Annotated in this window: 105 protein-coding genes (2 of these 105 only partly in view); 43 read left to right on the forward strand and 62 right to left on the reverse strand. The window is 62.7% G+C overall.

Translation table 11 applies throughout. From position 1 onward, the window contains the following. The 7 genes from ACFELO_RS11565 to ACFELO_RS11595 form a co-directional block, all read right to left on the reverse strand. Positions 1-826: the 5' portion of a CheR family methyltransferase gene (locus tag ACFELO_RS11565; protein WP_440957914.1), read on the reverse strand. The gene continues 5 nt to the left of window position 1, outside the view; 826 of the gene's 831 nt are visible here — the first part of the coding sequence; its start codon is at positions 824-826; the stop codon falls past the left edge of the window. After that, positions 823-1,899: a protein-glutamate methylesterase/protein-glutamine glutaminase gene (locus tag ACFELO_RS11570; RefSeq protein WP_440957915.1), complete on the reverse strand. Its 1,077-nt coding sequence runs from the start codon at positions 1,897-1,899 to the stop codon at positions 823-825. The genes ACFELO_RS11565 and ACFELO_RS11570 overlap by 4 nt, the downstream gene beginning before the upstream one ends. A gap of 14 nt (positions 1,900-1,913) precedes the next feature. Then, positions 1,914-2,279, reverse strand: a complete 366-nt coding sequence (locus tag ACFELO_RS11575) for a response regulator (RefSeq protein ID WP_009802930.1) — start codon at positions 2,277-2,279, stop codon at positions 1,914-1,916. Between the two features lie 15 nt (positions 2,280-2,294). Further along, entirely contained in the window at positions 2,295-2,744 is a 450-nt protein-coding gene (locus ACFELO_RS11580; RefSeq protein WP_440957916.1) for a chemotaxis protein CheW, read from the reverse strand. Positions 2,745-2,756: 12 nt separating this feature from the next. Continuing rightward, positions 2,757-5,519: a chemotaxis protein CheW gene (locus tag ACFELO_RS11585; RefSeq protein ID WP_440957917.1), complete on the reverse strand. Its 2,763-nt coding sequence runs from the start codon at positions 5,517-5,519 to the stop codon at positions 2,757-2,759. Between the two features lie 102 nt (positions 5,520-5,621). After that, positions 5,622-6,299: a histidine phosphotransferase ChpT gene (chpT, locus tag ACFELO_RS11590; protein WP_440957918.1), complete on the reverse strand. Its 678-nt coding sequence runs from the start codon at positions 6,297-6,299 to the stop codon at positions 5,622-5,624. Between the two features lie 57 nt (positions 6,300-6,356). Continuing rightward, positions 6,357-6,596, reverse strand: a complete 240-nt coding sequence (locus ACFELO_RS11595; RefSeq protein ID WP_440957919.1) for a hypothetical protein — start codon at positions 6,594-6,596, stop codon at positions 6,357-6,359. Positions 6,597-6,825: 229 nt separating this feature from the next. On the opposite strand from ACFELO_RS11595, the gene ACFELO_RS11600 reads away from it, so the two are divergent. Next, positions 6,826-8,307 carry a peptidoglycan DD-metalloendopeptidase family protein gene (locus tag ACFELO_RS11600; RefSeq protein WP_440957920.1) on the forward strand — a complete coding sequence of 494 codons (1,482 nt, stop codon included), beginning with the start codon at positions 6,826-6,828 and terminating at the stop codon, positions 8,305-8,307. A 4-nt stretch (positions 8,308-8,311) separates the two neighbouring features. On the opposite strand, the gene ACFELO_RS11605 is transcribed toward ACFELO_RS11600, so the two are convergent. After that, positions 8,312-9,151, reverse strand: coding sequence for a dienelactone hydrolase family protein (locus ACFELO_RS11605; protein WP_440957921.1), 840 nt, complete (start codon positions 9,149-9,151; stop codon positions 8,312-8,314). Positions 9,152-9,284: 133 nt separating this feature from the next. Between ACFELO_RS11605 and ACFELO_RS11610 the strand changes: the two genes are divergently transcribed. Both ACFELO_RS11610 and ACFELO_RS11615 read left to right on the forward strand, forming a co-directional pair. Then, entirely contained in the window at positions 9,285-10,052 is a 768-nt protein-coding gene (locus ACFELO_RS11610) for an SDR family oxidoreductase (RefSeq protein WP_440957922.1), read from the forward strand. 174 nt (positions 10,053-10,226) lie between these two features. Next, positions 10,227-10,661, forward strand: coding sequence for a glyoxalase superfamily protein (locus ACFELO_RS11615; protein ID WP_440957923.1), 435 nt, complete (start codon positions 10,227-10,229; stop codon positions 10,659-10,661). On the opposite strand, the gene ACFELO_RS11620 is transcribed toward ACFELO_RS11615, so the two are convergent. Continuing rightward, on the reverse strand, positions 10,658-11,284 hold the full coding sequence (locus tag ACFELO_RS11620; protein ID WP_440957924.1) for a TetR/AcrR family transcriptional regulator: 627 nt from the start codon (positions 11,282-11,284) through the stop codon (positions 10,658-10,660). The genes ACFELO_RS11615 and ACFELO_RS11620 overlap by 4 nt on opposite strands. A 63-nt stretch (positions 11,285-11,347) precedes the next feature. Between ACFELO_RS11620 and ACFELO_RS11625 the strand changes: the two genes are divergently transcribed. Then, complete coding sequence (locus ACFELO_RS11625) at positions 11,348-12,340, forward strand: aldo/keto reductase (protein WP_440957925.1); 993 nt, start codon at positions 11,348-11,350, stop codon at positions 12,338-12,340. An 82-nt stretch (positions 12,341-12,422) separates the two neighbouring features. Here the strand turns inward: ACFELO_RS11625 and clpB are convergent, their stop codons facing one another. From clpB to ACFELO_RS11650, 5 genes are all read right to left on the reverse strand, one after another. Continuing rightward, positions 12,423-15,044 carry an ATP-dependent chaperone ClpB gene (gene clpB, locus ACFELO_RS11630; protein ID WP_440957926.1) on the reverse strand — a complete coding sequence of 874 codons (2,622 nt, stop codon included), beginning with the start codon at positions 15,042-15,044 and terminating at the stop codon, positions 12,423-12,425. A gap of 372 nt (positions 15,045-15,416) precedes the next feature. Further along, on the reverse strand, positions 15,417-16,304 hold the full coding sequence (speE, locus tag ACFELO_RS11635) for a polyamine aminopropyltransferase (protein WP_440957927.1): 888 nt from the start codon (positions 16,302-16,304) through the stop codon (positions 15,417-15,419). A 148-nt stretch (positions 16,305-16,452) separates the two neighbouring features. Beyond that, the gene (gene speD, locus ACFELO_RS11640; protein WP_440957928.1) at positions 16,453-16,902 is read right to left on the reverse strand and encodes an adenosylmethionine decarboxylase; all 450 of its coding nucleotides are present in this window, start codon (positions 16,900-16,902) and stop codon (positions 16,453-16,455) included. A gap of 60 nt (positions 16,903-16,962) precedes the next feature. Further along, on the reverse strand, positions 16,963-18,018 hold the full coding sequence (locus ACFELO_RS11645) for a 1,9-bis(guanidino)-5-aza-nonane synthase (RefSeq protein ID WP_440957929.1): 1,056 nt from the start codon (positions 18,016-18,018) through the stop codon (positions 16,963-16,965). Positions 18,019-18,020: 2 nt separating this feature from the next. Then, the gene (locus tag ACFELO_RS11650) at positions 18,021-19,274 is read right to left on the reverse strand and encodes a type III PLP-dependent enzyme (RefSeq protein WP_440957930.1); all 1,254 of its coding nucleotides are present in this window, start codon (positions 19,272-19,274) and stop codon (positions 18,021-18,023) included. A gap of 340 nt (positions 19,275-19,614) precedes the next feature. Between ACFELO_RS11650 and ACFELO_RS11655 the strand changes: the two genes are divergently transcribed. The 3 genes from ACFELO_RS11655 (at position 19,615) to ACFELO_RS11665 (ending at position 21,849) form a co-directional block, all read left to right on the forward strand. Continuing rightward, on the forward strand, positions 19,615-20,832 hold the full coding sequence (locus ACFELO_RS11655) for a substrate-binding domain-containing protein (protein WP_440957931.1): 1,218 nt from the start codon (positions 19,615-19,617) through the stop codon (positions 20,830-20,832). Positions 20,833-20,945: 113 nt separating this feature from the next. Next, positions 20,946-21,599: a MarC family protein gene (locus tag ACFELO_RS11660; RefSeq protein WP_440957932.1), complete on the forward strand. Its 654-nt coding sequence runs from the start codon at positions 20,946-20,948 to the stop codon at positions 21,597-21,599. Positions 21,600-21,672: 73 nt separating this feature from the next. After that, on the forward strand, positions 21,673-21,849 hold the full coding sequence (locus tag ACFELO_RS11665) for a hypothetical protein (protein WP_440957933.1): 177 nt from the start codon (positions 21,673-21,675) through the stop codon (positions 21,847-21,849). Between the two features lie 6 nt (positions 21,850-21,855). Here the strand turns inward: ACFELO_RS11665 and ACFELO_RS11670 are convergent, their stop codons facing one another. The 6 genes from ACFELO_RS11670 to ACFELO_RS11695 form a co-directional block, all read right to left on the reverse strand. Further along, the gene (locus ACFELO_RS11670; protein ID WP_440957934.1) at positions 21,856-23,400 is read right to left on the reverse strand and encodes a GNAT family N-acetyltransferase; all 1,545 of its coding nucleotides are present in this window, start codon (positions 23,398-23,400) and stop codon (positions 21,856-21,858) included. A 140-nt stretch (positions 23,401-23,540) separates the two neighbouring features. Next, positions 23,541-24,374 (reverse strand): N-carbamoylputrescine amidase, encoded by an 834-nt coding sequence (gene aguB / locus ACFELO_RS11675; protein ID WP_440957935.1) that lies wholly within the window; start codon positions 24,372-24,374, stop codon positions 23,541-23,543. Then, entirely contained in the window at positions 24,374-25,558 is a 1,185-nt protein-coding gene (locus tag ACFELO_RS11680; protein WP_440957936.1) for a serine hydrolase domain-containing protein, read from the reverse strand. Before ACFELO_RS11680 ends, aguB begins: the two co-directional genes overlap by 1 nt. A 13-nt stretch (positions 25,559-25,571) precedes the next feature. Beyond that, positions 25,572-26,579: an agmatine deiminase family protein gene (locus tag ACFELO_RS11685; protein WP_440957937.1), complete on the reverse strand. Its 1,008-nt coding sequence runs from the start codon at positions 26,577-26,579 to the stop codon at positions 25,572-25,574. Between the two features lie 53 nt (positions 26,580-26,632). After that, the gene (locus ACFELO_RS11690) at positions 26,633-28,228 is read right to left on the reverse strand and encodes an alkaline phosphatase D family protein (RefSeq protein WP_440957938.1); all 1,596 of its coding nucleotides are present in this window, start codon (positions 28,226-28,228) and stop codon (positions 26,633-26,635) included. A gap of 169 nt (positions 28,229-28,397) precedes the next feature. After that, complete coding sequence (locus ACFELO_RS11695; protein WP_440957939.1) at positions 28,398-31,658, reverse strand: carboxypeptidase regulatory-like domain-containing protein; 3,261 nt, start codon at positions 31,656-31,658, stop codon at positions 28,398-28,400. Positions 31,659-32,003: 345 nt separating this feature from the next. Between ACFELO_RS11695 and ACFELO_RS11700 the strand changes: the two genes are divergently transcribed. Continuing rightward, complete coding sequence (locus ACFELO_RS11700) at positions 32,004-33,554, forward strand: ArnT family glycosyltransferase (protein WP_440957940.1); 1,551 nt, start codon at positions 32,004-32,006, stop codon at positions 33,552-33,554. A 90-nt stretch (positions 33,555-33,644) separates the two neighbouring features. On the opposite strand, the gene ACFELO_RS11705 is transcribed toward ACFELO_RS11700, so the two are convergent. The 11 genes from ACFELO_RS11705 to ACFELO_RS11755 form a co-directional block, all read right to left on the reverse strand. Continuing rightward, a complete protein-coding gene (locus ACFELO_RS11705; protein ID WP_440957941.1) occupies positions 33,645-33,857 on the reverse strand; it encodes a DUF4287 domain-containing protein in 213 nt (70 codons plus the stop codon). A 43-nt stretch (positions 33,858-33,900) separates the two neighbouring features. After that, a complete protein-coding gene (gene msrA, locus ACFELO_RS11710; RefSeq protein ID WP_440957942.1) occupies positions 33,901-34,542 on the reverse strand; it encodes a peptide-methionine (S)-S-oxide reductase MsrA in 642 nt (213 codons plus the stop codon). 69 nt (positions 34,543-34,611) lie between these two features. Further along, complete coding sequence (argC, locus tag ACFELO_RS11715) at positions 34,612-35,556, reverse strand: N-acetyl-gamma-glutamyl-phosphate reductase (protein WP_440957943.1); 945 nt, start codon at positions 35,554-35,556, stop codon at positions 34,612-34,614. Next, complete coding sequence (locus tag ACFELO_RS11720) at positions 35,553-36,905, reverse strand: acetylglutamate kinase (protein ID WP_440957944.1); 1,353 nt, start codon at positions 36,903-36,905, stop codon at positions 35,553-35,555. The genes argC and ACFELO_RS11720 overlap by 4 nt, the downstream gene beginning before the upstream one ends. Next, positions 36,902-37,909 (reverse strand): N-acetylornithine carbamoyltransferase, encoded by a 1,008-nt coding sequence (locus ACFELO_RS11725; protein ID WP_440957945.1) that lies wholly within the window; start codon positions 37,907-37,909, stop codon positions 36,902-36,904. The genes ACFELO_RS11720 and ACFELO_RS11725 overlap by 4 nt, the downstream gene beginning before the upstream one ends. A gap of 109 nt (positions 37,910-38,018) precedes the next feature. After that, positions 38,019-39,533, reverse strand: a complete 1,515-nt coding sequence (locus tag ACFELO_RS11730; RefSeq protein WP_440957946.1) for a L,D-transpeptidase family protein — start codon at positions 39,531-39,533, stop codon at positions 38,019-38,021. A gap of 127 nt (positions 39,534-39,660) precedes the next feature. Then, the gene (locus ACFELO_RS11735) at positions 39,661-40,785 is read right to left on the reverse strand and encodes a ferritin-like domain-containing protein (RefSeq protein WP_440957947.1); all 1,125 of its coding nucleotides are present in this window, start codon (positions 40,783-40,785) and stop codon (positions 39,661-39,663) included. Between the two features lie 277 nt (positions 40,786-41,062). Beyond that, the gene (locus tag ACFELO_RS11740) at positions 41,063-42,001 is read right to left on the reverse strand and encodes a sterol desaturase family protein (RefSeq protein ID WP_440957948.1); all 939 of its coding nucleotides are present in this window, start codon (positions 41,999-42,001) and stop codon (positions 41,063-41,065) included. Then, positions 41,985-42,446, reverse strand: a complete 462-nt coding sequence (locus ACFELO_RS11745) for a hypothetical protein (protein WP_440957949.1) — start codon at positions 42,444-42,446, stop codon at positions 41,985-41,987. Before ACFELO_RS11745 ends, ACFELO_RS11740 begins: the two co-directional genes overlap by 17 nt. Before the next feature lie 129 nt (positions 42,447-42,575). Further along, on the reverse strand, positions 42,576-45,308 hold the full coding sequence (locus tag ACFELO_RS11750) for a TonB-dependent receptor (protein ID WP_440957950.1): 2,733 nt from the start codon (positions 45,306-45,308) through the stop codon (positions 42,576-42,578). 293 nt (positions 45,309-45,601) lie between these two features. Beyond that, a complete protein-coding gene (locus ACFELO_RS11755; RefSeq protein ID WP_440957951.1) occupies positions 45,602-46,057 on the reverse strand; it encodes a hypothetical protein in 456 nt (151 codons plus the stop codon). A 97-nt stretch (positions 46,058-46,154) separates the two neighbouring features. Between ACFELO_RS11755 and ACFELO_RS11760 the strand changes: the two genes are divergently transcribed. The 4 genes from ACFELO_RS11760 to ACFELO_RS11775 all read left to right on the forward strand — a co-directional run bounded on the left by ACFELO_RS11760 (position 46,155) and on the right by ACFELO_RS11775 (position 51,778). Beyond that, a complete protein-coding gene (locus ACFELO_RS11760) occupies positions 46,155-47,294 on the forward strand; it encodes a PQQ-dependent sugar dehydrogenase (RefSeq protein WP_440957952.1) in 1,140 nt (379 codons plus the stop codon). Positions 47,295-47,427: 133 nt separating this feature from the next. Further along, positions 47,428-48,732, forward strand: coding sequence for a serine hydrolase domain-containing protein (locus tag ACFELO_RS11765; protein ID WP_440957953.1), 1,305 nt, complete (start codon positions 47,428-47,430; stop codon positions 48,730-48,732). Beyond that, the gene (locus ACFELO_RS11770; RefSeq protein ID WP_440957954.1) at positions 48,729-50,336 is read left to right on the forward strand and encodes a GMC family oxidoreductase; all 1,608 of its coding nucleotides are present in this window, start codon (positions 48,729-48,731) and stop codon (positions 50,334-50,336) included. Before ACFELO_RS11765 ends, ACFELO_RS11770 begins: the two co-directional genes overlap by 4 nt. Positions 50,337-50,347: 11 nt before the next feature. Beyond that, entirely contained in the window at positions 50,348-51,778 is a 1,431-nt protein-coding gene (locus tag ACFELO_RS11775) for a coniferyl aldehyde dehydrogenase (protein ID WP_440957955.1), read from the forward strand. Here ACFELO_RS11775 and ACFELO_RS11780 read toward each other — a convergent pair. Continuing rightward, on the reverse strand, positions 51,775-52,557 hold the full coding sequence (locus tag ACFELO_RS11780; RefSeq protein ID WP_440957956.1) for an EAL domain-containing protein: 783 nt from the start codon (positions 52,555-52,557) through the stop codon (positions 51,775-51,777). The two genes, ACFELO_RS11775 and ACFELO_RS11780, sit on opposite strands and share 4 nt — an antisense overlap. A gap of 127 nt (positions 52,558-52,684) precedes the next feature. Between ACFELO_RS11780 and ACFELO_RS11785 the strand changes: the two genes are divergently transcribed. From ACFELO_RS11785 to ACFELO_RS11795, 3 genes are all read left to right on the forward strand, one after another. Next, entirely contained in the window at positions 52,685-55,000 is a 2,316-nt protein-coding gene (locus tag ACFELO_RS11785) for a penicillin acylase family protein (protein WP_440957957.1), read from the forward strand. A 10-nt stretch (positions 55,001-55,010) separates the two neighbouring features. Beyond that, on the forward strand, positions 55,011-55,769 hold the full coding sequence (locus ACFELO_RS11790; protein ID WP_440957958.1) for an SDR family NAD(P)-dependent oxidoreductase: 759 nt from the start codon (positions 55,011-55,013) through the stop codon (positions 55,767-55,769). A gap of 106 nt (positions 55,770-55,875) precedes the next feature. Next, on the forward strand, positions 55,876-56,931 hold the full coding sequence (locus tag ACFELO_RS11795; RefSeq protein ID WP_440957959.1) for a GTP pyrophosphokinase: 1,056 nt from the start codon (positions 55,876-55,878) through the stop codon (positions 56,929-56,931). 6 nt (positions 56,932-56,937) lie between these two features. Here the strand turns inward: ACFELO_RS11795 and ACFELO_RS11800 are convergent, their stop codons facing one another. Further along, complete coding sequence (locus tag ACFELO_RS11800; protein ID WP_440957960.1) at positions 56,938-58,722, reverse strand: N-acyl-D-amino-acid deacylase family protein; 1,785 nt, start codon at positions 58,720-58,722, stop codon at positions 56,938-56,940. A 22-nt stretch (positions 58,723-58,744) separates the two neighbouring features. Then, positions 58,745-59,680 carry a bile acid:sodium symporter family protein gene (locus ACFELO_RS11805; RefSeq protein ID WP_440957961.1) on the reverse strand — a complete coding sequence of 312 codons (936 nt, stop codon included), beginning with the start codon at positions 59,678-59,680 and terminating at the stop codon, positions 58,745-58,747. Between the two features lie 191 nt (positions 59,681-59,871). Between ACFELO_RS11805 and ACFELO_RS11810 the strand changes: the two genes are divergently transcribed. Continuing rightward, a complete protein-coding gene (locus tag ACFELO_RS11810) occupies positions 59,872-61,593 on the forward strand; it encodes a M28 family metallopeptidase (RefSeq protein ID WP_440957962.1) in 1,722 nt (573 codons plus the stop codon). A 73-nt stretch (positions 61,594-61,666) separates the two neighbouring features. Here the strand turns inward: ACFELO_RS11810 and ACFELO_RS11815 are convergent, their stop codons facing one another. The 10 genes from ACFELO_RS11815 to ACFELO_RS11860 form a co-directional block, all read right to left on the reverse strand. Next, positions 61,667-62,977 carry a pilus assembly protein TadG-related protein gene (locus tag ACFELO_RS11815; RefSeq protein ID WP_440957963.1) on the reverse strand — a complete coding sequence of 437 codons (1,311 nt, stop codon included), beginning with the start codon at positions 62,975-62,977 and terminating at the stop codon, positions 61,667-61,669. A gap of 110 nt (positions 62,978-63,087) precedes the next feature. Next, positions 63,088-64,356 carry a pilus assembly protein TadG-related protein gene (locus tag ACFELO_RS11820; RefSeq protein ID WP_440957964.1) on the reverse strand — a complete coding sequence of 423 codons (1,269 nt, stop codon included), beginning with the start codon at positions 64,354-64,356 and terminating at the stop codon, positions 63,088-63,090. Positions 64,357-64,470: 114 nt separating this feature from the next. Then, on the reverse strand, positions 64,471-65,655 hold the full coding sequence (locus tag ACFELO_RS11825) for an LL-diaminopimelate aminotransferase (RefSeq protein ID WP_440957965.1): 1,185 nt from the start codon (positions 65,653-65,655) through the stop codon (positions 64,471-64,473). A gap of 146 nt (positions 65,656-65,801) precedes the next feature. After that, positions 65,802-66,893 (reverse strand): PDZ domain-containing protein, encoded by a 1,092-nt coding sequence (locus ACFELO_RS11830; protein ID WP_440957966.1) that lies wholly within the window; start codon positions 66,891-66,893, stop codon positions 65,802-65,804. An 18-nt stretch (positions 66,894-66,911) separates the two neighbouring features. After that, positions 66,912-67,652, reverse strand: coding sequence for a M48 family metallopeptidase (locus tag ACFELO_RS11835; RefSeq protein WP_440957967.1), 741 nt, complete (start codon positions 67,650-67,652; stop codon positions 66,912-66,914). A gap of 9 nt (positions 67,653-67,661) precedes the next feature. After that, complete coding sequence (locus ACFELO_RS11840; protein ID WP_440957968.1) at positions 67,662-68,027, reverse strand: hypothetical protein; 366 nt, start codon at positions 68,025-68,027, stop codon at positions 67,662-67,664. 356 nt (positions 68,028-68,383) lie between these two features. Then, on the reverse strand, positions 68,384-68,743 hold the full coding sequence (locus ACFELO_RS11845) for a hypothetical protein (RefSeq protein WP_440957969.1): 360 nt from the start codon (positions 68,741-68,743) through the stop codon (positions 68,384-68,386). Positions 68,744-69,134: 391 nt separating this feature from the next. After that, a complete protein-coding gene (locus ACFELO_RS11850; protein WP_440957970.1) occupies positions 69,135-69,314 on the reverse strand; it encodes a hypothetical protein in 180 nt (59 codons plus the stop codon). A gap of 32 nt (positions 69,315-69,346) precedes the next feature. Beyond that, the gene (gene gltB, locus ACFELO_RS11855) at positions 69,347-73,855 is read right to left on the reverse strand and encodes a glutamate synthase large subunit (protein WP_440957971.1); all 4,509 of its coding nucleotides are present in this window, start codon (positions 73,853-73,855) and stop codon (positions 69,347-69,349) included. Further along, positions 73,852-75,357: an NAD(P)-dependent oxidoreductase gene (locus tag ACFELO_RS11860; RefSeq protein ID WP_440957972.1), complete on the reverse strand. Its 1,506-nt coding sequence runs from the start codon at positions 75,355-75,357 to the stop codon at positions 73,852-73,854. Before ACFELO_RS11860 ends, gltB begins: the two co-directional genes overlap by 4 nt. A 240-nt stretch (positions 75,358-75,597) precedes the next feature. Here ACFELO_RS11860 and ACFELO_RS11865 point away from each other — a divergent pair, with 240 nt between their 5' ends. Continuing rightward, positions 75,598-75,783, forward strand: coding sequence for a (2Fe-2S)-binding protein (locus tag ACFELO_RS11865; protein WP_440957973.1), 186 nt, complete (start codon positions 75,598-75,600; stop codon positions 75,781-75,783). Positions 75,784-75,791: 8 nt separating this feature from the next. Here ACFELO_RS11865 and ACFELO_RS11870 read toward each other — a convergent pair whose 3' ends face one another. Continuing rightward, a complete protein-coding gene (locus ACFELO_RS11870) occupies positions 75,792-77,036 on the reverse strand; it encodes a hypothetical protein (RefSeq protein ID WP_440957974.1) in 1,245 nt (414 codons plus the stop codon). A 204-nt stretch (positions 77,037-77,240) separates the two neighbouring features. Between ACFELO_RS11870 and bfr the strand changes: the two genes are divergently transcribed. The 4 genes from bfr (at position 77,241) to ACFELO_RS11890 (ending at position 80,004) form a co-directional block, all read left to right on the forward strand. Continuing rightward, positions 77,241-77,723: a bacterioferritin gene (gene bfr, locus ACFELO_RS11875; protein WP_440957975.1), complete on the forward strand. Its 483-nt coding sequence runs from the start codon at positions 77,241-77,243 to the stop codon at positions 77,721-77,723. A gap of 178 nt (positions 77,724-77,901) precedes the next feature. After that, entirely contained in the window at positions 77,902-78,675 is a 774-nt protein-coding gene (locus ACFELO_RS11880; protein WP_440957976.1) for a ZIP family metal transporter, read from the forward strand. After that, the gene (locus tag ACFELO_RS11885) at positions 78,675-79,400 is read left to right on the forward strand and encodes a ZrgA family zinc uptake protein (RefSeq protein ID WP_440957977.1); all 726 of its coding nucleotides are present in this window, start codon (positions 78,675-78,677) and stop codon (positions 79,398-79,400) included. Before ACFELO_RS11880 ends, ACFELO_RS11885 begins: the two co-directional genes overlap by 1 nt. 61 nt (positions 79,401-79,461) lie before the next feature. Next, positions 79,462-80,004: a DUF3299 domain-containing protein gene (locus ACFELO_RS11890; protein WP_440957978.1), complete on the forward strand. Its 543-nt coding sequence runs from the start codon at positions 79,462-79,464 to the stop codon at positions 80,002-80,004. A gap of 213 nt (positions 80,005-80,217) precedes the next feature. On the opposite strand, the gene ACFELO_RS11895 is transcribed toward ACFELO_RS11890, so the two are convergent. Together ACFELO_RS11895 and ACFELO_RS11900 are read right to left on the reverse strand one after the other, a co-directional pair. Continuing rightward, on the reverse strand, positions 80,218-80,757 hold the full coding sequence (locus ACFELO_RS11895) for a GNAT family N-acetyltransferase (RefSeq protein WP_440957979.1): 540 nt from the start codon (positions 80,755-80,757) through the stop codon (positions 80,218-80,220). Further along, the gene (locus tag ACFELO_RS11900; RefSeq protein ID WP_440957980.1) at positions 80,754-82,235 is read right to left on the reverse strand and encodes a sodium/proline symporter; all 1,482 of its coding nucleotides are present in this window, start codon (positions 82,233-82,235) and stop codon (positions 80,754-80,756) included. Before ACFELO_RS11900 ends, ACFELO_RS11895 begins: the two co-directional genes overlap by 4 nt. A 207-nt stretch (positions 82,236-82,442) precedes the next feature. Here ACFELO_RS11900 and ACFELO_RS11905 point away from each other — a divergent pair, with 207 nt between their 5' ends. Together ACFELO_RS11905 and ACFELO_RS11910 are read left to right on the forward strand one after the other, a co-directional pair. After that, on the forward strand, positions 82,443-83,387 hold the full coding sequence (locus ACFELO_RS11905) for a DMT family transporter (protein ID WP_440957981.1): 945 nt from the start codon (positions 82,443-82,445) through the stop codon (positions 83,385-83,387). Continuing rightward, entirely contained in the window at positions 83,384-84,520 is a 1,137-nt protein-coding gene (locus tag ACFELO_RS11910) for an aromatic ring-hydroxylating oxygenase subunit alpha (protein ID WP_440957982.1), read from the forward strand. Before ACFELO_RS11905 ends, ACFELO_RS11910 begins: the two co-directional genes overlap by 4 nt. 12 nt (positions 84,521-84,532) lie before the next feature. Here the strand turns inward: ACFELO_RS11910 and ACFELO_RS11915 are convergent, their stop codons facing one another. Next, on the reverse strand, positions 84,533-85,156 hold the full coding sequence (locus ACFELO_RS11915; RefSeq protein ID WP_440957983.1) for a TetR/AcrR family transcriptional regulator: 624 nt from the start codon (positions 85,154-85,156) through the stop codon (positions 84,533-84,535). A gap of 196 nt (positions 85,157-85,352) precedes the next feature. Here ACFELO_RS11915 and ACFELO_RS11920 point away from each other — a divergent pair, with 196 nt between their 5' ends. Further along, positions 85,353-85,559, forward strand: coding sequence for a twin transmembrane helix small protein (locus ACFELO_RS11920; RefSeq protein ID WP_440957984.1), 207 nt, complete (start codon positions 85,353-85,355; stop codon positions 85,557-85,559). Here ACFELO_RS11920 and ACFELO_RS11925 read toward each other — a convergent pair. Next, positions 85,556-86,647 (reverse strand): serine hydrolase domain-containing protein, encoded by a 1,092-nt coding sequence (locus ACFELO_RS11925; protein ID WP_440957985.1) that lies wholly within the window; start codon positions 86,645-86,647, stop codon positions 85,556-85,558. The genes ACFELO_RS11920 and ACFELO_RS11925 overlap by 4 nt on opposite strands. A 165-nt stretch (positions 86,648-86,812) precedes the next feature. Between ACFELO_RS11925 and ACFELO_RS11930 the strand changes: the two genes are divergently transcribed. The 4 genes from ACFELO_RS11930 to ACFELO_RS11945 all read left to right on the forward strand — a co-directional run bounded on the left by ACFELO_RS11930 (position 86,813) and on the right by ACFELO_RS11945 (position 90,124). Next, positions 86,813-87,388 carry a cob(I)yrinic acid a,c-diamide adenosyltransferase gene (locus ACFELO_RS11930; RefSeq protein WP_440957986.1) on the forward strand — a complete coding sequence of 192 codons (576 nt, stop codon included), beginning with the start codon at positions 86,813-86,815 and terminating at the stop codon, positions 87,386-87,388. A gap of 150 nt (positions 87,389-87,538) precedes the next feature. Then, positions 87,539-88,141 (forward strand): YceI family protein, encoded by a 603-nt coding sequence (locus ACFELO_RS11935; protein WP_440957987.1) that lies wholly within the window; start codon positions 87,539-87,541, stop codon positions 88,139-88,141. 290 nt (positions 88,142-88,431) lie between these two features. Next, a complete protein-coding gene (locus tag ACFELO_RS11940; protein ID WP_440957988.1) occupies positions 88,432-89,181 on the forward strand; it encodes an electron transfer flavoprotein subunit beta/FixA family protein in 750 nt (249 codons plus the stop codon). Position 89,182: 1 nt separating this feature from the next. After that, positions 89,183-90,124 (forward strand): electron transfer flavoprotein subunit alpha/FixB family protein, encoded by a 942-nt coding sequence (locus ACFELO_RS11945; protein WP_440957989.1) that lies wholly within the window; start codon positions 89,183-89,185, stop codon positions 90,122-90,124. A gap of 77 nt (positions 90,125-90,201) precedes the next feature. On the opposite strand, the gene ACFELO_RS11950 is transcribed toward ACFELO_RS11945, so the two are convergent. Further along, positions 90,202-90,903, reverse strand: coding sequence for a lysostaphin resistance A-like protein (locus ACFELO_RS11950; RefSeq protein ID WP_440957990.1), 702 nt, complete (start codon positions 90,901-90,903; stop codon positions 90,202-90,204). A 126-nt stretch (positions 90,904-91,029) separates the two neighbouring features. Between ACFELO_RS11950 and ACFELO_RS11955 the strand changes: the two genes are divergently transcribed. Both ACFELO_RS11955 and ACFELO_RS11960 read left to right on the forward strand, forming a co-directional pair. Continuing rightward, positions 91,030-91,533 (forward strand): hypothetical protein, encoded by a 504-nt coding sequence (locus ACFELO_RS11955; protein ID WP_440957991.1) that lies wholly within the window; start codon positions 91,030-91,032, stop codon positions 91,531-91,533. 5 nt (positions 91,534-91,538) lie between these two features. Beyond that, positions 91,539-91,778, forward strand: coding sequence for a helix-turn-helix domain-containing protein (locus ACFELO_RS11960; RefSeq protein ID WP_440959922.1), 240 nt, complete (start codon positions 91,539-91,541; stop codon positions 91,776-91,778). Here the strand turns inward: ACFELO_RS11960 and ACFELO_RS11965 are convergent. The 4 genes from ACFELO_RS11965 to ACFELO_RS11980 all read right to left on the reverse strand — a co-directional run bounded on the left by ACFELO_RS11965 (position 91,775) and on the right by ACFELO_RS11980 (position 95,495). Further along, positions 91,775-92,347 (reverse strand): hypothetical protein, encoded by a 573-nt coding sequence (locus ACFELO_RS11965; RefSeq protein ID WP_440957992.1) that lies wholly within the window; start codon positions 92,345-92,347, stop codon positions 91,775-91,777. The genes ACFELO_RS11960 and ACFELO_RS11965 overlap by 4 nt on opposite strands. Beyond that, positions 92,344-92,844 carry a hypothetical protein gene (locus ACFELO_RS11970; protein ID WP_440957993.1) on the reverse strand — a complete coding sequence of 167 codons (501 nt, stop codon included), beginning with the start codon at positions 92,842-92,844 and terminating at the stop codon, positions 92,344-92,346. The genes ACFELO_RS11965 and ACFELO_RS11970 overlap by 4 nt, the downstream gene beginning before the upstream one ends. Positions 92,845-93,058: 214 nt before the next feature. Beyond that, positions 93,059-94,810 carry a GmrSD restriction endonuclease domain-containing protein gene (locus ACFELO_RS11975; RefSeq protein ID WP_440957994.1) on the reverse strand — a complete coding sequence of 584 codons (1,752 nt, stop codon included), beginning with the start codon at positions 94,808-94,810 and terminating at the stop codon, positions 93,059-93,061. A gap of 91 nt (positions 94,811-94,901) precedes the next feature. Then, positions 94,902-95,495 (reverse strand): TlpA family protein disulfide reductase, encoded by a 594-nt coding sequence (locus ACFELO_RS11980; protein WP_440957995.1) that lies wholly within the window; start codon positions 95,493-95,495, stop codon positions 94,902-94,904. A 56-nt stretch (positions 95,496-95,551) separates the two neighbouring features. On the opposite strand from ACFELO_RS11980, the gene argH reads away from it, so the two are divergent. Genes argH through ACFELO_RS11995 form a run of 3 tightly spaced genes read left to right on the forward strand, consistent with a single transcriptional unit; the run spans position 95,552 to position 99,773 of the window. Beyond that, positions 95,552-97,006: an argininosuccinate lyase gene (gene argH, locus ACFELO_RS11985; protein ID WP_440957996.1), complete on the forward strand. Its 1,455-nt coding sequence runs from the start codon at positions 95,552-95,554 to the stop codon at positions 97,004-97,006. Beyond that, a complete protein-coding gene (lptM, locus tag ACFELO_RS11990) occupies positions 97,003-97,200 on the forward strand; it encodes an LPS translocon maturation chaperone LptM (RefSeq protein ID WP_440957997.1) in 198 nt (65 codons plus the stop codon). Before argH ends, lptM begins: the two co-directional genes overlap by 4 nt. Before the next feature lie 47 nt (positions 97,201-97,247). Next, positions 97,248-99,773, forward strand: a complete 2,526-nt coding sequence (locus ACFELO_RS11995) for a DUF4175 domain-containing protein (protein WP_440957998.1) — start codon at positions 97,248-97,250, stop codon at positions 99,771-99,773. A gap of 3 nt (positions 99,774-99,776) precedes the next feature. Here ACFELO_RS11995 and ACFELO_RS12000 read toward each other — a convergent pair whose 3' ends face one another. Then, entirely contained in the window at positions 99,777-100,727 is a 951-nt protein-coding gene (locus ACFELO_RS12000) for a zinc-ribbon domain-containing protein (RefSeq protein WP_440957999.1), read from the reverse strand. Positions 100,728-100,795: 68 nt separating this feature from the next. On the opposite strand from ACFELO_RS12000, the gene ftsE reads away from it, so the two are divergent. Genes ftsE through ACFELO_RS12025 form a run of 5 tightly spaced genes read left to right on the forward strand, consistent with a single transcriptional unit; the run spans position 100,796 to position 104,779 of the window. After that, a complete protein-coding gene (gene ftsE, locus ACFELO_RS12005) occupies positions 100,796-101,515 on the forward strand; it encodes a cell division ATP-binding protein FtsE (RefSeq protein ID WP_440958000.1) in 720 nt (239 codons plus the stop codon). Continuing rightward, on the forward strand, positions 101,512-102,414 hold the full coding sequence (locus ACFELO_RS12010) for a cell division protein FtsX (RefSeq protein WP_440958001.1): 903 nt from the start codon (positions 101,512-101,514) through the stop codon (positions 102,412-102,414). The genes ftsE and ACFELO_RS12010 overlap by 4 nt, the downstream gene beginning before the upstream one ends. Then, on the forward strand, positions 102,411-102,980 hold the full coding sequence (locus ACFELO_RS12015) for a YdcF family protein (RefSeq protein WP_440958002.1): 570 nt from the start codon (positions 102,411-102,413) through the stop codon (positions 102,978-102,980). Before ACFELO_RS12010 ends, ACFELO_RS12015 begins: the two co-directional genes overlap by 4 nt. A 27-nt stretch (positions 102,981-103,007) precedes the next feature. After that, entirely contained in the window at positions 103,008-103,739 is a 732-nt protein-coding gene (locus ACFELO_RS12020) for a lysophospholipid acyltransferase family protein (protein WP_440958003.1), read from the forward strand. Further along, a complete protein-coding gene (locus tag ACFELO_RS12025) occupies positions 103,736-104,779 on the forward strand; it encodes a DUF2125 domain-containing protein (protein WP_440958004.1) in 1,044 nt (347 codons plus the stop codon). Before ACFELO_RS12020 ends, ACFELO_RS12025 begins: the two co-directional genes overlap by 4 nt. Positions 104,780-104,854: 75 nt before the next feature. Here ACFELO_RS12025 and hisC read toward each other — a convergent pair whose 3' ends face one another. Together hisC and ACFELO_RS12035 are read right to left on the reverse strand one after the other, a co-directional pair. Further along, the gene (gene hisC, locus ACFELO_RS12030) at positions 104,855-105,934 is read right to left on the reverse strand and encodes a histidinol-phosphate transaminase (protein ID WP_440958005.1); all 1,080 of its coding nucleotides are present in this window, start codon (positions 105,932-105,934) and stop codon (positions 104,855-104,857) included. Beyond that, positions 105,931-106,716, reverse strand: coding sequence for a class I SAM-dependent methyltransferase (locus ACFELO_RS12035; protein WP_440958006.1), 786 nt, complete (start codon positions 106,714-106,716; stop codon positions 105,931-105,933). Before ACFELO_RS12035 ends, hisC begins: the two co-directional genes overlap by 4 nt. 105 nt (positions 106,717-106,821) lie before the next feature. Between ACFELO_RS12035 and gloB the strand changes: the two genes are divergently transcribed. Then, positions 106,822-107,589 carry a hydroxyacylglutathione hydrolase gene (gloB, locus tag ACFELO_RS12040; protein WP_440959923.1) on the forward strand — a complete coding sequence of 256 codons (768 nt, stop codon included), beginning with the start codon at positions 106,822-106,824 and terminating at the stop codon, positions 107,587-107,589. Here gloB and ACFELO_RS12045 read toward each other — a convergent pair whose 3' ends face one another. Further along, positions 107,590-108,711, reverse strand: a complete 1,122-nt coding sequence (locus ACFELO_RS12045; RefSeq protein WP_440958007.1) for a hypothetical protein — start codon at positions 108,709-108,711, stop codon at positions 107,590-107,592. A 59-nt stretch (positions 108,712-108,770) separates the two neighbouring features. Between ACFELO_RS12045 and ACFELO_RS12050 the strand changes: the two genes are divergently transcribed. Then, on the forward strand, positions 108,771-109,223 hold the full coding sequence (locus ACFELO_RS12050) for a cupin domain-containing protein (RefSeq protein ID WP_440958008.1): 453 nt from the start codon (positions 108,771-108,773) through the stop codon (positions 109,221-109,223). On the opposite strand, the gene ACFELO_RS12055 is transcribed toward ACFELO_RS12050, so the two are convergent. After that, a complete protein-coding gene (locus tag ACFELO_RS12055) occupies positions 109,220-109,954 on the reverse strand; it encodes a DUF4908 domain-containing protein (RefSeq protein ID WP_440958009.1) in 735 nt (244 codons plus the stop codon). The two genes, ACFELO_RS12050 and ACFELO_RS12055, sit on opposite strands and share 4 nt — an antisense overlap. Before the next feature lie 80 nt (positions 109,955-110,034). Continuing rightward, complete coding sequence (locus tag ACFELO_RS12060; protein ID WP_440958010.1) at positions 110,035-110,757, reverse strand: beta-ketoacyl-ACP reductase; 723 nt, start codon at positions 110,755-110,757, stop codon at positions 110,035-110,037. A gap of 203 nt (positions 110,758-110,960) precedes the next feature. Between ACFELO_RS12060 and phaR the strand changes: the two genes are divergently transcribed. Then, positions 110,961-111,560, forward strand: coding sequence for a polyhydroxyalkanoate synthesis repressor PhaR (gene phaR, locus ACFELO_RS12065; RefSeq protein WP_440958011.1), 600 nt, complete (start codon positions 110,961-110,963; stop codon positions 111,558-111,560). Between the two features lie 94 nt (positions 111,561-111,654). After that, entirely contained in the window at positions 111,655-112,002 is a 348-nt protein-coding gene (locus ACFELO_RS12070; RefSeq protein ID WP_440958012.1) for a hypothetical protein, read from the forward strand. Between the two features lie 102 nt (positions 112,003-112,104). Here ACFELO_RS12070 and ACFELO_RS12075 read toward each other — a convergent pair whose 3' ends face one another. Then, complete coding sequence (locus tag ACFELO_RS12075; RefSeq protein ID WP_440958013.1) at positions 112,105-112,713, reverse strand: TetR/AcrR family transcriptional regulator; 609 nt, start codon at positions 112,711-112,713, stop codon at positions 112,105-112,107. Between the two features lie 157 nt (positions 112,714-112,870). On the opposite strand from ACFELO_RS12075, the gene ACFELO_RS12080 reads away from it, so the two are divergent. After that, entirely contained in the window at positions 112,871-113,425 is a 555-nt protein-coding gene (locus ACFELO_RS12080; RefSeq protein ID WP_440958014.1) for a carboxymuconolactone decarboxylase family protein, read from the forward strand. A gap of 78 nt (positions 113,426-113,503) precedes the next feature. On the opposite strand, the gene ACFELO_RS12085 is transcribed toward ACFELO_RS12080, so the two are convergent. Next, positions 113,504-113,519: the final stretch of a hypothetical protein gene (locus ACFELO_RS12085; protein WP_440958015.1), read on the reverse strand. Its footprint extends 473 nt past the window's final position; only the last 16 of its 489 coding nucleotides appear in the window; its start codon lies beyond the right edge, outside the window; the stop codon is at positions 113,504-113,506.

Consider the following 113,519-nt stretch of genomic DNA (forward strand, 5'->3'; position numbering starts at 1 on the left):
CCGCAGAGGCCAGTTTCGCCGCCATGGCCGGCTTGGCGTACAGGCCGCGATGACCGCTGACCGGGCGCAGGCTGTCGGTCAGGCCCACCACCGTTTCCGCGGCGCCCAGCAGCAGGAAGCCGTCATCGGCCAATTGTGACGCCAGACGGTCCAGAATCTTGGCCTTGGTCTGAATATCGAAATAGATCAGCACGTTGCGGCAGAAGATGACATCCATCTTCCCGAAACGCCCGAAATCATCGAGCAGGTTCGCCTGTTCAAAACGGACCTTCTGACGAAGCTGAGGCTTGATCCGCCAGCTGTCGCCCACCTGATCGAAATGCTTCACCAGACGCTGGATCGGCAGACCACGCTGGACCTCGAACTGGGTGTAGATGCCCGCCTTGGCCTTCTCCAGAACCGGCGCGCTCATATCGGTCGCCAGAATGTCGGCGTTCAGGCCGGGAATTTCATCCAGCAGCATGCCGAGCGAATACGGCTCTTGCCCCGAAGAGGCTGCGGCGCACCAGATCTTGAGCTGACGCCCCATGCGCGACGTCTTCAGGGACGGCGCAATGACATTCTCGAACAGATCAAACGGCGTCTTGTCGCGGAAGAAGAACGTCTCATGGGTGGCGAGCGCCTCGCTGGCGGCCACACAGATGCGATGATCGCCGCGCATCATCGCGTCGATCAGAGCTTCAACGGACGCAAACCCTTCCTTGCGGGCCAGCGGCCCCAGACGGCTGTCGATCAGGTAAGCCTTCTCCTGGCCCAGAACCAGGCCCGAACGCTTGCGAACATCCTGACAGAGAAAGTCGAACTTGTTTGAAGGAAGAGCGCTCATAGCGGTCCTTTCAGGCGCCGGGTCAGTTCCGGCCCAATGTCTTTAAGGCTTAGAATTTGATCTGCGAGGCCCGCCTCGGCGACAGCGCCGGGCATGCCCCAGACGACGGAGGACGCCTGGTCCTGGGCGATCACCTGACCGCCAGCCTCACGAACGGTGCGCGCGCCGTCACGGCCATCATGACCCATGCCGGTCAGAACGACCGCCAGCACGCCATTGCCAGCCACCTTGGCGCAGCTGTTGAACAGCGGGTCCACGGCAGGGCGGCAGAAATTCACAGGGGCGGACTGGTCCAGATGGGTCGTGATCACGCCATTGGCGGACCGCAGGGTCATGTGGAAATCGCCCGGCGCCAGATAGATGCGCCCGGGCCGCAGCGGCTCGCCTTCCTTGGCTTCCGCCGCCGGCAGGCCGAGCTTGCTCAGGTGTTCAGCCAGAATGGCGGTGAACAGCTTGGGCATGTGCTGGGTGATGACGATCGGCACATTGGTGTCGCGCGGCAACGCGCCAATCACGTCGCGCAGCGCCTGGGGGCCGCCCGTAGAAGACCCGATGGCGATCAGGCTAGGACGGCGCGCCGGCGAAACCGGGCGCGGCATGGCCGGTTTGACCGCAGCCGGGCGCGGTGCAATCCCCGCCGGGCGCGGGCTCAGCGCTACCAGCTTGTCGAGCAATTCCTTGCGGTAGGCCTCAGCCCCGGCCACACGCCCCGCTTCAGGTTTGGGCGCGTAGTCCGCAGCGCCCAGCGCCAGGGCGCGCATGGTGATCTCGCCACCCTTCAGGGTCAGCGTGGACGCCATCACGACCTTGGCCTTGGGGCAGGCCTTGAGAATTTGCGGCAGGGCGGTCAGGCCATCCATGCGCGGCATCTCGATATCGAGCACCACAACATCCGGCTGAAGCTCGGCCGCCTTGCGCACCCCGACTTCGCCGTCTGAACAGGTGGCGGCCACCTGCAGGCGGGAATCGGCCTCGATCCAGCGTGAGACCAGACCGCGCACGACGGCGCTGTCGTCGATGATCAGCACGCTGGGCAGTCCGGATCGACCCGCAGGTGAAGGAGATGCGCTCACGTCATTCTTCCGATCTAGACGAGGCCGGTTTCGGCGAATTTTGACTCGATGATGTCACCGTCAAACGGCTTCATGACATACTCGTCCGCACCGGCGCGCAGCGCCTGGGTGATGTGGGCCATATCGTTCTCGGTGGTGCAGAACACCACGACCGGCTTCTTCCCATCGGGCTCTTCACGCAGCTTGATCAGGAAGTCGAGGCCATTCATGACCGGCATGTTCCAGTCCAGAAGCACAGCCTCGGGCATGTTCTTCTTGCAATAGTCCAGCGCCTGCTGACCGTCCGCCGCTTCTTCACAGGCGAACCCCAGATCTTCAACGATTTTACGGGCGACTTTCCGGATAACCCGGCTGTCATCCACAACAAGGCAGGTCTTCATAGCCATGCTCCAAAATTAAGCCGCAAGACCGCCTTGCCAGGCGATCAGGGCGCGGATGTCCAACACCGCCAACAGATCCTTCTCCAGACGATGCACGCCCTTGAGCAATGCGCGCCATTTCGGATCCAGATGGGCCGGTGTCGGTTCAAGCGTATCGGATTTCAGGCGCATGACTTCGCCCACCTGGTCCACGAGGACCCCGAACAATTCAGTGCCTTCTTCAAGGCCGAGCGCCATGACATTGGCGTCCGGCGCGCGGGGCGGCAGCCCCAGCCGATGACGGGCGTCAACCGCAGTCACGATGCGGCCGCGCAGGTTCAACAGGCCGGCGATTTCTCCTGGCGCGCGCGGGACGGACGTGACGTCCTGCGGCGAGAAGACTTCCCGGATCTGCTTAACTTCGACGCCAAACAGCTGGTCGCCGATGCGGACCGTGACGTATTCGAAGCTATCTTCAACAGACATGCCTGCTCTCCTCTAGGCCGCGCTGCGTGCGGCTTGGTCCAGCGCCGCAATCAGGCCGCCGCGATCCCCGGCCGGCATGATGGCGACAAAGCCCTCGGTCGACTGGGTGTAATCGTGCTCACCGACGCCCAGTCTAGGCACATTGGTGTAAACACCTTCTTCCTGAAGACGCGCGAGTGCAGCCGGGTCGCCGACGAGCACATCGTATTCCGCGCCCATGGTCGCGGCATCGCGGGCTTCATGCAGACCGCCCGCCACCGTGACGTCATAGCCCGCCGCCGCCAGAAGCGGGGCCAGCATGCGCCGGGAGAAGGCGTCCGCCTCGACCAGCAGCACCGCATTGCGGCCCGTGCCGGACTTGCCCTTGCGTTGCGGCGCGCCATTCCAGGCGCGTTGCATGTGCCAGGCGATATCGAGCACTTCGGTCGCCTTGCCCTTGATGATGGCGGAGCCGATCACACCGGGGCGATCCGATCCCATTTCCAGATCCAGTCGCTCTTCCACCACGTCGAGGATCTCGTCCACCGCGACGCCCGCAGAACGGCCATCCTCGGCGAACACCAGAACCGGCTGGCGGCCTTCGGACGGGAAGTGATCCATGCCGCCGGCATGCGCCAGAGGCAGCAGACGCCCGCGATACTGGACCACGTAACGTCCGTCGGTCTGTTCGATGGTATTGGCTTCGAAATCTTCCAGACGTGTGATGAGGCTGACCGGAACCGCCTTGGGCTCTTCGCCCCCGGCGCGGACCAGCAGAAGCCGCTGACGGCCGTTTGCGCCATGCGCTTCGGCGGCCTCGTCGGCTGCGGCATCGCTCTTGTCCTCGTCCTCGGCGGAGGAGGTTTCCTGCGCCAGACCGTTGGGATCGAGGATCATGATCACCGAACCGTCGCCCAGAATGGTCGCGCCGGAGAAGACATTGATGCCGCGAAGCGGACCCGACAGCGGCTTGACCACGATTTCCTCGGTGTCGAGCACGTCGTCCACCACAAGGCCGATCTTGCGGCCCGCGGCTTCCAGCACGATCACATAGCCGGTCATATCGTCCGCCGAGGTATGATCCGCCGTATTGAGCACTTCGCTCAGCGCGATCACCGGCAGCAAACGATCGCGCAGGCGGATCATGTTGGCGCCGTTCAGCGTCTCGACCGCAATCGAGGAGCCAGCGCCCACACGCACCAGCTCACGCACCGACAATTGCGGCGCTGCGAAGCGGTCGTCGCCCGATTTGACGATCAGAGCGGAGACGATCGCCAGCGTCAGCGGGATCTTGATGGTGAAGGTGGTGCCTTTGCCCTGTTCGGAGAACAGTTCGATGGAACCGCCAATCTGTTCGATATTGGTGCGCACCACGTCCATGCCGACGCCACGGCCGGACAGGTTGGTGACCGCCGCCGCCGTCGAGAAGCCCGGCGCGAAGATAAAGCGCTGAATCTGCGCTTCGCTCATATTCTCAAGCTCGGCTTCGGTTGCGAGGCCTTTCTCAACAACCTTGGCGCGGATCTTCTCGGCGTTCAGGCCCCGGCCGTCATCAATGATCTTCATGATGATGGCGCCGCCTTCGTGATAGGCGGACAGTTTCACGGTGCCCATTTCGCTCTTGCCGGCCGCGACGCGCTCTTCAGGCGTCTCAAGACCGTGATCGCAAGAGTTGCGGATCATATGGGTGAGCGGATCGCGGATCAGCTCCAGAACCTGACGGTCCAGTTCGGTGTCTTCACCGTCCTGAACCAGGCGGATCTTCTTGCCCAGTTCCTGACTGACATCGCGCACGATACGCGGCAGCTTGCGCCAGGCGTCGCCGACCGGCTGCATGCGCGTCTTCATCACGCCGTCCTGCAGCTCCGCCGTCACGGAAGACAGACGTTGCAGCGGGGTTTTCAGCGCAGAGTCATCGGAATCGCGAACGATCTGGTGCAGCTGGTTCCGCGCCAGCACCAGCTCGGACACCGTGGTCATCAGGTTTTCAAGCGTATCCACGTTCACGCGGATGGTCGCCTGGGAACGATGAGCCTGTTGCTGGCCGCCATCATCATTGGCGGGGGCCTTCGCCGCCTTGGGCGCTGATGCCGCCGCAGGAGCCGCTTCGGCTTTCACCGGCGCTTCGGCGTGGACATGGTCCATGTCGTGATCATCGTCCTGATCCGCGTCATGATCCTGCGCCGCTTCAGCTTCCGCCTCCGCTTCGAATTCAGGACCAGGCGTGGACAGGAACGCCGCTTCCAGGTCCGCGAGGGACACTTCGCCGGGGCGCAGCTCGCGTCCCAGATCCGCGTCGTACCCGGTCGAGGCCTCAACAACGGGCTCAGGCTCGGGCTCGGGTTCCGGCTCGGGGATCACTTCAGGCTCGGGCGCAGGAGCCGCAGCAGCAGGCGCAGCGCCCGCTTCCGGGTCGCCCTTGCCCATGGACAGGGATTCCAGACGGTCAATCAGATCGCGGTCATCGCCTGACGGCTCCACCCCGGTCTGCTCGAGACCATTGGTGATTTCCTTGATCCGGTCGAGGGATTTGAGAACCACGGTCACCGCATTGGAGTCCGCGACCATGTCGCCATCCCGGAACTTGCCCAGAAGCGTTTCACCCGCATGGGCGATCGCTTCCAGCCGCTCCAGGCCGAGGAACCCGCAAGTCCCCTTAATCGTATGAAGAAGCCGGAAAATGTTATCCAGCGTGGCGCGATCCGTCGGATCCGCTTCAAACTTAACAAGCTCAACGTCAATGACGTCGAGGCTCTCCGACGTCTCTGCGAGGAACTCGCCGATCAATTCATCCATGGTCAGCCCCGGTGTTACAAAGCGGCTTTGTCACCAAGACTGTCACGGGCAGAGTTAACGCAAGGTTGGGAACCTGCGCATTCTGTCAAAAGATGTAAGGGATTATTCAGCGGCCTTTATTTGGCTGCCTTCAGGACCAATCAGAGCGGCCAGCTCAACCCGGTCGCCATCCAGTCGCGCTTCCGCCCGGCCGCCGCTCTCACGCGCGATCAACCCGGCATAGTAAGGCTGCACGGAGCGGCCGTCATAACCATCCTCGGGGCGTTCGCCGCGAATGGCTTTCTGATAGGCTTCGTCCAGACGCAGGCGCACACCCTTGGCTGCGACGCGAAGCCGCGCACCACCATCCGCGCTGGCGCTCGCCTCGATAACAACTTCGCCGCCGCGCGGCAGGCTGTCCACACCGATCCAGATCAGGTTCAACAGCACGCGCGCCGCCGTCTTGCTGATGGCGCCGCCTTCCGAAGGCCAGACCAGATCAGGCCGGGAATCCTCAAACATAGGCTCAGCGAGAGACTTGATTTCAGACAGGGCCACTTCACCCCCGCGCGATCCCGCTGCGCCAAAGCACACGCGCGCATATTCGAGCTTGGCCCGGATCTGCTTGGCGCCGGTGCGCAGCAGCGCAATGGCGTCATCACGCATATCCTGTGCGCTATCATCGTCCAGAACGGACAGGGCCGCGCCCATGGCGCTGGTCGGTCCCGCAATGTCATGACAGACGCGGGAGGACAGCAGGGCTGCGAGTTCGGCGGCGGTGGGTGCGGTCTCTGTGCTCATGAAGAGTATGCTTAATACGATTCTCGACTGGAAAAGGGTTAACGGGCTGCGCCAAAATCAGGCGTCGTCATCCAGATCGTCATGACCGCTGCGACTGGAATGGAACACCAGCGCCATCAGACCAATGCCCAGCGCCGTGGTCAGAACCACGCCCAGTGTCAGCGCGAGCCAGCCATGCCAGCTCATGGAAAAGGCGATCTCGCCGCCATCCATGCTCGTCCACACGGAGACTGACACCCAGACCGATGCCGCCAGAAGCGCGCCCATCACAAGGATCGCAATCAAAATACCTTTCATGGACAACACCTTCCCTGAAGCCACACGGGTTGAAAAACCACGCAGCATCTTTGCATCCTGTTAAGCGATGCATCCTAGATCGAAACATATGGGTAACCCTTAGCCCGGTTTTACGCCGGGCGCCCCGCCGGACTGGAACGAAGATTGCAGTAAACGGCACTTCCAGATGCGTTTCAGGCGCGCTAGCATTCCCCAGCTGGTGGGGAGCAATGAGGGATGATCTGCGTACATGTCCGGATTTGATGTGCACTTGGCCGACGCCCGGCGTTCACGCTCTTTGGTCTTTTTTATCGCGGTCGGCGCAGCCCTGCTGCTGACGGTCGGCTTTCTGATCAGCCGTGACCAGAGCGACCCGCGACTGATGGCTCAAGCCCAGACGGAGATGATGGACGAAGCCGTCGACGCCCCGCTGGAGGAGACTGAAGCCGCTGTCCTGTCGCCGCTGGAAGCGCTCGATGCGCCCCAGACCACGGCGATGACCGAGCACGCCCTGTTCACCAATCCGAACAAACGTCCTGAAGTTCACAGCGTCGATGTGACGGTGCAGCGCGGACAGACCTTCGCCAGCGTCCTGTCAGACGCCGGCGCGGATCGTGTGGACGCCGCCCGCGCCATCAATGCGCTCGACCCGCTGTATTCCGCGCGCCTGCTGCGCGCCGGACAGGACCTGACCCTGTATTTCGAGACCCCTGCGCCATACGAGATCCAGCACGCCTTCGATTCGGACTCCTCGGTGTCCACCACCCGTCTTGCAGGCTTCTCTTTCCGCCCGGACCAGGAGCGCACGCTCACGGTATCGCGTGACGGCCAGGGCCAGTTCCATGCCCGTGAAGCCACCGCCAGCCTGCGCCGCGAAGTCGTTCGCGTGACCGGCGAGGTCAGCTCGAGCCTGTATCTGTCCGCGATTGAGCTGGGCGCGACCGACCGCGTCGTCTTCGAGCTGGCCAATATTCTCGGTTTCGCTGTCGACTTCCGCACCGTTCAGCCAGGCGACCCGTTCGACGTGGTCTTCGAGCGCTTTGTGAACAGCCGTGGCGAAACCGTGCGCACCGGCAATATCCTCTATGTGGTCTTTGATGGTCGCGGCGATCCGCTGGAATACTTCCGCTATGAAATGGAAGATGGCGAAGTCGGTTACTACACCGGCGAAGGCGAGAGCGCACAGCGCCTCCTGATGCGCATGCCGATCAACGGCGCCCGCATCTCCTCTTCCTTCGGCATGCGCTTTCACCCGGTCCTGAACCGGAACCGCCCGCACAACGGCACCGACTTCGCCGCGCCGCGCGGCACGCCGGTCATGGCTGCGGGGGCCGGCATTGTCGAGCGCGCCAACCGCTTTGGCTCCTTCGGTAATTATGTCCGGATCCGCCACGCCAACGGCTACCAGACCGCCTACGCTCACCTTCAGGGCTTCGCCAGCGGCGTGCGCTCAGGAACGCGCGTTCAGCAAGGCCAGGTTATCGCCTATGTGGGCACGACCGGGCGCTCCACCGGCCCGCACCTTCACTATGAAGTGCACCTGAACGGCAATCCCACCAACCCGATGAGTCTGGATCTGCCGACCGGTCGCCGTCTTGAAGCGGGCGAGCTGGATGATTTCATGACGGCCCGCGACGCCCTGATCGAGCTGCGTGACAATGCACCGCCTGCGCTTGAAACCCGCGATTCAGAGGACGCCATCCTGACCGCGGACAACGCCGGCGACGCCTGATCGATCAGGCCGCTGTCTGCAAACGATAACTGAGAAAGGCCAGAACATCCCGCGCCGCTTCCAGCGTGGGCTGGCCGTTTTCAGCGATCAGATCCTTGGTCAGCACCGCATGCGGGAACGGATTGCCGTCAGGGTTCTTGGCCTCATCGGGCAGAACCCGGGCTTCCAGCCGATCCCCCAGCAAATCCTGTAACGCGGCGAAACGCGCCGCCTTGCAGGATGGATCGCCGTCAAAGCGCAAGGCCATGACCTCAAGGTTCTCACGCCGGGACAGGGCCTGGGCCTCATCCGGATCGAGATGGATGGAGCCCGCCGCGTTGAACGGCAGGGCCGGTTCGCCGGCGACCGCTGCAATGACGCTGGGATCCACGGCTACAGACCAGGCGAAATTGCCCGTCAGGCACAGACCGACCGCACCAACGCCCGGACCTCCGCACTCTTCATGAACCTCCCGGGCGAGGGTGCGAAGCCAGTCTGAAACGGGTGAGCCCCCCGATCGGGTGAACAGGTGGATTTCCCGGCTGACACAAGCGCGGGCCATGCCGCCCACCTTGCCATGAACCTCGACCAGCTCTTCCAGCGGCGTGCCGGCATGATCGTAAAGTGCGGGCGCATAGACCCGGAAACCCGCAGCGACCAGCCAGTTCGCCAGACGCCAGAACTCGGGCACAAAGCCCGGCAATTCATGCATCAGAATGATGCCGGGCCCCTCTCCCTTCACGAGGACAGGATGGGCCATGCCCTGCGCTTCCCAGTCGAAAACCGAGTTGAACGGCGTGCGGTCATCACGGGCCAGAATGTCTGAATATAACGGCGTGCCCGGAGATGGCGTTGCAGACGGCATCAGATCTTCCCCCATTCGACCAACGCAACAGTGTCTGCAAACCCTACACGGCGCTGTTTTCACCTTGGCGTGCAATCGCGGTCATGCTTTTTTTAAGGTTAACGCATGCGCAGCACATGGGGGAATGCGCAAAATGACGATTCAGGCTGCTTTGGTGACGAATGCGACCGGCTATACCGGACCGGCCGCCGTTCAGGCTTTGTGGAAGGCCGGCTTCACCGTCTATGCGCAAGACCGCCAGTTCGAGGATGAAGCAGTCTGGGCCAAGTTCCAGGCCGGGCGCGGCCATATCCGCCCGATCATCGAGGCCGATCCAGAGCGCATCATCACAACCATCACCAATGAATGCGACAGCCTGCCTGTCATTGTCAGTAATGACTTTGCGCCCGCCCCCTCCTATGCACCCGAGGAGGCGCCGATCGAAGCGCTTCAGCTCAATTACGCCAAGCTGGTCGAAGCCCCCTTCCGCCTGATCCAGGCGGCGCTGCCACAGCTCAAGACCCAGGGCGGGGCTAACATTGTGATGGTGACCTGCAACCGCATGCGCGTACCGCATCCGGGCGGGGCCTTTCCCGACGCCGCACGGTCCGCCGCCAATGCGCTGGTGCGTTCGCTGGCCGCCGACCTTGCTCAGCACCAGATCACCCTGAACGCTATTGCGCCGAATTTTTTTGGCAGTGACGCCTATTATCCAACCGCCCTGTACGAGGGCACGGAAGAAGGCCGCACCTATATTCAGGATGTTGTACCGGCAGGCCGGCTTGCCGAACCTGAAGAGTTCGAGGAGCTGATCGGCTTTCTGGCGATCGCCAAAAGCCGGTTTCTGACGGGTGCTGTGATCGATTTCTCCGGCGGATGGCCCAATGCACCCGTCAAACCACCCTGCCCTGTCAGCGCTTGATTTTCCGCTGCGCTGCGCCTATTTGCACTGCGAGCCGGAAGCGCTCGCCGTCCGCAGGACAACTGTCCCTGGTGAAGTCTTCCATATCTTGTCTGTCAGTCGTGCAGCTTTCTGGCGGCGCGGCGGCAATGCGGACCCCGCCGATTTTGGCCGCCTTTATGAAAGGCGCACACCATGACGACCCTCACTTTGCCCGATCTCGCCGAGCTGAAAGCTCAGGCTAAACGCCTGCGCGCTGCGCTGGAGGTCGATGGCGATTTCATCACCCATTCTGAATCGCTTGAGCTGATTGCCCGGCAAAATGGCTATCGGGACTGGAACACGCTTCATGCGCGGGCCGGAAACCGGCCGAGCGAGCCCTATCGCATTGGCGACCAGCGCTCGGGAACCTATCTCGGCCAGCCCTTCACCGGCGAAATCCTGTCGGTCAAACGCCTGGGCGACGGCGCGCTCTATGAGATCAGCTTCGATTTCGACGAGCCTGTCGACGTGGTGCGGTTCGACAGCTTTTCCGCGTTCAGAAAGCGCGTCAGCGTGACCCTGGACCGGGACGGCGTCTCACCCGCCCGCACGTCAAACGGCGAGCCGCATGTGCGACTGAGCCGCTAGGAGCCGGCATAGGCTTTCAGAAACAGGCTCACCGCATTGGCGATGACAACATCCTGTGGCAAGGGCTCTGCGCCCAGCATCACCGGCCAGAATACGGGCTCTTTCACGAGCCCCATGAACTGGCGGGCGGCAAGCGCAGAGTCCATGTCCGGGTTGAGCGCGCCGCGCGCCTTTTCCGCCTCCAGACGTGACACCAGAACCTGGGTCGCCGGCAGCTTGCCCGCCTCCAGAACCGCGCGCGCAAAATCAGGCTGAATGACCGCTTCGCTGATCACCAGTCGAAGGAAACCCTTCATCTGCTCCTGGGTCAGCGCCTCAAGCACGCCGGCTGCAAATCCGCGCAAGAACTCTTCCAGCTCAAGATCATCAGGCAATTCAGACAGACGCTGGCGCAAGTCTTCATAAAGCCGCGCCGCCACCGCGCCCACCAGATCGGCCTTGGACGGGAAGCGCGCATAGAGCGTGCGCTTGGACGCCCGCGCCGCCTTGGCCACGGCCTCCATGCTCACCGCATTCACGCCCTGCGCCACAAACAGGGCCTGGGCGGCGTCCAGCAAACGCGCCGTCACCTCGTCTTGTGAGGTCGTCTCGCTTTTTTCCGGCTTCGCACTTGAACCGTTCATTCTCGACGCCCATTGTAAACGGTACGGTACCGTACCACTCATTTTCTGCTTTTGAGGCATACCATGAAAACTCTGACTCTCACCGGCTTGTCGACACCTGTCGCCAGGCTCGGCCTGGGCTGCATGGGCATGAGCGAGTTCTATGGCTCGTCCGATGACGCCCAATCATTGAAGGTGATGGAGCGGGCGGTCGAGCTGGGCGTGACGCTGTTCGACACGGCCGACATGTATGGAGAAGGCCGCAATGAGACGCTGGTCGGCCAGTTTCTGAAATCCCGACGCGACGCCGTCACCCTCGCCACCAAGTGCGGCATCATTCGCAATAACGAGCCCGCCGCCCGCTCCATCGACACCTCGCCGGACTACATCAAGGCGGCCTGCGACGCCTCGCTCAAACGCCTCGGCGTCGAAGTGATCGACCTGTATTACCTGCACCGTCTGGATGGGGAGACGCCAATCGAGGACTCCATGGGCGCGCTCGCCGATCTCGCCAAGGCGGGCAAGATCCGGGCAGCGGGCCTGAGTGAAGTGAGCGCCAGCACGCTCAAACGCGCACACGCCGTCTTCCCGGTCAGCGCCCTGCAATCGGAATACTCCCTGACCACCCGCGACCCGGAAACCGACGGAACGCTTGAAGCCTGCCATGAGATTGGCGCAGCCTTTGTGGCCTATTCCCCGCTGGGACGTGGGCTTCTGGCCGGCGCTTTCCGCAGCCCGGACGATCTTGAGGATGGCGATCTGCGCAAACTGGCCTATTTCCCGCGCTTCCAGGGCGACAATCTCGCGGCCAATGTCGCGCTGGCGGACCTGATCGCGCAGATGGCGTCCGAGCGCGACGTCACCCCGGCCCAGCTCGCGCTTGCCTGGCTGTTGTCCAAGGATGGCGTTCTGCCCATTCCAGGCACGCGCAAGATCGAACGACTGGAGGAGAACGCCAGGGCGCTCGACATCAAACTTAGCGAGGCCGACATCCAGGCGCTGGAAGCGGCGACGCCGCCGGACGCCGTAAAGGGCACGCGCTATGCCGAAGGCGGCATGGCGGTTCTGTCGCGCTAGACCTTACCCCTCTGACGCAAAACGGGGCGGAGCCAGTGGCTCCGCCCCGTTTCACACAAGCCCCGCCCTCCGGGCAGAAGGCTTACTGGATGACCGCAGCCTTGGGCGGCTGGGCGTTGCGGCTCACGGCCTTGCCGTTCACCGTCAGCGCATCGCCTTCAGTTGAGACCTTGAGGGTTTCGCCATCATTCAGGCTGCCCTCCAGGATCAACCGCGCCAGCGGGTCCTGCAGCTCTTTCTGGATCACACGCTTGAGCGGACGCGCGCCATAAGCAGGGTCATACCCTTTGGTCGCGAGCCACTGACGCGCGCTCTCATCGAGCTCCAGCGTCATCCGGCGATCGGCCAGCAGCTTTTCAAGCCGCTTGAGCTGGATGTCGACAATCGCGCCCATATGCTGCTCTTCCAGACGACGGAACAGGATGATCTCGTCGATCCGGTTGAGGAATTCAGGCCGGAATGCACCGCGCACCACATCCATCACAGACTCGCGCGCCGCTTCCACATCACCGGCCAGCAGGAACTCGGACCCAAGGTTCGAGGTCATGATCAGGATGGTGTTGCGGAAGTCGACCGTGCGGCCCTGACCATCAGTCAGACGCCCGTCATCAAGCACCTGCAAGAGCACATTGAAGACGTCCGGGTGCGCTTTCTCGACCTCGTCAAACAGCACGACCTGATAGGGCCGGCGCCGCACGCTTTCGGTCAGCGCGCCGCCTTCCTCATAACCGACATAGCCCGGAGGGGCGCCGATCAGGCGGGCGACGGAGTGTTTCTCCATGTATTCGGACATATCCATGCGGGTGACCGCGGTTTCGTCGTCAAACAGGAACTCCGCCAAGGCTTTCGTCAGCTCGGTCTTGCCCACGCCCGTGGGGCCGAGGAACAGGAAGGAGCCGATCGGACGGCTGGGGTCTTTCAGGCCCGCACGCGAACGGCGCACGGCGTCAGACACCGCTTCAAGCGCTTCTTCCTGACCGACGACCCGCTTGCGCAGGCCCTCTTCCATGGCCAGAAGCTTCTCGCGCTCGCCCTCGAGCATCTTGTCGACAGGCACGCCGGTCCAGCGGCTGACCACGGCTGCGATCTGCTCTTCGTCCACGACCTCTTTGACGAGGGCGGAGTCATTGGCCGCACCGTCAGACGCGTCTTCGGCGTCCTTGAGCTGTTTTTCGATTTGCGGGATCTGGCCGTATTTGAGCTCGGACGCCTTGCCGAGATCACCGCGGCGTTCCGCATCGGCGAGTTCCGCCCGCAGGCGATCCAGCCGTTCCTTGAGCTCGGTCGAGGAAGCGAGCTTGTCCTTTTCTGCACGCCAGGCGGCGGTCAGCTCGGCCGACCGGCCTTCAAGCTCGGACAGCTCCTTGTTCAGGCTTTCAAGACGCTTCTTGGACGCCTCGTCGCCTTCCTTCTTCAGCGCTTCGGCCTCAATCTTCAGCTGGATGATCCGGCGGTCGAGCTCATCGAGCTCTTCGGGCTTTGAATCCACCTGCATGCGCAAGCGGGCCGACGCCTCGTCCATCAGGTCGATCGCCTTGTCAGGCAGGAACCGGTCGGTGATGTAGCGGTTCGACAGGGTCGCCGCCGCCACGATCGCGCCGTCCGCGATGCGCACCCCGTGGTGCACTTCGTATTTCTCCTTCAGACCACGCAGGATGGAGATGGTGTCCTCCACCGTCGGTTCTTCCACGAAGACCGGCTGGAAGCGCCGCGCCAGGGCGGCGTCCTTCTCCACATGCTTGCGGTATTCATCAAGCGTCGTCGCGCCGACACAGTGCAGCTCACCGCGCGCCAGGGCGGGCTTGAGAAGGTTGGACGCATCCATCGCGCCATCGGTCTTGCCCGCGCCCACGAGCGTGTGCATCTCGTCGATGAAGAGGATGATGTTGCCGCCGGCCGCCTCGACTTCGTTGAGCACCGATTTCAGGCGCTCTTCGAACTCGCCGCGATATTTCGCGCCAGCAATGAGAGAGCCCATATCGAGCGCCAGAAGGCGTTTGCCTTTGAGACTTTCAGGCACGTCGCCATTGACGATACGCAGGGCGAGACCTTCGGCGATCGCGGTTTTACCCACGCCCGGCTCACCGATCAGCACCGGATTGTTCTTGGTCCGGCGCGACAGCACCTGAACCGCACGGCGGATCTCCTCGTCCCGTCCGATGACCGGGTCGAGCTTGCCTTCGCGCGCCACCTCAGTGAGGTCGCGGGCGTATTTCTTCAACGCTTCATAGCTGTCTTCCGCCGACTGGCTGTCCGCGGTGCGGCCCTGCCGCAAATCATTGACCGCGGTGTTGAGCGCCTGCGGCGTCACGCCAGCCTGCTTGAGGATTTCCTCGGCCTTCTGGCCCTTCACCAGGGTCAGCCCCTGCAGGATGCGCTCGGCGGTGATGTACTCGTCGCCGGCCTTCTTGGCGGCTTCCTCAGCGGTGGAGAACACCTCGGCCGTCTTGGGCGCCAGATACAGCTGACCCGTCGCGCTTTCCACTTTCGGAAGCGCGGTCAGAGCCCGCTCGGTCAGGTCAGCGGCCACATCCGGCCGACCGCCCGCCGCCTTGATCAGATTGACCGTCAGTTTCTGGTCGTCATCCAAGAGCGCCTTGAGCAGGTGCTCGGGCGAGAAATGCTGGTTCTTGTTCTTGAGCGCCAGACCCTGCGCGCCTTGCAGCACGGTGCGGGCCCGGTCGGTGAATTTTTCAAAGTCCATACTCATGTCTCCTGAGGTTCAGCGAGACAGGCGGGGTTGGCGACCTTCTTGGAAGCATCCCCATACCGCCCTGTCAGTCTTCGAAGTAGGTGTTGCATATCCAGCACACAAGAGGCTGTGAGTGGAAAAGACGAACGGTCGCAGGGGTAGGTGTGAGCGTTTCAAGACACGCTCATAGCTGTCCCTCTCCCCTCTCTGAGGGGAGAGGTTAGGTGAGGGGTGAACGGCGAACAAAACTTCAAGCGCCAGAGACGCTGAAGCGCACCCCCTCACCCTGCCTCTCCCCCTTGTTCAAGGGGGAGAGGGGAAGTGACAATAATAAAAAAAAGCGGCGCAGTCGCCTGCGCCGCCTTTCAATCGGGATGCCCGCCCCTACGCGATTTTCTCGGCGATATAGGGCGGCAGGGCAAAGCTGCCCTTGTGGATCTCGGGGCTGTAATACTTGGTCTTGATATCGAGCGCCTTGAAGCGGTCGCGGATGGTCTCGATGTCGCGATCAAAGGTCGCGCCGTCATTTGTCGCGAAGCCCAGCGCCATGAAACCACCCGAAAACGCCGGCACGCAGATCAGGTAAAATCCGGCATGCTTGAACAGCGACTCGAAGCTGTCAGAGGTGGATTTCACCGGCTCGGGATGGATCGCGGCGAGACCGGACTGGGTGACGATGACCCCGCCCTCATTCAGCAGCTTGGCGCAAGCGGTGTAGAATTCACGGGTGAACAGCACCGCGCTCGGCCCGACCGGATCGGAGGAGTCGATCAGGATGAGGTCGAATGTCTCGGTGGTCTCCTCGACATATTTCGAGCCGTCCGCAATCACGACATTGACGCGCGGGTCATCAAACGAACCCTGGGAGACATCCGGGAACCATTTTTTCGAGAACTCGATCACGTCCGGGTCGATCTCCACGAGGGTGATCGATTCAACGCCCTTGTGCTTGAGCATTTCGCGCATGGCGCCGCCATCGCCGCCGCCCACGATCAGGACGCGCTTGACCGCGCCGTGCGACAGGAGCGGCACGTGGGAGACCATCTCGTGATAGATGAACTCATCCGCCATGGAGACCTGCACCAGGCCGTCAATCGCCAGCACGCGACCGTTCTCGTTGTTCTCGAACACGATCAGGTCCTGAACTTCAGAGGCTTCGGCGTACAGAAGATTGTCGATGCGCAGGCCGTTGCCGATCCCCTCGCTCAACGATTCCCGGAACCACAGATCGCCATTGGCGTCGCGATAGGTGTGCTTGGGGGTGTCGGTCATGAAACTCTCCTGAAGGCGCGTGCAGGAACGCTGGGGGCGGGACGCCGGTTTACTCGCGTCCACGCCGCATGAAGGCAAGGAAAAATGTGAAAAGGAGCGGTTCTTCGCAGAACCGCTCCCTTGTCTCAGCCTGTCGGCGAAAAAGCGCTTACGCGCCCTCGCCGCGCAGGATCTCGGTGACGCGCACCTCTGCAGCTTCAAAAGCCGCCTTGAGGATCGCAACCGCCTTGATCGGCTGGGCGTCGCCACACATGAACACGTCAAACGCCGCATAGTCGCGCTCGGGCCAGGTGTGGGTCGAGATGTGGCTTTCCGCCAGCACCGCCACGCCCGACACGCCGCCATTGGGCTCGAACACATGGGTGTGGATGTGCAGCAGGGTCGCGCCGCACGCGGTCACGCAATCGCGGAACGCCTGCTGGATGCGATCTTCGTCGGTCAGGTGACGCGCGCCCATCAGGTCGATAATCAGGTGGCGGCCCGCCACCTGCTTGCCGTCGACCATGATGAAGTGGTCGAGATCGTCCTTGGCGTTGGCGTCAACCGGCTCGAACGCGGTGTCAAATTGCGGGTTGTCCGCCAGGGTCAGTCCATCCATGAGAGGTCCTTCCGTGTGGGAACGCGGCGCATGCGCCGCGCTCACTCCCGTGTGTTCTTGCTAGAAAGCGTCGTTGAAAAGGTCGGCGAACCGACGGCGGGGGCGCGCTTTCCACGCGCCGCGATGGAAGACGTCAGAGACGATCACCGGCGCCACCGTAGTGGCTTCGGCATAGACCATCTGCTCGAGCGCCACATCCACCTTGCCCCAGGAGCAGGCCTCCTTCAGGGTCGAGGACGAACAGGCGCCGTCGCGCACGTCAGCCACGGTGATCTGCACCGCATATTTGTGCATTTCCACGTCTTCGTGGCCGAGGATCTCGGCGCAGACAACGGTGTCCTGCGCAAAGTTCTTCGGCACGCCGCCGCCCACCATGAACAGGCCGGTCGAGCCCGCCTTGATCTTGATGTCGGTCAGTTCGCGGAAATCAGCCACGGAGTCGATGGACACATAGCCCTCGCCCGCCTTGATGCGCTTGACCTGGTGCTTGACGAGACCGAAGCCCGCCGAGCAATCGGAGAACGCCGGCACGAAGATCGGCACGCCGTGGCGATAGCACTCTTCAATCAGAGAGCCTTCCTTCTTGGCGTTGCCGTCCGCGAGCCATTTGCCCATCGCCTTGATGAAGGCGCGCGAGCTGATCGGACCGGCGGGAAGGCTGTCAGCGATGTCGCCAATGATATGGTCGCACGCCTGCAGGTCTTCCTCGTCGATATAGGTGTCGTAGATGCGGTCGATGTAGAGATCGCGCAGCACACGGTCATCCGGCACTTCCTTGGCCTGGTAGTGCTTGAAGCCCAGCGCCTCGAAGAAATCCATGTCCACAATGGACGCGCCCGTGGCCACCACGGCGTCGACCATGTTGTTGCGGATCATGTCGCGCCACACATGCATGCAGCCGCCCGCCGAGGTGGAGCCCGCCAGCGTCAGAATGACGGCGCAGTCCTTGTCCTCTTGCGAAGCCTGCAGGATGCGCGCGGCGCGGGCCGCGTCGCGGGAGGTGAAGCTCATCTTCTCCCACGCATCGATGATCACGCGACCATCGAAGCTGGAGATGTCGATGTGTTCGACCGGGCTGGAGAGCAACTCGGCTTTGCGGTTTGAGGTGTCAGTCATCCTCAACGCCTTTTCATGATACGGTTACGACGGCGCCGGTTCAGGCGCGAGAAGGAGACGACACGTCCGGTTTCGTCTTCGGCGGTCGCCGGTTGATCGGCCACAGGCCGGTCATAGACGGACGCCCACGGGAAATCGGAAACCGTCTCGGTCTCCACTTCTCCGAAGCCGTTGAACCGGGTGGCCATGGCCACGCCGTATGCCCCCAGCAGCGCGAATTCGATCACGTCGCCTTCAGACAGATCCACCGGCAGTTCAACCGGTGCGGTGACAGCATCAATGGCGTCGCAGGTCGGCCCGTACAGGCGGAAGCCGGCGGTCTGACCGCTGGGTTCGCCCTTGGCCCGGTGCACGCGGATCGGATAGGGCCACTTCATGTGGACCAGATCGAACAGCGTGCCGTAAGCGCCGTCATTGAGATAAACCTGATCGCCCTTGACCAACTCGACGCGGGTCAGGATCGAGGTGGATTCCGCGCACAGCGCCCGGCCAGGCTCGCACCACAGATCGGCGTTCTCGAGAACCATCATTTCCTCGAACGCGTTTTCAATGGCGGCCACATACTCAGACAGCGGCGGCGGGGTCATGCCCGGATAGGCCACGGGGAAGCCGCCGCCCACATCCACGATGTCCACGGTGACAGCCGCGCGCTTGATCAGGCGGGACACGTCCAGCATGGCCCCCCGATAGGCGCTCGGCGCCATGCACTGGCTGCCCACATGGAAGCTCACGCCCAGCTCGTCCGCATACACGCGGGCGCGCTGGATCAGGTCCACGGCGTCGTCTTCGGATGCGCCGAACTTGCCCGCCAGCGGCAGCGTCGCACCGTCATTGGAGACAGCGATCCGCACCACCAGGGTCAGGTCCTTGGCGTAACCGGTTTCGACAAGAATCTTCTCGAGCTCGGCTTCACAGTCGAGCACGAAGATCCGCACACCGTAGTCGAAATAAGCCTTGTTGATGGCGCGCCGGCTTTTCACCGGATGCATGAACGCCATGGTCGCATCCGGACACCGGGATGCGATCAGCTCAACTTCATTCAGCGACGCCACATCGAACCAGCGCATGCCAGCGGCATACAGGGTATCGATCACCCACGCGGACGGGTTTGACTTGACCGCGTAGAGAACTTCGCCGGGAAAATTGTTCTGGAACCAGGATGCCGCAATCGTCAGTCGATCGGGCCGCGCGCAGGCGACCGGGCCTTCGACAGGCCGAGAGCGGACCAGGTCCAGGGGCGTATGGTAATGAGACAACTCACGGAACCCCCTGCTTGTTGTTAACCCAATCCGGCATCGAGCGCGTCGCCTCCGCCGGGAGGGCGCGAATTAGTACCTGTGACCTCGCATGTAAAGTCGAAAAAACGCGCGCCCGACATTTTTTCCGAGACCCGATTTCATTTCCCAGACCATCTGAACACCAATCAGCCTGAAAAAAAAGTTTTGCACATGACGCTCCATGCCCGAAATCAGGGGTGAAAAGCTTGGCCAGTCTGGCGATCTGGCCAATAACTCGCGTGCCTGTCATACAATTGACGCGCACATCGCGTTAAAAGAACAAACGCCGCCCACCCCTGAAAGTTCCGGGAGATCCCGCATGGCCTATCTGCGCGCCGACCACGGTTTCATCGCACTGGCGATGCTCGCTCTCGCCGCCTGCGGAGAACCGCGGGAAGAGATTGTCCTTCTGGACGAGCCTGTCGAGACGGTGGCGACCACGCCGCAACAAGCGACCACTCTGGGCGCAGGTGTCGGCGGGCGTGAGGGCCTGCGCATGGTGGGGTCCTCCACGGTCTTCCCGTTCGCGACGGCCGTGGCGGAGAATTTCGGCGCCAAGAGCGCCTTCCCCACGCCGGTCGTGGAATCAACCGGCACGGGGGGCGGGATGAACTTGTTCTGCGCCGGTGTGGGCTTGGGCTTTCCTGACCTGACCGGCGCATCACGCCCGATCAAGGCGACCGAGTACCAGCTGTGCCAGGACAATGGCGTGGTCGCCATCACCGAAATTCCGATCGGATATGACGGCATCGTGCTGGGCAATTCCGTCGTTTCGGACGCCATGGACATCGAGCGCGTCCAGCTCTTCCTGGCCCTGGTTGCAGAAACGCCCATGCCGGTGAACGCCGAGGGCGAAGCCCTGTTTGACGGTCGCGGCGCGCTGATCGATGGCCGCAGCTATGGCGATATTTCCGGATTCTCCTGCGACTCCTTCATCGCCAACCCCTTCCAGCGCTGGTCCGACATCTCCCCGGACCTGCCCGCCCTGCGCATCGAGGTGTTCGGCCCGCCGCCGACCTCGGGTACGCGCGACGCCTTTGTCGAACTCGACATGATCGAGGGCGCCCAGCAGGTTCCGTGTCTGGATGCGCTCTCTGACAGCGACGCGCACATGTTCGAGCGTCTGGCCTCACGCATTCGCGAGGATGGCGCCTGGGTGGATGCGGGCGAAAACGACAACACGATCGTCCAGACCCTCGCCAATTCTCCCTCCGCTTTCGGGATATTTGGCTATTCCTTCCTGGAGCAGAATGGCGATCGCATTCAGGCCGCCCGAATCGACGGGATCGAACCCACCTATGAGAACATCTCCAACGGTGTTTATCCCGGCTCGCGTTCGCTGTTTATCTACGTCAAGAACCAGCATGACGGCGTCGCGCCGGGGCTGCAGGCTTTCGTCGAGGAGCTGACCAGCGAAGACGCGTGGGGGCCGTTCGGCTATCTCGCCGAGCGCGGTCTGATCGCCCTGCCTGAAGCCCGCCGCCAGGAAGCGGCGGAGGCGGCGCGCGCCCTGACCCCCATGCAAACGCCCGGCTAGACGCCCGGCCTGCTCGTTTTGGCAGACCGGGGTTGCGCTAGCGCGGCCTCGCCAAGCCTCACGGCACGTGATAGGCCCCGAATGCAACGCATCGTTTCACTTGGGGATGTTATATGGACGCGCTGGATTTGAGCCTGATGACGGCCTCGCTCGTCACGTTTTTCGTCGTGATCGACCCGATCGGCGTGGCGCCGATCTTCGCCAGTCTGACCGAAGGCTCCACCAACGCGCACCGGCGCGTCATGGCCATCAAATCCGTTCTGATCGCCACTGCGGTTCTGTTCGGCTTCGCCTATCTGGGCGAATGGCTACTCGACGCCCTGCATGTGAGTCTGGACGCCTTCCGCGCTGCGGGCGGCGTGCTGCTGTTCATGCTGGCGCTCGACATGATCTTCGAGACCCGCTCCAAGCGCCGTGAAGAACGCGCGGAAGCCCTCAACGAAGCCGATGAGGAAATCCCCGGCACCCATGAAGACATCTCCGTCTTCCCCATGGCGATCCCCATGCTGGCGGGCCCGGGCGCCATCGCCTCCATCATGCTGTTCATGAACGAGGCGGAAGGTCTGGGCGGTCAGATGATGGTGTTCATCGGCATGGGCGCGAACCTCTTGCTCTGCCTGGTGCTGTTCCTGGCCGTAGGCGCGATCATGAGGCTGATCGGTGATACGCTCGCCGCGATGATCACCCGTATTCTGGGCGTCATTCTGGCGGCGCTTGCGGCGCAGTTCATCTTTGACGGCATTCAGGGCGCGCTGCTGGCGGGCTAGTCGCGCCGCCCTTACCAATTATTAGCCGGATGGGGCCATACTCGCGCCGTATTGGTGTGGGAGCGTCCCGTCCGTGTCTTTCCGTCTGATCATACTCGCCATAGCGGGCGTTATCGCTCTGGGCGGCCTTCTGGCTGGCGCGCTGAGCCTGATGGGCGGCGCGATTGATCAGGCTGTGGCGTTCACCTGGCCGGGCCTTGCGGGCGCAGTAGCGCTGGCGCTGATGGTCCCGGGCCGCCCCGCGAAATAGACCTCGCTAGCCGCGGTCCTTCCAGACAATCCGATAAAGATCAAAGCGGCGGTCGCGCAGATTGCGCACCGTGCCCGACCGGCGCGCCTGCACAAGATCGTCCAGGTGCAGGTCCGCCACCGCAATCGTCTCCACATTCTCGCTGGTCTCGGCGGCGATGCCGTCGCGGGCGAAGGGGAAGTCGCACGGGGTCAGAATGGCGCTCTGGGCGTAGTTGATGTCCATGTTCTCAACGCCCGGCAGATTGCCCACATTGCCCGCAGTGACCACATAGAGCTGGTTCTCGATTGCGCGCGCATGGGCGCAATAGCGCACCCGCAAATGCCCGCCCCGGTCATCGGTGGCGTAGGGCGCGAAGATGATCTTGGCGCCCTCATCGGCGAGACGCCGCGCCAGCTCGGGGAATTCGGTGTCATAGCAGATCAGCACGCCCACAGGCCCGCAATCGGTCGGGATGGTGGCGACGGCATCACCGCCCTTGATATTCCACCAGTAGCGCTCGTTGGGCGTCGGGTGGATCTTCTCCTGAGCGTGCACCGAGCCGTCGCGCAGGAACACATAGGCGACGTTCTGAATGTCGCCATCATCGGTGCGCGTGGGGTGTGACCCGCCGACAATGTTGATGTTGTAGCGCACCGCCAACGTGCTCATCAGCTCGATGAAGCGCGGGGTGTGGCGCGACAGGGCGGCGATGCTTTCTTCCGGCGTCAGCTTGCGCTTTTCCAGCGCCAAGAGGGCCACGGTGAACATTTCCGGGAAGACGCAGAAATCGGCGCGATAGTCCGAGCAGACCTCGACGAAGTATTCAACGTTGCGCTCGAACTCCTTGAGCGTCTCCATCGAGCGCATGGCCATCTGGATCGCCGCCACACGCACCGTATTGGGCGTGGGGCGGTTCACCGGACCATTGCTCTCGTTATACATCGGGTTGCGCCAGACCATCCGGGCCGCTGCGCCGCCTGACTCCTTGTCGTCCGGCAGATAGCCCTTCAGAACGCCCGCTGGCTCGTACCCCATGCGCATCTGGAAGTTCAGCACCGGGTCGCGCAATTCATTACTGACCACGGCGTCGAGATAATCCTGCGGGGTGGGGTATTGCTTGCGCTTGCGGCGGAAGCCCGCCATGCGGCCGCCAAAGACCACGCCTTTCAGCCCCCAGTCCTCGCACAGGGCCTTGCGCGCATCATACAGGCGCTGACCGATGCGCAGGCGACGGCGGCTGGGATCAACCGCGACTTCCATGCCATAGACCCAGTCCCCGTCCGGATCGTGGCGCGCGGCGAAACCGCCGCCGGTGATGCTGGCCCAGGTATGGCGGGAGAAGGCGGATTCCTCGTCAATGATGAAGCTGGCGCACCAGCCCACCAGATCGCCCTCATACTCCACCACGAACTGGCCATCAGGGAAGTTGGCGATCTGGCCGCGGATCATCGCAGGCGTGTCAGGATCCCAGCCCGGATAGGCCCGCTCCTGCAGGTCCAGAATGGCGGGCACATCGGCCAGCGTGGCGGTCCGGACCAGTAGTTTTGCGGAGCGGCGGGTCTGGGTCATGCGAGGTCCTTCTGCACAGAACACGCTTCACCGCGCCGGACAGAAAATCCGGGCGGTGAAGCCGTCGGTTCAGAGCTGGCGGGCGCCAGCCTTTGACTATGAACGCACAAACCGATTGGCCGGTTCCGCGCGCGTCTGCCCTAGAGATAGAGCTCGGGACGACGGTCGCGGAAAAAGCCCCAGGCCGCGCGGAACGTGTCGAGCTCCTTGCGATTGAAGGTCGCGGTCAGAACTCCGGTCTCGGTCCGGCCCAGATCGGCTTTCACCTCGCCGGTATTGTCGCAGATGAAGCTGGTGCCATAGAACACCTGCCCGTCCTCATCCCCGATCCGGTTGGCCGCGCCCACAGGGATGCAGTTGGAGACGGCATGCCCCTGCATGGCCCGGCGCCAGGCCGCGGCGGTGTCGAGCGCCGGATTGTGCGGCTCAGCCCCGATCGCGGTCGGGTAGAGCAGCATTTCCGCGCCCAGAAGCGCCATGGAGCGAGCGGCTTCGGGGAACCACTGGTCCCAGCAAATGCCGACGCCCACCTTGCCGAATTTGGTGTCCCAGACCTTGAAGCCGGTATCGCCGGGGCGGAAGTAATACTTCTCCTGATACCCCGGACCGTCAGGGATATGGCTTTTGCGATAGACGCCCAGCGCCTTGCCGCCCGCATCCAGCATGACCATGGAATTGTAGTAGAGCGGCCCCTCGCGCTCATAGATGGAGACCGAGATGGCCACATCCAGCTCTTGCGCGAGTTTCTGCATGGCGATGACGCACGGATGCTCCATCGCCGGATAGGCGGTCGCAAACCAGTCCTCGACCTGGGTCTTGCAGAAATACGGCCCCTGGAACAGTTCGGGCGGCAGGATCACCTGCGCACCCCGCCCGGCCGCTTCGCGCACCAGCTCTGAAATGGTCTTGATGTTGGCGTCCATGCTGCCGCCCAGCGGCGCTTGCAGGACACCCATGGTGAAAGTGTCGGTCATTATCTCATCCGAGCGATCGCATCGTCGACAAAGGCCCCAGGGCCATCGCCGGTGCGCATATCCATTGCCGTAGGCCAGAGCAAGCGCGGAAGTCCGAAATCGGCGTTCCACAGCGCCACGAATGCAAAACCGGTCTCCGGCTCCAGCACGACCTGTGAGCCATATCCGGCCAGCGCGCCGCCATGTACGATCAGCGTACGCTCGCCCTGCCAGTCATAAATCCGCCAGCCCAGACCATAAGAGGTGTCCTCCACCCGGCCCAGTCGACGCAGATTGCGGGTTTCCCGAAGCGAGCGGGTTTGCGGGGTATGAGCGCGCTCGATCGCGCTTTCCGGCAAACCATACGCTTGCGGGTCCATCTGGGCCTGCGCCCAGATGATCAGATCATTGAGGCTGAGTGACACGCCCGCCGCCGCCGGCAGGGTGTCGTAATCGGTCGCCGCATCGCCCAGACGCTGCGAGCGTCCGAAATGGGGCGCCGCCCAGCTCTCGGCGCGCTCGAGATTTTCAGCTCCAAAGCCGGCGCTTTGCATCCCCAGCGGATCAAACAGATAGGTCTGCACCGCGTCCTGATAGCTCTGCCCGGTCGCGTCCTCGATCAGATCGCGCACCACGTCGAACGCCACATTCTGATAGGTGTAGCATTCCCCCATCGGGCACAGCAGCGGTACTTCGGTCAGGCGCGCCCGAACTGTATGCGCATCCCGACCCGCCTCAATCAGATTGTCATAAGCGTTCGGCGGCAAACCCGTCTGATGGCTGGCGAGCTCCCGCCAGGTCGGCTGCCGCTCACCATCAAGGTCCAGCACGCTCGTCGGGACACGCGCGTCCAGACTGACCAGCCCGGCGTCATCAAGCAGGCCCAGCATGGTCCCCGCGAAGGTTTTCGACACCGACGCCAGACGGAACACCGTATCCGCCGTCACCGGCTCTCCGGAGCCGCGGCGCGTCTCGCCGGAGGTGTAGATCGCCACCGGCTGACCATTTTCCAGGATCGCCGCGGCAAAGCCGACCATGCGCTCATGCTGGGCGACATCGGCCACCTCGAGCTGGAAGGCGTCGAGATAGTCGAGCGCTTCCTCCATCGCGCGCATCGGCGCTTCGGCTTCAGGAGAGCTTGAGGCCGCGGATGTATCCGCCAGGGCCAGAGACAGTACGCTGAGCGGAAGTGCGAGTGCGATCACGGCGCCACCATGGCTATTCGGGTTGGTTATTGGTGACGCAATGGAATGCGCCGCCACCCGTCAGGATATGGTTTGCGGGGCTCGCGACAACCTCATGATCAGGAAAAGCGTGGGAAAGTGATCGCACAGCCTCTTCGGCATACCGGTTATAGGCCGGCATGACCACATGGCGCGGCCCGATGATCCAGTTCATGTGAGACGCAGCCGCAGGCCCGCCATCCAGGCTTTCCACAAAGCCCGGAGAGGGAATCTCGATCACTTTCAGAACACGGCCCCTGGCGTCCCTGGCCTGTTTGAGCGCCCGGATGGTGCGGGCATAGAGCGCCGTATTGGGATCGCCCACGCCCGAAGGACGCTGGGTCACGACAACACCCGGCGCTGCAAAGCGCGCCACATTGTCGATATGCCCGTCCGTATGATCGCCCGCCAGACCGTCATCGAGCCAGATCACCTTTTCAATGCCGCAGGTGCGCTTGAGATCCGCTTCCACCTGCGCTTCAGACAGGCGCGGATTGCGGTTGGGATTGAGCACCACATCGCGCGTGGTGATCGCCGTGCCCTCGCCGTCAAACTCCAGAGCGCCGCCTTCGCAAATCCAGTCGAGCGTTTCGATCGTTGCGCCGGCGCGTTTGGCGATCACGGCGCCAATGCTTTCATCGCCGGGGTATTCATATTTGCCGCCCCAGCCATTGAAGCGGAAGCGCAGGGCTTTCAGCCCCTCATCGGTCTTCACAAAGACCGGGCCGGTGTCACGGGTCCACACATCGCCATAGGCCGCGCGCACATACACAGCCCTTTCGCCCAACGCCTGACGGGCGCTGGCTTCGGCCTCGGCGTTGGCGACATAGATCACCAGCTTCTGCGCCTTGCCGGTCGCGCCCGGCGCGGCGACGAGGCTCAGAAACTCGGTGAATTCCGTGCGCGCGCCCTCCAGCGACTCCGCCCAGTCCTCATGATAGGGCCAGGCGGTGTGGATGACGGATTGGGGCGCGGTTTCGTGGGGTACGGTGCGTGTGGTCATGCAACGCCCATATCATGCGCCGCACCCCGGTTGTAGAGGATTTATCGCAAGCGTCAGACTTCCACTGCGCCCGGCTGACCGGCCTCGATGACATACTGTTTCTGATTGCGCGGGGCGTAGCCGTCCCGGCGCGACACATCCCCGACCACACGCAGATCGACCTCAGCGCGCTCACGGCTCAGACGGATCAGGCCATAGCCCTGCTCGCGGGTATCGAAGTGCTTGATATGCGGATTGTTGGGCAGGAAGGCCGCCGTGCTCTCATAGCCGCCGCGATGGCTGGTGACAGCGGTCGTGACAAACTCGGTCGCCACAGTGGCCGAGTTCATGTCGTTATAATCCTGCTTTACATCAGTGACCCAGTAGCAATGGGTGTCGCCGCCCAGAATGATCGGGTTGGCGTTCTGCTTGCGGGCCAGCGCGTCGATCAGACGCTGACGGGCCAGCGGATAGCCGTCCCAGCCATCGGTCCAGACCATGTCTTCGCCGGTCTGACCATTGGAGAAGTTGAACGGCGAGAACAGGGTCGGCTGGACAATGAAGTTCCAGATCGCGCCCGAGCTGGCGACGCCGCCCGCCAGCCAGCGCTCCTGGCCATTGCCCAGATAGGTGCGGTTGGGGTCAACCAGCTCGTCACAGCTTGCAGGCACGATATTGCCGCCGCGATCGGTTTCGGTCGGGCAAGCCATCGGCGTGCGGAACTGGCGACCATCGGTCATGTTCACTTCAGCCAGATCGCCGAAGACGGTCTGCCAGTAGATGCGCATGCGGCCCGAAGCGCGCTCCAGCATGGAGCGGCGACGCAGGGGCATGTTTTCCCAATAGGCCTGATAGGCGGCCAGACGGCGGGCGCGGAAATCCTCGACGGAGACGAAGGCCTGCTCGCCGATATCGCCCGCATAATCGTTATCGACCTCATGGTCGTCCCAGGTCACAAGCCAGGGCGCGATGGCGGCGGCGGCCTGAAGGTCGGGGTCCAGACGATACAGGGCGTGCACCATGCGATAATCAGCAAGGGTGTAGGGCTCGGGCACCACATGGCGGCGCACTTGCGGGCCCCAGCTTGATTCATAAACATAGTCGCCCGTGTGGACGATCAGGTCCGGGCGCTCTTCAGCCATGTTGCGATAGGCGTGAAAGAAGCCCTGCTCGTAATGGGCGCACGAACACCAGGCGATCTTCATGGCGTCCACGCCAGAGCCATAGGCAGGCGCCGTCAGGGCGCGACCCACAGGGCTCGTCACGCCCCCGACATGAAAGCGGAAGAAGTATTCGCGACCCGCCGGCAGGCCATAGATCTCGGCATGGACCGAGTGGCCCCAATCGGGCAGCGCCCGCTCGACGCCGGACCGAACAATGGTGGTGAAGGCCTCGTCCTCTGACAATTCCCAGGCCACATCCACGGCTTCAGGCGCCATGCCGCCATCAGGATCAAGCGGGTTCGGCGCCAGGCGCGTCCAAAGCACGAAACCGTCAGAGGTCGGCTCGCCGGACGCCACGCCCAGGCTGAACGGGTCATTGCGGAAGACCGGCGCTGCGGCTTCCGTCACCGGCATGGTGCAGCCCGCCGTCAGAGCGGCGGCCGCGCCGGAAGCGGCGGAAGTCAGGACGAAGCGGCGCGTCCAGGCGGAAGCGAAAGTGCGGACCATGATGTTTCCCCATGCAGCAGGCGATCAGCAGTGAAGCCCTGCATAGCGCGAGGGGGTCACAGTTTTGCGACGGACGCGGTCAGCAGGCCGCCGCTTCAGGCATAAAAAGAAAAGGGCGGCGGTCCGAAGACCGCCGCCCCAATCATTTCGATCGTATCCGAGGTGAGTCTTAGAACTCGTAACGGATGCCGATGCGAGCTTTCCAGACCGAAGCCGAAGACGACGGACGGTCGGTGCTGCCGTTGTTGCCGTTGAAACGGTTGAAACGGTACACGCAATCGCCGGCGGTCAGGCAGGTGGTGCGCGGAGCGTCGCCGGTCAGGGCGGCGGCGGCGTCAACACCGTTCAGAGCCACATCGGCGGCGCTGACGAGGTCAGCAGACACGATGGCGGCCTGGCCGTTGCTGATGCCGGAAGAGTAGGTGCCCCACTCGTCGTTGATCAGGTTCATGACGTTCTCGACGTCAAAGACCAGCTTCAGACGGTTGTCGCCAACCCAGCGATCGGCGCCCGGAATGCCCGGCAGATCTTGCTGGAAGCGGAAGTCCCAACGCTGGTTCCAGCGAGAAGACAGACCGTGCACGTCAGCGATCTCACCGCGAGACATACCGTGAGCGTCGACCAGCTCGTTAAAGCCGTTCAGGTCGAAGCCCGATGCGTAGACGACGCGAGCGTCGTTGGCGGTCGGGATGTACAGCGGGGAGTTGTCGTACGGGCTTTCACCGTTGCCAGCGCGGCCGAACAGGGCGTTCGAGGAGCTGATGTCAAAGGTGTAGGTGTACGGCGAACCCGAGGTGATTTGACCGAACAGGTCCACGCGGGTGGTCAGGTCACGGTAGAAATCACGCTCATAGCTGAAGGCCAGTTTGAAGGCGTGCTCGACCTGATAGATCGAGGTGCGGGCTTCCGGATAGTTCCGGTCCACAGCCAGCTGACCGCGCCAGGACGAGATGCCGCGCGAGGAGGAACCCTCGGTGAGCATTTCGACATCCTGGTGAGCGTAGGATGCGAAGAAGCCAAAGCCGTTGTCGAAGTCGTTTTGCAGCGACAGGGTGTAGACGAGGCTTTCACCGCCAGAGCCGTTGGTCAGGATGGTGCGGTTGGTCGCGCCCAGGTCCTGAAGGTCGGCGTAGATCGGGCGGCCATCCGGAGCAACACCGGTCTGGGCGTAGGGCTGCTCAATGGTTTGAGCGGCTTGACGCCACAGGAAGGTGTCTTGGCCTTCGGTGTACAGCACCTGAGCAGAGAACAGGTAGCCGCTGCCGAGGTTGAAGCCGCCGAAGTCGAGATCGAATTCCTGGTCAACGCGCAGAGACGCTTTCAGGTCGTTCGGGATCTCGAAGTTCGGGTCGATGGCGTCGATGGCTTGCGGGGTGCCGTTGGCGACCTGGTCCAGCAGGGCTTGCGGGATCGAGTTGCCGGTCACGCCGGTGAAGGTGCCGGACACGGACACGACCGGAGCCTGATACGCGTTGGAGGTCCAAACGGCCGGATCACCGCCCGAGAAGAGGCCCACGCCACCGGTGATGGTGGTGCGTTCAAACGGCTCGTAGCGGAAGCCGACGCGCGGCATCAGGATGTCAAGGCCGTCGATGGTGGAGGTGTTCGCAAAGCCGACAGACTGCTCGAAGGTCGGGTCCAGAGTCGGGGTGTCGCCCGTGGACAGGTTTTCGTAGCGAACGCCAGCGTTGAACTCGAGGTTGTCCAGAGCTTGCCAGGTGGCTTGAGCGAACGCGGTGTAGCGATCGTAGCCCCAGGCAGCAGCGGCGTCAGCAGCCGTGTTCGAGGTCGCGTTGATGTACTGGACCTGAGCCGTCTGGTTCAGGATGTCATCCACGTCGTTGAACACGAAGTTGCCGCGCGAACGCTCGACGAACACGTTGAACACGTCCAGTTGCTCGTATTCACCGCCAACGGTGAAGACGAAGTCGTTCCACACGTAGTCAGCTTGACCGAACAGGGTCAGACGCTCGTCAGAGTATTCGTTGGCGTGACGGTAACGGTCACAGCCGCCGGTGAAGGTTTGCTCGGACGCGTTGGTCAGCAGACCGTCCAGCGCGGTGCCGGCGACGTCAGCGGCGCTGAGGCGGAATTCCAGCTGGCCGACGCCTTCAGCGGCGCGGCAGTTCTGGCCACGCACGAAGTCGATGTGGCTGGCGCGCAGGGTGGTGGACAGGTTCTCGTTCCAGTTGGAGAACAGTTCACCAGACCAGGATTCCAGGGTGGTCGGCGTGTCGTACCAAGCGGATTCGAAGTTGCGCGAACCGATGTTGGAGATGCCGGCGTCTTCGGTCTTCTGGTAGGAAACGCGCAGACGGTGATCATCGTTGATGTTCCAGTCAACGCGAGCGAAGTAACGCTCGGTTTCGGACGGAACAGCAGCTTGGGTCGGACGACCCAGCATGTCGATGCCGTAGGTGTTCTGAACCATGGTGTTCAGTGCGTCGAAGAACTGCGGATTGATGCCCGAGTTGCTGTCGGACGACGTGAAGTCGATGGCCGAAGCGGTTTCGAATTTGTCGTAGGACAGCGAGAAGAACAGCACGTCTTCGATGATCGGGCCGCGCAGGGTCACGCCGTATTCTTTTTCGTCGAATTCACCCGGGGAGTAGGTGCGCTCGCCGCCGAAGGATTCTTCGCCGTAATAGTCCTGGTCGCGATAGTAATAGAACGCGGAACCATCGAACTCGTTGGTGCCGGCTTTGGTGGTGGCGGTAACGCCGCCGCCGGTGAAGCCGCCGGTGATCACGGAGTAATCAGAAGCAACCAGCGACACGGACTCGAGGATGTCGATGTTGATCGGCGAACGGGCGGTGGCAAAGGTGTTGGTGCCAAGGCCGAACGCGTCTTGCTGACGGGCGCCGTCGATGGTCACGCCGTTGTAGCGCGGGTTCACGCCAGCGACGGACAGGTTGTTCGGGCCGTTGGAGATCGCGAGCGGGTCACGCGCCAGGGTGGCGATGACGTCACGGCTCAGCGACGGCTGGTTGGAGATGTCGCGCGCGGTGTAGTTGGAGCCCACGCCGTTGTTCAGGTCATTGGTGTTGATGGCCTGGCCGGTGACGACGATGACGTCGGCAGCTTGCGGGTTCAGCGTCAGGCGCAGCGGAGCTTGCGGACCCGGGCGCAGGTTCAGGTCTTCAATGGCCTGACCGTCAAAGCCGGCAGCAGCGATGGTGATGGTGTACGGGCCGCCAACGCGCAGACCGGAAGCGAAGAACGCGCCGCTGTCGTTGGTGGTCGCAGTGCTGACCGTGCCAGACGGGGTGTGGATGATGGAGATGCGAGCGCCAGAGATCGCATTGCCAGAGGCATCGACGATGGAGCCGCGCAGTTGGGAAGACGTCTCTTGAGCGTAAACCGCAGTCGGAGCGGCGGCCAGCAGGGCGGCGGCAGCCGCACCGTAGGCCCAGGGATTAAACTTCGACATGTTTCTCTTTCGACCTTTACCGACGGGACACCCCCTGCGCCCCGCTTGGACTGCGGGCGATAACGGCCATACGTGACACTTCCGTGACACTAAATTCTCGGTTTCTTGTCCATTGCGACAGAAGTTGCTTCAAATCATTCGGGGACGGATCAGGAAATTTCTAACAACCCATTGAAATTACTAAATGTCGCACCGGTTAAGGCGGAAAAAACCATCCTTAAGAATGTCTCTAACAAAATGGGCCTTTGTGCACGCGCGAAGCGGAGCGTGCCTTGAATGCCACACCCCCCTCACCACCCCTCCTTGCTCTTTGACAACACCGCTCGCTCACCGCATGTAGCGGACATGGAAAAGATATACGCCCAGCCTGCCGCTCATCGGCCCCTGTTCATCCTGACCGCGGCGATTCTCGCCGGTCTGCTTCTCATGCGGGTGATGGCGCTGCTGGCGGATCCCAACAGCCTCTACGCGGACGAGACCCAGTACTGGCTATGGTCGCGGGAGTTGGACTGGGGCTATTTCTCCAAGCCGCCCATGATCGCCTGGATCATCGCGGCGACCACTTCCATCTTTGGCGATGCGGACTGGGCGGTCCGTCTGGCCGCTCCCTTCCTTCATACGCTGACCGCCATCATGCTCGGACTGAGTGCGGCGCGCCTGTTTGATGCGCGCACCGGCGCCCTTACAGCTTTGGGCTGGGCGGTGATGCCGGCGATCTGGCTGTCCTCAACCATCATCTCGACCGATGCCGTTCTGATGGCGGGCTTCAGCACGGCGCTTTACGCGCTGGTGCGCCTGCGCGAAGGCCCGGACTGGCGCTTCACCCTGCTGCTGGGCGCGGCGACGGGCTATGCTTTCCTGTCCAAATATGCCGCGATCTACCTTCTGATCGGACTGGGGATCAGCGTGGTCCTGGACGCCCCCTCCCGGCGCGCCCTCCTTTCCTTGCAAGGTGCAGCGGCGCTGGCGCTCTTCGCCCTCATCATTTCAGGCAATGTGATCTGGAACGCCCAGCACGAATTCGCGACGGTCTCTCATACCGCCGCCAACGCCAACTGGGGCGGCTCCCTGTTCCACCCCGAAGAATTGCTCGACTTTCTGACGGGGCAGCTGGGCGTCTTTGGTCCGGCGTTCTTCATCATCCTGATCTGGGCCCTGGTCGCGGCCTGCCGTGATATCTCGCTGGACTGGAACGCCGCGCGGCCCCGGCTGATGCTGGCAGGCTTTTGCGTGCCGGTCCTGTTGATCGTCAGCGCGCAGGCCTTCATCAGCCGCGCACACGCCAACTGGGCGGCCAGCGCCTATGTGACCGGCATCATCCTGGTGACGGCGTTCCTGATGCAGGGGCCCAACTGGCGTCGCTGGGTGCTCTATGGCTCGCTGGGCCTTCATACAGTCGCCGGCCTGGCGATGATGGCGTTCGCCGCCTCGACGCCGCTGTCCGACGCTGCAGGTCTCGCCAATGCGTTCAAGCGCGTGCGCGGATGGCCGGAAACGATCGAGGCCGTGGAGACAGTCTCCCGGGAGCAAGGCGTCAGCACGCTGGTCTATGACAACCGCAACGACATGCACCAGTTCCAACGCTATGGCGCAGACTTTGACGGTCAGGTCTTCATGTGGGTGCGCGCCGAACACGCCCAGAATTTCGCCGAACAGACCTGGCCTCTGCCGGACGGTTTTTCAGCGCCGGTCCTCATCATCTCCGAACGGCCCGAAGAAGAACCGCTTCTGGATTGGGATTTTGATCAGTTCGAACAGGTCGAGGAAATTTCGATCCCGCTCGGCGGCGACCGCTATCGCACCTACAGGATCTTCCGCGCCAGCGGCTATCAGAGGCTGGAACGCGACGCGGCGTATGAGACCCGCGTCGCGGAAATGCGCGCTGACGCGCCCTAGGCAGCTCTGCACAAGAAGCCGCCTACCCGTGCGAAAACCGTCTTGAAGCAACTCGGGGGTCTAAGTGAGACGCCCGGATTGCGTCCCGGCTCAGGATCCGGCCTCGGCCAGGGTATGAGCGACAATAGCATTGGCATGGCCATGCCCCATGCCATGCTGCTCTTTCAGCAAGGTTACGAGTTCCATGTGCTTGGCCGGCATCGCCGCGCGAACCAAGCCCTTCCACTCAGAAATCGGGCGGCCATACTTCTTCTCGATGGAAGGAAAGTAGGATGCGGGGCCTTTGATCTTGTCATCGCTCATGGGCGAAACAGTCCCGACATCACACGCTCATGTCAATGCGCTTTTAGCCCTCTTCGATCCCGTTCCAGATCTGGCGCAGGCGCGCATCCCGGCGGCAGCCGAAGCGATAGCGCGTATACCGGGCCGGATGGGTCTCATGATAATCCTGATGCTCGATGCCCGCAGGCCAGAAGGTCGTCAGGTCGCGCACCTGGACGATGATCGGGCGCTCGAACAGGGCCTGCACGCTCTCACGAGACGCTTCCGCCGCCGCGTGCTGCTCGGCGCTCACCGGGAAGATGCCCGGCGCATAGCCTGAGCCGCGGTCACAGAACTGCCCGCCCTCATCAAACGGATCCACATTGCGCCAATAGTGATGCAGCAGCTCATCATAGCTGATCACGGACGGGTCATAGATGATCCGCGCCGCCTCGTTATGTCCGGTCCGCCCCCGCGCAACATCGTAATAGTCAGGATTGTCCTCGCGCCCGCCGGTAAAGCCGGACACGACCTCGACCACGCCGTCGAGCTTTTCAAAGTCAGCTTCCGTGCACCAGAAACAGCCCGACGCAAATACGGTATGCGCCAGCCCGTCCGGCAGGTCAGCGCCATCAGATCGGGCGGGATGGACATAGGTGTCATCCTGCGCCAACGCGACGCCGGAAAGGGACAAAGCCGCAAAGGCGGCGGCGAGGACAGCTTTCATGACGGCCTCCATCAGGGATCACCCCTATACAGTTGGGGCAAAGCCGCTCAAGACCAAGTCACGAAGCTGTCAGCCTCCGATCGGCTCGAACTCCGCAACGCCCAGACCCAGGCAAAGATTCTGCAAGGCCTGCACGGCCGCGCCTTTGAGAAGATTGTCGAGCGCGCACACCATGACGCCGCGTCGCCCGTCTTCACTCAGCGCGAAGCCGCCTAGCACGGCGCCAGGATTATTCGCCCCTTCAATCACTTCCGGGGCTTCGTCCTGAATGCGGATCAGCGGCTCATCGCCATAGGCCGTGTCATAGGCGGCGCGGAACGCCGCCGCGCTTACAGGCGCGGAGAACTCCATCTGCACCGTCATGACAATGCCGCGGAAGAATTCCGCAACATGCGGGCTGAAGCGCACCTCATGGCCCAAATGACGGCTCATCTCACGCTCATGGATATGGCCCATCAACGCATAGGGCATGAGATTGTCCTTGAGCGCATCCACATCATTGCGCCGGTTGGGCGTGGTGCCCGCGCCGGAATAACCGGACACGCCAAACAAATGGGCCGGGCCGCTCAGGGCGTCCCGCATGGGCGCAACCGCGAGCTGACCGGCTGTCGCATAACATCCCGGGTTGGAGATCCGGCTCGCGCCCCGGATCGCATCACGGCCATAGAGCTCCGGCAAGCCATAGGCCCAGCTGCCGTCAAAGCGATAGTCCGCCGACAGGTCCACAATGACCGTGTCCGGTTTGGCCGCCTCGATCGCGGCTACATAGGGCGCGGCCTGACCATTGGGCATGGCGAGAATGACGCCGTCGCACTGGCGCTGCGCTACCGCCTCGGGCCCCAAAGCCTCGAACAGCAGGCCTACAGGGCCTTCCGGCGCCATGTCGGTCACAGGCTGGCCATCCATGGCGCGCGACACCGCCAGCGCAAGCGTGAGGTCCTCACGCTCGGCCAACAGGCGGATCAGCTCGCGTCCCGTATGCCCCCGCGCCCCGACAAGTCCGATCGTCTTCATTTGCCGTCCTCCAGCGTGGCTGGAAGCGCGGCGATGCGTTCGACACGGGCCGGAATCTTCGTCAGATCATCCTCGCCCCGCCAGAACACGGTCCATTGACCGGCCTTCACCGCGCCATGACAGGTGGAGAAATAGAATTCGTTGACCGGGTTATTGGAGCGCGAGCGCCAGTACAGCTTGGGCGCATAATCGATCAGACGCCGCCAGACCGCACCGCCCAGACCTTCGCCCCGCGCTTCATCGAGCACGGCGAACTTGTCCAGATACACCATGTCATCCAGACGCGTCGTGATCGCGGCGGCGCGATAGTTTTCGGTCACGAAGGCATGGTCAAACGCCATATTGTCGAAATAGTCAGCCACCGGCGCCCGGCCAAAGGCCTTCGTAATCAGATCGCGCGCCCGCGCCTGATCGAGTTGAGCAAAGCTGTCGAGCTCGAGCATCCGCTCGCCGCGACGCACCAGCGTGCCCGCGCCAGCATGGGTGAACAGCTCCTTGGCAAGCTGGTCAGGCCGGGTGATCGACACCGAGCTTGAGAGCGGCAGGTCATCCAGCAACAGCTTGATCTCCTGCAGCTTGAGCCGCATGCCGCCCGCCACCCAGTCCGACGCCATCAGGTCATCATAATCGGTGGCGAGGTTGATCGCGGAGATCGGCTGTTTGCCGGCATCCAGAAGCGCACCCGTCCCGGTCAGGAAGACGACCTTATAGGGCTGCAGCTTGTGCACCAGAGCCCGCACCGCGCTGTCGGCGTTGATGTTCACGAGCCGCCCGTCCGAGGTATCCCCCAGGCAGGTGAGGATCGGAGCCTGGCCAGCCTTCGCCGCCGCAGCCACCAGTTCCAGACGCACCGCAGTGGGTTCGCCCACACGGCCCAGCCCCGCCTCGTCAATGAGCTCGGCCTCGAACACGCCAGACGGCACCGCCGCCGCCCGACCGCCGCAATCACGCACAGCCTGAACGAGCTTGAGATTGACCGCTGTCAGGGTGTCGCGCACCACGCCAATGGCCTCAGGCGGGGTGATGCGCAGACCGTTCTTGCGCTCTTCGGGGAAACCCGCCGCCTCAAGCGTCTCGTTCAGCTGGGGACCGCCGCCATGCACGACGATGGGCGCCAGCCCGACCGATTGCAGGAAGGCGAGCGCGCCCGCGAGCGCATCCAGGTCTTCCTCGATGATCGCGCCGCCCACTTTGACAACGGCAAAGCGTTCCTGATCGAGCTCGGAGAAGCGGTTGAGATATTCACGGATCTCCTTGCCGTCGCGCATATTGGACAGAAGCTGCACGATGGCGGACCGGACCGGCGCGTTGGCGCCGCCCCGCTCGGGAAAGGATTTGGACGCCGTCATCCCTGTGCGTCCTGAACCAGCTGCTCCATCATCGCTTTCTGGACGTGAAGACGGTTTTCCGCTTCCTCGATGCCGAGGAAGGCCGGGCTGTCGACGACGGAATCAGCAATTTTCACATTACGGCGCATGGGCAGGCAGTGGCTGACGGTCGCGTTGTCGGTCAGCGCCATCTTGGCGTCATCAATCATGAAGCCGGCGCCCTTGGCGCGATACGGCGCTTCCCCTTCCCAGGCGCCATAGAAGGGCAGAGCGCCCCAGCTCTTGGCGTAGACCGCATGGGCGCCCGAATAGCCTTCCTCGACATCGGTCGTGACGGTGAAACGGGTCTTGTTCTCGCCGCAGAAACGCTCCGCGGCATCCATGTAGCGCTCGTCCAGCTGATAGGCGTCATCAGGGATCAACAGGCGCACATTCATGCCCATCTTGGACGCCATCAGGATCGCAGAGTTCGCGACCGCGGTGTTGAGTGGCTTGGGATGGGGCACCCAGGTCAGAAGGAAGTCCTTGCCCGACACATCGCCATGACGATCCTGAAGCGCCATCATCATCGCCAGCTCCTGACAGGGATGGACGATGGTCTCCATATTGATCACCGGCACGGTGGCATATTTCGCATAGGCGCTGATCAGCGGATCCTCGCGCTCGGCTTCCCAGTCCTGGAATTTGGGGAAGCAGCGAATGGCGATCAGGTCCACATAACGCGACAGAACGCGTGCAGCTTCCTTGATGTGCTCTTCCGGACCGGCGTCCATGATGGCGCCGTCCTCGAATTCCACCGGCCAGGTCTGGCCCTGCGCATCAAGCACGATGGCGAAACCACCCAATTGCTGGATGCCAAGCTGGAAGCTCGTCCGCGTCCGCAGCGACGGGTTAAAGAACATCAGGGCGACCGACTTGCCCTTCAGCGCATCCCCCATCGGACTGGATCGCAGCTCTCGCGCTCGATCGATGATCGATTGCAAGTCACTCCGGGACCAGTCTTCAGTCGACAGGAAATGGCGCATGGCTGCGGACCTTTGTCAGAACAAACAAAGTCAGCGGTGTAGTCAGAGACGGCGAACTTGGCAAACCCCCTGTGTAGACAGGGCATGACAACATTCCTCCCAACACCCCTCAGGGACTGGGCGCGACTTCGGTCTCCAGCTCTTCTGACGAGGGTTCAGACGCCTCCGGTTCCGGCCTGTAGAGCGGCGGATCGGCCAATGCCGCGACAAGACGCTCATCCCGGCCATACACGTCATGGACAAAGCGGACCTGCCCCATCGCGTCCGAGACGGCCGTGAAATACAGGATATGAACCGGCACTTCATGGCGCAGGCGAATGCGGCGCGTCTCTCCTGAATCAAAGGCTTCCCGAACGGCCTGCGCACTCCAGCCCTCGGCGGACAGGACCCAGATCGCGAGGTCCTCGGGATTCTCCACCCTGACACAGCCCGAGGAATCGTCCCGCTGGGCGTTGGCGAACAACTCGCGATGGGGCGTGTCGTGGATGTAGACATTATGGACATTGGGGAAGAGAAACTTCACCCGCCCCATGGCGTTGTTCGGCCCGGGCGCCTGGATCACGCGATAACGCCGGTTCGCCCAGTCCGCCTGATACGGATCCACACGCCGCCCGGTATCAAGGTCCACCAGCCGATAGCCTTGTGAGAGCGCATAGGCCGGACTGGTGCGGAAGGCGCGGACCCAGCGTTGACCGAGGCTGGTCGGGGTCAGCCAGTACGGATTGATCTCGATGATCGACATGTCCTCGGAGAAGACCGGCGTTCGCGAATAGCGCCGGCCAATCATGGCCTGGTGCGTGCGCGCCACCTCGCCGTTTTCCCAGGCCTCCAGCCGGTAGTCTGCGATATTGACCCTGATATGGCGCTCGCCCAGCTCGGCGGGCAGCCAGCGCCAGCGTTCGAGATTGGCGCGGATCTGGTTGATGCGCCGCGCATCCCCGGCATTAAGCTCGGCAAGGGTCGAGGCGCCCGCCTCTCCATCTGCGGCCAGATTGTAGCGGGTCTGAAAGCGCATCACCGCGCTTTCCAGTCGCCCGTCAAAGGGCGCACCCATCTGAATGTCCCCCGGCAAAAGGCCCAGCTGGGCCAGCCGGGCGCGCAGCGTATCCACGCGCGGTCCTTCATCGCCCAGCGACAGGGCGTCCCCCGGCGGCACCCGTATGGGCGCCTCCACCAGCGTCAGCCGCCGGATCAGCTCGGAGCGCAGGGCCTGATAATCAGGGTGGGACGGCGCCAGCGCCTCCAGGCTCTCATAGATGCCCTGCCCTTCGCGGGCGACGGCATAGGCCGTCAGAAGGTCCACATCATGAATGGGCGCGGTCCAGTCCGCATCAAGCGCGCGCGGGTCCACCACCCCGAAGGCGAGATCCTCGGCATAGTCAAACCAGATCGCACGCGCCATCTCATCCCGGCGCGCGCCAAACGGCATGTCGCGCACGCTTTGCGGGTCAGGGTAGTCGGACGGGTCCAGCCCATGGGTCCAGGCTTCGGAAAGGGCGTCGCTCAGCGCGACGATTTCCGCGTCCGTCCAGCGCGCTGTCCAGCTGCGCTCCGCCGTCACGGCCAGACAGGCGCCCTCAAACGCCAACGCCGCCATTGCGCCGATCACCAGTCGCCAGATCATGCTTCACGCCCCCTGACGCCAAGTCTTAACAGGCGTTAACCTGCGGCTCCAGCGAGGATCGCGCAAAAAATCGCCGCCCCGACGCAAAGGCCGAGACGGCGAGTGAGGCAAACATGTGTGACGCGCCCTATTCCGCCGCGCCGGCTGCGCCTTCCCGGGCGACCGCGTGGATGTAATCCTTGCGCGCCTTGCCCGGATCAACCCGGCCGGTCTGCTCACCATCAATTTCACGGGCGATCCGCTCATCCTCATCCTGCAGCGCCTGCGGATCGAGCTCGGCGAAGTGCAACACGCCCATATCCTCATAGGCGCGCTGGATCTTCGGCCCCCACAGGCCGATATCCTTCACGATCGGCACGATGCGCTGGAACAGGAGCGTGCGGTAGAGCTTCACGATCTCGGAGTTCTCGGTGAACTCCTGACACTCCGCTTCAGGCAGGCCCAGCACCTCGTAGATCTCTTTCGAGCGGGTCATGCGATCGCGCATCAGATAGCAGGCCTCCACAAGGAATTCCTCGCGCTCGTCACGCTCCTTCTGGGTCAGCTGGGGATAGTAATCGCGCAGCGAGAGCCGCCCGAACGCCACATGGCGCGCTTCGTCTTCCATGACATAGGCGTTGACCATTCGCGCCAGCGGGTTCTGGGCCAGATCGCGAATGGTGCCGAACGCCGCCAGCGCCAAGCCCTCGATCACAACCTGCATGGCGAGATAGGTCACATCCCAGCGCGAATCCGAAAGCGCATCATTGACCAGCCCCTGCAAGGGGTCAGTCATCGGATAGGCGACGCCGAACTTGCCCAGCAGCTTGCGATAGGCCTCCACATGGCGCGCTTCATCCATGACCTGGGTGGCCGCATAGAATTTCGCATCAAGATCCGGCACCGCCTGAACGATCTTGGAAGCCGCCAGCAACGCGGCCTGCTCGCCTTGCAGAAACTGGGAGATGTTCCAGGACTGGGTATGTCGGCGCAGTTCGATGCGCTCTTTGCTGGTCATCTTGTTCCAGACATCCGAGCCGTAAATGGCCACCGCCTCATCTGGCATTTCCATCGGGTTCTCGGGGTCGAGATCAAGCTCCCAATCGATGCGGTTGACCGCATCCCACTGCATGTCCTTGCCCTTCTGGTACAGGTGCATCAGCGTCGTCCGGCCCTCATCAAAGCGCCAGTCAAACACCGCATCGAATTCATTGGGCACATGCCAGTGCGGATCGATGCCGGGCATGGGGTAAAGGTCACGCAACGCTGTCATGGGGGCCTCCCGCCTGATGCTGGAAGAGCCTGCGCGCGAGCCTGTCCAGGATGAACCGGTCGCGCCAGCTCTTCGCCGCCGGCCTGTCTTGCGCAAGCACTGAACGGCGTTCACTTCTCAACCTTGGATCAAGCAACACCCCTCTGTCCAGAGAAAGACAGGAGAATGACGAGATATTTGATAAAACCTTCAGGTGCGGCGCAGCATAGAGGCCCAGAATACTGGGGTCCCTACATTGGAATTGAAGGACAATCCTTCATTGCTGCAGCGCGAGACGCTATTCCGCGGCCACGGGCGGTTGGGTTTCGTTGGAGCGCGGCGGCGTCAGCCCCTGCTCCTCCAGCCAGCGCGCCTTGAGGGTGGCGGACGTGTCCCGACTGCCATCGGGCGACCAACCCGGCGGGCCCAGCCAGTAGCCCAGCACGTCACGCGGAGACCGGGCCGACTTCACATCCTTGAGGATGCCCCACCATTCATGCAGGCAAATGGTCAGCGGATTATGGGTGCCCAGATTGCGCACAATGCCGTAGCGGATTTCTTCTTCATCGGATTCAGGCTCGAACGTGCCGAACATGCGATCCCAGATGATGAAGACGCCTGCGTAATTGCGATCCAGATAGCGCGGATTTGTGGCGTGGTGGACGCGGTGGTGGCTGGGCGTGTTCATCAGCCATTCCACCGGCGCCGGAAGGCGCTTGATCGCCTCGGTGTGAATCCAGAACTGATAGATCAGGTTCAAGGCGGCCACAAAGGCGATCATCGCCGGCGGGAAACCGATCAGCACCATCCAGCTGCCCAGAAAGATGAACTTCAGGGTCAGCGGGTTCAGCCAGGGCTGACGCAGGGCGGTTGAGAGATTGTAGTGCTGGCTGGAATGGTGAACCACATGGTCCGCCCACCACCAGCGCACGGTGTGCGCCCAACGATGGCTCCAATAGTACACGAAGTCATCAAGCACGAAGGCGATCACGAACCAGTACCAGGCCCAGCCGATGTCAAAGAGCGCAAACTGCTCGACGAACACCAACCACGCCACAACAATCCCGCCCAGCAACAGGCCCGACACCGTATTGCCCAGCCCCATGACAAGGCTGGCCGCCGTATCGCGCGGCTCGAACCGGGTCTTGCCGGTCAGACGGCCATAGATCATCTCGGCGATCACCAGAAGGATGAAGCCGGGAATGGCCCACAGGATGGGATCAGGCAGATTCGGCATGTTGAGCCTCTTTCCTGGACGCGCGCCGCGGTTGGCGCACAAACGCCTCTAGCCGGTCGGCCCAGTCCTGGGTCTGGCCTTCCCGGCCCAGATCCAGCACCGCACGCGGCAAGGTGTAATCATACATCGTTATCGTCAGCGTGGAGCCCTGCACATCAACGCTGCGGATCTCTCCGGCTCTCAGGGCGCGCACGACGGCATTGTCGCCACGGGCGAGGACCAGGCCGACCCGCGCGCCATTGGCTTCAAGGCAGAGATAACCGCGACGGTCCGGGGTCAGCGCCTGCTCACCCCCAACCACGAACCCCATGACATCGCGTTTGAGAAAGCGCTTCGCCGTCTCTTCGCTGTTCAGGCGCAAGCGTGTCCAGCCCATGGCGATGTTCAGAAGAACAATCAGCCCGATGCCGAAGGTCGCCCCGACCAGAGCGAGCGCGTATGTCATACCGTCATTCATGACTAAACTGAACGCCGTTCACCCCGAAAAAGCAAGAGGCGATACGCCCCGCCCGCCGCAAAGAAAAACGGCGCCGGATCGCTCCGGCGCCGTTAATCTGTCTGCGGTGCGTATCGCCTAGAAGCGCGCGCGCAGGGTGACGCCATAGGTGCGCGGGTCACCGGGATAGTTGTTGAAGCTGGCGCCCAGATAACCCACCGACGGGAAGCCGCCCTTGACGTATTCCTCTTCGGTAATGTTGCGGCCCCAGAACTGAACCGCCCAGCTCTCGTCGGCGGCCGACAGGGTCACCGAGGCGTTGTAGAGCGTGAACGCATCCTGATTGGCGACCGGACGCGGGTCCAGGCTGGCCACCAGGTTGAATTCAGAAGTGTGCTGGGCTTCACCGCGCAGGATCAGGTCCAGGCGATCATTGATCGGATGGGTGTAGGTGCCGGTAAAGGACGCCACCAGCTCCGGATTGCCGCGATCAACGCCAGAGAGGTCGTTGAAGGTGCCGGTCTGACCCTGATCGTTGGTGCGCGGCGCGTTACAGGCTGCGAAGGTCGGGTCGGTCGGATCCCAGACCGGACCGAACAGCGGCGAGCTGTCCGGGCACGGCGCGTACAGATACTCACCGAACTTGTCGTCGATCAGATAGGTGCCGCCCAGGGTGAAGAACAGGCGATCGGTCGGTGCGTAGCTGAAGTCAAACTCGATGCCGCTGACTTCGATGGAGCCCGCATTCGCCAGGGCGAAACCGGTGCCCACAAACGCTTCGGACTGGAAGCCTTCGATTTCCTGGTTGAAATAGCTGACGGCGTAGACGAGCGAGCCGTCCAGCAGGCTGCCCTTGGCGCCGATTTCCCAGGAGCTCGCATCCTCTTCTTCAAACTCGAAGATGCCCGTTTCCGCCGCTTCATAGGACAGGTTGAACCCGCCCGGTTTGAAGCCGGTGGAATAGCTCGCATAGATGTTGAACGTATCGGTCACATCATAGCTGAGGATGGCGTTGTAGGAGAAATTGTCGTCAGACCGCGAGGTCGGATACTGGCTGGCGTCAACCGGGCCGAAGTTCTGGAACGCGCTGAAGGCGGTCAGAATGTTGAACGGGGTGTTGGCCAGGAACGCCGCCACGGTCGGGTCATAGACCACGAACGGGTTGGCCAGGGTCGCGCCCGGAATGCCCGAAGCCTGAAGCGCGCCTTCCAGCTGCGCGGCCAGCGTCGGATCAGCTGCGGCCTGCTGGGCCAGAACCGTGGTCAGCAGGAACGGGCAGGAATTGCCATCGGGGAAGGACGGGCAGAGCGAGGCTTCCGGCAGGCGCAGATTGGCGCCCAGCGAGGTGAAGCTCAGAGCAGAGAGCGGATCATTGATGTTGATCTGCGTCTGCATCTCCTTGTCTTCTTCGGTATAGCGACCGCCGATGGTCAGGGTCAGACGATCGGTGAAGTTGATGTCGAACTGACCGAAAGCGGACCAGGACTCGGTGTCGTACTGGTAGTTCTCGCGCTCAACGCCCATGCCCGGTTGCAGGTAACCACCTGCCGGAACAAGCGGAACACCATTCACGCCCAGCTGGTTGTTCAGACCGATCAGCGTCTCGGTCAGCGTCACGCCGCCCGTGCCGGCCGGAAGACCGAACGCAGCGACCAGATCCGCCACCTGATCTGCGGAAGCGAGATCGAAGAACGCCTTGGTGTCATCGCCGTAAACCAGGCGCTGATTGAACTCGAGCTCGTTCTTGTAATAGAAGCCGCCGAACATCCAGTCGATGAATTCGCCGCCATTGGAGGTGAAGCGGAATTCCTGGGTGAAGCTGTTGTATTCGTTGTCGATGTTACGCGCGCCCAGAAGGTCGATATCGGAGAAGTCCGCATCGATGTTCTGGCTCTCGTCATAGGTGCGATACGCGGTGATCGAGGTAAAGGTGAAGCCATCAAACTCGTGGTCGATCTGCGCGGAGATGCCCGCAGTGTCGAGCTGGGTGTTCACATTGCCGTCGACCGCGATCTGACCGTCATGGGGATCAGCCGGAAGCGCGGTGCCGCCCAGCGCGATGATCGCGCCCTGGTCGATCGGGTCGTAGAAGGCGAACGGCGCGGCGCAGCAGTTCTCGTCGATCACGCCCAGATCCGCGATCACGCGAACCTCGGTGTTGTCGGAGGGGTACCACATCAGCTGGCCGCGATAGGATTGACGGTTGCGGTCATTGAGCTGTTCGCGCTGCGCATTCGGCGCGACATTGTCCAGATAGCCGTCATTGGTGTGCGTGGTCGCATCCAGACGGAAGGCCAGAACGTCCTCGATGATCGGGCCGGTGACCGTCGCCTTGGCGACGAACTGGCCAAAGCTGCCTGCGGTCACTTCCGCATCGCCGCCGAACTCGAACTCGGGTTCCTTGGTGATGAAGCTCACAACGCCAGCCGGGGTGTTGCGACCGAACAGCGTGGATTGCGGGCCGCGAATGACCTCGACACGCTCAATGGACAGAAGATCGTTGATGGCCGAGCCCGAACGCGGGCGATAGACACCGTCGACAAACACGCCCACGGACGGCTCGAGGCCCGGGTTGAAGCTCGACGTGCCGATGCCGCGCAGATTGAATTCGGTGTTGGTGGACGCGGCGAATTCCGCCACGCGCAGGGACGGCACCAGGGTCTGCAGGTCCGCCGCATCGCGGATCGAGGACTGCTGGATCGCAGCATCGGTCACGACCGCAACGGAGACCGGGGTCTCCTGCAGGGTCTGCTCGCGCTTTTGCGCGGTGACGGTGATGACGTCGGGTTGCTGGGCCATCGCCGGCGTGGCCACCAGGCCTGCAGCGAGCGCCGTCGCCCCCAGTACGGCTGCTTTGGTCAAACGAGTCATTCAGGTCTCCTCCCCTGATATCAGTACGATGCGGCGTTCTCGACGCGTCCGCTAGTCGCAATTGAATTTAGCTTATGCAGGGTTTTTGCCGTTTGTCATGCTGACTTCTTCCAATCAGCGCCCCAGCGTTGCGGAAAAATCACATTCGAGGACGGCCCAGCCTCCATAAGAAGCAGGCAAGCCCTTGCAAACAAAGGAAATACGCAAAGCTGTGGGAAGTTATGCTGCGCAACATTCGCCCGGTTGAAATCCACGTCAACCAGCGCCCGGAATTGAGAACAAGGTAAACCCGCTTACGGACGATTTTGACCTCCCGGCGCGGGCGTCAGCGCCGCAAACGCCAGCCCGGACACACCGCCCGCAAGCGCCTGCGCCCAGAACCCCCAGAGGCTGCGCGCGCCGGCGATGACCTGCACGCCGAAGAAAACCTCTTTCATCAAGGTCAGCATGACAGCCATGCACACCAGCCCCGCAACGCCGAAGACGAGCGCGCGCGGCACCTTGATGATCCGCCCGACCAGTGCCGCCGCGGGAAGCGCGAGCGCCAGCCCCAGAGCGATGAAGATGGCGTAGAGCGGTCCGAGCCCGACCAGATCATCAGCCATCATGGCCAGCGCGTCCGCAGCGCGGATATCCGCCCCCACCGAAGCGAGCCCGGAAAGCACGAACAGGCTCTGCGCGATGACGCCCAGCACCATCATGGCCACCACAGCCGCCAGATTGGCGATGACCACGCGAATGATCGCCATGACTTGCTCCCCCTTTGCGCGAGCGCCGGGACCGGCTCATAGTGCGCACTGATCGAAGGCCACACAGTGCCGCAAACCCCAGCGCGAGGGAACCATCATGGTCCGACTGACCCGAACCGGCATCATCCTGACCGCTCTGGCGCCCGTATTCGGCGCCTGTACGCAGGCGCCGGACGCCGCGCCGCCCGCCACCGATCTTGATCCTGCGCTCTATCAGGTGGAGGTGATTGCCGAAGGCCTCGCCACGCCGTGGGACCTGGCTTTCCTGCCCAACGGGTCGGCGCTAGTAAGCGAGCGCAATGGCGGCGTGAAATGGCTTCGCGATGGCGCACTCAGCGACGTTCCCGGCGGGCCGGACGATGTGTTCGCGGAGGGGCAGGCAGGCTTGTTTGATCTGGCGTTGAGCCCGGACTTCGAGACCAGCGGCCTTGTCTTTCTCAGCTATGCGTCCGGGACAGCGGACGCCAACACGCCGGCCCTCTACCGGGCCCGGCTTGAGGACGGCGCCCTGGTGGAGGGGGAAACGATCTTCCGCGCCGAGCCGATGCGCAGCACGAGCGCCCATTACGGCGCACGCCTCGCTTTCCTGCCAGACGGAACGCTGCTGATGACCGCGGGTGAAGGCTTCGCCTATCGCGAACAGGCGCAGGTCCGCACCAATCATCTGGGGGCCTTGCTGCGCCTGAACCCGGACGGGAGCGCCCCCGCCGACAACCCCTTCGCGGATGAGGGCGGGCTGGCCGCCTATGTCTTCAGCTATGGCCACCGGAACATGCAGGGCATTGCGCTGGATGAGGCGAGCGGAGCCATCTGGACCCACGAGCACGGCCCGCAAGGCGGTGACGAGCTCAACGCCATCACGCCCGGCGACAATTACGGCTGGCCGATTGCGACCATGGGGCTGGATTACAATGGCGCGCGCATCTCGCCCTATTTCGAGCATGACGGCTTTCACGCACCGGCCTGGGTCTGGACCCCGTCCATCGCCCCCTCCGGCATGGCGCTTTATGAGGGCGACCTGTTTGCAGACTGGCAGGGCGACCTTCTGGTCACCGCCCTGGCGGGCCAGGCGCTGCACCGGCTTGATCTCGAAGCCGGCGCCGTCGTCGGCGAGGAGCGTCTGCTGCACGAGCGCGAGCAACGAATCCGTCAGGTCATTTCCGGTCCGGACGGGGCGATCTGGCTGCTGGCGGAATCGCCCGACGGGCAGATCCTGCGCCTCACGCCCTCGCAGTGACGCATCCTCCCAAGGCGTGCGGGCCGTTTTGACTGGCGCTCACTCTCTGAAAGGTGTTCACTCCGACAAAAGATGATTTGCCCACTCCGTATGATGCGGATTGATAGGGTGAACGCTTGCGGGGAGAGAACGCATGATGCGCATTGTGACAGCGGTGCTGACAGCACTGATCTTGCTCGGACTGGCCGGCGCCGGCTGGTATTATCGTCCTTGGTCCAGCTATGCGCCGGCCAAGATCCGCGCCCTGGACGATCCGGAGCAATACCCGCAGACCTATCAGCGCATGGACGAGTTCCTGCCAAACACACTCATCCCTGCGACCGCTCCCTCTCCCTTCCCGCACAATCTGCGACCGCTGGACATCAGCTATGAGTGGCAGGGAGAGACCAAGACCCTCCAGCAGTATCTCGAGGAAGCCCAGGTGACCGGGCTGACCGTATTGCACCGGGGTGAAGTCGTCGCCCAGATCTATGGCCATGAGGCTGGCGCGGAGTCGCGCTTCACCTCCTGGTCCGTCGGCAAATCCTTCGTCGCGACCCTGATCGGCAAGGCGCTGTATGAAGGCCGGATCGACAGCCTGGATGACACGGTGGAGCAATACGCGCCCGAATATGCCGGAACCGATTATGGCGCGACGAGCCTGCGCCATTTGCTGATGATGTCCTCGGGCATGGACTTCAACGAGGAATACAGCGCCGACGCGCCGTCCGATGTGCGCCCGCTGTTCTTCAACGCCTTCATCCTGCGCCGCAATCCCGACGAGATGATCGCCACCATTACGCGCGACCGCGAACCGGGCGAGGACTTCCACTATATCAGCCCCAACTCCCATGTGCTCTCCGCCGTCGTGCGGAATGTCTATGAAGGCCGTCTCGCGGACATCATGGAGCGTGAGCTCTGGGCGCCCCTGGGCATGACGAACGAGGCCAGCTGGCTGCAGCACAAGCCCGGCCCTGAGGGGATCGCGATCGGATATTGCTGTTTGCAGGCCAGCAGCGAGGATTATGCGCGCCTCGGTCAGCTCTACCTGCAGGACGGGGTCTGGAATGGAGAGCGCCTGTTGCCCGAAGGCTGGGTGAACATGGTCTCGACCCCGCCCACTCCCTCCCATGAACCCGGCGCCAGCCGTTACGCCCATCGCGGCTATGGCCTGCACTTCTGGATTCCGGAAAACTATGACCGCGAGTTCTACGCCGCCGGCGTGTTCGGTCAGTATATCTGGATGGACCGCAACCGCGATCTCGTCATCGCCCAGAATGCCGGCGACCCGAACTGGACCGACCGGAATGTGGAGATGACGGCGGTTTTCCGCGCCATCGCCCACACGGTCGCGCCCTATAGCCGCTTTGACGCGCATGGCCCTGCGTCAGACGTCGCGCCCGAAACCGAGACCGACCCCGCCCCGGAGACGCCCGCCGAGCTGGAGCCGCAGCCATGAATGACGCCGAGGGTCAGCAGTTCGACTATGTCATTGTCGGCGCAGGATCAGCCGGTTGCGTGCTCGCCGAACGCCTGAGCCAGGATCGCGATGTCAGCGTTTGCGTGCTCGAGGCTGGCGGCTCTGACAACAAGGCCGTCATCAAGACGCCCATGCTCTTGCAGTTCGCGATCACCAATCCGGCGATCAACTGGGATTACTGGACCGAACCGCAAAAGAACCTCAATGACCGGGCGCTGTACTGGCCGCGCGGCAAGACGCTGGGCGGCTCCTCCTCCATCAACGCCATGCATTACATGCGCGGCGCCCTGGAGAATTACGACGAGTGGGAAAGCGCGTACGGCGCGACCGGCTGGGATGGCGACGCCGCCCTTGAGGCCTTCAAGTCGGTTGAGAATAACGAGAACCATGGCGCGCCTTTCCACGGCCAGGGCGGGCCGCTGAACGTGAAGACGATCGGTCCGCTCAACCCTCTGACCCATCGCTATTTCGAGGCCTGTCGCCGGCGTCAGATCCCGGAGAATGACGACCATAACGGCGCCCGTCAGGAAGGCTTCGGGACCTATCAGGTCACCCAGAAGGCGGGCAAACGCTGGTCTGCGGCGGACGCCTTTCTCAAACCCGCCATGCAACGCCCGAACCTGACCGTCATCACCGACGCTCTCGCCCACAAGATCGTGCTTGAGAACGGTCAGGCGACCGGCGTGCTGATCGAGACCAATGGCGAGATGAAAACCGTCGCTGCAATGCGCGAGGTGATCCTCTCGGGCGGCGCCATCAACTCGCCCCAGCTTCTGATGTTGTCCGGCATCGGTCCGGCGGACCATCTGCGCGAAGTGGGCGTCAGCGTCGAACACGACCTGCCCGGCGTCGGAGAGAACCTGCAGGACCATCTGGATATTCTGGCGCGGGCGCGCACGAAATCCGCCGCCTCGATCGGCTATTCGGCGCGCAAATTCCCCGCGACCGCCCGCGATGTGATGCAATGGGCGCTGACCGGCACCGGCAATTTCACCGTGAATCCGGTACAGGGCTGCGGCTTCATCCGATCCAGCCGGGCGCGTGACCGGCCTGATATCCAGCTCGTCTTCATCCCGGCGCTCGCAAGCCCGCATGGGCGCGAAACCCTGACCGGGCACGGGATGAGCCTTCACGCCTGCCACCTCTACCCGCAGAGCCGGGGCCAGCTTCGCCTGAAGGATGCCGACCCGCGCACCCCCATCTCGATCGATCCCAACTATCTCGATCATGAAGAGGATGTGGAGGTGATGACCGATTGTCTGGAGATCGCGCGCGACATCCTGTTGAGCGACGCCTTTGACGGCGAGTTCCAGGCGCTGGACCTGCCGGCCGATCCGCAAGCGAGCCGCGCGAGCCTGACCGATGAGGTCCGCGCCCGCGCTGAAACGCTTTACCACCCCACCTCCACCTGTGCGATGGGGAATGGGGAGCTGTCCGTGACCGATCCTGAATGCCGGGTGCGCGGCGTCAAGGGTCTGCGTGTCATCGACGCCTCGGTCATGCCCCGCATTGTCGGCGGCAATACCAACGCCCCCACCATCATGATCGCCACGCGCGCCGCCGAGATGATCCGTTCGAGCTAGGGAGAGCTCTCATGCCTGACACCCAAGCGACCCAATCGCCGTCCCTGGACGCCCTGCAAGACATCTTCGCCCGCCAGAAGGCGGCGTTCGAGAACGAGCGCCATCGCAGCCTGTCTGAACGCAAGGCCGACCTTGAGAAGATCGAGAAACTCGTCAAGGCGCGCGGCGACGCATTCGCCGAGGCGATCGACGCCGATTTCGGTCGCCGCTCGAAATCGGAAACCGCCCTGGCAGAGCTCGGCTTCACCATCGCAACGGCCAAGCACTCGCGGCAGCACCTGCCCAAATGGATGAGCTCGAAACGCGTCTCCGTGCCGATGACCCTGGCGCCGGGCAATGCCTATATCCGCCGCGAGCCCAAGGGCGTCGTCGGCATAGTCTCGCCCTGGAACTATTCCATGCAGCTGGCTTTCGCTCCGCTGGTCGCCGCCCTCGCCGCCGGGTGCCGGGTGATGATCAAGCCCAGCGAGTTCACCCCGCGCACCGCAGCCCTGATCAAGTCCAGCCTGGCCGAGCTCTTCAGCGAGGATCATGTGGCGGTGATCGAAGGCGGCGTTGAAGAGGCGAGCGCCTTCACCGCACTGCCCTTTGATCATCTGTTTTATACCGGCTCGACCCAGGTCGGCCGTATCGTCGCCAAGGCGGCGGCGGAAAACCTGACCCCCGTCACGCTGGAGCTGGGCGGCAAGTCGCCCGCCGTCATCGCTCCTGATTTTGACCCTGCCGAAGCCGCGAAGACGTTGGCCTGGGGCAAGTTCCTCAATGCCGGGCAGACCTGTGTGGCGCCGGACTACGCGCTGGTTCCCAAGGGATCGGAGAAGAGCTTTGTGGATGCGGTCATGCACGAGACCGCGCAGATGTGGCCCGACGTGGCGACCAATGAGGACTACACCGCCATCATTTCAGAACGTCACCATGCGCGTCTGAGCCAGATGGTCGAGGAAGCCCGCAATGCCGGCGCCGAGGTGCATCAGCTGGCCTTTGACAAGGCCAAGGCCGGCAATACCCGCATCTTCCCGCCCACTGTGGTCGTTGATCCGCCGCTCGAGTCCAAACTCATGCAGGAAGAGATTTTCGGGCCAATCCTGCCCGTTCTCAGCCATGACGGCCTGGAAGACGCCGCCCGTTTCATCAATGAGCGGGACCGTCCGCTGGCGCTCTATATCTGGTCCAAATCCAAACAGACCGCCCGCAACTTCCTGTCCAAGACCATTTCAGGCGGCGCGGCGGTGAACCTGCCCTTGCTGCACCTGTCGGTCGAGGATCTGCCCTTTGGCGGCGTCGGCGCATCAGGCTATGGCGCCTATCATGGCGAGACGGGGTTTCTGACTTTCACCCATGAGCGGGGCGTATTCGAAGCGCCGGTCTGGCACCCCAGCCGTCTGGTCCGCCCGCCCTATGGCAAGGTGTTTGAGTTCTTCAAGAAGCTGCAGGCGGGCTAGCCCGCGATCGTCCAGTTGATGTCATCCGCCGTAGGCGCGTCATTCAGTTGCGGTCTGGAGAAGTAATAGCCTTGAAACAGGGTGATCCCCAGATCCAGCAGGGCGCGCGCCTCGGCCTTGACCTCAATGCCCTCGGCGATGATGCGGATGCCGAACTTGTCGCAAATCTCCACCAGCGCCGACAGGATCGTGCGTTTGACCGGGCTGATATGCACATTGCGCACAAGCTCCATGTCGAGCTTGATGATGTCTGGCATGACCGAGGCCAGAAGCGTCAGCCCGGCTCCGCCCGACCCGAAATCATCGAGCGCGGTGGTGAAACCCATATCCTTGTAGGATTTGACGATCATCGCGAAATGGTCGGGATCGGTGACCGCTTCATGCTCGGTCATCTCGAACATGATCTGCTCGATCGGAAACCCGTTCGCCGTCGCCGCCGCCAGCGTCGTGCGCAGGCAGGTCGCGGGATCATAGACCGCGTTGGGCATGGTGTTCAGCGACAACAACTCGCCGCGCCGCGCCAGAGTGCGGCTGGCGGCCTTGAGCGCCTGGATACGGCAATGCCGGTCAAAGGCGTGCATGTTGTCAGGATTGACCTTGGACAGGATCGAGCCCGCAGACTGTCCCTCGGGCCCACGCACCAGCGCTTCCTGCGCAAAAATCGAGCGGGTCTTGAAGTCGATAATCGGCTGGAACGCGAAGCTCAGGCGTTCAGGAAACGGCTCGGCGCACTTGCAGATCGCTTCTTCACAAACAGGTGCAGTGGAAGAATGGGACATGGGGGCGAGCCTTGAAATTGTTTTAACAACTATCGCCGACACAACTTAATGAAGAGTTTGAACGCTGAAGCGCCTGACAAGTTCTGATCTTGAGCGCCGCGAAACTGAAGCCATGGGGAGGCTGATCATGAAAACCTGGATCATTCGGATAGTCGTGGGCGTGCTGGCGCTCGCCCTGATCAGCGTTCTGGGCGTCAGCGCCTGGCTGGTGGAGCGCTTCAACGCCTCCAAGCCGCGTGAGAGCGGCGAAGTCTCCCTCTCGACGCTTGAGAACCCCGCGCATGTGGTGCGCGACGAGAACGGCATTGCCCATATCTTTGGGGAGACCGATGCCGATGTGATGACGGCGCTTGGTTATGTGCATGCCAGTGAACGCTATTTCCAGATGGATCTGGCGCGTCGCTATATGCGTGGCGAACTCGCCGCCCTGTTCGGCGAGGACTATCTGCGCGCCGACGCCCAGACGCGCACCTATGGCTTTCGCGCCCTGACCGAGGACATTGTCGCCAACCTTTCCGATGAGACGCGCGCCTTGATGCAGGCCTATGTGAACGGTGTGAATGCGCGCGTGTCCGAAGGCTCCGTCGCGCCTGAATACGCCGTCCTGCGCACCGCGCCCGAAGGGTGGAGCCTGGAAGACAGCGCCGCCATCGTGGTCCTTCTCGCCAATGATCTGGCCGCAGGCGCAGGACCGGACATGGACCGCGCGCTTCTGGACGATATCCTGTCCGCCGAACAGCTCGCCCAGTTCACCATGAGCTTCCCGGACTGGGCGCCGACCATGCTGAAAGCCGAGGACATGCGCGCCCGGTTTGGCGAGGTCCAGACCCAACCCTTGCCGCCCGCTGAAGCGCCCGCCGCGCAATCAGACAACCAGCCCGGCTCGAACGCCTGGGTGATTTCGGGCGAACGGTCGGAAACGGGGCGTCCCCTGCTCGCCAACGACCCGCATCTGGGGCTCAGCACCCCGGCGATCTGGTATTATGTGCGCCTGAACCTGTCCTATGGCCCGGTTGTGGGCGGCACGGTGCCCGGCGCGCCCTTCGTCATTCTGGGCCGCAACGCCCACGCTGCCTGGGGCTTCACCAATACCGGCTTTGACGTGATCGACATTCTCGAGCGCACTCGCGAAACCGAAACGATCACCACCCGCACCGAAGCCATCTCCATCAAGGGTCGCAGCGAGCCGGTCACGATCACGGTCGAGGAGACCGAAGACGGTCCGATCCTGAACCCGGAATGGTTCGATCTGCGCGGTTTTGACGAGGACGCCATCATCGTCCGCCGCTCCACCGTCACCGCGCCCGGCAACCGCGTCGCAGACGCCACCCTCGCTATCATGCAGGCGCAAAGCTTTGACGAGTTCGTCGAGGCGGGACGCGGCTGGACCGCGCCCATGCAGAACATGCATTTCGCCAGCGAGGACGGCACCATCGGCTACACCACCGCCGGCCTCCTGCCGATCCGGGACGAGAACGGCGACTGGACGGGCTTTGTGCCCTTTGACGAGCTGCCTCGCGTGCGCAATCCGCAAGGCGGCTTCATCGCGTCAGGCAACAATCTCGTGGCGGGGCCCGACTATCCCTACGCCCTGCCCGGCTCCTATGCGACCTACCGCGCGCCGCGTATCGAGGAATTACTGAACGCCCGCGAGCGCCACACTCTTGAAAGCTTCACCAGCCTGCAAATGGATGTGACAAGCTTGCAGGCGCTGCGTCTTCTGCCTGTGCTTCTCGGATCCGAGCCGGAAAGCCAGCTGGGCGCGGAAGCGCTCGCCAAGCTTGAGGCGTGGGATGGCGCACTCAATGCGGATGGCCCCGAAGCACTGATCTATTCCGCCTGGTTGCGCGTCCTGTCCGGTGCGATCTGGAATGACGAGCTGGATACGCTGGCCGTCGCCTTCAACCAGCCGCGTCGCGCCTTCCTGGAAGAGGTCCTGACCGGTGAGGCCGCGGCCTGGTGTGATGATGTGCGCACCGATGCCGTGGAGACCTGCGCCATCACCGCCGGGCTGGCGCTGGACGCCGCCATGGCCGAGACCGCAGACGCCTTCGGCCGCGACATGAACAGCTGGCGATGGGGCGACATGCATGTGGCCGATTTCGACCACCCGTTCGACAGCCTGCCGCTGATCGGCGCGATGTTCGCCAACCGCGTGCCCGTGCCGGGCGACGGCGCCACGATCAATGTGGCCCATTTCAGCTATGCCTCGGGCAGCTATGACGTCTATCACGGCGCCTCCCTGCGCGCGGTCTATGACCTGTCAGACCTCAACAACTCGCTCTACATGTTCGCGCCGGGTCAGTCGGGTCACCCGCTCTCGCCCCATCATGGCGACCTCGCCCCTCGCTGGGCGGCGGGCGAGTATTTCGAGATCCGCGATGACTGGGATGTTGCATCCGCGCCTGAGGGCAGCCATGTCCTGAGCCTGACGCCGCAATAGGACCGCCCTCATGATCAGCCTTGAAAACCAGACTGTCTTCGTCACCGGCGCCTCACGCGGGGCCGGTGCGGGCATCGCCCGCCAGATCGCAGCCGCAGGCGGCAAGGTGATCCTGGGCTATGCCCGCAACACGGACGCCGCCAAGGCCATGGCGAGCGAGCTGGGCGAGAACGCCATCGGACTGGTGCAGGCCGATTTCTCCGACCCCGCCGCCGCGGAACCGGCCTGGGCGCAAGCGAAAACCATCGCAGACGGACCGATCCACGGCCTTGTGCTCAATCACGGCGTCTTTGAAGCGGCGAGCGTGCATGACCCCGCCGATATCTGGCAGCAGAACTGGGCGCGCACCCTGCAGATCAATCTGCAAAGCTGCGCGGATCTCGCCCGGTGCGCGGCGCAGGACTGGGTGGATGGCGCCGAGGGCGGCGCGCTGGTGGCGATCAGCTCGCGCGCGGGCCATCGCGGCGATGACGCCGACCATCCCGCCTACGCCGCGTCCAAAGCGGGGCTCATTGCGATGATCAAGACCCTGGCGCGCGCCTATTCAGGCCGGGGCCTTCTGGCCTACGCCATCGCGCCGGGCTGGATCGACACCGAAATGGCGCCCCAGGACCCTGATGACCGCAAGATGGCGCTGTCCGAAGTCCCCTACGGCGATATGGCGACCCCGGACGAGCTGGGTCGGCTGTGCGCCTTCCTGCTGTCCGGCGCCTGCAAAAGCGCCACCGGCGCCACCTTCGACGTCAATGGCGCAAGCTATGTGCGCTAGGGCGCTAGGCCTCACATTATCAAGGCGGCAACTTTACCAGAAGATATAACAAAGCTATCCTAAGAGGCGACTACTGGTGGAGTAGTTCTCTCTGGGAAAGCTGATCATGTCGACAATTGAAAAGCGTAAAAAACTAGAACATTTCGCAGACATGACCGACTCCACCCGCTTCAAAGAGCGCTTTCGGAATCAATATAGTGAAAAGAACTATACACTCAAAACCGCATGTAAAATAATACGAGACCTTATATTTGTCATCGTTAGAGATTCAGATATAGAATTTTCTAAGGTTACTTATAGAATAAAAGAGGCGGAATCCTGTCTTGATAAATACGAAAGAAAGTATCGATCGAATGTTAATAGTGCAGACGAATTATTTGAAGCAATAACAGATATTATGGGCGTTAGAATCGTACTTCTATATGAGGACGATATACCTAAAATCAAGAAACTACTTCAAGAAGACTTTGAAATACTAGGGACCACCGACAAATCCTCTGCCATTGAAGAAATTGAGAATCAATTTGGATATAAAGGACTTCACCTAGACCTCAAAATGAAAGGCATCAGGACAGAGCTACAAGAGTACAAAATTGCAAAAGATGCGAAATTTGAACTCCAAATCAGGAGCATCGTTCAAGATGCCTGGAGCGAAGTTGACCACAAGTTAAAATATAAGTCTGAAATACCCACCAAACTAAAAAGAAGGATATCTAGACTAGCGGCTCTATTTGAACTTGCAGATCAAGAATTCATTAATATTAGAGACGATGTATCTGATTTGGAATCTTCAACTATTAATACAGACCCCGAATATCTTTCTCAAGATTTTGAAAGCAAAAAACTCGATGTTTTCTCATTTATAAAGCTAAGCTCCCCTCATTTCCCCGATCAAGAATTTAGACAAAAAGGTAGTGATTCATTTGTAAGGGATATCAGATCCTGCAACAAGGATATAACCTCTAGCGATTTCGAGCAGGCCCTTAATTCACTAGAAGTTATATCCAACTATCAACGAGATATAGAAAAAGAGTTTAAACCATTTAATTCCATTCGCCACGCATTATACTTAAACTCTAAAAAGCACTACGCTCCCCTACTGTACGATCATGCTCGAAAGAATTTTGATACTTGGCTCGCCGAGCGAAAAAAATCAAAATAGTCCATCCTACTCCGCCGCCAACGCTTCCTGCCGCCCGGCGCGGACCAGCCGGCCCGGACGCGCGTCCGTCACCTGATCATCCCGCACCACGACCTCGCCCGAGACGATCGTCGCGCGATAGCCTTCGGCGTCCTGCAAGAGGCGCTGACCGCCGGCGGGCAGGTCCTTGACCAGGCGCGGCGGGTGCAGGCGCAGTTTCTGGTAATCGATGACGTTGAGATCAGCCTTCATGCCGGGCTTGATCCGGCCGCGATCACTGAGGCCCAGATAATCGGCGATGTCGGCGGTCAGCATCTGCACGGCGCGCTCAGGCGCAATGCGCGGCCCGCGCGTGCGGTCGCGCGTCCAATAGCTCAACAGATAGCTGGGGAAGCTCGCGTCACAGACCGTGCCCACATGGGCGCCGCCATCAGACAGGCCCGGAATGGCGAGCGGGTGCTGCATCATGGTCAGCACATTGTCATAGCTCAGCTCGGTATAGTTATAGATCGGCAGATAGATCAGCTCGCGGCCATCGCGCGCGATCACCGTATCAAACAACTCTTCCCAGACCGACACGCCGCGCGCCTGCGCTTTCGCGCCGATCGATTGTTCGGGCGGCTGTTCGTAATCGGGGTTTTCCGACAGGGTGAAGAGCTTGGCGGCCACCATCTCCATGTTTTCGATCAGAAGATCGGCGATGGGCGGAACCGAGCTGCCGGGACCGGCGAGCTTGTCCGATTTCTGGCTCAGGATCTTCTTGCGGAAGATATCGGTCTTCATCACCGCCACGCGCTCATCAAGCGGCATGTGCGCGATGTCCTTATAGGCCGGGAAGCCCATGAAGGGGTGGAAGGTGCATTGCAGCCCCAGAAACACCCCGATGGCGCGTGGCGCCACCTGGGCGCGGACGGTGTAGCCCTCGGCGTCGAGCTTCTCGAGCCCTTTGAGGATCTTGCGCCATTGGTCCGGCGCGAAATCACGCTGCATCAGCGACATGGAGAACGGACGACCGCCAGCGGCGCGGACATACTCCTCCACGACCTTCCACTCTTCTTCAAAGCGCGACTGATCACGCTCGAGATCAAAGTCGGACACGGCCTGAATGACGCCATGATCACGGCCTGCAAAGGCGCTGGCGATGCCGGTCAGCTCCCTGGTGGTGGCTTCAGACGCCGGGGTCCATTCCCCGTCTGCGGTGCGGTGCAGGTCAGAGCGACCGGTGGCGAAGCCGATCGCGCCCGCATCCAGCGCCTCGGCCACCAGATCACGCATTCTGGCGATCTCGTTGTCATTGGCCTGCTGGTCAAAGCTCGCCCGCTCATCCATCACATAGACGCGTAGCGGGTCGTGGCCGACCATCGCGGCGATATCGAGCGTGCGCGGGGTTTTCTCCAGCGCGTCCATATAGTCGGGGAAGCTCTCCCAATCCCAGCTCAGGCCTTCGGCCAGTGCGGTGCCGGGAATATCCTCCACCCCTTCCATCAGCTTGATCAGGCGCTCATGGTCGGACTTGCGCACCGGCGCAAAGCCCACCCCGCAATTGCCCATGATGGCGGTGGTCACCCCATGCTTGATGGACGGCTCCATCCGGTCATCCCAGGTGGCCTGACCGTCATAATGGGTGTGAACGTCGATAAAACCGGGGGTGATGATGCAGCCTTTGGCGTCGATCACCTCTTTGGCCTCGCCCGGCGCCTCGCCCACGGCGACGATGCGGCCATCCTTGACGCCCACATCGCCGATATAGGGCGAACCGCCCTCGCCTTCATGGATCATGCCGCCTGTGATTTTCAGATCATAGTCCGCCATGTCGTCCTCCCGCTGATGGATTTTATGACGCCGTTTCGGCGTTCTTTTGTGAGCGGACCCAGTCGAGCCCGCGATAGAAACCGGCGAGCGCGCCGCCGCTGAACAAATGCCAGACCGCCCAGATTGCGGTGATCGCGGCGGCCCCGCCGACGCCCTCGAACTGGCCCAGAAGGATCACGAGCCCCAGCCCGGTGTTCTGGATGCCCACCTCGAAGGTCACCGAGCGCCGTCCGGCGGTCTCGAACCCCAGCACACGGGCTGACGCCGCCCCGACGCCGAACGCCACCGCATTATGGATCATCGCGATGACCAGCACGGTGCCCGCCGTGGCGGTGAACAGGGCCCAGTTCGCACTGACCCCGCCGATCACCATGCCCGCAAGCCCCAACAGTCCCGCGATCAGAAAGACCGGGCGCAAGCGATGCGCGGTTTTCGGAAAGCGGTGCGCAATTCCCATTCCCACCGCCAGCGGAACAGCCAGCAGCAGTGTGGTTTGCAGCACGAAGGGGATGGGCGAGACCTCGATGGAGTTCACCAGCGCATCCGCCGGACCATAAAGCGAGGTCCAGAACAGGATCGAAACCGGCGTCAGAAGCGCGGCGGCAAGACTGGACGTGGCGGTCAGGGAGACCGACAGCGCCGTATCCCCGCGCGCCAGATGGGTCAGGAAGTTGGAGACATTGCCGCCCGGACAGCAAGCCACCACGATCATGCCCAGCGCAATGGAAGGCGGCGGGTTGAGCACATAGATCAACGCCAGGGTCGCCAGCGGCAGGCCAATGATCTGCGCCGCCGCCGCACCGAGGAACCGGCCGGGCCGGGCCCGAAGCTGCGAGAAGTCCTCAACATGCACGTCCAGCGCCACGGCGAACATCAGGATCGCCAGAATGGCCGGCAGAATCAGGCTTGCTCCCGGCGCGAGTTGAATCTGCACCGCATCCAGCGCCGCTATGTCCATGGCGCGATCTCTCCCTCCCGCTTCAGGGCCTGTCGCCCCGGACGCCCTCGCCTCTTCCGGGCAAGTGAACGTCGTTCACCCCCAGAGTGACCGCTTTGCCCCGTGCTGTCGAGGCCCCCTTCGCGACGGACTTGCGCCCATGGGGGATCAATGCACGATGCACGCATCAGGAATTCATGTGGGGAGTCACAATGTTACGTTACTTTATAACGTCTGGTGTCGCCGCGCTGGCGCTCACGGCGTGCAGCGAGCCGCCGGCCGCCCAGCCGAGCGAAGACACAGCCGCTGCGCCCGAGAGCACCGAGAGCAGCTCCGCCTATCCGGCGCACCAGTCGAGCGATGTCGCCATCACCGAAGCGGACTTCGCCTACCGGATTTCCGCGCTGGCCGATGATCGCTTCGAAGGTCGTGGCCCGGCGTCAGAACATGGCGAACAGGCCGCCACCTGGATCGCCGAGGAAATGGAGGCCATCGGCCTTGAGCCGGCTGGCGAGGAACGCGGCTGGTATCAGCCCGTGCCGCTGATCGAATCCACGCTGGACGAGAGCGCCTCGAGCTTTGACATCACCATTGATGGCGAGCCCATGGGCCTTCAGACCAATGTGGACGTGGTCTACTGGTCCCAGAACCCCGAGGAACAGGTCAGTCTTGAAGACTCCGAGCTGGTGTTCGTAGGCTATGGCGTAGTCGCGCCTGAATATGGCTGGAACGACTATGAGGGCGTGGACGTCACCGGCAAGACCGTCGTCATCCTGATCAATGATCCGGGTTTCGCCGATCCCGATTCCGGTTTGTTCAACGGCTCGGCCATGACCTATTACGGCCGCTGGACCTACAAATACGAAGAAGCCGCCCGTCAGGGCGCTGAAGGCGCGATCATCGTCCACCAGACCGCCCCGGCCGCCTATCCCTGGGGCACGGTGCAGTCGAGCTGGTCGGGTCCGCAGTTCACCCTCGCCTCGTCCGCCGGTCAGGAACGCGCCGACGTTCAGGCCTGGATCACCGAGGACAAGGCGACCGAGCTGTTCTCCGCCCTCGATCTTGATTTCGCCGAGCTGAGCGCCGCTGCGATCAGCCCCGATTTCGAGCCGGTGGATATGGGCCGTGCGTCCATGAGCGCCTCGCTCACCAACTCGCTGCGCACCCTGACCTCGAACAATGTCGCCGGCATGGTCGAGGGTTCCGAGCGCCCGGACGAATACGTGCTGTTCATGGCCCATTGGGACCATATCGGCATCCGCCTGAACTTTGCCGGTGACGACCAGATCTATAACGGCGCCATCGACAATGCGACCGGCGTCGCGGCTCTGCTGGAGCTGGCGGAAGCCTATGCCAAGGCTGAAACGGCGCCTGAACGTTCGGTGATCTTCGTCGCCGTCACCGCCGAGGAGCAGGGCCTGCTGGGCTCTGAATACTACGCCCAGAACCCGCTGATCCCGCTCGATCAGACCGTGGGCGGCTTCAACTTCGACGGCATCCTGCCGATTGGTCGCACCGAGGATATCGTGGTGATCGGCTATGGCGCGTCCGAGCTTGAAGACCTGCTGCAGGCTGAAGTCGAGGCGGACAGCATGTATATCAGCCCCGATCCCAATCCGGAGGCGGGCTATTTCTATCGTTCTGACCACGTGACGCTGGCGCGCCGCGGCGTGCCGATGCTCTATGCGGATTCCGGTTCGGTGAGCGCCGAGCATGGCCGGGACTATGCCGCCCAGATCGAGACCGCCTATCGCCTGCAGGCCTATCACAAACCCGCTGACGAGTTTGACCCGAACTGGGACATGGGCGGCTTCGTGCAATCCACCGAGCTGATGTACCGCGTTTCGCGCCAACTCACCGATTCCGAGGACTGGCCGAACTGGTATGAGGACAACGAGTTCCGCGCCATCCGCGATGCGATGATGCAGGACTAGGTGTTCTGAACGCTGAAATGCAAAAGCCCGGGCGCAAGCGCCCGGGCTTTTTTGTGTCTGCTTGAACCCGCCCCTATTGCGTCAGACGCAGGCGGTTGATGTCGGCGGCGATCGAGGAGAAGGCCTCGGCGATGTCGAGGTTCTCGACCTGATAGTAATTCTGGGGCTTGTTGGCGCAGTTGCGCATCAGGTCCCGATTGGTCTGGCCGCTCAGCTGGAAGGCGATGGTGTAGATCTGCACGCCATTGCCTTCGGCGATATCGCAGGCCTCGGCCATGTTCTCACGCGCCTGGCGGGCGGAGTAGAGCTCATAGTTGCGCGTGCCGGTCTGACGACGGCCCCACCAGTCATAATAGGTGTACTCTTCGCTGCGGATCTGGGCCGTGGCTTCACCATCCGTCATGACGACAAGAATCTTGATGGTGTCGTGATCGTCATAGGCCGCCGGACGATCCGGGAAGTTTCCGCCCAGATTACCGCGCCAGGCCGGGTCCAGAGCCCGCGCGCCCCACATGGTGGCGACGTCGAGACCCGTATTGCCTTCAGCCCGCAGCGAGTTGATCAGACCGCGCAGACGGCCCTCATTCTGGGTCAGGAACTCGGATTCCATGTTGCTGCGCGGACAGAAGGCCGAGTTGGAATTGCCGGTCTGCTCCGAGCCCCAATACTCCAGGAAGTCCATATCGCGATAGGGCAACACCATCTCGGTGGGATAATCCCGGCCCATTTCGACGCAGCCCGACTTGCGACGGTGATTGGTGTTGCCGTCGATGATGGTTTCATTGACCTCACGCGGGGTGCGCACGCCGCCATTGTAAGGAATGACGGAAATGGAGGTGCGCTCGGACGCGTCCGCCGCCAGCACGATCTCCACAAACTCGATGGCCGCATCCTGAAGCGCATTGATCTTGGAACCGCCCATGGAGCCCGACACGTCCAGCACCAGCGAAATTTCCACATCGCGCACCTGCTCGACCGCTTGGCTGGCATGCTCCAGCGTCAGGGTGTTCACCCCGATCAGGCCCAGCATGGTGGTCGGCATGGCGACGGACGCGGTTGCGTTCACGACGCGGGAATTGAGCGAAATGTCTGCAACGACATCAAGCTGCAGGCTGGCCAGCAATTGCGGATGGTCGTTCAGCGCGGCTTCTACATAGGCGCGAACCACGTCTTCAGGATTGCGATCCTGGGTCAGCGAGGCCGCAGCCAGCGTCCCGGAGTCGAGCGCGCTCTGCAGTTCGGAGCTCACCGTGGCGCTGCGCGAATAGTCCAGCGCACCACCGACGGCGGTCACCAGCACGCCGGAACACAGCGCCATGATGATCGCCACATTGCCGCGGCGGTCCGACGACCAGCGAGAGAAAATCCGTTCAAGCGAGCGCATGTGCAGTCCTACGCCAAAAATCCGTTCCAAGCCGGAACACGCGTAGAAAGACAATGCAACAAACAGACCAAAATCGAGTTAAAACAATAATTTACGACTTGTTAACCGCGTTATCGCGCAAGCCGCAGATTATTGAGATCCGCCGCGATCGAGTTGAAAGCTGCGGAAATATCCAGATTTTCAACCGCGTAATAGTTCACGGCCCGGCTGGCGCAGTCGCGCATGAGGTCCCGGTTGGTCGATCCCGACACCTGAAAGGCGATGGTGTAGATATGGACGCCCTGGGCTTGGGCCGCGTCACAGGCGTCCGCCATGTTCGTACGCGCCTGCGCGGCGCTGTAGATCTCGTAGCTGTACCAGTTGCCATAGTAATTCTGGGCGCGGCGGATCTGGGCCGTGGCGGCGCCATCGGTCATGACAACGAGCACCTTCATGGTGGAGGGATCGTCATAGGCCGCCGGGCGTGCAGGAAAGTCCCCGCCCAGACGCCCGCGCCAGACCGGATCCAGCGCTCGCGCGCCCCAGGCCGTGGCGACATCAAGCCCGGTATTGCCGCCCGCATCGAGATCCTCGATCAGATCAATCACGACCGAGGGCGTCTCTTCCAGAAACAGTGAGGCTTCATTGTCTTCAGGACAAAAGGCCGAGGACCGCCAGTTGCGCTGGTCATTATCCTGCCAGTCCAGCCAGTCATAGCCGTTGGCGTCGAGGTCCATCTTCACCGGATCAGACACGCCCAGCTCGATGCACCCGGTATCATTGGGCGTGCCCGGCAGCAGATCATTGATCACGGCCTGGGGCAGACGCACCCCGCCATTATAGGGAATGACCGAAATGCTGGTGAGGCCATCAAGGTCGGGGTCCATCATCACGCCGACGAACTCTTCCGCCGCATCGCGCAGGGCGGTGATCTTGGACCCGCTCATCGAGCCAGAAATATCCAGCACCAGCGAAATTTCCAGATTGCGCACGCGCTCATTGGCTTCGGATGTCCGGTTCAGCGTCAGCGAGTCATACCCGATCAGGCCCAGCATCAGGGTGGGCACGCTGATCACGGCGTCCGCCGTCACTTCGCGCGAATTGATGGCGAGGTCGGAGCTGACCTGAACATTCAGCCGTTCCAGCACGCCATTATGCTCGGACAGGGCTGCGGTGATGTAGTTTCTGACAATGGTTTCAGGGTCTTCGCCCTGAGACAGAGAGGCGGCGGCCAGCGTGCCCGCATCCATGGCGGACTGGATTTCCGCGCCAATGGTGAAGGTGCGCGAATAGTCGAGCGCCCCGCCCACGCTGACGACGAGCGGGCCCAGAAACATGGCGAACATCATCGCCACATTGCCGCGAGCATCTTGCAAAAAGTGTCTCAGAAGAGAACGCATGTCCCGACCCTTGTTGCGACAACGCGCAAAACGGATCAAGACTTCGCCCAGCCCTCTTAAAACATTGAAAAGAAACAGGGTAAACGCGGCGCTTACCCTGTTTGCATTCGCCTCTTATCCCTGGGCGAAAAAGCCCTTCAGGGCGCGGGCCGCCTGACGGATGCGCTGCTCGTTCTCCACGACCGCCAGACGCACATGGCCGTCGCCGCGCTCGCCGAAGCCCAGCCCCGGCGCCACCGCCACGGAGGTTTCCTCCAGCAGCTTCTTGGCGAACTCCACCGAGCCCAGATGCGCGAAGCGTTCGGGGATCGGCGCCCAGGCGAACATGGTCGCAGGCGGGCTGGGAATGTCGAACCCGGCGCGGCCAAAGCTCTCCACCAGCACGTCACGGCGTTTCTTGTAGATTTCGCGCGCCTCGACCACATGGTCCTGCGGGCCATCCAGTGCGGCCACGGCGGCAATCTGGATCGGGGTGAAGGCGCCATAGTCGAGATAGGATTTCACGCGCTTGAGCGCGTCGACCAGCCTTGATGACCCTGCCGCAAAGCCCATCCGCCAGCCCGGCATGGAATAGGTCTTGGACATGGAGGTGAACTCCACCGCCACATCCCGGGCGCCCTCGACCTCAAGGATCGAAGGCGGCGGATTGCCGTCAAAATAGATCTCCGAATACGCAAGGTCGGAAATGAGAACGAGGTCGTTCTCCTTGGAGATGCGCACGGCCTCTTTGTAGAAATCAAGATCGACGACCTGGGCGGTCGGGTTGGACGGGAAGTTCAGGACCAGAGCCGACGGCGCGGGGATCGAGCGGCGGCAGGCATGCACCGCCTCGCGCAGGAAGTCCTCGGGATCCTTGAAGCCCACCGGGCGCACGGCGGCGCCGGCGATCAGGAAGCCGAACATGTGGATCGGATAGGAGGGGTCGGGCACCAGGATCACATCGCCCGGCGCAGTGATCGCCTGAGCGAGGTTGGCGAGCCCTTCCTTGGAGCCCAGCGTCACGCACACCTCGGTATTGGGGTTCAGACCCACATTGAAGCGGCGCTCATAATAGCGCGCGAGCGCCTTGCGCAGGGACGGCACGCCCTGGCTGGCGGAATAGCGGTGCGCGCGCGGATCGGCGGCAACCTCGGCAAGCTTGGCGATGATATGCGGGGCGGGGGCGAGATCGGGATTGCCCATGCCAAAATCAATGACATCACGCCCTTCGGCGCGATAGGCCTGCTTCATGCGGTTCACTTCAGCGAACACGTAAGGCGGCAAGCGCCGCTCGCGGTAGAATTCTTCCTGTTGGGACATCGGTGTAAAATCGCCCTGCCTGATTGCGTCTGCAGCGTACTCCGCACGCCCCCGAGGGCGTCAATGGGGCGCAGCTGTGGCGAAGCGATGAATTGCACGGACATTCATGCGCAAAACCCGGTTTTGCGACTAAATCGCCCGCTGGCTCAGCGATCAGGCGTCACCGGCAAGACCGGCAGGGCGTCCAGCATCAGTTCCAGCCGCTCACCTCCGCGCCGGACCGAGAACCGGACAGGCTCCTCGCCCGGCCCGACCTCACAGCCGCGCTCGGCAACGGGGCGACCATTGACAGCCTCCACCCGATCGCCCGCCTGCACACCGGCGCGGCGCGCGGGCGTATCCTCGAACACGGCCCGAACGACCAGCGCCTCACCTTCAGGCTCGAACACCGCGCCGAACTCGTAATGATCTTCCGCCGCGATCACCGCGCCCGGCGCATAGGGCTCCAGCCGGACCCGACGGGCGCGCTGATCGAGGGTGATGCGGTAATGGCGCAGGATCTCCCCGCCCACAAGCTCGGCCTCGGGCACCTCTTCCAGCACCGGCGCCTCGAACGTCACGCCCGCCAGCGTCACCGGCGCATCAAGGCGGGACAGGGCGCGGGTTTCCAGCCGGGTCAGGCGCGTCGCCCCGGTCAGCGGCCGGGCGGGACGGTCGAGCTCAAAGCGGTCGATATGATTGACGGCAAGGATGACATCCGGCGCGCCGGTATCAATGAGAAGGCGGCGATGCCGTCCGCCCAGATCCACCCGCAGCCAGGGCCGCCGGTCCTCGCCCCGGCTTGAGAACACGGTCTCGCCATCGGGGCGCGGCAGGTTCCCAGTTTCAAGCGTCAGCGTCTGCGCCTCGTAATCAATGATTTGCAGGAAATCCTCGAACGCATTGACCGACAATATGGCGTCCACCGGACGGCCCATCGCCGTGCTCAGATGATCCAGCTCCTGCACCCGCGCGGGCAGACGGTTCAGCGACACCGCCCCGGCCCGGCCATCGGTCAGCGTCACCCGCGCACCGTCCTCGAACCGGCGCCCGCTCATCGCTTCCAGAGCATCAGGATCAATGAAGCTCGCCCCCGCGCCGGTATCGTGCAGGAACTCGATCACATGCGGTTCCCCGCCAGTGCGGCTCTCATAGGTGACCGGCACGAACCAATAGCCCTTGCACAGCGTGACCGGCAGCTCGACAGGGTCAGACACAGCAGCGGCGGAAAGGGCCAGCGCCGCAACAAGATCAAGCATGCGCCCCGCCCCTCAAATCTAGAACGCCCCGCCCGCGGGCCGCGTCTCGCGCAAGGCGCGGCGGCGGCGGTGCTGGTCGGGCATCAGGCCATCGAGCAAGCCATGAAAACGCGCCGAGTGATCCATCACCAGAAGATGGCAGGCCTCATGCGCGCAGACATAATCAATCAGCGCTTCGGGATAGGCGATCAGGCGCGCATTCATGCGGATCGACCCGTCGGACGAGCATGAGCCCCAGCGCGCCTTTTGCTCGCGCACGCTGACTTTGGGTCGCTTCGCGCCCAGCGTCTTGGCATAGGCGTCCAGCTTGGGCGTCATCAGGGCGAGCGCTTCAGCCTTGCGCCAGCGCTTGAGCGCGGCCAGCACCGCCTTGCGGCTGTCGGACGGATCAAGATGCCGGTCCACACGCACGATCACTTCGGCGTCGGTGCGGGTCACTGTGGTGCGGGCCTTGTCATGGGGAAGCACCGACAGGCGCAGATCCTTGCCCAGCCAGCCCACCCGCTCGCCATCCATCCCGCGTAGATCGGGCGCGGTGCGCGCCTGACGCTTTTCCAGCCGGTCGATCACCCAGCCCGCCTTCTCGCGCACCACCGCATCGGCCTCGGCCACGCTGACGCGCGCAGGCAGGGTGACGGTCAAGCCGTCCTCACTGACCTTCAGGCCAATGGTCTTGCGGCGATGGGAGCGTTTGAGCGTGTAGAGCAAATCCCGGTCCGGGAGCTCGATCTGGCGCACCTGCGCGCTGTCACGGCTCACGGCGGCGCCTCAGGCCGATCGGGGCGCGTTCAGCGCCACCGCGTGCAGCCCCAACAGCATCACCGCACCGCCCACGAACAGGCCCGCAAAGGGCGCCAGCTCCACCCGGCCCGCCGCCAGCGTCATGAACGCCATCACAAGGCCGTAGACGATCAGCGCGATCACAACAATGCGGCCCAAAGTGCGTTCCTGCGCGCCGCTCCAACGCGCCCGTGATGCCCAGGTGAAAACCGGCAAGGCCACAAGGCTGGCGGCAAGCGCCAGATAGGCCGGCAGGCCGACGCCCTCAAGCGCGCCCTGGGCCAAAAGCCCGCCCGCGCCCGCCAGCATCATCAGAACGCCCCAGACAAGGGGATGATTGATCCGTGCAAACATGAGGCGAGCTTAGACTGCGTCGGCAGAGCGCGCCAGATCAGGCTTTGGTGGGAGGGGTGAGAGTAGAGCCTCACTCCCTTCTATCCAAGTTAGCTCCCGCTAACGCTCTCCCGAAAAAAACAAAAAGGAAGACGAACACGGCGATAGCCAAGCCACCCCAAGCGTTGATCCGCTGATAATTTATAGCTATCAGAACCAAGCTCATCACAATTGAAACAATAAATGAAACCAACAAGTGACGCGCAGAAGAAAATTCACTCTCTGATTTCATTTTAAAACCCTGCGCTTTATTCAAACAATTGTAAGTCAAAATTTGAGTAGCGCAATCATAAGCGCCGAACCAGAATCGCCATCGATCAGGCGTTTGTCGGAACCCGCGCCGCGATCATCATCAGCCCTACAAAGCCGACCAGACCGCCCAGTTGCAGGCCGATGCCGATGACGGCGGGGCCAAAGAGCCAGGCGGCGATGATAACGCTGACCAGCGCTGTCCCGAGCGCGGCGAGGCTGGTTCGGGTGCGCCAGAGGGTCGGCGCCGCGCGCCAGCGCTCGCGATTGATGAAGCCCATCCCCAACAGCGCCGCCGTGCCGACAAACGGCCCGAGCAGCGCGCTCCAGTGCGTCGTCACCAGAAGCCCCGCCGAGGCGGTCCAGCCAAGACCGAAGACGAGCAAAGCCGCCGCCAGCCAATAGGGGGCATGTAGAAGGCGAGTCATACCCCCACCCTAAGCGCGTTTCTCCTGCGCGCACACACCATTGCCGTAGCTTACGCTCTGGCGGCGCAACCGGGCGTCATTGGCGATAGTGGTGAGGCGCCGCCCTCCAAACACAAACAATAACCTCTTTTAATTCACCCCAAAATTCAAATAAACTTCAAAATTGATTTAATAATAGACGATCATTATAGTAAAACTATATCATAACTTTCTAATTATACGATTATATACAGCACTAAAAACCCAAAACAGAATCAAAGCAAAAAACATCTTTACGGCATTAGAAAAACTAAATTGAAATTCAATACCACGCGAAATAGAAAAATAGTAACTATAAATTATAGATGAAGCCACAGACAAAAATATGGCGACCAATAACACAATAAAAAATCTATTCACCATCTGCGCCGCCTTCATTGATCACGATAAAATTCACCATCAAGAGTGCTTCAGATGAAGCTAAATCAAAAATTAAATGAAAAACGAATTCATTGACCATAGCGCCCGTCATGATATCGCCAATTATAGCTGCGGCAGCAGCTGCTTCTCCAGTGCCTCCAACACATTTCACAATCTCGCCAAAAGTAGAAAAGGCACCCCACCTTAGGCGCGTTTCTCCTGCGCCTCCATGCCCGTGGCGGGCGGGAAGGGCACGATGTGGCGGATGGCGAGCTTGCGGGTCTCCCAGTCATTGAGGATCGCAGCGGCGTGCAGGCTGCCGGTCGCGGCGTAATGATCCTCGATCAGCGCGCGGCAGCGGGCCTCGGCCTCGCCCGCCAGCACATGAACACCAACGCTTTCAGGGTTGAGGCGCGGCTCCAGCCGGTCCTGCTCATCGAGCACAAAGGCTTCCCCGCCGGTCATGCCCGCGGCGAAATTGTCCCCGACCTTACCCAGGATCACCGCGACGCCGCCGGTCATGTATTCACAACCATTGGCGCCGCAGCCTTCCACCACCACGGTCGCGCCAGAGTTCCGCACGGCAAAACGCTGGCCCGCCCCGCCTGCGGCGAACAGCCGACCTGACGTTGCGCCATAAAGCACGGTATTGCCGATGATGGCATCGCCGGGGCGATGCTCCTTGCATCCGCCAAACGGGCGGATGGCCAGCGTCGCGCCCGACAGGCCCTTGCCCACATAATCGTTGGCGTCGCCTTCCAGCTCGATCCTGAGGCCCTTGGCCGAGAAGGCGCCGAGCGATTGCCCCGCCGAGCCGCGCAGGCGCAGGGTGAGCTGGCCGTCTTCGAGTCCTTCGGGGCCGAAGGTACGCACGATTTCAGATGACACCCGCGCGCCAACGGCACGGTCGGTGTTCTTCACGTCATAGACCAGCTGCATCTTCTCACGCCGTGAGAAGACCGGCTCGGCGTCCTTGAGGATCTGCTCATCAAGCGCGGGAGCAACCGGATTGCGTTGCGTGCGGGTCGAGCGCGGCGGCCGCGCCTGCGGGTCCACACGCACCAGCAGCGGGTTGAGATCAAGATCATCAAGATGATCCGCGCCGCGGCTGACCTGATCGAGCAGATCGGCCCGGCCGATCACGTCTTCCAGACGCTCAGCCCCGAGGCTCGCGAGGATTTCCCGGGTGTCGCGCGCGATGAAGGTCATCAGATTGACGACATGGTCGGCAAGGCCCGCAAAGCGCTTTCTCAGCTCTTCATCCTGGGTGCACACGCCCACCGGGCAAGTGTTGGAATGGCACTGGCGCACCATCAGACAGCCCAGCGCCACCAAAGACGTGGTGCCAACGCCGAACTCTTCCGCGCCCAGCATGGCCGCGATCACGACATCGCGCCCTGTGCGGATGCCGCCATCCGCACGCAGGGTCACCCGCTCGCGCAGGCCGTTGAGTGACAGCACCTGATGGGCTTCAGAGAGGCCCAGCTCCAGCGGCGCGCCCGCGAACTTGATCGAGGTTTGCGGGCTCGCGCCCGTGCCGCCCACACTGCCCGAGATCAGGATCACGTCGGCATGGGCCTTGGCCACGCCCGCCGCGACCGCGCCCACGCCCGCCGCAGAGACGAGCTTCACGCAGACGCGCGCAATCGGGTTGATCTGCTTGAGGTCATAAATGAGCTGCGCCAGATCCTCGATCGAGTAGATGTCATGGTGCGGCGGCGGGCTGATCAAAGTCGCGCCCGGCGTCGCATGGCGCATTTTCGCGATGAAGCCGGTCACCTTGAAGCCGGGCAATTGCCCGCCCTCGCCGGGCTTGGCGCCCTGGGCGACCTTGATCTCGATCTCGCGGCACTGGTTGAGATATTCCGCCGTCACGCCAAAGCGACCAGAGGCCACCTGCTTGACCGCCGAGTTCATGTTGTCGCCGTTCGGCATCGGGTGATAGCGCGCAGGATCTTCCCCGCCCTCGCCCGAGACGGACTTCGCGCCGATCCGGTTCATGGCCACATTGAGCGCGCCATGGGCTTCCTTGCTGAGCGCGCCCAGGCTCATGCCCGGCGTGACGAAGCGCTGGCGGATCTCGTTCACGCTCTCACAGCGCGACAAATCCACCGGCGCGCTGACCGGGCGCGGCTCGAGAAGATCACGCAACTGGATCGGCTGGTGCTCGTGATTGAGCGCCTGAACATAGGCGCGATAGGCGTTGTAATCCTCGTTGCGGACGGCCTTTTGAAGCAAGGAGATGGATTTAGCTTCCAGCGCATGGGCCTCGCCCGAGGCGCGCTGGCGATAGAAACCGCCCACCGGCAGGCGCACGGCGTCCTCATGGCTCCAGGCCCAGGCGTGCAGCTCTGCGAGTTTGGATTCCAGCCCCGCCAGACCAATGCCGGAAATCCGGCTGGTGACGCCGCCCAGATACTCGCTCGCCACGGCGCGGCTGAGGCCCAGCACTTCGAAATTACAGCCGCCGCGATAGGAGCTGACCACCGAAATGCCCATCTTGGACATGATCTTGAGAAGGCCCGCATCAAAGGCGGCCTTCATGTTTTTCGCTTTCTGCTCGGGCGTCAGCGAACCCAGATTGCGCTCGGATCGCGCCGCCACGGTCTCGAACGTCATATAGGGGTTCACGGTGGTGGCCCCCAGACCCACCAGCACTGCCAGCGCGTGCGGGTCGGTCACTTCGGACGTGCGGGCGTTGAGCGAGCAATAGGTGCGAAGCCCCTTGCGGGTCAGGTGCGTGTGAACCGCGCCGACGGCCAGCGCCATGGGCACAGGCGCAAAGCGCTCGTTCTGGTGCTCGTCAGTCAGGATCAGATGCTGGGCGCCGCGTTCATTGATCGCCTCTTCCGCTTCGGTGCGAATCCGGTCGAGCGCAGCCTGAAGCCCCGCGCCGGAGCCCGTCGCTTCTTTCGCCAGCAAGGTGACGTCGATAATGGCGACGCCCTCGCCCAGCACGGCGCGCAGGCGGTCATACATGCCATTGGTCAGAACCGGCGAGTTCAGGACGAACACATTGGTCTGGGCCGCGTCCTCGGCCAGCACGTTTCCAAGGTTCTTGAACCGGGTCTTCAGACTCATCACCCGGCCTTCGCGCAGCGGGTCGATGGGCGGGTTGGTGACCTGGGAGAAGTTCTGCCGGAAGTAATGACTGATCGGGCGATAGCGGTTGGACAACACCGCCAGCGGGCTGTCATCGCCCATCGAGCCGATGGCTTCCTTGCCGTCCTCGGCCATGGGAGAGAGGATGATCTCGATCTCCTCCATGGTCATGCCGGCGGCGGCCTGACGCCGGGCGCGCTCGTCATCGCTGAACAGCAGCGGCTCGGGACCGGGCCCCACTTCGCGCTCGATCTCGCGCACATTCTTCAGCCAGGATTCGTACGGGTGCTTGGCTGCGAGCTGATCAAGGATTTCGCTTTCGCGCAGGAAGCCGCCCTCGGCGAGGTCGACCGCAATCATCCGCCCCGGCGCCACCGCGCCGCGCTCGATGACGCGTTCGGGTTCAAGCTCGGCCATGCCGGTTTCCGAGCCCACGGTCAGAAGCCCGTCTTCGGACAGCGACCAGCGCAGCGGACGCAGACCATTACGATCAAGACCCGCAATCGCCCAACGGCCATCGCACGCAATCACGGCGGCGGGCCCGTCCCAGGGCTCCATCACCGAGTTGCAATACTCATAAAGCCCCCGCCAGGCGCCGGGCATGATCTCGCCGCGTTTGGACCAGGCTTCGGGGATCAGAAGCGTCTTCGCCATGGGCGCGGACCGGCCCGCGCGGACGAGAATTTCAAACACCTCGTCAAGCGCGGCGGAATCGGACGCGCCGGGGCTGATGACCGGACGCACGATCTCCTCGGCATCCTTGAAGGCGGAGTGGGCCATGAGAATCTCATGGCTCTTCATCCAGTTGCGATTGCCCTTGAGCGTGTTGATCTCGCCATTATGGGCGAGCATGCGGAAGGGCTGGGCCAGCTTCCATTCGGGGAAGGTGTTCGTGGAATAGCGCTGGTGGAAGATCGCGAAGGGCGAGACGAAGCGCTCGTCCTTGAGATCAGGATAGAACTGGTCGATGGCCTCGGCCAGGAACATGCCCTTGTAGACCACGTCGCGCGCGGACAGCGAACAGACATAGAGCTCGGGCACCGCTTCCAGGCGGGCGCGCTGCTCGATCCGGCGGCGCACCAGATAGAGCGCACGTTCCAGCTCGTCCGCGCCGCGATCGGTTGTGTCCTCAAACAGTATCTGCTCGATCGCCGGACGGGTCGCAGCGGCCTTGGCCCCGAGACAGGACGGATCGACCGGCACCTGACGCCAGCCGAACAGGCGCAAACCGGCGCGCAGCACCTCGGTCTCCACGATCGTGCGGCCCTTTTCCTGGGCCCCGAAATCAGTCCGCGGCAGGAAGACCATGCCCACGCCAATGGCGTGATCGCTGGGCTCGTGCCCGGTGCGCGCCACCGCCGCCTTGAAGAAGTCCTGAGCGATGCCCAGACGCAGACCGGCGCCGTCGCCGGTCTTGCCATCCGCATCCACCGCGCCCCGGTGCCAGACCGCCTTGAGGGCTTTCAGACCCAGCTCGACGGTTTCCCGGCGCGGCTCGCCCTTGATGTCGGCGATCAGGCCGACGCCGCACGCCGAGCGTTCGCTCTCAAGCTCATAGGCGCCCGCATCGATCAGACGCTGGCGTTCTTGCAGGTAATCAAACTGGCTCATTCGGCAGGCTCCGCGATCGGTTGGGACTGCGCGGTCTTTGCGCGCGCCATCAGATCGGCATGGATGGTTTCAGCAGCGTCCAGACCGTCTTTCACGGCCCAGACCACCAGGGACGCGCCGCGCACGGCGTCGCCGCCCGCATAGACGCCGGGCATGGAGGTGCGTGAACGACCCGTGACGCGGATCGCGCCGCGCGGGTTCAGCTCAAGACCCTGAGCGCCGAGGCTTTCGGGGAAGTTCTCCGGCTCAAAGCCCAGCGCCGCGATCACCATGTCCGCGTTGCGGTCCTCTTCCTGACCCGGCATGGCCACCGGACGGCGGCGGCCAGACGCGTCGGGCGCGCCCAGGGTCATCTTCTGGATGCGCACACCCGTGGCGGTTTCCGCATCACCCAGAATGGCGGCAGGCGCACTCAGCCAGTCAAACATCGCGCCTTCTTCCTCGGCATGGACCACTTCACGGGCCGAGCCGGGCATGTTGGTGCGGTCGCGGCGGTAAAGGCACGCCACGCTGGACGCGCCCTGACGAATGGCGGTCCGCACGCAATCCATGGCGGTGTCCCCGCCGCCGATCACCAGCACACGCTTACCCTTCGCGTCGAGCCGTCCGCCCGCTTCCGCATCCTCGCCGAAACCGGCCTTGTTGGACGCGGTGAGATAATCAAGCGCCGCCACAAGTCCGCGACCGCCGCCGCCCGGACAGGTCAGCGCACGGGCGGCATAGGCGCCTGCGCCCACAAACACCGCATCATGGCGCTCGCGCAGCTCGTCCAGCGTCGCATCGCGACCAACCTCAAAGCCGAGCTTGAAAACCACCCCGCCCTCTTCAAGGCGTTGGGTGCGGCGTTCCACGACGGATTTGTCGAGTTTGAAATTGGGAATGCCGTAGATCAGAAGGCCGCCCGCGCGATCCTGACGCTCATAGATCGTCACCTCATGACCATGCTGGGCCAGACGCTCGGCGGCGGACAGGCCCGCCGGGCCGGAGCCGACAATCCCCACGCTGAGGCCGGTCTTGCGCGCCGGACGGATGGGTTTCACCCAGCCGTTCTTCCACGCGGTTTCGGTGATGAAGGTCTCGACCGAGCCGATGGTCACAGCGCCATGGCCGGACTGCTCGATCACGCACGAGCCTTCGCACAGGCGGTCCTGCGGACAGATTCGCCCACAGATTTCAGGCATGGCGGAGGTAGCAGAAGAGCGTTCATAGGCTTCCTCAAGACGCCCCTCGGCGACCAGCATCAGCCAGTCGGGAATATCATTGTGAAGCGGGCAGCCGGACTGGCAGAAGGGCACGCCGCATTGCGAACAGCGTTCGGCCTGCGCCTCACCCTGCTCCAGGCTGAAAGGCGCATAGATCTCGTTAAAGTCGGCCCGGCGCTCGTCCGCGGACCGTTTGTCCGGGTAGCGCTGGTCCGTGCTCGTAAACTTCAGCACAGCCGTCTCCTCATACTCATCCGCGGCGTCTTTTTGGCGCTCTTTGTCCGGACGTTCTTGCTGCATTGCATCATGAGAAGAGGGACTTGCGCAAGCTAGAGCCCGTTCAATGAGAGAGATTTCGCTTCAGACTCCAGTGAAACAAAGGCGTTAAGACCTGCGAAACTTTTACCAGCCGATCCGCGCACAACGCCGTTGACACTCATTCGCAAGAATGGGTAGATTAGTTGCGAATGATTTTCGGACACAGTCTCAGCCTGAGACGTCGTGCGCCGAAGCCCATCACCTCACCACACGGATACGGCCATGTATGTCTGCCTGTGCAACGCCCTGAAATGCGCCCAGTTCAAGGACGCCGCCAAGAACGGCGCCGGTGATGTGCCGAGCGCGTTCAAGGCCTGTGGGGCGAAGCCGCGTTGTGGGCGTTGTTTTGAAGAAGCCGCCCGCGTGATGGGCCATGAGCGCTCTGAAGCGGCGGGCGCCGCCGCCTGATCAGGCCGTCATTCCGCCGGCAAGGGGGCTGCTTGACGGTCCAGCCGGTCTTCCCGTTCAGACAGATCCGCCAGTGAAAGCGGCTGCACCAGCGGCAGCTTGCTCAGCATGGGCGCAATGAACGGCCCGCTGAACCAGCGCACGCCCAACTCGCGCAGCACCACAAAGCTCGTCCGCCGCGCTACAGCAGCGGCATAGACATCTGAGCCCATGCGCGCGGACCGCCCGATCAGCTGGGCGAGCTTGTCCTGCAATTCGCCACTGATCGGCGAGCCTCGCGTCAGATCCTTCAGGGCCCCGCCAAAGGCCTGCACCCCGCAGCCCTCATAGCGTTCAATCTCGAAATCGAGTGAGTGGCAATGGACCAGGAACTTGATCTTCAGGGTCCGAAGCGTGCCCGTGATTTCCTGCAGGCGTCCCATGGGGGCTCCATCGGGCGTGCCATCGATGCGGATAGTCACGGCCTTGTGCAGATGTTCGGGCAAGGCCTTGAGCCGGGCGAAATACTCCTGCCGGTCCTGTGGATCGATCAGGGTGCGATAATGAGGCGTCAGACAGACCGCCGCCGCATGCCCCTTGCTCCAGCTGGTCTCCAACGCATCCAGCACCAGCATCTGGACATCAAAGTCGCGCTTGGCGGTGACATGCGCCTCGAAGGGATATTCATGCCGGTGCCCGAAATGCAGCACCCCAGCCACATTGCGCACGGGCAGGCAGAAGGACGAGATCAGGGCCTGACGCGTGACATCATAGACCGGCTCATAGGCCACACGGGTGCGCAGGGTTTCGGGCTGATACCGGGCGTCTTCTTCCCTGACCTTCTCCTCGCCCGCGCGTGATTCCTCCTTCGCGCTCACCCCCTGCGCCGCGAAGAAGGCGGCCAGTTCGGACTGGTCCAGACGCAGGGCGCGGGAGGTCACCTTGAGTTTGCGGAAGACCTCATCGCCCACATAGAAGCGGTTCAGGTCATGGGAAATCCAGGTGGCCTGGGCTTCAGCCACATCGGCGCGATCGGTGGCGAACACCACCAGGAAGCCCTCGTCGCAGCGAAACAGGGCGTCGCTGGCATGCAGGCGATGGGCGATGAACGCCTCGCTGACATCAAAGATTTTCTGCTTGAGCTCGTCCCAGCGATCGCCGGCCACATTCTTGATCAGGTCAAGATTGATGATCTGGAATTGTCCCAGCGCGACACTTTTCGATCCGCGGAGCTGATCGCGAATGGATGCAAGAATCTCGGCAGGCCTCGGCATTCCAGTCCTTCCGTTCCAGACAGCCTGATCTGCGAACGACACCGCCGCAGGCATGAAGCGTGCGCCCGGAAAGTGAAGATTTTCTGAGCCTAGCGGACCCCCTGCAACTCAGTTTCAGGAACGAAGATAGTTGGCCTAAACCCCTTCCCTCACAGGCCAAACGCGTTACCCTCGCGGCGTGGCGACAATCATCTGGAGGCGACCATGAAGGGCGATCCCAAAGTCATCGAGCATCTCAACAAGGCGCTCAAGCTGGAGCTGACGACCGTCAACCAGTACTTCCTTCATGCGCGCATGTTCCGCGACTGGGGCTTCGCCAAGATCGCCAAGGTCGAGTACGAGGAATCCATCGACGAGATGAAGCATGCTGATGCGCTGATCGAGCGCATCCTCTTCCTCGAAGGTCTGCCGAACGTTCAGGATCTGGGCAAGGTGCTGATCGGCGAGACCCTCAAGGAATGCCTTGAGTGCGATCTTGAAGCCGAACGCCGCGCCCATCCGATCTACAAGGAAGCCATCGCCTATTGCGAAGAAGTCGGCGATTACGGCTCCCGTCAGCTCTTTGACGAGATCCTCAAATCCGAGGAAGAGCATATCGATTATCTTGAGACCCAGCTCAGCGTCATCGAGAAGATTGGCGAGGAGCGCTATATGCAAAGCCAGCTCTCGCCCGGCGAAATGAGCTAAGACCTCAACCGCGTCACGACTTTCAAACGCCGCCCTCCGGGGCGGCGTTTTGCATGATGCGCAGTGATGCGCCCTTGCGGGTCCGCAAGGGAGCGGCTATCTGAGTGAAACAATATAACACTCGATCAGGTTTCCCGCTTCCGTGTCTTCCGCCTACCTCCTCACCCTGGGCCTCGGGATGACGGCTGCGCTTGTCTGCGCGGCGGCGCTGGTGCTCGTGCACCGGGCGCGGACCTTCACGCGCGAGAACGCGCCGCTGTTCGCCGCCTTCTCGGGCGGCGTGGTGGTGACGCTGGCGCTGGTGCGCCTGATCCCTGAAGCGCTGGCGCTGCATCCGCATGCCGGCTGGCTGGTTCTGGCGGGCTTCGGGTTTGGCCTGATCCTGCATGTGCTGGTCGGCACGACCATGAAGACCCATGGCGCCGCCAGCCGCTTGCGCGCGCTCGCGCCGGTTCTGGCCATCGCCGTGCACTCCTCGCTCGATGGCACGGTCTACGCCGTCACCGCCGCGATCGATCCCTATACCGCGCTCAGCACCGCGACCGGGCTGATCCTGCATGAAATGCCCGAGACGCTGATCTGCTTCCTGCTCTTGCAGCGCGGCGGCTTCTCGGACCGGTCCGCCACAATCCTCGCCTTTCTGGCGGCAGGCGCCACGACCCTCGTTTCCGCCGTCATCTCCGGCCCGTTCGCGCTGAGTGTTGATCCCAGCGTGCTGGGCGCCCTTTTCGCCATTGTCGCGGGGCTCCTGCTGCAGGTGGGCGCGTCCCACCTTCTGGGCGAGACCGTCGAAGCGGGCTGGCTGCGGGGTCTGAGCGCTGTTTTCGCGGGCGCCGCCGTGGCCGCCGTGATGACGCTCGCCCATGGCGAGGATCATGACCACGCCGCCCATGGACATGGCGGCTCCGACATGCCTGACTTCAGACTGACAGCCCCGCAAGGAGATCAGTAATGCGCCTTGGTATCGCCTGCCTCACCGCCGCCATCCTCACCACCCCGGCCCTCGCACAGGACGGCATGCGCCAGCTGGGCGCCCATGTTCACGGCGCCGCCCAACTGGCGATTGCAGCCGATAGCGATGGGGCGATCCTCGCTGAACTGACCACCCCCGCCTACAATCTCTACGTCTTCGAGCGCGCGCCCGAGACCGCCGAGGAGCATGCCGTGGTGACCGAAGCGGCGCGGACCCTGTCCGGCCCGTCCATGATCGTTCTGTCCAGCGCAGCCGATTGCGCGCTCACCGGCACCCAGGTCGGCGGCGGCAATGTCGCCGCGCCTCATGACCATGAGCACGAGCACGAGCACGAGCACGAGCACGAGCACGAGCACGAGCACGAGGATCACCACGACGCGGGTCATGACCACCAGTCCCATCACGCCCATGACGAGACGGATCATCATCACGAAGCCGCGCACGAGCATCATGACGAGGGGCACGCGCATGGCGAGGGCGAGCATGCCCATGACCATGACGAGCCTGCCGGTCACGGCCATGCCGATGTGGTCGTCAGCTGGACGTTCGAATGCGCCCGCCCGGCGCGCCTGTCCAACGTGGATATCTCGGGCCTGTTTGCGGCTTTCCCGCAATTTGAAACGCTGGAAGTGCAGTACTTTGACGGCGCCCGCGCCGCCGCCCAGGACCTGACCCCGGCGCGTCCCGTGCTGTCGCTCGACTAGGAACTGGAAGTTTTCACGCTGGTAACTTGCGCTTCCGCTTCGGGAAGCGCATTTTGCCGGCATGATGCGCAACACCCTGCTTTCCGCCCTTCTGGCCTTTACCGCGCTGACCGGCGCGGAGGTCTTCGCCGCTGACCGCGCCGAGGCGCAGTCGACCCAAGAATTCCTGGACCTGTCCTGGGCCGATCTTCTGCCCGAAGGCGAAGCCGAACGCATCGCCCAGCTGCAACAGATGCAGGCCATACAGAACGGCATGGACCATTTCGGCGCCGAACGGATGCCCCAGGTCCAGACCTTCAACACCGTTGACGCCCTCGACGGTCAGGTGGTGCGCATGGGCGGCTATGTGCTGCCGTTCGACTTTACCGGCTCACGCGAGATCAGCCGCTTCCTGCTGGTGCCCTATGTGGGCGCCTGCATCCACGTGCCGCCGCCCCCGCCCAACCAGCTGGTCTATGTCCACGCTGAAGAGCCCATCCAGATCCAGGGCCTGTGGGATCCGGTCTATGTCAAAGGCGTGATGCATACCGACCGCCATGACAATGAGCTGGGCGACACCGCCTACACGCTCGAACTGACGGAAATCATGCCCTACGAGAGCTAGGGCCGACAGTTCACGTCTGCGTGTGTCTCATTTTCGGCGCCAGATCGCTCGGTTGCCGCCACACCGCTTCGCAAAGGTGTAACAGCTGAACTGCACGCTCCTTGCGTGTACCAGCTCGGGGCTCGCCCTGTGTGTACCAGCGCGGCACAGTATCGTCAGAGGGGGGCGATCCAGGCCTGCGCGACCGCGAGGCGAGTCCCACCCTGCCCTTGTTCACCCTGCGCGGCGCTCACGCCAGAACAGGGTGACCGCTTTCCCTGAAAAATCAGCCGGTTCCGACCTGTCAAAGCCCAGCTTCTGCGCCACGCGGATCGAGGCGTGATTGTCCGGATTGATGATCGCGCAGGTCTTCCGGGCGCTCAGCGTTTCATCCGCCCAGTCCATCACCGCGCGCATGGCTTCGGTCGCATAGCCCTTGCCGTGGCAATCGGGCGAGAAGACATAGCCCGCCTCTGGCACGCCCTCGATGGAGGGGGACATGTCGCGCTTGAAATCGGCCAGCCCCGCCTGGCCGACAAAACGGCCTGTGTCGCGTTCCTGCACGGTCCAGTAGCCATAGCCCAACAGCGCCCAGAGCCCCGGAAAGCGGATCAGCCGCGCCCAGCTATCGCTGCGGCTCGACGGCGCCCCCGAGATATGGCGCACCACCCTTTCATCTGACCACAGCGTCACACTGGGCTCGAAATCCTCAAGCCGGGTCTCGCGCAGGATCAGACGATCCGTGGTCAGGGTGGGACAGGAGCGGCCGCTCATGAAACGTCACTCCGGGACTGTCTAAAGCCGAACAACACGGCCAGCGGAACCAGCCAGGGGAAGATGCGCTCGAACGGATCGCCCGCAACTCCGGCCAGGCTGGACAGCAGCGCCGGCAATCCGCCCATCGCCTGACCATCCACCTGTCCGAAGACATAGAACACCACCGTCATCGTGAAGCCGGCAAGAATGGCGACCAGAATGGCGAGGCCGCGCGGCTCCACCCCGCACACCCGGGCGAAGATGATGGGGCCAAACGCGGCGCCCAGCGCCGACCAGGAGAACAGGACCCGGTCAAAGATCGAAGCGGGCAGGCTGAGGGTCAGCGTCACCGCCACCACGCACAGGGCGGCCATGGTCAGGCGGCTGACCATCATTTCCCGCCCGGCGAACCGCTTGTCGAGGCCCAGATCGTTCACTGCTGCAGCCGAGGCCGCGATCAGCAGGGAGTCCACCGTGCTCATGACCGCCGACAGCACGGCGGCGATAACGATACCGGCCAGAATGGCGGGCAGGACGCGATCGGCGATGTCGTACATCAACGCCTCGCCATTGGGCGCATCCATGATCAGGGCGCGCCCTGACAGGGCCAGCACCGCCATGCCCACATGCACGATCACGCCCCAGCCAATCGCAATGGTGAAGCCGCGATAGCGCGCGGTGTCGTCCCGGACCGCCATGAGACGCGCCAGAAGGTGCGGCTGGCCCAGCGCCCCCAGACCGATCGAGGCGATACCGAAAGCGAACCCCAGAAAGGCGAACAGGCCGCGCCCGCCCATCGGATCCAGATAGGCGGAAGGCATGGTGGCGGAGAGCACTTCAATCACGCCGCCGACCCCGCCTGCGCTGGTCAACGCCATGATGGGCAGGATGATGGAGATCAGCGCCATCACGCCCGCCTGCAGCGTGTCAGTCAGCGACACCGCCCAGAACCCGCCCATCAAGGCGTAGATCAGGATGACCCAGGCGCCCAGCAGCACGCCTTCCCAATGGCTGAGATTGAACTGGCTTTCAAAGGCCACCGCCGCCGCGCCGAACTGGGCGGCGATGTAGACCATGAAGGTGAACAGGACGAGCACGCCCGCAACCGCCCGCACCCAGCCCTTCCAGCGCCCGGCGCGAGCCGCAATGAAATCACTGGAGGTGATATGGCCTTCATCCGCGGATTCCGCGCGCAGACGCGGCCCGAAGAACAGCCAGATCACGGCATAGGCGCCCAGAATCCCCGGCACCATCCAGAGGGCGGACACCCCCTGATCATAGACAAAACCGGTATAGCCCAGCAGCACCCAGGCCGAAGAGGTGGAGGCGGCGTAGGACAGGCCCGCCACCCATGGCCCCATGTTACGCCCGCCCAGAAAAAAGTCGGTCTCGTCACGCGTGAACCGCGCCGCCAATATCCCGATCAGGATCAGGCCGAGCTTGTAAGCGATAAGCGTGATCAGCACGATACCGGCGGTTGCGCCCAAATCGTCCATTCTCTCTCCCCATGTCTGGGCAAGAGCGTAAGCAAAATCAGCGATCAAGGGCAAAGTCTTTTCCCGAATTTTCCGACAAGACCGGCCAGAAGATGTCAGAGGCTGCAAAAGAGGGACGACAGACCTTCAATCAGGCTGGACAAGCTTGGTTACCGATCTGCAAATGACCCGCTTCACCCCGTTCTGACGGCTTCCAAGGCGACGCTCATGACCGCACCCTCCTCGCCTCAGCCGCCCATACCCGGCGTCGCCGTTCTGGCGGTCAGCGCGGTCGTGCTGGGCTTTGCGTCCATTCTGGTCAAAGCCTCGGATCTGGGCCCGCAAGCCATCGCATTCTGGCGCTTGTCCCTGGGCCTGCCGCTGCTGTCCCTCGCCCTTGTGCACGGACTGATGAAGCACCGTCGCGAAGGCCGTCCCTTCATCCTGCGACCGCCGGGCTGGAAAGCCCTGGCGCTGGCGGGCGTGTTCTTCGCAGGCGATCTCGCCTTCTGGCATGCCGGCATCAAGATCACGACCGCCGCAAACGCCACCCTGCTCGCCAATCTGACGCCGATCCTCGTCGCCATCGCGGCCTGGTTCCTGTTCCAGGAGCGCCCCACACGCGGCATGGTGCTGGCGGGCGCGCTGGCCATTCTGGGCGCGATCTGTCTGGCGGCGGGCAATGTGCGCTTTGCGCCCGAGCGGGTCAGCGGCGACATCCTCTCCGCCCTCACCGCCGTCTGGTACACCGGCTATCTGTTGAGCATCCGCGCCGCGCGGCGCGCCGGCGCGGCGACCGTCGAGGTGATGTTCTGGTCCGCCTTTGTCGGGGCGCCCATCGCGCTGCTGATCGCTCTGGGTTTCAATGAACCCTTGCTGCCGCCCGAACCCGCGGGCTGGCTGCCCTTGCTGGCGCTGGCGCTGATCGTCCATGTGGGAGGACAGGGCGGGGTCGCCTACGGGCTGGGCCACACCCCGGCCGCCCTCGCCACGCTGATCATTCTGATCCAGCCTGTCGTATCTGCGCTGGTGGGCTGGATGATGTTCGGCGAAGCCTTCACACCGCTGCAATGGATCGGCGCCGCCTTCGTCCTGATAGGCGTTTACGCCGCACAGCGGGCGGGCGTTCAAGTCTCGACCCCGGGCGCGGGGGCGGCTAAACCCGATCCATGACCGATACGACCTCTTCCGCCTCCGCCCCGACGCCCGCCGCGAAACCTGGCGACGACCCGTTCCGCGCGCTCGGCGGCCCGCTGATCCGTGACATCTGGTATGTGGCGATGACCGCGGACGAGCTGAAATCAGGCAAGCTTTACAAGAAGAAGTTCCTGGGCGAGCCGATCGTGATGGGGCGGGACGGCAAGGGCGCGCCTTTCGCGCTGCGAGATGTGTGCCCCCACCGGGCCGTGCCCCTGTCCGCCGGTCAGATGCTGGACGAACCCGATGGCGGCAAGACCGTGGAATGCCCCTATCATGGCTGGCGCTTCCGCACCGATGGCGGCTGCGCGCACATCCCCTCGCTCGTAAAGGATCAACCCTTTGATCTTGAGAAGATCCGGGTGCGCAAATACGCCCTGGCCGAGCAGGACGGACTGATCTGGATCTACATGCCCACCGACCCTGCGGGCGAGCCCGACAGCACGCCGCCTCGCTTTGAGAACATGGTGCTGCTCAAGGGCCAGACCGAAGCGAAGGTGAAATATGTCCAGCGCGCGGAGCTCGCCTGCCATCAGGATCATGCGGTCATCGGGCTGCTCGATCCCGCCCATACGCCCTTCGTACACAAGAGCCCGCTCTGGCGCAGTTCGAAAACCCTGAAGGAAAAAGAGAAGCATTACGCGCCCAGCGAGATGGGCTTCACCATGCTGTCTCACAAGCCGGTCAACTCCTACATCTACAACATTATCGGCGGTGAGATTCGGGTCGAGATCCAGTTCCTCCTGCCCGGCCTGCGCGCGGAATCCATCCGCAACGAGAAATACGGCTTCCTTGGTCTCGCGGCGATCACGCCCATTGACGAGAATTTGTGTGAAATCCGTGAGATCATGTATTGGGATGTGCCGATCCTGAACCTGATCAAGCTGATCGCGCGTCCCTTCACCCACACCTTCCTGGAGCAGGATGCCCGCATCATGAAGCTGCAGGGCGAAGGCCTGTCCTACAATCCGCCGCTCATGCAGATCCCGGACGCGGATACGCTGATGGTCTGGTACCGGCGGCTCAAGCGCGAATGGATGACGGCGAAAGCTGAAGGCCGGGACTTCAAGAACCCGGTCAAACCCGCCGTCCTGCGCTGGCGCACCTAAGGCCGCTGGCGCCTAGCGCGCCAGCATGCCTTCGATGACAACGCGAACGCGCGCTTCGAGGGAGACGATATTGCGCTCCTCGAACTCGTTGCGACGCGAAGCGCGCATGGCGCCGAGGAACTGGTCGCTCAGGACCGCGATCATCGTGTCCGCATCCAGATCCTGACGCAGCTCACCATCGGCGATGCCGGCTTCCAGCACACGCCGGATCGGACGCCAGGCCAGCTCCATCTGGTCGAACGCCGCCTGATAGGTGGGGTCGGCGACCATCCAGCTATGACCGACAGCGGCGGCGAACAGCTCGCTATTGCGCGACTGACCTTCCAGCATGATCTGAAGAAGCGCGATGATACGGTCAGCGAGATTGCCCGAGAGCGCCGCTTCCATCTGTTCGACAGATTCCGCGATCATCTCGACTTCATTGCTGAGAATTGCCATCAACAGCGCGGCCTTGGACGGCTCGGCGTTGAGTACGGTTCCGGGGGACACCCCGGCCTCATCGGCGATCGCCTTGATGGTCGCGCCCTCATACCCCTGAGAGAGAAACACCTTCTCGGCGGCTTCAAGGACGGCGGCTTTGGTCGCTTCACGCCGCATATCACGGCGGGTCACGCGCCCCCCGGCTAGATCACGCATGTCTCAAGTCCTGAATTGAATGCACTCAGCGATTCGCGCACTATGGAGTCTTTCCTCCAGGATGAACAGGCGCTCCGGTCATTTTGCTCGCAGAGCGCGAACAAACATTCCCCAAACGCAGAAGTAGAAACTTTTTCAAGTTCTCAAACCGGCACGCAGCATTGCCAGAATTTCCGTTCCATCCTACATCACCGCCATGATCACGCTTGTCGACATCCTGCTCTACATCCTGCTCGCCGTTGTCTTCGTCGTCCTGTGTCTGGGCGTCTTCGCCCTGTTCAAGGGCGGGGATTTCGGCCGCTCCTGGTCCAACAAGCTGATGCGGGCGCGTGTTGTGATCCAGTTCGCGGCCATTCTCGTGCTGGTCGCCGGCTTCTGGCTGAAGAGCCACTTCGCCGCCTAGGGCGTCTCCGCTTCGATCATGGCCTCCAGCGAACGTCCCAGAACCGGGGCGACGTCATTGATGCGACCGTCATTGACTACAGCGGCGGCGGCGACCCCGCTGACCGGGTCGATACGGGCGCGGATCATCCACATCGTGTTCGAACCTGAATGGCCCAGCGCGCCTTGCGGCGTGACGCCCCAGCCCATGGCGTAGGCTTCCTCGCCCACCGGCTCATGCAAAACGGCCCAGCTTTCAGCACTCAGATAGGGGCCGTCCTGTGCGTGAAGGTGCGCCTCGAGAAAATCGAGCACGTCATCAAGGGTCATGTGCGCCCGGCCGGCAGAGTTCAGCACGGCGGGATTATCCGCCCGCTCATTCGGCTCACGCGCGCTCAACCCGCCAAACAGGCCCGGCGCATGACCACGCGGCTGGTCATTCGCGCCGACCACGCCCGGCGGGCCCCAACCGGCGCTGTCCATGCCCAGCGGCGAGAATACTTCGTCCTGCATCAGCGCCTCATAGGGGCGGTCCGCCGCCTGCTCCAGCATCAGCGCCGCAATCACATAACCCGCGTTGGAATAGACAAACTCTCCACGCGCCACGGCAGGCTCCTGGTTCAGGATGATCTCCGCAAAGCGCACCCGGTCCGCCTGCAGATCCCGGCTCTCATCGGTTCCGAGGAAGTGGATGGTCGACAACCGCCCCAGATTGGCCGGCAAGCCCGAGCGATGATGCAGAAGGTCCGCCAGGGTAACGGACGCGAAGACCGGGCTCATCTCGATCCCGCTCAGCCCGTCCGCCAGCGTCGTGTCCCAGTCGATCAGCCCCGCCTCGACCAGGCGAGCGGCCAGCGTCGCGGTCATCGCCTTGGTGTTCGAACCCTGATGCCACAGATCATCTGTCAGTACAGGCGCATCAAGGCCCGCGGAGCGCACGCCCGCAACGGCAACGCCCCGATCCCCCGAGCGGGTCACGCGAGCAACGCCAGCGGCGGGCGAGCCGCTCTGCGCCAACAGCGCGTCGGCTTCAGACTGAAGGCTCTGTTGCGCCTGAACCGGCGCTGCAGACAACACGGCCAGGGCCATAACGCTTATCAAGACTTTCATGGTCGCGCTCCCAAATGTTACGCAAAGGTGACTTTCCCCTAGCCATGCCAGCTGGAAACCACCCCGTCAAGAGTAACCTTTGGGTGACATCGCGTTTTCAGGTCCGGCCATTGCCCCGCCCCCTTGCGCCCGATAGCTTGCCCTCACACTCAGGGGAGCCCCGCCATGGTCCGTCTCACGAAAATCTACACGCGCACCGGCGACAAGGGCCGCACCCGGCTTGGCGATATGAGCGAAACCGACAAGTTCGATCTGCGGGTCGAGGCCTATGGCGCAGTGGATGAGCTGAATGCCGCGCTCGGGCTTGCCGCTGTGGAAGCGGGCGAAGATCACCCTCTCACGGCCGAGCTGACCCGCATCCAGAACGATCTGTTTGATCTGGGCGCGGATCTGTGTGTCCCCGACACCGGCGAGAAACTCGACTGGGAGCCCTTGCGCATGACGCCAGGTCAGACGGACTGGCTGGAGACGCGCATTGATGCGCATAACGAGACGCTGGACCCGCTCGACAGCTTCATCCTGCCCGGCGGGTCCGAGCTGTCCGCACGCCTGCATCTGGCGCGCACCATTGCGCGGCGCGCCGAGCGCCGCACCGTCGAGCTGGCGGCGCGAGGCGATGTGGTGGGCGCGCCCGTGATCACCTATCTCAACCGGGTGTCGGATTATCTCTTCGTTGTAGCGCGCATCGCCAATGAGAACGGCGCACGCGATGTGAAATGGGCACCGGGCGCAAACCGCTGAGACGCTCGCTCACGCAGGCGTGAAGCCTTTCCATTCCGGAAACAACGAAATTCGCGCGCGATGGGTAGCGAAGACGGGGCGCCTCTCCCTATGTATCGGCGTGCGGCTTGAGGCCGCAGTCTGCCGTTCAATCTATAGGGACAGAGCACAATGAAGACCGCTTACGCCGCCGCCTCGCTGGCCGCCTTCCTGGGCGCCGCCACCCTCGCCCCGACGGCTTTCGCCGATCCGGCCGAATACCAGTTCGACAAGACCCACACCGCCATTCGCGCGACATGGACCCATTTGGGCTTCTCCCATCAGGCCATCCAGTTCACCGATTTCGACGGCGTTCTGATGCTCGACTTCGAAGAGCCGGAAAACTCCACCGTCGACGTCACCTTCAACCTGGAAGACGGCTTCTGGGTCGGCGCTGGCCAGGACCGTTTCGTGGGCCATCTGAGCTCGCCGGACCTGTTCAACATTGCCGAGTACCCGACCGCTCGTTTCGTGGCGACCGGCTTTGAGACCGAAGATGGCGAAACCGGCCAGATGACCGGCGACCTGACCCTGCTGGGCCAGACCCATCCGGTGACGCTTGACGTGACGCTGAACCAGCACGCGCCCAACCCGATGTCGCAAACCCCGACCGCCGGCTTCACCGCCACCGGCGAGATCCTGCGCTCGCAATGGGGTCTGGGCTATGCCGCGCCGGCCGTGTCTGACGAAGTGCGCATCGAGATCAATACCGAGCTGACCCTCGTCAGCGAGTAACGACACTCTGCAGCGCACCTGCACATGAAGTCGTGATCAACGGCCGGTCCTGGATACAGGAACCGGCCGTTTTCATGTGCGTTTACTGGTCCTGATGTGATCAGTGTTCACCCCCGCGCTGCTGCGCCGCAGCGTCTTGTCCGGACCTTCAGGCATGCCGCGTTGACTTATGGGGGTGGCAAGGGCAGTTTCCGCCCCTAAGTTCAAGCCTGACCATAGTCGGTGCGAGTTTCGAGGGCGCCAGCTCTATCGCACCGAAGAGTTCCAACGAGTAGCAACCGGAGCCGTTGATGAAGATCCTCGTCCCCGTCAAACGGGTGGTCGACTATAACGTGAAGGTCCGCGTCAAACCGGATCAGACCGGCGTCGACCTGGCCAACGTCAAGATGAGCATGAACCCCTTCTGCGAGATCGCTGTCGAAGAAGCAATCCGCCTGAAGGAAAAAGGCATTGCCGAAGAGATCATCGTGGTCTCCATCGGCCCGGCCCAGGCTCAGGAAACCATCCGCACCGCCCTCGCCATGGGCGCGGATCGCGGCATTCACGTCACCACGGATGAAACGGTCGAACCGCTCGCGGTCGCCAAGATCCTCAAGGGCGTGGTTGAAGCGGAATCTCCCGAGCTGGTGCTGCTGGGCAAGCAGGCCATCGACGACGATTCCAACGCGACGGGCCAGATGCTCGCCGCCCTGATGGGCTGGCCGCAAGCCACCTTCGCGTCCGAAGTCGAGAAAACCGACACCGGCTTCAAGGTGACCCGCGAGATCGACGGCGGTCTTCAGACCCTCGCCATCCCGTCTCCGGCCATCATCACCACCGACCTGCGCCTGAACGAGCCGCGCTACGCGTCTCTGCCGAACATCATGAAGGCCAAGCGCAAGCCGATCGACGCCAAGACCGCTGACGATTACGGCGTGGACATCAGCCCGCGTCTGGAAGTGGTCAAGGTCTCCGAGCCGCCGAAACGCGAAGCCGGCGTCAAGGTCGAGACCGTGGCCGAGCTGGTCGACAAGCTGAAGAACGAAGCGGGGGTGATCTAAGATGACTGTTCTCGTTATTGCTGAACACGACAACGCGGAACTGAACGACGCCACCCGCGCCGCCGTGACCGCCGCCTCCAAGATCGGCGGCGACATTCACGTGCTGGTCGCTGGCAAGGGCGCAGGCGCTGTGGCGGAAGCCGCCGCCAAGCTCGACGGCGTGTCCAAGGTTCTGCATGCCGATTCTGACACGCTCGAGAAGAAGCTGGCTGAAGCCATGGAAGCCCTCGTGGTTTCCATCGCGGGTGATTACGACGCCATTCTCTCCCCGGCCACGACCGTGGGTAAGAACTTCATGCCGCGCGTCGCCGCCAAGCTCGACGTCATGCTGATCTCCGACATCACGGCTGTTGAAAGCGCGGACACCTTCGTGCGCCCGATCTATGCGGGCAACGCGATGCTGACCGTCAAATCCAACGACGCCAAGAAAGTCATCACCGTGCGTCCGACCACCTTCGAGAAGGCGGGCGATGGCGGTTCGGCCTCTGTGGACAGCATCGACGCTCCGGCGCCGTCTGCAAACTCCCAGTTCGTCTCCGAAGAGCTGTCCAAATCGGACCGTCCGGAACTGACCCAGGCCAAGATCGTCATCTCCGGCGGCCGCGGCATGGGCAATGGCGAGAACTTCGCCATCCTCGAAAAGGTCGCTGACAAGCTCAACGCCGCCGTCGGCGCCTCGCGCGCGGCTGTGGATGCGGGCTTTGTGCCGAACGACTATCAGGTCGGCCAGACCGGCAAGGTGGTCGCCCCGGAACTGTACATCGCCGTCGGCATTTCCGGCGCGATCCAGCACCTGGCGGGCATGAAGGACTCCAAGGTCATCGTCGCAATCAACAAGGACGAGGAAGCCCCGATCTTCTCCGTCGCTGATTACGGCCTCGTCGCCGACCTGTTCCAGGCCGTGCCGGCGTTCGAAGAAGAGCTCGGCAAAGCGGGCTACTAAGCTCCTTCGTCAGCGCTAAGGAAAAACCCCGGAAGCCATGCTTCCGGGGTTTTTTTGTGGTGTCTGTCCGCTGCGCCCTACCCGGCCGAAGCGGCGACCATGCTCACCGTGTTGATCAGCCCGTGCGCGAGGACGACCGGCAGGAGATTGCGTTTTCCGAACAGGAACAGCACTCCCATCAGAAAGCCCACAATGCCCGTGACCACGAGGCCATAGAGCCCCTGGGACGGCATGTGCATCACACCGAAGGCCAGGGCGATGAGCAGGCTGGCCGCGACCCCAGCCCGGCGGGTATCACCCAGCGCCCGCATCAGCGTGTTCATCAGGAAACCGCGAAACAGCAGTTCTTCGCCAAACGCGGCGTTGATCCACATCACCGCCAGCGACAACGCCAGGCTGAGCCGGGCATTCGGCCCGTCCACCAGAAGCGTGGACGCGCCCTCGGGCGGGCTGATCAGCCCGGCGGCGCTCAGCAGGGACACGGGCAGCGCCACGCCGGCCAGGATCAGCGCCCCGCCCACAAGGCCGGTCAGCCCGCCCTTGAGGATCGAGCGCGGACGCGTCAGCCCCAGACTGTCCAGCGAACCGTCGCGCTTGCACACATATACCATCACCCCGAGCGACAGGACCAGCGAGGCCCAGACGCTCCAGGAGATGGTGTACCCGCCAATGGCGGCATGGCCGAGGGTGAATTTGAGGGCGTAACCCACAAGGAAGTAGCCGCCGATTACGGCGACGATGCCCAGAGCCGCTTCACGCAGCTGAACCTGACCGTTCATGTCTGATCTCGTTTTTCTGTTCGACACAACCAACCGGCTGTGCGAGCTTGCCTCGCATCTCTTTGCCGGATAGCGATTTCTTTAAATCGCATTTAAATTTATGTCAATCGGAGTTGGATTTCCAGCATGACTCGGTCACGTCTTTTGCAAGCGGGCATCCTGCTTTGGGCTGCACTCGTCCTGCTCGCGCATCTGTCGTACTGGCTGGGCGCGGCGCTCAATCTCGACAGCAGCTGGTTCCAGGTCGTTTACGGCCTGGGCGCGTCTGGCCCGCAGCCGGGGCTGAGCGATTTCATCCTGACAAGCCTGAGCGTTGCAGCCCTGCTGGCCGTGCTCTGGTTGTTGCGTGGCGCGGTTCGCGCCCTCGACACAGCGCAGGACCAACCCGGCGCCGTGATCACCGCCATAACCCGGCTGGCCTTGGGGCTAGTGGTCTATGCGGGGCTGAGTGTGATCGGAGACATCCTGCTCACAAGTCTCGCCAACTGGCGCGCGGGCGCGCCCGGCATTGCGCTTGTGCTGGACATGAGGTCCCTGACGTTTCTGGGGATCAGCCTTGTGCTCTTCCTGGTCTGTCGCGAACTCAGACGCGGGCAGGACGCCCTGTCTGAAAACCAGCAGTTTCTGTGATCACCATGCCCCTGATCATCAATCTCGACGTCATGCTGGCCAAGCGGAAGGTGAAGTCCAAGGATCTCGCCAAACATCTGGGCCTGACCGAAACCAGCCTGTCCCTGTTCAAATCGGGCAAGCTCAAGGGCATTCGCTTCAAGAATCTCGAGATGATGTGCGAGTATCTCGACTGCAAACCCGGCGACATTCTCGATTACGTGCCCGGCCCTTCCGAAGAGCCTGAGGATACGCCCGGAGACTAGAGATCGGCCGGCTCGACCATCCCGTCATCTTCGTCTGATGCAGCCGGATTGAAGCTGCCGCGCCGCGCCTGTTCGAGCTGGGCCAGATGCAGGATGTCACGCGCCATCTGCGCGCCGATATAGGCGTAGGACACCACCCCGGTCACCGTGATCACAAAGGCGGCCGCCAGCAGGCCGAGCGCCCAGCCATCAATGTCTGAAGTACTCCCGACAACGCCCATGATCCCACCTTCCAGAATCTGGTTGAAGATCACCAGAACCGTAATGGGGGCAGTAAAGTTGACGATGGCGGTATAGCGGAACGCCGCCTCGGCCTGCTCCTTGCTGACAGCGGCCAGCCCTGTGAAATAGGACAATCCGACCGCCCCCAGACCTGCAAGCCCCGCCTCAAGCCTTCTGGCGCGATCAGGGCGCCGCATCAGCTTCACGCGATGGCTACGCGTTCTGGGATTGAACCCGGTCAGAGCGCCGAGGCTCAACGCGGAACCGAGGGTGGCCAGAATGCCAAACTGCGTCTGGGTCTGATCAAACAGAGCCTCAGCCGCTTCATGATCGTTTGCGTAAGTCATTGCGCCTCAAACGCCCGTTCCACGGGCCAGTCTGCTGTTTCCGACCGCCAGGCGAGGCTGGCGACTTTCCACACGCCCTCCTGCCGGGCCAGAACGATGGTGTTTACGCCCGTCGCGATCGTCTCGCCCGTATCGTGGCGGGTCGCTTCATAGGCGCTGAGGACCGTGGCGAGCCCGCCATAGACATGGGTCTGGCGTCGGGTTTCCGCCTCGGTGAAGCCCATTTCAGACAAGCGCCCGCGATTGCGCTCGACATAGTCCTCAATCGTCAGGATCACCACGCGCTCTTCGCCATCAGGCTGCGGCGCCAGCACCGTCATTTGCGCGCCCTCAAGGAACATGGCCCGGAAGCGATCCCAGTCCCGCGCCTCGCCCGTCGGACCTGAGATAACGTCATAGAGCGCCGCAACGGCCTCACCCGGTGTATCCTGGGCAAGGGCCGGCGCTGACAGGCCCAGGGCCGCGCCAGATGCAGTTGCAATCAGGAAATGGTTCACAGCGAGTCCTCCCTAAAATGGACAGAGAAACGCGGGCTCTCTCATTATCTGAGTACGCCCTTGTCAAGGACCAGGCCCAAGTCGTAACGGCTTTTAATGTCGTGCTCATGAAAGCAAACTACTAGGCCGTTTCAGTCATGGTATGAGAAAAAACTCCGGAATCTACATTTCCGGAGTTTCTTGGCTTGATCTACTTCTCAATCAGGCGCTGGAGCTAAGCTTCGTCCTCATCATCTTCATCGAGACGAGCTCCGCCGCTATCGAAACCTAATTCTTCCAATAGTTTTTCGAAATAACTCTCACGAAGTTTCATAAAATCTCTGAAGTCACTCTTAGATTTTTGTGGCTGCCTTAAAATTAGCAAGCCTTGCTCTGAGATACCTTGAACTGCATAGCTAGAGCGATAATCGGGATTGGCCTGCTCAGCAGCCTCAACTTGATAAATGGGGTCATCATCCAGAAACCTCTTATTGGTGTCCTGATGCAACTGCATTGTATTTAACAATCTATTTGAATTGTCGGAGCCCTTATCCCAACCTGAGAGTTTATCAACGAACTTTGTTGGGAAAATATGATGCAACTGAGCAACAGAACTTCCCACATTTATTTCTTCTTGGTTTACTGGGTCTCGGGTCTTTTCTCGATTTAAAAGAGCCCTCATCATCTTTCCAATTGCCCCAGTTGGTATTACTGAAATCAAGGAAGGCACCCGTACACTTGTGAGCCACTCAGGTTCTGGACCTAAACCCTTAATCCATTGCGTTATCGTTTTTGAATCCAGCTCTTGTTTGTTGTGCACGCCCTCTTGATATCTTTGAGATATAGCGGAACCAACGACCCATCTTTTCAGCTTTACATTAACAGAAGCAACTCTATCGCCAGGTATCGCACTGTAACCGATATCATCCATAACCTTTACTAGTGGAGCGAATATGGAATCGTATGGAATCAAAGATGGGGTCAAGTCTAACGCCATCCCTAAGTGCTTAGTTAACCAAGCACCAGCTGCTTCTAACCCCTCAAAAGCAGGTGCATTGAATTGCTCCCAAATTTCAGCCGTCAATGTTTTTGGCAGCAAAGATTTTTTCGGAGAGTTACCGGCTAAGAGAACTGCAGTTTGCAGCACAATCTCACCAGTCTTGTCCATATTTGGATAATATTGCAGTTTTTCTCGCTGCTGAGCGATATCCTTACGGAGGTCAATATTCTTCGGGAACAAGACCGCCACCACAAGCTCAAATGGCGTTAAAACCTTGCCACTTGAATTCAGTGTAGCAAAAATCCTACTAACTGCATCTAACTTAAATTCAGACTCAATATTTATAATTGGAATAGAAGGGCCAACACTAACAAGAAAATAACCATTAATAATATTTCTTATTAATGGCTTTCTGTCTGGGTACTTATCCAGATAATCATCAAAATACGTTTCTCTTTTTCTAGAGTTTGCGCCCAGCAATAAAGGGGTAAACAAAAGGTGCTTGTCACATAACAAAGAATATGGATTTTCAGTTCTAGTTCTAGCCTTCAAATATCCAGCATCAACATCCAACTCGCTAACAAATGCCTTAATGTCGCTTTCCGATTCTATATCATATCCAGATTCATTAAAAGCTTTTGAAAGCCGATCAAGATCCACGAAATACTGGGACTTAAGCTCTATGTTGTCATTAAAATACAAGTGAATGCCAGCAGTAATCCTTTGCTGGCCGTCCAATATCAGCTTTCCTGCAGAAACATGTTCTGCATCTGAATCTGCGCCATAAAACGGGCGCGCTTGGAAATCATCATCCCCTCCCTCTATTTGAATCATGCCATTCAGGGGATAACCTTGCCGAACGGAGTCAAACAATAAAATAACTTGTTTTCTTTGCCATTTAAATTCTCTCTGAAACGCAGGAAGCTTTACCTTTCCTGTCTTCGCATCCTCTACCAATTTAATATAATTAACTACTGAGCCAGACATATCTTCTCCAAGCACACGAAAATAGGAAATCTGCGCGACTATCAAAGAACGTTAGTAGAACTTCTTAGCCGCAGACAATCAACAAGAAACCTTAATACCGCTCCAGCGCCGCCTCGATCAGGGCGTGGGCTTCCGGGCTGTCCCATTCGGCTTCGCCCGCCAGTCGTCCGATCTCCAGACCATTGCGGTCATAGAGAATGGTCAGCGGCAGGCCGCGATTGGCGCTGCCCATGACGCCAAAGGCGATGCTCATGCCTGGATCAAAATAGAAGTTCAGATTCTCAAGCGCGCGTTCTTCAAAGAAGGCCAGCGGCTCTTCAATGCGGCGATCCATGGAAATGGTCACGACCTCGAACTGATCCGAACCATAGCGCCCCTGCAACGCGTTGAGATAGGGCATCTCCACCACGCAGGGCGGGCACCAGGTGGCCCAGAAATTCACCAGCACGATCTTGCCGCGCTTGTCCGCAAGGGTCAGCTCTTCACCCGTTTCGGTGACTAGCGTGTTCAGCGGCTGATCCGGCGCTTCGGGCACAGTGCGGAAACTGGCCATCGTCCCCACAGCGTAACTGTCGAGCGGGCCATGGGCGGAACTGACAAACGAACTGAAAATGACGTATAGGATGGCCAAAGCGCCAATGCCGCCGACCGCGAGAATGCCCGTTTTCAGTGACAGCGCTTTCATTTCGACCTCTTCCCTACAGGTTCCGCTCCCGAACCTCGCCCAAGGACGCCTCGCCCATGACCGAAGATGTAAAATCCCAGAACGCTCAGGCCAGCGGAATCTGGGGCGGCCGATTTAACGCCGGACCTTCCGCCGTGATGCAAGCGATCAATGCGTCTGTGGGCGTAGATCAACGACTTTTTGAACAGGATATCGCCGGCTCCCTCGCCCATGCGCGGATGTTGGCCGCCTGCGGCGTGATTTCAAGCGAGGACGAACAGGCGATCACTGCCGGCCTCATCGCCATCCGCGATGACATCATCGCCGGCGAGTTCGAGTGGAAGCCCGAGCTTGAAGACGTGCACATGAATATCGAGGCGGCGCTGAAAGACAAGATCGGCGCCCCCGCCGGTCGTCTGCACACCGCCCGCTCGCGCAATGACCAGGTCGCCACCGATTTCCGTCTCTGGCTGCGGGGCGCGCTCGATGACGCCGCTCAGGGCCTGCGCGCCTATCAGGAAGCGCTGGTCAAACAGGCCGAGGGCCATGCCGACTGGGTGATGCCGGGCTTTACCCATTTGCAGACCGCCCAGCCCATATCGCTGGGCCACCATCTTCTGTGCTGGGTCGAAGCCGCCGAACGTGACCGGGGCCGTATGCTGGATGCGCGCGACCGCCTGAATGAATGCCCGCTCGGCGCGGCCGCGCTGGCCGGCACCGCCTTCCCGATCGACCGCTCCATGACCGCTGACGCGCTCGGCTTTGATGTGCCGATGGCGAATTCGCTCGACGCCGTGTCCTCGCGCGATTTCGCGCTGGAAGCGCTGGCCGCCGCCGCCATCACGGCTGTGAACCTGTCGCGCTTTGCTGAAGAGATCGTCCTGTGGACTTCGGGCCGATTCCGCTTTGCCCAGCTGACCGACGCCTTCTCCACCGGCAGCTCGATCATGCCGCAAAAGCGCAATCCGGACGCCGCCGAGCTGGTGCGCGCCAAGCCGGGCCGCATTTCCGGCGCGCTGCAGGGTCTGATCATTGTCTGTAAAGGCCTGCCGCTCGCCTATTCCAAGGACATGCAGGAAGACAAGCAGATGGTCTTTGATGCGTTCGATGACCTGGCGCTCGCCGTGGCGGCGATGACGGGCATGGCGTCTGATCTCAGCTTCAACCGCGAAACGCTCGAAGCAGCGGCCGGGGAATCCTATTCGGACGCGACCGATCTCGCTGACTGGCTGGTGCGTGAGCTGAACATGCCCTTCCGTGACGCCCACCACGTCTCCGGCTCTGCGGTGAAAGCCGCCGAAGCCAAGGGCGTGCCGCTGAAAGACCTGCCGCTTGCCGATTATCAGGCCATCGAGCCGAAGATCGATGATCGGGTCTTTACGGTGCTGTCCGCACGCGCTTCGATGGAAAGCCGCACCAGCTATGGCGGCACCGCCCCGGTGCGGGTGCGCGAACAGGTGCAGGCCTGGAAAGAGCATTTCGAGTTTGAAGCAGATATGTTCGCCGATGACGCTGACGGAGAGCCGGCATGAAAAAACTGACCCTCGCCTTTCTGGGCCTTGCGGCGGCGATGGTGCTGTCCGGTTGCGGCATTCGCGGTGATCTCGAACGCCCTCCGCCCTTCTGGGGCGCGGATGAGCGCACCGATGAAGAGCGCGCCTATGAGACCGAAGACGCGCCGTCGCGAACCGAATCCGAACCCACTGCAAACGGTGAAACCCGCTAGGGCTTTCCCCCGTGCAAAGCGGGCTTTGAGCGTATAGCCTTTGAGCCATGCAACGCTCGCACGCCTTCTTTCGCGCACGCATCGCCCTCCTGTGGGAGCGCGCCGCGCCGGTGCTGATCGGCCCGGCGCTGGTGCTGGGCCTGTATCTGGCGCTGGCGCTGTTTGGCGTGTTCGAGCGTCTGGGCGATCCATGGCGACTGATCTCTCTTGCCGTGACGCTGGGCGCAGGCGCGGCCTGGATTCGCTACAAGCTGCCCGCCTTCCACGCCCCGACCCAGGTCGAGATCGAACGCCGCGTCGAAGACGATAGCGGCCTGAAGGATCGTCCGTTCGAGGCCCTGCGCGATGCGCCGGCGTCGGGCGACCCGCAGCTCTGGTCCGCGCATATCGAGCGTATGAAGGCCAGGCTCGCGCGCGCCCGCGCCCGTCGCCCCAAAGCGGCCTGGGCCCGGCTTGATCCTTATGGTGCGCGCGTCAGCCTTGTGATCGTGCTGATCGCGGGCGGATTTCTGGCCGGTGAGCTGGCCGGCCCGCGTCTGGGCGACGCCTTCGCGCCGCGCCTTCTGGCGGGCGGCGGACAGGATGCGCGCGTGGATCTGTGGGTCGAGGCCCCTCAGTACACGGGTCGCCCCGCCCTGTTCCTGCGCGACCGACGCACGGCGGAAATTCCCGAAGGCTCGACGCTTTACGCCCGCATTGCCGGGCTCAATCGCGCGCCCAGCATTTCCGGCGCGCCATTTGAGACCGAAACCCTGTCTGAAGGCGTGCAGCTGGCGCGCATTACCCCCCAGGCGGATGGCGTGATCAGCCTGCGCGCCGGTCGCCTGCGCGAAAGCGTGGACTTCACGCTGATTGAAGACACGCCGCCGCACCTCACCTTCGCCGCCGAACCCGAAGGCGATGCGCAGGGCCGGCTCAAGCTCGAATTTGTCGCCGAGGATGATTACGGGCTCGAGACGATCTGGCTCGAATACGCCCGCGCGCCCGAGGATGAGAGCCAGCCTGCAACAGGCTTCCAGTCCTACGAGATCACTCCGGGCCAGATCCGCGCCTCTGATGACGGTCTGAACCTCGCCGAGATCGACCTGTCGCGCAGTCCACTGGCGGGCGAACGGGTGGTGATCCGCCTGTCAGGCCTTGATGGCGCAGGTCAGCGGGGTGAGAGCGGGGAGATGACGATCACCCTGCCCCAGCGCGTGTTCCTTGATCCGCTGGCCCGGTCCGTCGCCAGCGAACGCCGCCGCTTCCTGCAGGTCTCCAACAGCTATGACGCCATGCCGGACGGGCCGCCCCGCGAGCGCCCCTTCCTCGATGATCAGCCGCAACGCCGCCTCGAACGCGCACCGGACGAAGTCCAGCGCCTCGCCATGGCGCTCAACGCGGTCAGTGATGCGCCGTCGGCCTATTTTGACGACGCGATTGTCTGGATGGGCTTGCGAACCGCGCTGATGGAAGTGCGTCGGGCGCGTGAGCTCGATGAGCTCGACCATATGGAGAGCGATCTGTGGGACATCGCCCTGCGCGCCGAACTGGGCAGCCTGGCGGACGCCGAAGCCGCCCTCGCCGCGGCCGAACGCGCTTTGGCGGATGCGCTGGCGCGGGGTGCGGACCAGATCGAAATCTCCGCCCTGATGGACGCCTTCGAGCAGGCCATGCAGCGCTATATGCAGCTTCTGGCCCGAGAGGCCGCCGAGGCCGGACGATTCTCTGGAGGCGGTGGCGGCGGCATGTCTGCTGACATGATCGAGCAATTGCTGGAAGCCCTGCGCGAGGCGACCGAGCTGGGCGACACCGAAGGCTCGCGACAGGCGCTCGCCATGCTGGCCGAGCTTCTGCGCAACATGCAGGTCACGCTTGGTCAGGGCGATGGGGATGGCGAGGGTGAAAGCGCCGCCGCTCAGGCCATGCGCGAGGCGCTGGAAGAGCTGAGCGACGCCATCAATGAACAGCGCGGGCTGATGGAGGACACCTTCAACGCCCAGCGCGAACAGGAGAACGGTCAGCAAGGCCAGTCCGGCCGCGATCCGCTATCCGACCCGCTTGCGCCCGGTGATCCCGAATACGGTCTGGGTGAAGAGGGCGAAGACTCACAGAGCTTTGAACGTCAGGACGGCGCCTCGGGTCGTGGCCTGCAGGATCTGGCCGAGCCGCAGGAAAACCTGCCCGGCGGGCTGGATGGCATTGAAGAAGCCATGCCCGGCAGTGAAGCAGGCGAAGACGCCCGGCAAGCCCTTCAGGATGCCCGCCGCGCCATGGAAGACGCCGCCCGCGCCTTGCGTGAAGGGGATGGCGAGGACGCGCTCGCCCGTCAGGACGAAGCGCTGGCAGGTCTGCGCAGCGCCGCACAATCGGCCGCTGAAGCGCTCGAACAAGAGCTCAATCAGGGTCAGGACGGGGAAGGCAATGACCCGTTGGGCCGGGGCGCTGCGGAAGGGCAGAACACGGAACTGCCGAGCGAGAGCGAGCGTCAGAGGGCCCGCGACATCCTTGAAGAACTGCGTCGCCGGGCCGCTGAACGGGGCCGTCCACAGGAAGAACTTGATTATATCGACCGGCTGCTGGAGCGCTTCTAGGCGCTAGTGATGGTCGCTGGCATGAGGCGCATCATGGCTGTCGCCATGGTCTGACGCCGCTGCGCCATGCCCGGCAGAGCCATGATCATCATGAGACGGCGCCGCCTCGTGATGCGTCTCGGCAGGGGCGGCATGATCCCCGGAATGATCGTCAGCGCCATGCCCGTCATCATGGGACGGCGCGGCGTCATGATGGGCCGCCGGAGCGTCATGTGACTCAGCTGCAGCGTCATGGTGCGCCGGTTCCGCCGTCTCGGCGCCCTCTTCAGCGATGATCACTTCGACCCGAACCGCGCCTTCCGGCACGTCTTCAAGCGTGGTGTAGAAGCGTTCCGCTCCCCCGCCCGGCAGGGCCGCGGCTTCCAGCGCCACGGGCCAGCTGCTCAGCACGACGCCGTGTGAATCCAGCACCCGCGCGCTCAGCGGCACGGTCGGGCGCTCACCGCGGGTAATGTTCTCAAGCACGCCCTCAACGAACAGCCCCCCCTCTTCAAAGCTGGCGGTCAGCATGCCGACCTCGAGCCCGTAGGGATTGATGTCCATGCCCACCACCGCATAGGCGCCGGCGGTGCGCGGCCAGGTCTGCACGATGTTGACGCGGAAGATCACTGCGCCGACCAGCGCCACGGCGACACAGGCGGCGACGCCTGCCCAGCCTGCGCCCTCAACGGCCTTGCGTTGTTTGAGACGTTGCTGTTCGGCGCGCGCGCGTACGGCGGCGGCCGGTTTCTCACGAATGGAGGGCGCGGGTTCCGCCTCGGGTTCAGGCGCAGCAGCAGACGCAGCAGGCGCGGCCTCGAACGCGGACTCAACCGGCTCGCTCAGCGTCAGCCCCTCATCCTCGACGACCCAGGAGTGTGCGCAGGCCGCGCACTTCACCTTGTTGCCGCGGGCCGCCAGAGCATCCGCGTTCACGCGATACTTTGCCTCGCAGCTGGGACAGGTCACGATCATGGACGGACGCCTCGCTTGTCCTGCATAGTCGACTTCGAATTCACGCCAAGCTGCGGTACGCCAGACCCATGAGCTCAAACCCGAACGATCCGGCTCCAAACGCAAAAGCCTTTGATACGGCTGTGCGCTTTGATTCCGTGGGCATGCGCTATGGTCGGGGGCCCGAAGTGCTCAGCGACCTAAGCTTTGAGTTACCAAGCGGAAGTTTCCATTTCCTCACCGGACCGTCCGGCGCGGGAAAGTCTTCACTGCTGCGACTTATTTATCGCGCCGAGCGCCCGTCACGCGGGCTGATCAGCCTGTTCGGCCAGGATGCGTCCTTGATGTCGCGCGAAGCCCTGCCCGCCCTGCGGCGACGGATTGGCGTCGTTTTTCAAGACTTTCGCCTGCTTGATCACCTGACTGTCTTTGACAATGTGGCCCTGCCGCTGCGCGTCGCGGGGCAAGCGCGATCCAGCTATGCCGAGGATGTGGCCGAGCTTCTGGCCTGGGTCGGACTGGGCGAACGCATGGACGCCTTCCCCTCCACCCTGTCTGGCGGGGAACAGCAACGCGCTGCGATTGCGCGCGCGGTGATCTCCAAGCCGGACCTTCTGATCGCCGACGAACCCACGGGCAATGTGGACCCGGAAATGGCGCGGCGCCTGCTGCGCCTGTTTGTGGAGCTGAACCGTCTGGGCGCGACCATCCTGATGGCGACCCATGATCTGACCCTGGTGAACAGCCTGAATGCGCCGGTGCTGGAGTTGTCCGAAGGCCGTCTGGTGGGCAAGGTGCGCGCCGCATGAGCCAGGACAAGTCCAAATCCCAACGTGTTGCGCCCCTGCTTCCTCCTGATTCGGGGCGCGACCGGCCGCTCTTCGCCGTGGCGGCGATTCTGGTGTTCCTCGCCTGTCTGTCCGCCTTTGGCGCGGCGGGCGCCTGGCGGGCCGCCGATGGCTGGACGGATCAGCTGACCGCCGAGATCACCGTTCAGATTATTCCCGGCGAAGGCCGCGATGCCGATGCGGACGCGGTCGCCGCCGCCGAAGCCATCGCCCGCCTGCCCGGCGTGACCGGCGTCATCGCTATGGACCGGGCCGAGGCCGAGCGTCTGGTCAGCCCCTGGCTGGGCTCGGCCGACCTGCCCGAAGACCTGCCCATTCCCCGGCTGGTGGCGGTGCAAATCGATGCCGAAACCCCGCCTGCGGACGGTGCGATCGAGGCGCTCCTGGCGGACGAGCCCTATGAAATTCTGGTCGATGACCATCAGCGCTGGGAAGACGCCGTGCAACGCGCCGCCAATGCCGTGCGCTATTTCGCCCTGGGGCTGGTTCTGCTGCTGACAGTGGCCGCAGCAGCCGTGGTGGCCTTCGCGGCCCGCGCCTCGCTTGCAGCGCGGTGGGATGTGGCTGAAGCCCTGCATCTGGTGGGCGCGCCGGACCGCTATGTCACCGGCCTGTTTCAGGAACGGTTTTTCTTTCTGGGCCTCAAATCGGGCCTGACCGGCTCTATTGCTGCCGCCCTTGCAGCCCTTGGACTGGCGCAGGCCGGAGCAGCCTCGGGCGGATTGTTCTTCGTGCCAACCCTGGAGCTGGGCTGGAGCGCACTGATGATCCCGCCCCTTGCGGCGCTCATCGCGGCGTTGATCGCAGCGGTCGCGGCGCGCACCGCCGTCGCCAGTGATCTGAAGGCGCGATGGTCATGAGCGGCGGGCGGTTTCTCAGGCTCACCGCCTTCATCCTTCTGACCGCCTTCGTGGTGGGCTTTGCCCTGTTTGTGCGTCAGGCCCGCACGTTCACCCCGGACGCTTCGGTTCAGGGGCAAGCCATTGTCGTCCTGACAGGCGGCCCCAACCGGGTCAGCACCGCCGCCGCCCTTTTGCAGGAGGGGTCCGGGCGCCGCCTGCTGATCTCCGGGGTCAATCCGGACAGCCCGCCGGCGGACATCGCCGCTGCGGCGGGCGCCTCGCAGGCCCTGTTCGAGTGCTGCGTGGATTTCGGCCTTCAGGCCGCCGACACCATCGGCAACGCCGCCGAGACCGCCGCCTGGGCGCGGCGGCACGGCTATGACCGGATCATTGTCGTCACCAGCGACTATCACATGCCGCGCGCCCTGCTGGAGTTGCAATCGGCCATGCCAGATATGCAACTGGTCGCCTATGGCGTGCCCGCTCCGGCGCCGTGGAGCGGCGGTCATGAAGCCCGGCGCTGGCTGGTGGAGTACGTAAAATACGCCGCCGTCTATGGACGCGAGCGCGTTCGCACGCTTTAAGCCATCTGAACGATGGGGGAGAGGTCCGTGGCCGCAATCAGGTCAGCGATTTTCGTAGTCTGGATGTACGGGGTGATGATGGTGATGGGGCTGGTCTGCGCCCCGTTGCTGCTGGGCCCGCGCCGCGGCGTGAAAGCCTGTCTGCGCCTGTATCTGTGGCTGGTCTTTGGCGGCCTGCATCTGATCTGCGGCATTCGCTATGAAGTGCGCGGTCGCGAACACCTGCCCGAGGGCGGCGCGCTGATCGCTTCCAAGCACCAGTCCATGTTCGAGACGCTGGCTTTCTGGGCGATTCTGGATGACCCCGCCATCATCCTGAAAAAAGAGCTCTCCTACCTGCCGGTCTTTGGCTGGTACGCCATGAAGCTCAAGAATATCAAGGTGGACCGCTCCGCCGGCGCCAAAGCCCTGCGCGACATGCTCAAACAGGCCAGCCAGCGCGCCGAGGAAGGCCGTCAGGTCGTCATCTTCCCCCAGGGCACGCGACTGGAGCCGGGTGAGAGTGATAGCTACAAACCGGGTGTTGTCGGTCTATACAAGGCCATGAAGACGCCCTGCGTGCCCGTCGCGCTCAATTCAGGTCTGTACTGGCCACCCCATGGTTTCGTACGCAAGCCCGGCGTAATCATTGTCGAATTCCTGCCCGCCATCGAACCGGGCCTGAGCAAGGACGCCTTCATGGCCGAACTCCAAACCCGGATCGAGACCGCTTCGGACGCCCTTCTGCCCGCTTCGGTCCAGAACGAGACGGCGGCATGATCGCAAAATCCGCTTCCGACCGCCCGCATTCCCGACTCGGCCTGTACCTGCCCTTCGGCGCGCTGGCGCTGCTCATTGTCGTGCACGCCATCTACTGGGTGATGATGTCCGGCCAGATCCGCACCGCCGCTGAGGCCTGGATCGAGGACAAAGTCGAAGCCGGGTATGTGATCGACTATTCGACCCTGAAAGTGCGCGGCTATCCCTTCCGCTTCACCATCCATCTGAGCGAAACGGACGTCAGCGCGCCGGTCACCGAGGGCGGCTGGCGGATCTCCCTGGACGCGGCCGCGGCCAGTGCTCAATTCTATAATCTGGACCACTGGATCGTCACGCTGGGCCACAACGCCATTCTGGACACCCGGATTGACGGCGAACGCTCCCAATACGCCCTGACCAGCGAGAAGGCGCGGTTCAGCCTGATCACCCGCAAGGGTATGACCAGCCAGATCGGCGCCGAGATCAACGCCCTGACCATCGACGCGCTGAGTGGTCCCGAACCGCTGATCGGATCGATCGATCGCTTCGCCATGAATGGCCGCATGGCCGAAACCGGCGAGTTCATCAGCGGTTTCGAGGTCGAGGGCGTGCGTTTTGACGAGAGCCAGAGCGAAGAACCGCTTCCGACCGCCTTTGGCGATACGATCGAGCTTTTCCGCCTTGATAGCGTTCTGACCGAGTTCGATACGCTGTCTCTGGCGGGCGATCCGCTGGCCTGGTCCCGCGCCGGCGGTTCCCTTGTGATCCGCCAGACCCGGCTGGACTGGGGGCCCGCCGTCCTGACCGCCGCAGGCGAGGTGACGCTGGATTCCCAGGTCCGCCCCGCAGGCCGGTTGAGCGTTGTGCTGTCTGATCCTGAAAGCCTGATCTCGGCGCTGGAGGATGCCCGTTTGGTCTATGACGAACAGGGGGCAGCCTTGCGGCTGGCCGCCATGATGGCGCCGCGCCGCGATGAGGGCATCGCCCTTCCCTTCCTGATGCAGGATGGCGGCCTGTTTCTGGGCCCGGCCCGTATCGGCAATGTAAACGCGCTGGACTAGACACTCCTCAGGCTCACAAAAAAGCCCCGGACGCCAGGCGTCCGGGGCTTTTTAGAGTGCATCGCCTGGGAGCGCTTACGCCTTGGCGAAAGCCTCCAGCGCGTCGACCACGGCGCGGTTATGCTCTTCTAGCCCCACCGAAATGCGCAGGGCGTTCGGCAGGCCATAAGGCTGCACGCCGCGCACGATCAGGCCGCGCTCGGCGAGATATTTGTTGGCGTCGTCTGCGGTCTTGCCCGGCGCTTCGGAGAAGTGCACCAGCACAAAATTGCACACCGACGGCGTCACCTCATAACCCAGCCCGCCCAGTTGCTGGGTCAGGAAGGCCAATGACTGGTCATTGTGTTCCTTGGACTTCTTCAGGAAGTCCCGGTCCTGAATGGCGGCGGTCCCGGCCTCGATGGCGGGCAGGTTGACGTTGAACGGGCCGCGCACGCGGTGGATCACATCCACCACCTCTTTGGGACCATACATCCAGCCCAGACGCAGACCGGCGAGGCCGTGGATTTTCGAGAAGGTGCGGGTGACGACCACATTGCCGTACTCGCTCACCAGCGCCAGCGGGTCTTCATATTCAGGCGCGTCGACAAACTCGCCATAGGCACAGTCGATCACCAGAAGCGTGGAAGCGGGCAGCCCCTCGCGCAGGCGGCGGATCTCCGAACCCGAAATCCAGGTGCCGGTGGGATTGTTGGGGTTGGCCAGGAAGACGATCTTGGCGTCATCGCCCGCCGTCTCGATCAGCGCGTCCACATCAGCGGTGTAGTTCTTTTCAGGCGCAGACACGATCTCGGCGCCGGACTGCATCGCCACCAGGCGATAGACAAGAAAGCCGTACTGGCTTTGGACGACCTTGTCGCCGGGTGCGAGATAGGCCTTGCCGATCAGCTGCAGCAGCTCGTCAGAGCCGGCGCCGCAGACGATCTGATCCGCCTTGAGGCTTTCCATCTTCGCGATGGCTTCGCGCAACTCGGTCGCGCCGCCATCGGGATAGATATGAAGCGAGCTTGCCGCCGCCTTGAACGCGTCCGCCGCCTTGGGGCTGCAGCCCAGCGCGTTCTCGTTCGAGGACAGCTTTACCGCCCCTTCCGGAGCGGCAGCGCCCGGTACATAGGGTTTGATGTCGAGAAGACCGGGACGGGGTTGGAGCGTCATGGTGCGCCTTTCTGCTCATCTTCATGCGGTGTGCGATCTGACCGAGGAGATAGCGCGGGCCCTGTGACGCCTTCAAGCGCCTTTCTGCGCACACGCTGCGTCGCGCCGCCGGCGCGCACTGCGCCCACATGCTTGACCGCCTCGCTCAGAATGAGACCGCCAAAGGCCGGCCACAACCGCTCGCCCGCGGTTTCAAAAGCCTGCGCCGTCTTCGGACCACAGGTGAAACGCCAGGGCGGCGCAAACAGGGCGCGCGACCAGGCGACCGGCTCGAACAGGGCGTCGCCCAGCAAGCCTGTCAGCTGGCTGCGGCTGAACGGGCGACCATGGCCAAAAGGTGTAGAATCCGCCCGCGACCACAGACCCGTCCTGTGTGCGGCGATCACCAGCAAGCGTCCTTCGGGGGCCATGACCCGCCAGACCTCGCGCAACAGACGCGACGGATCGGAGGCTTCTTCCAGAGCGTGCACAAGAATGACCCGGTCAAACAGGGCTTCCTTGAACGCAAAACGTTGCTCATCCCCCAGTACGCTCAGACCACCCCGGCCCACGCCTTGTGATGGCCAGGGCACCGCGCCCTGGGCGGCGGGCATGAAGGCGATCGTCCGCCGGGCCTGTTCACGGAAGGGTTCCAGATAAGGCGGCGCATAGCCGAAGCCGAGCATGTCGAGCCCGGCCACATTCGGCCAGAGGGCCTGAATGCGCCGCTGGACCATGTCGCGCGCGGCGCGGCCGGGCGGGGTGCGGTAGAAGCGGGCGATATCAAGCGCGTCGGTTCGCATCAGTCAGCTCATGGAAAGCAGGTCGGGGCCCATGCTAGGCTCTTGACCGGATAAGGGTAAGACCCCGGCTGACAGCAAGGGGTTTCTCATATGGGAGACAGCGTGATGGCGCTTGAAATCCGGCAATTTCCCTGCCTTCAGGACAATTACGGCTATCTGATCCGCTGCTCGGAGACGGGCGAAACCGCAGTGATCGACACACCGGAAGCCGCCGTCATCCTGGAAGAGGCCCAGACGCTGGACTGGCCGATCAGCGCGATCTGGAACACGCACCATCACTGGGACCATGCCGGCGGCAACACCGCCATCCGCGAAGCCACCGGCGCCCGCGTGGTCGCGCCGAAAGCGGAAACCGCCACCATTGGTCATGTCGACCAGCCGGTGATTGCAGGCGATGTGGTGACGCTTGGCGAACTCACCGCCCAGGTGATCGATGTGGGCGGCCACACGCTGGGCCATGTGGCCTACTGGTTTGAAGAAGCGGGGGTGGCGTTTGTCGGCGACAGCCTGTTTGCGCTCGGCTGCGGCCGCATGTTCGAGGGCACGCCCCGGCAGATGCAGGCGGGCCTGGCGCGCCTGCGCAATCTGCCGCCAGAGACGGTGATCTATTGCGCTCATGAATACACCCAGGCCAATGCGCGCTTTGCGCTGAGCGTCGATCCCGACAATCCCGCCCTGCAAAGCTATGCCCGCCGGGTGGATGAATGGCGCGCGCAGGGCCAGCCAACCATCCCGACCGTGCTCGCCGCGGAATGCGAGGCGAACCCCTTTCTACGCTGGGATGATGACGCCTTGCGCGCCCGGCTGGGCCTGCAGACAGCCAGCGATGCCGAAGTGTTTGCGGAGCTGCGCCGCCGCAAGGATGCTTTCTGATCAGGCGGCCTTGGACTGCTCTTCAAAGCCCAGCACGCTATCATAATCGAGCAGCAGGGCGCGGGCTTCGGCCACCGGCAACTCGCCTGCCTTGCGATCCCCCTGCCAGAAACGCCAGGAGGCGCAGACATGCTGGATACGGCTGATGTCGTCACCCATTTCCACAAACAGGTCCGGCGCCGCGTTCAGGAAAGATGACAGGGCGCCGCCATCGCCGTGATCCAGAAAGCGCGAGAACTGGTCATGGTATTGCTGCAGCTTGGTCTGAACGCGGGCCCAGCGCTGCTTCGCCTCGCCCGTCACACTGCTAACCAGCTGTCGAAAGCCATCACGGTCTTCAGCCGGAACCTGACCCAGATTGAGCGCATTGAGCGCGGTCAGGAAGCGCGCCAGATCCTTGCCGCATTCGCCGGCGCGCCAGCAATAGTACAGCGTCCCCTTCCAACCGTTCACGCTCAGACGATACTCGTCCGGCGTCATGCTCAACGCATCGCGCAGCACATCCAGCTTGGGCGACTCATGGTCTTCAAACAATGTATTCGCCAGACGGTGGGCCTGCGTCAGCGACCCGTCCTGCGACGTGTTGAGCGCGCGCCGGACCAGAAGATTGATCTGCCCGGCGACAAATTCGCTGATCTGGCTCACTTCCTGAGCGCTCATCTGGAAGTAGGCGTCCGAGACCTTGCGCTTGGACCGACGGAAATGATCATAGAGCAGATACGGGTCGAAGGAGGGCAGCGAGCAGAGCTCGCGCAGACGCGCGATATCGTCCCGGAAACGGGGCAGCGTCTTGGCCACGCCCAGATGCGTGCTCAGCTTCTCGGCCAGCCCCGGATCCTCGACAAATATGCTGTGCCCGCCGGAATCAAGATTGGTCTCCGACATCGGGATGATGATCTTGGTCGCCGAAATACGCGCGCCGCTGACCTGCTCGCGCTCCCAGGGGCGAAGCGTGTGTTTCACAATGAAGCTGGTGTTCAGCCGTTTGGTGTTGAACATGCTCGTCTTGCTGGTCAGTCCGAGCGCGCCCGCGCGCTCGTTGATCGACAACAAATCCATGACCCGGCTTGTGGAGCCGCCCGATTTGAGCAATTTCAGCTTACCAAAGGTATTCTGGGACATGGACGGTGCCTGTTCTGTTCTGAGAATGCTTTGCAATTTTCAAGCCAGAGGCAAACAGCATGACAATATCTGGTGATCTGGGGGTTAATGAAATCATCAGGATGCTCGACATGTCCCCGCACCCCGAGGGCGGACACTATGTCGAGACCTGGCGCGATGGCCCCGGACCGGATGGCCGCGCCCGTTTCACCGCCATCTATTTCCTGCTGGCGGCGGACGAGGTTTCGCGCTGGCACAAGGTGGACGCCGCCGAGACCTGGCTCTGGCAAGCCGGCGCGCCGCTATCTCTGAGCTGGAGCGAGGACGCCCGCACCGCCCGCCATCAAAGGCTGGGGCCCAATCTGCGCGCTGGCGAGCGTCCGCAACAGGTCATCCCCGCCCATGCCTGGCAAACCGCGGAATCACTGGGCGCCTGGACGCTGGTCAGCTGTCTCGTTGCGCCCGGGTTTGAATTTGAAGGCTTTGAGCTGGCGCCTGAAGACTGGCGCCCCGGCCCGGACGGCGCCCCCTAGCGGGGCGTGTGGCTTTCAAAACTGCGCCGGACAAGCGCCGAGCTTGGACGCCCGCCATACCCCAGAGCGGGCGCGATGGACACGTCCAGAACCTGACCGTCATAGCGGACCTGCGGGGCTTCAGCCACGCCCAGACGGACCACTTCAAGATCGCGGACCGACCGGCGCGGCGCCAGATCGGCGCCCCGGCGCACCATGCGCATGGCATCGGCCATATAGGCGTTTCCCTCGGGGTCGAGCGCGGTCAGCTCCGCCAGGACTTCCTGACGTGAAATCTGCGCCAGTGCGTGCGCCATTTCCGACGCCGCCCGCTCCAGCGCTTCGCCATCCATGGGTTCGGCGGCCAGAGGCTGCGCCTGCCCCACAGGCTCGACGATCACGCCGTCAGGACGATCGGTCGGGAAATAGGTCCAGCCGCCCAGATTGGACTGGCGCAGCAACATGCGGCCGGTATCGGTGATCCAGATTTCACCGCCGCCCGAAGCACGCACCTGATGGACCGCCAGAATCTCGTCATCGTCATCAGCGCGGATGAGCGGCATGGAGGCGGAGCGGTCAAAGGTGAAGCCGCCACGACCATCCGCGCGCTCGAACCACAGCGAACGCTCGACGGTCTGGATTTCCTGCCCCAGCATGCGCCGGAACGGGTTGCTCTGTGCGAAGCCTTCTCCGGTTCCAAGCGCGCAAAGGCCGACGCTGAGAACAAGAAGGGCGAAAATTCCACGTTTCATGAAAGCACAGTGTAATCCGCTTCACGGCGATTTCGAGGCGCAAGCGCGGCCTGTCTGCGGTCAGGGCCCAGCTGTGGCCCTCAGGTCATATACTGCCCGCCATTGGCCGTCAGCGTGGCGCCCGTAATGAAGCTGGCCTCGTCAGACGCCAGGAAGACCACGCATCGGGCGATCTCCTCAGGCTCACCCAGACGGCCGGCCGGAATGGTCGAGATGATCTGATTGCGGATCTCCTCCGGCACCGCCATCACCATTTCGGTCGCCACATAGCCCGGGCAGATCGCATTGACGGTCACGCCCTTGCGCGCACCCTCCTGGGCGAGCGCCCTGGTGAAGCCCAGATCGCCCGCCTTGGACGCGGAATAGTTCGCCTGGGCGAACTGGCCTTTCTGACCATTGATCGAGGAAATGGTGATGACCCGGCCAAAGCCGCGATCACGCATGCCCGGCCAGACCGGGTGGGTCATGTTGAAGACGCCGTTGAGATTGGTGTCGATCACTTCGCGCCATTGCTCTGGCGTCATCTTGTGGAACGGCGCATCGCGGGTGATGCCGGCGTTATTGACCAGAATATCGACGGGGCCGAGCGCCTCTTCGACCTGCCTTATGCCTTCTGCGCATGCGTTGTAATCGGCGACTGACCATTTGAAAGCGGGGATGCCGGTTTCTTCGGTGAACTGCGCTGCGACAGAATCATTGCCGCAATAGTTCGCGCCGACGGCGTAGCCAGCATTCTTCAAGGCGACTGAAATTGCACGACCAATTCCCCGCGTTCCGCCTGTCACCAAAGCTGTCCGCCGCATCTCGATTTCCCCTTTGTCCTTTGGCCCTAACTCGGGTTATGCTGCGCAGCATAACAATATGGCGCTCGCAGCAATCACGATGTGAGCGCCTGCCTTCGAGCCTCCGCGCCGTACTTGATTAATGACGTCGATTTGTACGCGAGTCGAGCCGGTTGTTCCGGGGAGTTCGAAGCAAGAGACAGGGATCGCAGGGAGGACAACGCGTGACCGAGACCAAGACGTCAGACGTCGTAATCATCAAGAAATATGCAAACCGGCGGCTCTATGACACGTCAGCCAGCCGATATGTGACGCTCGACCATTTGCGGGAGCTGGTCCGCGAAGGGCGTGACTTCAAGGTGATCGACGCCAAGTCAGGAGACGATCTGACGCGGGGCGTTCTGGCCCAGATCATCTTCGAGGAAGAGTCCAAGGGCGAAACTCTGCTTCCGGTCGAGTTCCTGCGACAGCTGATCTCCTTTTACGGCGACTCCATGCAATCGATGGTGCCCAGCTATCTGCAGATGTCGATGGAGACGTTCGCCCGCCAGCATCAGGCCATGCGTGACAAGATGGCGGGCGCGATGGGCGAAGCCATGGGCGGCGGCTCGATGGCGATGCTGGAAGAGCAGGCCAAGCGCAATATGGCGATGTTCCAGCAGGCCATGTCCATGTTCACGCCCTTCTCCACCGGCGCCTCCATGGGCGACATGCCCGGCGCGCCTTCACAGGAGCCGGCCGCCAAGACCGATGACGTGCAGGCCCTGCGCGCCGAACTCGACGCCATGCGCCAGAAGCTCGATCAGCTGGCCTCCAAGGAGTGACGCGTGCCGTTCTGAACCACCATCACGGTTAATGGTGCGTTTAGAGACGTAAACGAAGCGTTAAACCTGGCCTGGACCTTGCTCGGTTCAGGCCATGTTTGTTTCTGGCTCCAATTCTCCGCGCCGTCTGGCGCTGCCCGCCCCGGCCTCATCCCGGACGGTTCAGGCGCAACCGGCGCACCGCTCCGAGGACCGGCGCGATGAGCGTCGCGCGTCCGCCCAGACCGATCGCCGCGGCCGTCGCCGGACCGACCAGACCGCTGAACCGGCCATCGACCGCGCCACCAGCGCCTCCGGCGTTCAGGTTCAGGCAGACTTTCCCAATCCGCGCCGCGGCCTGCGCGCAGACGCCAGCGAACGCGCCCGCTATGCCCGCGCCTATGACAGCGCCCAGGCGCTGAGCCAGCCCGCCCCCGGTCGCTCCTGGGAGCGTTCGGCATGAGCGCGCTGTTCACGCTTGAGAACATCCAGCACCGCTTCAGCCCGGTCTGGGACGGTGTCTGGGTTCTGGCGTTCCTGTTCGTGATGATCTGAGACGCACCGACTAGTGGGCAGGTCCCTGCCGCAATGCGAGCACGTCCTGCGCCTTGCGGTTCGCCAGCCAGGCGGTGGTTATGGATCCGCCCGTCTGATGGGCCTCGATCCGGATTGCGGTGATATCCGCCTGCAGATTAACAGCCAGCTGCGCCGGATCGTGATCCGTCGACAGCTCCCCCGCCTGCTGCGCCTTGCGAAAACACGCCTCGAACGCCTCACGCATATTCAGAAGATAGGCTTGCGCCCGGTCACGCAGCTCAGGCTCGTCCTCGGTCGCATCCAGCGCCGTTTTGACCAGCATGCAGACCCGCACGGGCGTCTCACTGGCCAGATGCTCCTTGCCAAACGCGCGGACAAATCCCGCCAGCGCCTCCAGCACGGAGTTGGACGCCTCAAGACGCGCCGTCAGATCGTTCACCGTCTCGTCGAAATACCGCTCCAGACAGGTCAGATAGAGCGCGTGTTTGCTTTGAAAGGCCGCATAGATGCTGCCCGGCTTCATGTGCAAGGCCACCTCGAGATCCTTGAGCGAGGTCGCGTGATAGCCCTTGCGCCAGAACAGATCCTGAGCGGCTTTCAACGCTTCATCGCGATCATACGGTTTGGCTCGTTGCATACGGGCGCCCCTTCTTTTGCAGGGAGTCTATTACGGGATAGCCCTCACAGCCTAGCTCACATTTGAGTGATTGCTCAAATTATTTATTGAGTGATCACTCAAAGACCCCTAGCTCTCGCCTGCCCGACAAGCCCGGGCCAAGCGAAAGGATCCCGCCATGACCGCGTTCACCCTGCACACCGCCGAGACGGCGCCTGAAGCCGCCAAGCCGCTTCTGGAGAACTCCCTGAAAGCCTTCGGCATGGTGCCGGGCCTTCACGCCGTGATGGCGGAATCTCCGGAACTGCTGGACGCCTATCAGCGCGTGCACACCCTGTTTCAGAACACCAGCTTCAACGCCGAAGAGCTGACCGTGGTCTGGCAGACGATCAATGTCGAAAACCAGTGCCATTATTGCGTGCCGGCCCACTCCTTCATCGCCAAGTCGATGAAGGTGGACGACGCCATCAACGAAGCCCTGCGCAATGAAACGCCGCTGCCGGATGCCCGTCTGGAAGCGCTGCGCACCTTCACGCTGAAGCTGATCCGCCAGCATGGCGTGATGTCTGACGCAGACTTGCAGGATTTCTATGATGCGGGCTTCACCCGGCGCAATGTGCTCGAAGTGATCCTGGGCTACAGCCAGAAGGTCATGTCCAACTTCACCAACCATGTCGCCCACACCCCGGTGGACGCGCCGTTCGCGGCCTTCGCCTGGACGCCCAAGGACTAAATCCTGCACCAGGACGGAAACGAAAACGGCCGGCTCGAACTTCGAGCCGGCCGTTTGTTTGCGTCGAGGACGAAGGGTCTAGCCCGCGCCGAGG

The organism is Oceanicaulis sp. LC35, assembly GCF_052055585.1.
In the GTDB taxonomy this organism is placed as follows: domain Bacteria; phylum Pseudomonadota; class Alphaproteobacteria; order Caulobacterales; family Maricaulaceae; genus Oceanicaulis.

Bases quoted from the DNA above. Each gene is read 5' to 3' on its own strand.
- ACFELO_RS11610 (WP_440957922.1), top strand. From the start codon at position 9,285: ATGACGATTCAGGCTGCTTTGGTGACGAATGCGACCGGCTATACCGGA.
- ACFELO_RS11695 (WP_440957939.1), bottom strand. From the start codon at position 31,658: ATGTCGAAGTTTAATCCCTGGGCCTACGGTGCGGCTGCCGCCGCCCTG.
- ACFELO_RS11915 (WP_440957983.1), bottom strand. From the start codon at position 85,156: ATGCGTGATCTAGCCGGGGGGCGCGTGACCCGCCGTGATATGCGGCGT.
- speD (WP_440957928.1), bottom strand. From the start codon at position 16,902: ATGGATGGACTGACCCTGGCGGACAACCCGCAATTTGACACCGCGTTC.
- ACFELO_RS11730 (WP_440957946.1), bottom strand. From the start codon at position 39,533: ATGATCTGGCGACTGGTGATCGGCGCAATGGCGGCGTTGGCGTTTGAG.
- ACFELO_RS11975 (WP_440957994.1), bottom strand. From the start codon at position 94,810: ATGTCTGGCTCAGTAGTTAATTATATTAAATTGGTAGAGGATGCGAAG.
- ACFELO_RS11740 (WP_440957948.1), bottom strand. From the start codon at position 42,001: ATGCCGAATCTGCCTGATCCCATCCTGTGGGCCATTCCCGGCTTCATC.
- ACFELO_RS11705 (WP_440957941.1), bottom strand. From the start codon at position 33,857: ATGAGCGATGACAAGATCAAAGGCCCCGCATCCTACTTTCCTTCCATC.
- ACFELO_RS11830 (WP_440957966.1), bottom strand. From the start codon at position 66,893: ATGCTTGATCTTGTTGCGGCGCTGGCCCTTTCCGCCGCTGCTGTGTCT.
- aguB (WP_440957935.1), bottom strand. From the start codon at position 24,374: ATGACCGACACTTTCACCATGGGTGTCCTGCAAGCGCCGCTGGGCGGC.
- ACFELO_RS11685 (WP_440957937.1), bottom strand. From the start codon at position 26,579: ATGACCACACGCACCGTACCCCACGAAACCGCGCCCCAATCCGTCATC.
- ACFELO_RS11780 (WP_440957956.1), bottom strand. From the start codon at position 52,557: ATGTCCCATTCTTCCACTGCACCTGTTTGTGAAGAAGCGATCTGCAAG.
- ACFELO_RS11750 (WP_440957950.1), bottom strand. From the start codon at position 45,308: ATGACTCGTTTGACCAAAGCAGCCGTACTGGGGGCGACGGCGCTCGCT.
- ACFELO_RS12050 (WP_440958008.1), top strand. From the start codon at position 108,771: ATGACAATATCTGGTGATCTGGGGGTTAATGAAATCATCAGGATGCTC.
- ACFELO_RS11790 (WP_440957958.1), top strand. From the start codon at position 55,011: ATGATCAGCCTTGAAAACCAGACTGTCTTCGTCACCGGCGCCTCACGC.
- ACFELO_RS12055 (WP_440958009.1), bottom strand. From the start codon at position 109,954: ATGAAACGTGGAATTTTCGCCCTTCTTGTTCTCAGCGTCGGCCTTTGC.
- ACFELO_RS11755 (WP_440957951.1), bottom strand. From the start codon at position 46,057: ATGGCGATCATTCGCGTGGTCATCGCCAATCTGGCGGCTGTGGTGGCC.
- ACFELO_RS11595 (WP_440957919.1), bottom strand. From the start codon at position 6,596: ATGAAAGGTATTTTGATTGCGATCCTTGTGATGGGCGCGCTTCTGGCG.
- ACFELO_RS11720 (WP_440957944.1), bottom strand. From the start codon at position 36,905: ATGACGGCGTCCAAATCCTTTCCCGAGCGGGGCGGCGCCAACGCGCCG.
- ACFELO_RS12035 (WP_440958006.1), bottom strand. From the start codon at position 106,716: ATGCGAACCGACGCGCTTGATATCGCCCGCTTCTACCGCACCCCGCCC.
- ACFELO_RS11600 (WP_440957920.1), top strand. From the start codon at position 6,826: ATGTCCGGATTTGATGTGCACTTGGCCGACGCCCGGCGTTCACGCTCT.
- lptM (WP_440957997.1), top strand. From the start codon at position 97,003: ATGAAAAAACTGACCCTCGCCTTTCTGGGCCTTGCGGCGGCGATGGTG.
- ACFELO_RS11845 (WP_440957969.1), bottom strand. From the start codon at position 68,743: ATGACTCGCCTTCTACATGCCCCCTATTGGCTGGCGGCGGCTTTGCTC.
- ACFELO_RS11965 (WP_440957992.1), bottom strand. From the start codon at position 92,347: ATGACTTACGCAAACGATCATGAAGCGGCTGAGGCTCTGTTTGATCAG.
- ACFELO_RS11770 (WP_440957954.1), top strand. From the start codon at position 48,729: ATGAATGACGCCGAGGGTCAGCAGTTCGACTATGTCATTGTCGGCGCA.
- ACFELO_RS11935 (WP_440957987.1), top strand. From the start codon at position 87,539: ATGAAGACCGCTTACGCCGCCGCCTCGCTGGCCGCCTTCCTGGGCGCC.
- ACFELO_RS11805 (WP_440957961.1), bottom strand. From the start codon at position 59,680: ATGGACATAGCGGCGCTGGATGCGGTGCAGATTCAACTCGCGCCGGGA.
- ACFELO_RS11880 (WP_440957976.1), top strand. From the start codon at position 77,902: ATGACGGCTGCGCTTGTCTGCGCGGCGGCGCTGGTGCTCGTGCACCGG.
- ACFELO_RS11860 (WP_440957972.1), bottom strand. From the start codon at position 75,357: ATGCAGCAAGAACGTCCGGACAAAGAGCGCCAAAAAGACGCCGCGGAT.
- hisC (WP_440958005.1), bottom strand. From the start codon at position 105,934: ATGACGCTCCAACCCCGTCCCGGTCTTCTCGACATCAAACCCTATGTA.
- ACFELO_RS11870 (WP_440957974.1), bottom strand. From the start codon at position 77,036: ATGCCGAGGCCTGCCGAGATTCTTGCATCCATTCGCGATCAGCTCCGC.
- ACFELO_RS12000 (WP_440957999.1), bottom strand. From the start codon at position 100,727: ATGATCGTGACCTGTCCCAGCTGCGAGGCAAAGTATCGCGTGAACGCG.
- ACFELO_RS11660 (WP_440957932.1), top strand. From the start codon at position 20,946: ATGGACGCGCTGGATTTGAGCCTGATGACGGCCTCGCTCGTCACGTTT.
- ACFELO_RS11900 (WP_440957980.1), bottom strand. From the start codon at position 82,235: ATGGACGATTTGGGCGCAACCGCCGGTATCGTGCTGATCACGCTTATC.
- gloB (WP_440959923.1), top strand. From the start codon at position 106,822: ATGGCGCTTGAAATCCGGCAATTTCCCTGCCTTCAGGACAATTACGGC.
- speE (WP_440957927.1), bottom strand. From the start codon at position 16,304: ATGACCGACACCCCCAAGCACACCTATCGCGACGCCAATGGCGATCTG.
- ACFELO_RS11925 (WP_440957985.1), bottom strand. From the start codon at position 86,647: ATGAAAGTCTTGATAAGCGTTATGGCCCTGGCCGTGTTGTCTGCAGCG.
- ACFELO_RS11840 (WP_440957968.1), bottom strand. From the start codon at position 68,027: ATGTTTGCACGGATCAATCATCCCCTTGTCTGGGGCGTTCTGATGATG.
- chpT (WP_440957918.1), bottom strand. From the start codon at position 6,299: ATGAGCACAGAGACCGCACCCACCGCCGCCGAACTCGCAGCCCTGCTG.
- ACFELO_RS11625 (WP_440957925.1), top strand. From the start codon at position 11,348: ATGAAAACTCTGACTCTCACCGGCTTGTCGACACCTGTCGCCAGGCTC.
- ACFELO_RS11945 (WP_440957989.1), top strand. From the start codon at position 89,183: ATGACTGTTCTCGTTATTGCTGAACACGACAACGCGGAACTGAACGAC.
- ACFELO_RS12080 (WP_440958014.1), top strand. From the start codon at position 112,871: ATGACCGCGTTCACCCTGCACACCGCCGAGACGGCGCCTGAAGCCGCC.
- ACFELO_RS11885 (WP_440957977.1), top strand. From the start codon at position 78,675: ATGCGCCTTGGTATCGCCTGCCTCACCGCCGCCATCCTCACCACCCCG.
- ACFELO_RS11825 (WP_440957965.1), bottom strand. From the start codon at position 65,655: ATGTCCCAACAGGAAGAATTCTACCGCGAGCGGCGCTTGCCGCCTTAC.
- ACFELO_RS11930 (WP_440957986.1), top strand. From the start codon at position 86,813: ATGGTCCGTCTCACGAAAATCTACACGCGCACCGGCGACAAGGGCCGC.
- ACFELO_RS11895 (WP_440957979.1), bottom strand. From the start codon at position 80,757: ATGAGCGGCCGCTCCTGTCCCACCCTGACCACGGATCGTCTGATCCTG.
- ACFELO_RS11785 (WP_440957957.1), top strand. From the start codon at position 52,685: ATGAAAACCTGGATCATTCGGATAGTCGTGGGCGTGCTGGCGCTCGCC.
- ACFELO_RS11795 (WP_440957959.1), top strand. From the start codon at position 55,876: ATGTCGACAATTGAAAAGCGTAAAAAACTAGAACATTTCGCAGACATG.
- ACFELO_RS11615 (WP_440957923.1), top strand. From the start codon at position 10,227: ATGACGACCCTCACTTTGCCCGATCTCGCCGAGCTGAAAGCTCAGGCT.
- ACFELO_RS12070 (WP_440958012.1), top strand. From the start codon at position 111,655: ATGTTTGTTTCTGGCTCCAATTCTCCGCGCCGTCTGGCGCTGCCCGCC.
- ACFELO_RS11995 (WP_440957998.1), top strand. From the start codon at position 97,248: ATGCAACGCTCGCACGCCTTCTTTCGCGCACGCATCGCCCTCCTGTGG.
- argH (WP_440957996.1), top strand. From the start codon at position 95,552: ATGACCGAAGATGTAAAATCCCAGAACGCTCAGGCCAGCGGAATCTGG.
- ACFELO_RS11765 (WP_440957953.1), top strand. From the start codon at position 47,428: ATGATGCGCATTGTGACAGCGGTGCTGACAGCACTGATCTTGCTCGGA.
- ACFELO_RS11655 (WP_440957931.1), top strand. From the start codon at position 19,615: ATGGCCTATCTGCGCGCCGACCACGGTTTCATCGCACTGGCGATGCTC.
- ACFELO_RS11670 (WP_440957934.1), bottom strand. From the start codon at position 23,400: ATGACCCAGACCCGCCGCTCCGCAAAACTACTGGTCCGGACCGCCACG.
- ACFELO_RS11700 (WP_440957940.1), top strand. From the start codon at position 32,004: ATGGAAAAGATATACGCCCAGCCTGCCGCTCATCGGCCCCTGTTCATC.
- ACFELO_RS11865 (WP_440957973.1), top strand. From the start codon at position 75,598: ATGTATGTCTGCCTGTGCAACGCCCTGAAATGCGCCCAGTTCAAGGAC.
- ACFELO_RS11760 (WP_440957952.1), top strand. From the start codon at position 46,155: ATGGTCCGACTGACCCGAACCGGCATCATCCTGACCGCTCTGGCGCCC.
- bfr (WP_440957975.1), top strand. From the start codon at position 77,241: ATGAAGGGCGATCCCAAAGTCATCGAGCATCTCAACAAGGCGCTCAAG.
- gltB (WP_440957971.1), bottom strand. From the start codon at position 73,855: ATGAGCCAGTTTGATTACCTGCAAGAACGCCAGCGTCTGATCGATGCG.
- ACFELO_RS11585 (WP_440957917.1), bottom strand. From the start codon at position 5,519: ATGGATGAATTGATCGGCGAGTTCCTCGCAGAGACGTCGGAGAGCCTC.
- ACFELO_RS12060 (WP_440958010.1), bottom strand. From the start codon at position 110,757: ATGCGGCGGACAGCTTTGGTGACAGGCGGAACGCGGGGAATTGGTCGT.
- ACFELO_RS11910 (WP_440957982.1), top strand. From the start codon at position 83,384: ATGACCGATACGACCTCTTCCGCCTCCGCCCCGACGCCCGCCGCGAAA.
- ACFELO_RS11940 (WP_440957988.1), top strand. From the start codon at position 88,432: ATGAAGATCCTCGTCCCCGTCAAACGGGTGGTCGACTATAACGTGAAG.
- ACFELO_RS12045 (WP_440958007.1), bottom strand. From the start codon at position 108,711: ATGTCCCAGAATACCTTTGGTAAGCTGAAATTGCTCAAATCGGGCGGC.
- ACFELO_RS11980 (WP_440957995.1), bottom strand. From the start codon at position 95,495: ATGAAAGCGCTGTCACTGAAAACGGGCATTCTCGCGGTCGGCGGCATT.
- ACFELO_RS11800 (WP_440957960.1), bottom strand. From the start codon at position 58,722: ATGGCGGACTATGATCTGAAAATCACAGGCGGCATGATCCATGAAGGC.
- ACFELO_RS11575 (WP_009802930.1), bottom strand. From the start codon at position 2,279: ATGAAGACCTGCCTTGTTGTGGATGACAGCCGGGTTATCCGGAAAGTC.
- ACFELO_RS11645 (WP_440957929.1), bottom strand. From the start codon at position 18,018: ATGACTGACACCTCAAACCGCAAAGCCGAGTTGCTCTCCAGCCCGGTC.
- ACFELO_RS11950 (WP_440957990.1), bottom strand. From the start codon at position 90,903: ATGAACGGTCAGGTTCAGCTGCGTGAAGCGGCTCTGGGCATCGTCGCC.
- ACFELO_RS12025 (WP_440958004.1), top strand. From the start codon at position 103,736: ATGATCGCAAAATCCGCTTCCGACCGCCCGCATTCCCGACTCGGCCTG.
- ACFELO_RS11890 (WP_440957978.1), top strand. From the start codon at position 79,462: ATGATGCGCAACACCCTGCTTTCCGCCCTTCTGGCCTTTACCGCGCTG.
- ACFELO_RS11905 (WP_440957981.1), top strand. From the start codon at position 82,443: ATGACCGCACCCTCCTCGCCTCAGCCGCCCATACCCGGCGTCGCCGTT.
- argC (WP_440957943.1), bottom strand. From the start codon at position 35,556: ATGAAGACGATCGGACTTGTCGGGGCGCGGGGGCATACGGGACGCGAG.
- ACFELO_RS11920 (WP_440957984.1), top strand. From the start codon at position 85,353: ATGATCACGCTTGTCGACATCCTGCTCTACATCCTGCTCGCCGTTGTC.
- ACFELO_RS12010 (WP_440958001.1), top strand. From the start codon at position 101,512: ATGAGCCAGGACAAGTCCAAATCCCAACGTGTTGCGCCCCTGCTTCCT.
- clpB (WP_440957926.1), bottom strand. From the start codon at position 15,044: ATGGACTTTGAAAAATTCACCGACCGGGCCCGCACCGTGCTGCAAGGC.
- ACFELO_RS11690 (WP_440957938.1), bottom strand. From the start codon at position 28,228: ATGGTCCGCACTTTCGCTTCCGCCTGGACGCGCCGCTTCGTCCTGACT.
- ACFELO_RS11620 (WP_440957924.1), bottom strand. From the start codon at position 11,284: ATGAACGGTTCAAGTGCGAAGCCGGAAAAAAGCGAGACGACCTCACAA.
- ACFELO_RS11810 (WP_440957962.1), top strand. From the start codon at position 59,872: ATGTTACGTTACTTTATAACGTCTGGTGTCGCCGCGCTGGCGCTCACG.
- ACFELO_RS11955 (WP_440957991.1), top strand. From the start codon at position 91,030: ATGACTCGGTCACGTCTTTTGCAAGCGGGCATCCTGCTTTGGGCTGCA.
- ACFELO_RS11815 (WP_440957963.1), bottom strand. From the start codon at position 62,977: ATGCGCTCGCTTGAACGGATTTTCTCTCGCTGGTCGTCGGACCGCCGC.
- ACFELO_RS11820 (WP_440957964.1), bottom strand. From the start codon at position 64,356: ATGCGTTCTCTTCTGAGACACTTTTTGCAAGATGCTCGCGGCAATGTG.
- ACFELO_RS11735 (WP_440957947.1), bottom strand. From the start codon at position 40,785: ATGACAGCGTTGCGTGACCTTTACCCCATGCCCGGCATCGATCCGCAC.
- ACFELO_RS11745 (WP_440957949.1), bottom strand. From the start codon at position 42,446: ATGACATACGCGCTCGCTCTGGTCGGGGCGACCTTCGGCATCGGGCTG.
- ACFELO_RS11960 (WP_440959922.1), top strand. From the start codon at position 91,539: ATGCCCCTGATCATCAATCTCGACGTCATGCTGGCCAAGCGGAAGGTG.
- ACFELO_RS12015 (WP_440958002.1), top strand. From the start codon at position 102,411: ATGAGCGGCGGGCGGTTTCTCAGGCTCACCGCCTTCATCCTTCTGACC.
- msrA (WP_440957942.1), bottom strand. From the start codon at position 34,542: ATGAAAGCTGTCCTCGCCGCCGCCTTTGCGGCTTTGTCCCTTTCCGGC.
- ACFELO_RS11605 (WP_440957921.1), bottom strand. From the start codon at position 9,151: ATGCCGTCTGCAACGCCATCTCCGGGCACGCCGTTATATTCAGACATT.
- ftsE (WP_440958000.1), top strand. From the start codon at position 100,796: ATGAGCTCAAACCCGAACGATCCGGCTCCAAACGCAAAAGCCTTTGAT.
- ACFELO_RS11725 (WP_440957945.1), bottom strand. From the start codon at position 37,909: ATGCGCCATTTCCTGTCGACTGAAGACTGGTCCCGGAGTGACTTGCAA.
- ACFELO_RS12075 (WP_440958013.1), bottom strand. From the start codon at position 112,713: ATGCAACGAGCCAAACCGTATGATCGCGATGAAGCGTTGAAAGCCGCT.
- ACFELO_RS11580 (WP_440957916.1), bottom strand. From the start codon at position 2,744: ATGTCTGTTGAAGATAGCTTCGAATACGTCACGGTCCGCATCGGCGAC.
- ACFELO_RS11775 (WP_440957955.1), top strand. From the start codon at position 50,348: ATGCCTGACACCCAAGCGACCCAATCGCCGTCCCTGGACGCCCTGCAA.